The organism is Rhizobium sp. BT04 (assembly GCF_030053135.1).
Classification (GTDB): domain Bacteria; phylum Pseudomonadota; class Alphaproteobacteria; order Rhizobiales; family Rhizobiaceae; genus Rhizobium; species Rhizobium binxianense.
In genome coordinates this window covers 2,495,001-2,608,426 of sequence record NZ_CP125652.1, presented here as the reverse complement: position 1 = coordinate 2,608,426, position 113,426 = coordinate 2,495,001, and the positions used below count along the sequence as shown (strand labels likewise).

Annotated in this window: 108 protein-coding genes, 1 tRNA gene and 1 pseudogene (2 of these 110 cut by a window edge); 58 read left to right on the top strand and 52 right to left on the bottom strand. The window is 60.3% G+C overall.

Annotation, left to right across the window (positions count from 1 at the left end):
• The 5 genes and pseudogenes from QMO82_RS21185 to QMO82_RS21165 form a co-directional block, all read left to right on the top strand.
• A protein-coding gene (locus QMO82_RS21185; protein WP_283196545.1) for an AAA family ATPase crosses the window boundary here: on the top strand, positions 1-244 show its 3' end. It extends 1,694 nt beyond the left edge of the window; 244 of the gene's 1,938 nt are visible here — the last part of the coding sequence; the start codon falls outside the window, past its left edge; its stop codon occupies positions 242-244.
• Positions 244-1,218: a hypothetical protein gene (locus QMO82_RS21180; protein WP_283196544.1), complete on the top strand. Its 975-nt coding sequence runs from the start codon at positions 244-246 to the stop codon at positions 1,216-1,218. Before QMO82_RS21185 ends, QMO82_RS21180 begins: the two co-directional genes overlap by 1 nt.
• Positions 1,219-1,333: 115 nt before the next feature.
• Positions 1,334-2,101 (top strand): metallophosphoesterase, encoded by a 768-nt coding sequence (locus QMO82_RS21175; protein WP_283196543.1) that lies wholly within the window; start codon positions 1,334-1,336, stop codon positions 2,099-2,101.
• 196 nt (positions 2,102-2,297) lie between these two features.
• Complete coding sequence (locus tag QMO82_RS21170) at positions 2,298-2,687, top strand: hypothetical protein (RefSeq protein WP_283196542.1); 390 nt, start codon at positions 2,298-2,300, stop codon at positions 2,685-2,687.
• 333 nt (positions 2,688-3,020) lie between these two features.
• Positions 3,021-3,364: pseudogene (locus QMO82_RS21165) on the top strand (ABC transporter substrate-binding protein); the annotation flags it as partial.
• Positions 3,365-3,514: 150 nt separating this feature from the next.
• Here the strand turns inward: QMO82_RS21165 and QMO82_RS21160 are convergent.
• From QMO82_RS21160 to QMO82_RS21150, 3 genes are all read right to left on the bottom strand, one after another.
• A complete protein-coding gene (locus tag QMO82_RS21160) occupies positions 3,515-4,228 on the bottom strand; it encodes a hypothetical protein (protein WP_283196541.1) in 714 nt (237 codons plus the stop codon).
• Entirely contained in the window at positions 4,225-7,173 is a 2,949-nt protein-coding gene (locus QMO82_RS21155; protein WP_283196540.1) for a VPA1269 family protein, read from the bottom strand. The genes QMO82_RS21160 and QMO82_RS21155 overlap by 4 nt, the downstream gene beginning before the upstream one ends.
• A gap of 286 nt (positions 7,174-7,459) precedes the next feature.
• A complete protein-coding gene (locus QMO82_RS21150) occupies positions 7,460-8,959 on the bottom strand; it encodes a hypothetical protein (RefSeq protein WP_283196539.1) in 1,500 nt (499 codons plus the stop codon).
• A 218-nt stretch (positions 8,960-9,177) separates the two neighbouring features.
• Between QMO82_RS21150 and QMO82_RS21145 the strand changes: the two genes are divergently transcribed.
• The 3 genes from QMO82_RS21145 (at position 9,178) to QMO82_RS21135 (ending at position 16,468) form a co-directional block, all read left to right on the top strand.
• The gene (locus QMO82_RS21145) at positions 9,178-9,624 is read left to right on the top strand and encodes a hypothetical protein (RefSeq protein WP_283196538.1); all 447 of its coding nucleotides are present in this window, start codon (positions 9,178-9,180) and stop codon (positions 9,622-9,624) included.
• A 761-nt stretch (positions 9,625-10,385) separates the two neighbouring features.
• Positions 10,386-15,080 carry an AAA domain-containing protein gene (locus tag QMO82_RS21140; protein WP_283196537.1) on the top strand — a complete coding sequence of 1,565 codons (4,695 nt, stop codon included), beginning with the start codon at positions 10,386-10,388 and terminating at the stop codon, positions 15,078-15,080.
• Positions 15,077-16,468 (top strand): hypothetical protein, encoded by a 1,392-nt coding sequence (locus QMO82_RS21135; protein ID WP_283196536.1) that lies wholly within the window; start codon positions 15,077-15,079, stop codon positions 16,466-16,468. Before QMO82_RS21140 ends, QMO82_RS21135 begins: the two co-directional genes overlap by 4 nt.
• A 560-nt stretch (positions 16,469-17,028) precedes the next feature.
• Here the strand turns inward: QMO82_RS21135 and QMO82_RS21130 are convergent.
• From QMO82_RS21130 to QMO82_RS21110, 5 genes are all read right to left on the bottom strand, one after another.
• Positions 17,029-17,664: a hypothetical protein gene (locus QMO82_RS21130; RefSeq protein ID WP_283196535.1), complete on the bottom strand. Its 636-nt coding sequence runs from the start codon at positions 17,662-17,664 to the stop codon at positions 17,029-17,031.
• Positions 17,661-18,158, bottom strand: coding sequence for a hypothetical protein (locus QMO82_RS21125; RefSeq protein WP_283196534.1), 498 nt, complete (start codon positions 18,156-18,158; stop codon positions 17,661-17,663). The genes QMO82_RS21130 and QMO82_RS21125 overlap by 4 nt, the downstream gene beginning before the upstream one ends.
• A 776-nt stretch (positions 18,159-18,934) precedes the next feature.
• A complete protein-coding gene (locus QMO82_RS21120; RefSeq protein WP_283196533.1) occupies positions 18,935-19,249 on the bottom strand; it encodes a hypothetical protein in 315 nt (104 codons plus the stop codon).
• Positions 19,249-20,058 (bottom strand): ParA family protein, encoded by an 810-nt coding sequence (locus tag QMO82_RS21115; RefSeq protein ID WP_283196532.1) that lies wholly within the window; start codon positions 20,056-20,058, stop codon positions 19,249-19,251. The genes QMO82_RS21120 and QMO82_RS21115 overlap by 1 nt, the downstream gene beginning before the upstream one ends.
• 119 nt (positions 20,059-20,177) lie before the next feature.
• Positions 20,178-20,312 (bottom strand): hypothetical protein, encoded by a 135-nt coding sequence (locus tag QMO82_RS21110; RefSeq protein ID WP_283196531.1) that lies wholly within the window; start codon positions 20,310-20,312, stop codon positions 20,178-20,180.
• Positions 20,313-20,378: 66 nt separating this feature from the next.
• Between QMO82_RS21110 and drt2 the strand changes: the two genes are divergently transcribed.
• The 3 genes from drt2 to QMO82_RS21095 all read left to right on the top strand — a co-directional run bounded on the left by drt2 (position 20,379) and on the right by QMO82_RS21095 (position 23,658).
• Positions 20,379-21,740 (top strand): antiviral reverse transcriptase Drt2, encoded by a 1,362-nt coding sequence (gene drt2 / locus QMO82_RS21105; RefSeq protein WP_283196530.1) that lies wholly within the window; start codon positions 20,379-20,381, stop codon positions 21,738-21,740.
• Between the two features lie 27 nt (positions 21,741-21,767).
• Positions 21,768-22,571, top strand: a complete 804-nt coding sequence (locus tag QMO82_RS21100) for a competence protein CoiA (RefSeq protein WP_283196529.1) — start codon at positions 21,768-21,770, stop codon at positions 22,569-22,571.
• A 154-nt stretch (positions 22,572-22,725) separates the two neighbouring features.
• Positions 22,726-23,658 carry a hypothetical protein gene (locus tag QMO82_RS21095; RefSeq protein WP_283196528.1) on the top strand — a complete coding sequence of 311 codons (933 nt, stop codon included), beginning with the start codon at positions 22,726-22,728 and terminating at the stop codon, positions 23,656-23,658.
• A 99-nt stretch (positions 23,659-23,757) separates the two neighbouring features.
• Here QMO82_RS21095 and QMO82_RS21090 read toward each other — a convergent pair whose 3' ends face one another.
• Both QMO82_RS21090 and QMO82_RS21085 read right to left on the bottom strand, forming a co-directional pair.
• Positions 23,758-24,396, bottom strand: coding sequence for a hypothetical protein (locus tag QMO82_RS21090; RefSeq protein WP_283196527.1), 639 nt, complete (start codon positions 24,394-24,396; stop codon positions 23,758-23,760).
• Positions 24,397-25,700: 1,304 nt separating this feature from the next.
• Positions 25,701-26,222 carry a hypothetical protein gene (locus tag QMO82_RS21085; RefSeq protein WP_283196526.1) on the bottom strand — a complete coding sequence of 174 codons (522 nt, stop codon included), beginning with the start codon at positions 26,220-26,222 and terminating at the stop codon, positions 25,701-25,703.
• Positions 26,223-26,419: 197 nt separating this feature from the next.
• On the opposite strand from QMO82_RS21085, the gene QMO82_RS21080 reads away from it, so the two are divergent.
• On the top strand, positions 26,420-26,788 hold the full coding sequence (locus tag QMO82_RS21080) for a hypothetical protein (protein WP_283196525.1): 369 nt from the start codon (positions 26,420-26,422) through the stop codon (positions 26,786-26,788).
• The gene (locus QMO82_RS21075; protein ID WP_283196524.1) at positions 26,785-27,909 is read left to right on the top strand and encodes an ImmA/IrrE family metallo-endopeptidase; all 1,125 of its coding nucleotides are present in this window, start codon (positions 26,785-26,787) and stop codon (positions 27,907-27,909) included. The genes QMO82_RS21080 and QMO82_RS21075 overlap by 4 nt, the downstream gene beginning before the upstream one ends.
• Here QMO82_RS21075 and QMO82_RS21070 read toward each other — a convergent pair.
• The 3 genes from QMO82_RS21070 to QMO82_RS21060 all read right to left on the bottom strand — a co-directional run bounded on the left by QMO82_RS21070 (position 27,899) and on the right by QMO82_RS21060 (position 31,624).
• A complete protein-coding gene (locus QMO82_RS21070) occupies positions 27,899-28,831 on the bottom strand; it encodes a hypothetical protein (RefSeq protein ID WP_283196523.1) in 933 nt (310 codons plus the stop codon). The genes QMO82_RS21075 and QMO82_RS21070 overlap by 11 nt on opposite strands.
• A complete protein-coding gene (locus QMO82_RS21065) occupies positions 28,809-29,816 on the bottom strand; it encodes a thymidylate synthase (RefSeq protein WP_283196522.1) in 1,008 nt (335 codons plus the stop codon). The genes QMO82_RS21070 and QMO82_RS21065 overlap by 23 nt, the downstream gene beginning before the upstream one ends.
• A 644-nt stretch (positions 29,817-30,460) precedes the next feature.
• Positions 30,461-31,624 (bottom strand): M20 aminoacylase family protein, encoded by a 1,164-nt coding sequence (locus QMO82_RS21060; RefSeq protein WP_183608687.1) that lies wholly within the window; start codon positions 31,622-31,624, stop codon positions 30,461-30,463.
• Between the two features lie 170 nt (positions 31,625-31,794).
• Here QMO82_RS21060 and QMO82_RS21055 point away from each other — a divergent pair, with 170 nt between their 5' ends.
• Together QMO82_RS21055 and QMO82_RS21050 are read left to right on the top strand one after the other, a co-directional pair.
• Complete coding sequence (locus QMO82_RS21055; RefSeq protein WP_183608688.1) at positions 31,795-32,928, top strand: D-alanyl-D-alanine carboxypeptidase family protein; 1,134 nt, start codon at positions 31,795-31,797, stop codon at positions 32,926-32,928.
• A gap of 24 nt (positions 32,929-32,952) precedes the next feature.
• On the top strand, positions 32,953-34,131 hold the full coding sequence (locus QMO82_RS21050; protein ID WP_183608689.1) for a GTP-binding protein: 1,179 nt from the start codon (positions 32,953-32,955) through the stop codon (positions 34,129-34,131).
• 35 nt (positions 34,132-34,166) lie between these two features.
• Here QMO82_RS21050 and QMO82_RS21045 read toward each other — a convergent pair whose 3' ends face one another.
• The 5 genes from QMO82_RS21045 to QMO82_RS21025 all read right to left on the bottom strand — a co-directional run bounded on the left by QMO82_RS21045 (position 34,167) and on the right by QMO82_RS21025 (position 37,993).
• Positions 34,167-34,391, bottom strand: coding sequence for a sulfurtransferase TusA family protein (locus QMO82_RS21045; RefSeq protein WP_183608690.1), 225 nt, complete (start codon positions 34,389-34,391; stop codon positions 34,167-34,169).
• 5 nt (positions 34,392-34,396) lie between these two features.
• On the bottom strand, positions 34,397-35,644 hold the full coding sequence (locus QMO82_RS21040; protein ID WP_183608691.1) for a murein L,D-transpeptidase family protein: 1,248 nt from the start codon (positions 35,642-35,644) through the stop codon (positions 34,397-34,399).
• Between the two features lie 196 nt (positions 35,645-35,840).
• Complete coding sequence (locus QMO82_RS21035; protein WP_097618053.1) at positions 35,841-36,794, bottom strand: acetyl-CoA carboxylase carboxyltransferase subunit alpha; 954 nt, start codon at positions 36,792-36,794, stop codon at positions 35,841-35,843.
• A 63-nt stretch (positions 36,795-36,857) separates the two neighbouring features.
• Positions 36,858-37,811: a site-specific tyrosine recombinase XerD gene (xerD, locus tag QMO82_RS21030; protein ID WP_183608692.1), complete on the bottom strand. Its 954-nt coding sequence runs from the start codon at positions 37,809-37,811 to the stop codon at positions 36,858-36,860.
• A 5-nt stretch (positions 37,812-37,816) separates the two neighbouring features.
• A complete protein-coding gene (locus QMO82_RS21025) occupies positions 37,817-37,993 on the bottom strand; it encodes a hypothetical protein (RefSeq protein ID WP_183608693.1) in 177 nt (58 codons plus the stop codon).
• 148 nt (positions 37,994-38,141) lie between these two features.
• Between QMO82_RS21025 and QMO82_RS21020 the strand changes: the two genes are divergently transcribed.
• From QMO82_RS21020 to QMO82_RS21010, 3 genes are read left to right on the top strand one after another with little or no spacing between them, the layout of a single operon-like run.
• Entirely contained in the window at positions 38,142-38,732 is a 591-nt protein-coding gene (locus tag QMO82_RS21020; protein WP_183608694.1) for a shikimate kinase, read from the top strand.
• The gene (gene aroB / locus QMO82_RS21015; protein WP_183608695.1) at positions 38,729-39,853 is read left to right on the top strand and encodes a 3-dehydroquinate synthase; all 1,125 of its coding nucleotides are present in this window, start codon (positions 38,729-38,731) and stop codon (positions 39,851-39,853) included. Before QMO82_RS21020 ends, aroB begins: the two co-directional genes overlap by 4 nt.
• Positions 39,850-41,163, top strand: a complete 1,314-nt coding sequence (locus QMO82_RS21010) for an HlyC/CorC family transporter (RefSeq protein ID WP_183608696.1) — start codon at positions 39,850-39,852, stop codon at positions 41,161-41,163. Before aroB ends, QMO82_RS21010 begins: the two co-directional genes overlap by 4 nt.
• Before the next feature lie 101 nt (positions 41,164-41,264).
• On the opposite strand, the gene QMO82_RS21005 is transcribed toward QMO82_RS21010, so the two are convergent.
• Positions 41,265-41,549 carry a BolA family transcriptional regulator gene (locus QMO82_RS21005; RefSeq protein ID WP_179874100.1) on the bottom strand — a complete coding sequence of 95 codons (285 nt, stop codon included), beginning with the start codon at positions 41,547-41,549 and terminating at the stop codon, positions 41,265-41,267.
• A 102-nt stretch (positions 41,550-41,651) separates the two neighbouring features.
• On the opposite strand from QMO82_RS21005, the gene QMO82_RS21000 reads away from it, so the two are divergent.
• From QMO82_RS21000 to QMO82_RS20980, 5 genes are all read left to right on the top strand, one after another.
• Positions 41,652-42,269, top strand: a complete 618-nt coding sequence (locus tag QMO82_RS21000) for a J domain-containing protein (protein WP_183608697.1) — start codon at positions 41,652-41,654, stop codon at positions 42,267-42,269.
• A gap of 307 nt (positions 42,270-42,576) precedes the next feature.
• Positions 42,577-43,569: a cobaltochelatase subunit CobS gene (gene cobS, locus QMO82_RS20995; RefSeq protein WP_097618060.1), complete on the top strand. Its 993-nt coding sequence runs from the start codon at positions 42,577-42,579 to the stop codon at positions 43,567-43,569.
• A 13-nt stretch (positions 43,570-43,582) separates the two neighbouring features.
• Positions 43,583-45,484, top strand: a complete 1,902-nt coding sequence (gene cobT / locus QMO82_RS20990; RefSeq protein WP_183608698.1) for a cobaltochelatase subunit CobT — start codon at positions 43,583-43,585, stop codon at positions 45,482-45,484.
• 16 nt (positions 45,485-45,500) lie between these two features.
• A complete protein-coding gene (locus QMO82_RS20985) occupies positions 45,501-46,523 on the top strand; it encodes an esterase-like activity of phytase family protein (RefSeq protein WP_183608699.1) in 1,023 nt (340 codons plus the stop codon).
• Positions 46,524-46,604: 81 nt separating this feature from the next.
• On the top strand, positions 46,605-47,171 hold the full coding sequence (locus QMO82_RS20980; protein ID WP_183608700.1) for an AAA family ATPase: 567 nt from the start codon (positions 46,605-46,607) through the stop codon (positions 47,169-47,171).
• Positions 47,172-47,181: 10 nt separating this feature from the next.
• Here the strand turns inward: QMO82_RS20980 and QMO82_RS20975 are convergent, their stop codons facing one another.
• Both QMO82_RS20975 and rpmB read right to left on the bottom strand, forming a co-directional pair.
• The gene (locus QMO82_RS20975) at positions 47,182-47,817 is read right to left on the bottom strand and encodes a VUT family protein (protein ID WP_183608701.1); all 636 of its coding nucleotides are present in this window, start codon (positions 47,815-47,817) and stop codon (positions 47,182-47,184) included.
• Between the two features lie 109 nt (positions 47,818-47,926).
• A complete protein-coding gene (gene rpmB / locus QMO82_RS20970; RefSeq protein WP_008527777.1) occupies positions 47,927-48,223 on the bottom strand; it encodes a 50S ribosomal protein L28 in 297 nt (98 codons plus the stop codon).
• Positions 48,224-48,464: 241 nt separating this feature from the next.
• On the opposite strand from rpmB, the gene QMO82_RS20965 reads away from it, so the two are divergent.
• Entirely contained in the window at positions 48,465-49,244 is a 780-nt protein-coding gene (locus tag QMO82_RS20965) for a DUF3108 domain-containing protein (RefSeq protein ID WP_183608702.1), read from the top strand.
• 31 nt (positions 49,245-49,275) lie between these two features.
• Positions 49,276-50,163, top strand: a complete 888-nt coding sequence (locus tag QMO82_RS20960) for a DMT family transporter (RefSeq protein ID WP_183608703.1) — start codon at positions 49,276-49,278, stop codon at positions 50,161-50,163.
• Positions 50,164-50,165: 2 nt separating this feature from the next.
• Here the strand turns inward: QMO82_RS20960 and QMO82_RS20955 are convergent, their stop codons facing one another.
• Together QMO82_RS20955 and gloB are read right to left on the bottom strand one after the other, a co-directional pair.
• Complete coding sequence (locus tag QMO82_RS20955) at positions 50,166-50,588, bottom strand: cupin domain-containing protein (protein WP_183608704.1); 423 nt, start codon at positions 50,586-50,588, stop codon at positions 50,166-50,168.
• Positions 50,588-51,358 carry a hydroxyacylglutathione hydrolase gene (gene gloB, locus QMO82_RS20950; RefSeq protein ID WP_183608705.1) on the bottom strand — a complete coding sequence of 257 codons (771 nt, stop codon included), beginning with the start codon at positions 51,356-51,358 and terminating at the stop codon, positions 50,588-50,590. Before gloB ends, QMO82_RS20955 begins: the two co-directional genes overlap by 1 nt.
• A gap of 53 nt (positions 51,359-51,411) precedes the next feature.
• On the opposite strand from gloB, the gene QMO82_RS20945 reads away from it, so the two are divergent.
• From QMO82_RS20945 to QMO82_RS20930, 4 genes are all read left to right on the top strand, one after another.
• A complete protein-coding gene (locus QMO82_RS20945; RefSeq protein ID WP_003582647.1) occupies positions 51,412-52,188 on the top strand; it encodes a class I SAM-dependent methyltransferase in 777 nt (258 codons plus the stop codon).
• Positions 52,189-52,280: 92 nt separating this feature from the next.
• Complete coding sequence (hisC, locus tag QMO82_RS20940; RefSeq protein WP_183608706.1) at positions 52,281-53,378, top strand: histidinol-phosphate transaminase; 1,098 nt, start codon at positions 52,281-52,283, stop codon at positions 53,376-53,378.
• Entirely contained in the window at positions 53,375-54,301 is a 927-nt protein-coding gene (locus QMO82_RS20935; RefSeq protein ID WP_183608707.1) for a prephenate/arogenate dehydrogenase family protein, read from the top strand. Before hisC ends, QMO82_RS20935 begins: the two co-directional genes overlap by 4 nt.
• Positions 54,302-54,310: 9 nt before the next feature.
• On the top strand, positions 54,311-54,730 hold the full coding sequence (locus QMO82_RS20930) for a GNAT family N-acetyltransferase (RefSeq protein WP_183608708.1): 420 nt from the start codon (positions 54,311-54,313) through the stop codon (positions 54,728-54,730).
• 13 nt (positions 54,731-54,743) lie between these two features.
• On the opposite strand, the gene QMO82_RS20925 is transcribed toward QMO82_RS20930, so the two are convergent.
• Positions 54,744-55,760 (bottom strand): DUF2125 domain-containing protein, encoded by a 1,017-nt coding sequence (locus QMO82_RS20925; RefSeq protein ID WP_183608709.1) that lies wholly within the window; start codon positions 55,758-55,760, stop codon positions 54,744-54,746.
• 51 nt (positions 55,761-55,811) lie between these two features.
• Here QMO82_RS20925 and QMO82_RS20920 point away from each other — a divergent pair, with 51 nt between their 5' ends.
• Positions 55,812-56,342, top strand: coding sequence for a gamma-glutamylcyclotransferase (locus QMO82_RS20920; protein WP_183608710.1), 531 nt, complete (start codon positions 55,812-55,814; stop codon positions 56,340-56,342).
• On the opposite strand, the gene QMO82_RS20915 is transcribed toward QMO82_RS20920, so the two are convergent.
• From QMO82_RS20915 to ftsE, 4 genes are all read right to left on the bottom strand, one after another.
• Entirely contained in the window at positions 56,343-57,140 is a 798-nt protein-coding gene (locus tag QMO82_RS20915; RefSeq protein WP_183608711.1) for a 1-acyl-sn-glycerol-3-phosphate acyltransferase, read from the bottom strand. It abuts the gene before it with no gap.
• A gap of 125 nt (positions 57,141-57,265) precedes the next feature.
• Positions 57,266-57,982, bottom strand: coding sequence for a YdcF family protein (locus QMO82_RS20910; RefSeq protein WP_183608712.1), 717 nt, complete (start codon positions 57,980-57,982; stop codon positions 57,266-57,268).
• A gap of 67 nt (positions 57,983-58,049) precedes the next feature.
• Complete coding sequence (locus QMO82_RS20905; RefSeq protein WP_183608713.1) at positions 58,050-59,063, bottom strand: ABC transporter permease; 1,014 nt, start codon at positions 59,061-59,063, stop codon at positions 58,050-58,052.
• Positions 59,056-59,715, bottom strand: a complete 660-nt coding sequence (ftsE, locus tag QMO82_RS20900) for a cell division ATP-binding protein FtsE (RefSeq protein WP_003567051.1) — start codon at positions 59,713-59,715, stop codon at positions 59,056-59,058. The genes QMO82_RS20905 and ftsE overlap by 8 nt, the downstream gene beginning before the upstream one ends.
• A 205-nt stretch (positions 59,716-59,920) precedes the next feature.
• On the opposite strand from ftsE, the gene QMO82_RS20895 reads away from it, so the two are divergent.
• From QMO82_RS20895 to QMO82_RS20885, 3 genes are all read left to right on the top strand, one after another.
• Positions 59,921-60,574 (top strand): hypothetical protein, encoded by a 654-nt coding sequence (locus tag QMO82_RS20895; protein ID WP_183608747.1) that lies wholly within the window; start codon positions 59,921-59,923, stop codon positions 60,572-60,574.
• A gap of 132 nt (positions 60,575-60,706) precedes the next feature.
• Positions 60,707-61,249, top strand: coding sequence for a hypoxanthine phosphoribosyltransferase (hpt, locus tag QMO82_RS20890; RefSeq protein ID WP_003567049.1), 543 nt, complete (start codon positions 60,707-60,709; stop codon positions 61,247-61,249).
• 217 nt (positions 61,250-61,466) lie between these two features.
• On the top strand, positions 61,467-61,826 hold the full coding sequence (locus QMO82_RS20885) for a response regulator (RefSeq protein WP_018495840.1): 360 nt from the start codon (positions 61,467-61,469) through the stop codon (positions 61,824-61,826).
• 134 nt (positions 61,827-61,960) lie between these two features.
• Here QMO82_RS20885 and QMO82_RS20880 read toward each other — a convergent pair whose 3' ends face one another.
• From QMO82_RS20880 to argH, 4 genes are all read right to left on the bottom strand, one after another.
• Positions 61,961-64,603 (bottom strand): TIGR02302 family protein, encoded by a 2,643-nt coding sequence (locus QMO82_RS20880; RefSeq protein WP_183608714.1) that lies wholly within the window; start codon positions 64,601-64,603, stop codon positions 61,961-61,963.
• Positions 64,604-64,768: 165 nt separating this feature from the next.
• Positions 64,769-66,037, bottom strand: coding sequence for a diaminopimelate decarboxylase (lysA, locus tag QMO82_RS20875; RefSeq protein ID WP_183608715.1), 1,269 nt, complete (start codon positions 66,035-66,037; stop codon positions 64,769-64,771).
• A gap of 11 nt (positions 66,038-66,048) precedes the next feature.
• Positions 66,049-66,243 (bottom strand): lipoprotein, encoded by a 195-nt coding sequence (locus QMO82_RS20870; RefSeq protein WP_003543301.1) that lies wholly within the window; start codon positions 66,241-66,243, stop codon positions 66,049-66,051.
• A gap of 152 nt (positions 66,244-66,395) precedes the next feature.
• Positions 66,396-67,799 carry an argininosuccinate lyase gene (gene argH / locus QMO82_RS20865; RefSeq protein WP_183608716.1) on the bottom strand — a complete coding sequence of 468 codons (1,404 nt, stop codon included), beginning with the start codon at positions 67,797-67,799 and terminating at the stop codon, positions 66,396-66,398.
• Between the two features lie 26 nt (positions 67,800-67,825).
• Between argH and QMO82_RS20860 the strand changes: the two genes are divergently transcribed.
• Complete coding sequence (locus QMO82_RS20860; RefSeq protein ID WP_183608717.1) at positions 67,826-68,488, top strand: TlpA disulfide reductase family protein; 663 nt, start codon at positions 67,826-67,828, stop codon at positions 68,486-68,488.
• A 178-nt stretch (positions 68,489-68,666) separates the two neighbouring features.
• Here QMO82_RS20860 and QMO82_RS20855 read toward each other — a convergent pair whose 3' ends face one another.
• The 7 genes from QMO82_RS20855 to QMO82_RS20825 form a co-directional block, all read right to left on the bottom strand.
• Positions 68,667-69,548, bottom strand: a complete 882-nt coding sequence (locus QMO82_RS20855; RefSeq protein WP_097618080.1) for a 3-hydroxybutyryl-CoA dehydrogenase — start codon at positions 69,546-69,548, stop codon at positions 68,667-68,669.
• Between the two features lie 147 nt (positions 69,549-69,695).
• Complete coding sequence (locus QMO82_RS20850; protein WP_183608718.1) at positions 69,696-70,625, bottom strand: electron transfer flavoprotein subunit alpha/FixB family protein; 930 nt, start codon at positions 70,623-70,625, stop codon at positions 69,696-69,698.
• A 26-nt stretch (positions 70,626-70,651) separates the two neighbouring features.
• On the bottom strand, positions 70,652-71,401 hold the full coding sequence (locus QMO82_RS20845; protein ID WP_183608719.1) for an electron transfer flavoprotein subunit beta/FixA family protein: 750 nt from the start codon (positions 71,399-71,401) through the stop codon (positions 70,652-70,654).
• 188 nt (positions 71,402-71,589) lie between these two features.
• Positions 71,590-72,375, bottom strand: coding sequence for a rhomboid family intramembrane serine protease (locus tag QMO82_RS20840; RefSeq protein WP_183608720.1), 786 nt, complete (start codon positions 72,373-72,375; stop codon positions 71,590-71,592).
• A 33-nt stretch (positions 72,376-72,408) separates the two neighbouring features.
• Positions 72,409-72,987: a cob(I)yrinic acid a,c-diamide adenosyltransferase gene (locus QMO82_RS20835; RefSeq protein WP_183608721.1), complete on the bottom strand. Its 579-nt coding sequence runs from the start codon at positions 72,985-72,987 to the stop codon at positions 72,409-72,411.
• Between the two features lie 477 nt (positions 72,988-73,464).
• Complete coding sequence (locus tag QMO82_RS20830) at positions 73,465-73,668, bottom strand: twin transmembrane helix small protein (protein ID WP_097622081.1); 204 nt, start codon at positions 73,666-73,668, stop codon at positions 73,465-73,467.
• A 14-nt stretch (positions 73,669-73,682) separates the two neighbouring features.
• Positions 73,683-74,516, bottom strand: a complete 834-nt coding sequence (locus QMO82_RS20825) for an SDR family oxidoreductase (protein ID WP_183608722.1) — start codon at positions 74,514-74,516, stop codon at positions 73,683-73,685.
• Positions 74,517-74,592: 76 nt separating this feature from the next.
• On the opposite strand from QMO82_RS20825, the gene QMO82_RS20820 reads away from it, so the two are divergent.
• The gene (locus QMO82_RS20820) at positions 74,593-75,516 is read left to right on the top strand and encodes a YihY/virulence factor BrkB family protein (protein WP_183608723.1); all 924 of its coding nucleotides are present in this window, start codon (positions 74,593-74,595) and stop codon (positions 75,514-75,516) included.
• On the opposite strand, the gene gluQRS is transcribed toward QMO82_RS20820, so the two are convergent.
• Entirely contained in the window at positions 75,481-76,362 is an 882-nt protein-coding gene (gene gluQRS / locus QMO82_RS20815; RefSeq protein WP_183608724.1) for a tRNA glutamyl-Q(34) synthetase GluQRS, read from the bottom strand. The genes QMO82_RS20820 and gluQRS overlap by 36 nt on opposite strands.
• Here gluQRS and QMO82_RS20810 point away from each other — a divergent pair.
• Positions 76,361-77,053 (top strand): DNA-3-methyladenine glycosylase, encoded by a 693-nt coding sequence (locus QMO82_RS20810; RefSeq protein WP_183608748.1) that lies wholly within the window; start codon positions 76,361-76,363, stop codon positions 77,051-77,053. The two genes, gluQRS and QMO82_RS20810, sit on opposite strands and share 2 nt — an antisense overlap.
• Positions 77,054-77,164: 111 nt before the next feature.
• A complete protein-coding gene (locus QMO82_RS20805) occupies positions 77,165-77,722 on the top strand; it encodes an HNH endonuclease (protein WP_077992002.1) in 558 nt (185 codons plus the stop codon).
• Between the two features lie 9 nt (positions 77,723-77,731).
• Here QMO82_RS20805 and QMO82_RS20800 read toward each other — a convergent pair whose 3' ends face one another.
• Both QMO82_RS20800 and QMO82_RS20795 read right to left on the bottom strand, forming a co-directional pair.
• Positions 77,732-78,247 (bottom strand): disulfide bond formation protein B, encoded by a 516-nt coding sequence (locus tag QMO82_RS20800; RefSeq protein ID WP_183608725.1) that lies wholly within the window; start codon positions 78,245-78,247, stop codon positions 77,732-77,734.
• A 22-nt stretch (positions 78,248-78,269) separates the two neighbouring features.
• Entirely contained in the window at positions 78,270-78,860 is a 591-nt protein-coding gene (locus QMO82_RS20795) for a YqaA family protein (protein WP_183608726.1), read from the bottom strand.
• A gap of 202 nt (positions 78,861-79,062) precedes the next feature.
• Between QMO82_RS20795 and QMO82_RS20790 the strand changes: the two genes are divergently transcribed.
• Complete coding sequence (locus QMO82_RS20790; protein WP_183608727.1) at positions 79,063-79,347, top strand: hypothetical protein; 285 nt, start codon at positions 79,063-79,065, stop codon at positions 79,345-79,347.
• A gap of 57 nt (positions 79,348-79,404) precedes the next feature.
• Here QMO82_RS20790 and QMO82_RS20785 read toward each other — a convergent pair whose 3' ends face one another.
• Entirely contained in the window at positions 79,405-81,153 is a 1,749-nt protein-coding gene (locus QMO82_RS20785; protein WP_183608728.1) for a cation:proton antiporter, read from the bottom strand.
• Positions 81,154-81,364: 211 nt separating this feature from the next.
• Here QMO82_RS20785 and QMO82_RS20780 point away from each other — a divergent pair, with 211 nt between their 5' ends.
• Both QMO82_RS20780 and QMO82_RS20775 read left to right on the top strand, forming a co-directional pair.
• The gene (locus tag QMO82_RS20780) at positions 81,365-81,649 is read left to right on the top strand and encodes a hypothetical protein (RefSeq protein ID WP_126910578.1); all 285 of its coding nucleotides are present in this window, start codon (positions 81,365-81,367) and stop codon (positions 81,647-81,649) included.
• Between the two features lie 164 nt (positions 81,650-81,813).
• Complete coding sequence (locus tag QMO82_RS20775) at positions 81,814-82,101, top strand: hypothetical protein (RefSeq protein WP_097622071.1); 288 nt, start codon at positions 81,814-81,816, stop codon at positions 82,099-82,101.
• Between the two features lie 110 nt (positions 82,102-82,211).
• Here the strand turns inward: QMO82_RS20775 and QMO82_RS20770 are convergent.
• Together QMO82_RS20770 and QMO82_RS20765 are read right to left on the bottom strand one after the other, a co-directional pair.
• Positions 82,212-82,296, bottom strand: a tRNA-Leu gene (locus QMO82_RS20770).
• A gap of 124 nt (positions 82,297-82,420) precedes the next feature.
• Positions 82,421-83,716, bottom strand: coding sequence for an MFS transporter (locus QMO82_RS20765; protein ID WP_183608729.1), 1,296 nt, complete (start codon positions 83,714-83,716; stop codon positions 82,421-82,423).
• A 126-nt stretch (positions 83,717-83,842) separates the two neighbouring features.
• On the opposite strand from QMO82_RS20765, the gene QMO82_RS20760 reads away from it, so the two are divergent.
• Positions 83,843-84,430 (top strand): TetR/AcrR family transcriptional regulator, encoded by a 588-nt coding sequence (locus QMO82_RS20760; RefSeq protein WP_183608730.1) that lies wholly within the window; start codon positions 83,843-83,845, stop codon positions 84,428-84,430.
• Here QMO82_RS20760 and QMO82_RS20755 read toward each other — a convergent pair.
• Positions 84,423-85,403, bottom strand: coding sequence for an aldo/keto reductase (locus QMO82_RS20755; RefSeq protein ID WP_183608731.1), 981 nt, complete (start codon positions 85,401-85,403; stop codon positions 84,423-84,425). The two genes, QMO82_RS20760 and QMO82_RS20755, sit on opposite strands and share 8 nt — an antisense overlap.
• A gap of 235 nt (positions 85,404-85,638) precedes the next feature.
• Here QMO82_RS20755 and QMO82_RS20750 point away from each other — a divergent pair, with 235 nt between their 5' ends.
• Positions 85,639-87,270, top strand: coding sequence for an AMP-binding protein (locus QMO82_RS20750; protein WP_183608732.1), 1,632 nt, complete (start codon positions 85,639-85,641; stop codon positions 87,268-87,270).
• A 264-nt stretch (positions 87,271-87,534) separates the two neighbouring features.
• Here QMO82_RS20750 and QMO82_RS20745 read toward each other — a convergent pair whose 3' ends face one another.
• The 3 genes from QMO82_RS20745 to secA form a co-directional block, all read right to left on the bottom strand.
• Entirely contained in the window at positions 87,535-88,815 is a 1,281-nt protein-coding gene (locus QMO82_RS20745) for a GNAT family N-acetyltransferase (protein WP_183608733.1), read from the bottom strand.
• Complete coding sequence (locus QMO82_RS20740) at positions 88,816-90,231, bottom strand: oligosaccharide flippase family protein (RefSeq protein WP_183610898.1); 1,416 nt, start codon at positions 90,229-90,231, stop codon at positions 88,816-88,818.
• Between the two features lie 180 nt (positions 90,232-90,411).
• Positions 90,412-93,129 carry a preprotein translocase subunit SecA gene (gene secA / locus QMO82_RS20735; protein WP_183610599.1) on the bottom strand — a complete coding sequence of 906 codons (2,718 nt, stop codon included), beginning with the start codon at positions 93,127-93,129 and terminating at the stop codon, positions 90,412-90,414.
• Between the two features lie 246 nt (positions 93,130-93,375).
• Here secA and QMO82_RS20730 point away from each other — a divergent pair, with 246 nt between their 5' ends.
• The 6 genes from QMO82_RS20730 to QMO82_RS20705 all read left to right on the top strand — a co-directional run bounded on the left by QMO82_RS20730 (position 93,376) and on the right by QMO82_RS20705 (position 97,595).
• Positions 93,376-94,257 carry a peptidylprolyl isomerase gene (locus QMO82_RS20730; RefSeq protein ID WP_183610600.1) on the top strand — a complete coding sequence of 294 codons (882 nt, stop codon included), beginning with the start codon at positions 93,376-93,378 and terminating at the stop codon, positions 94,255-94,257.
• 116 nt (positions 94,258-94,373) lie between these two features.
• Entirely contained in the window at positions 94,374-95,615 is a 1,242-nt protein-coding gene (argJ, locus tag QMO82_RS20725) for a bifunctional glutamate N-acetyltransferase/amino-acid acetyltransferase ArgJ (protein ID WP_183610617.1), read from the top strand.
• A complete protein-coding gene (locus QMO82_RS20720; protein ID WP_183610601.1) occupies positions 95,596-96,402 on the top strand; it encodes an N-acetyltransferase in 807 nt (268 codons plus the stop codon). The genes argJ and QMO82_RS20720 overlap by 20 nt, the downstream gene beginning before the upstream one ends.
• Entirely contained in the window at positions 96,399-96,812 is a 414-nt protein-coding gene (mutT, locus tag QMO82_RS20715) for an 8-oxo-dGTP diphosphatase MutT (protein WP_183610602.1), read from the top strand. Before QMO82_RS20720 ends, mutT begins: the two co-directional genes overlap by 4 nt.
• 230 nt (positions 96,813-97,042) lie before the next feature.
• A complete protein-coding gene (locus QMO82_RS20710; protein ID WP_183610603.1) occupies positions 97,043-97,360 on the top strand; it encodes a hypothetical protein in 318 nt (105 codons plus the stop codon).
• Between the two features lie 67 nt (positions 97,361-97,427).
• Positions 97,428-97,595: a Flp family type IVb pilin gene (locus tag QMO82_RS20705; protein ID WP_183610618.1), complete on the top strand. Its 168-nt coding sequence runs from the start codon at positions 97,428-97,430 to the stop codon at positions 97,593-97,595.
• Between the two features lie 15 nt (positions 97,596-97,610).
• Here QMO82_RS20705 and QMO82_RS20700 read toward each other — a convergent pair whose 3' ends face one another.
• Positions 97,611-98,495 (bottom strand): methyltransferase domain-containing protein, encoded by an 885-nt coding sequence (locus QMO82_RS20700; RefSeq protein WP_183610604.1) that lies wholly within the window; start codon positions 98,493-98,495, stop codon positions 97,611-97,613.
• 77 nt (positions 98,496-98,572) lie between these two features.
• Here QMO82_RS20700 and QMO82_RS20695 point away from each other — a divergent pair, with 77 nt between their 5' ends.
• From QMO82_RS20695 to QMO82_RS20680, 4 genes are read left to right on the top strand one after another with little or no spacing between them, the layout of a single operon-like run.
• A complete protein-coding gene (locus tag QMO82_RS20695) occupies positions 98,573-99,349 on the top strand; it encodes a ComF family protein (protein WP_183610605.1) in 777 nt (258 codons plus the stop codon).
• 31 nt (positions 99,350-99,380) lie between these two features.
• Positions 99,381-99,638 carry a glutaredoxin 3 gene (gene grxC / locus QMO82_RS20690; protein ID WP_183610606.1) on the top strand — a complete coding sequence of 86 codons (258 nt, stop codon included), beginning with the start codon at positions 99,381-99,383 and terminating at the stop codon, positions 99,636-99,638.
• A gap of 10 nt (positions 99,639-99,648) precedes the next feature.
• Positions 99,649-100,506 carry a carbon-nitrogen hydrolase family protein gene (locus QMO82_RS20685; protein WP_183610607.1) on the top strand — a complete coding sequence of 286 codons (858 nt, stop codon included), beginning with the start codon at positions 99,649-99,651 and terminating at the stop codon, positions 100,504-100,506.
• The gene (locus tag QMO82_RS20680; protein WP_183610608.1) at positions 100,503-100,931 is read left to right on the top strand and encodes a DUF1178 family protein; all 429 of its coding nucleotides are present in this window, start codon (positions 100,503-100,505) and stop codon (positions 100,929-100,931) included. Before QMO82_RS20685 ends, QMO82_RS20680 begins: the two co-directional genes overlap by 4 nt.
• A gap of 265 nt (positions 100,932-101,196) precedes the next feature.
• Here the strand turns inward: QMO82_RS20680 and ubiG are convergent, their stop codons facing one another.
• Positions 101,197-101,943 (bottom strand): bifunctional 2-polyprenyl-6-hydroxyphenol methylase/3-demethylubiquinol 3-O-methyltransferase UbiG, encoded by a 747-nt coding sequence (ubiG, locus tag QMO82_RS20675; RefSeq protein ID WP_183610609.1) that lies wholly within the window; start codon positions 101,941-101,943, stop codon positions 101,197-101,199.
• 295 nt (positions 101,944-102,238) lie between these two features.
• Here ubiG and QMO82_RS20670 point away from each other — a divergent pair, with 295 nt between their 5' ends.
• From QMO82_RS20670 to clpB, 6 genes are all read left to right on the top strand, one after another.
• Positions 102,239-103,513, top strand: a complete 1,275-nt coding sequence (locus QMO82_RS20670) for an aspartate kinase (protein WP_183610610.1) — start codon at positions 102,239-102,241, stop codon at positions 103,511-103,513.
• Positions 103,514-103,602: 89 nt separating this feature from the next.
• Positions 103,603-105,870: a phosphoenolpyruvate--protein phosphotransferase gene (ptsP, locus tag QMO82_RS20665; RefSeq protein ID WP_183610611.1), complete on the top strand. Its 2,268-nt coding sequence runs from the start codon at positions 103,603-103,605 to the stop codon at positions 105,868-105,870.
• Between the two features lie 29 nt (positions 105,871-105,899).
• Positions 105,900-106,979 carry a peptide chain release factor 1 gene (gene prfA / locus QMO82_RS20660; protein ID WP_183610612.1) on the top strand — a complete coding sequence of 360 codons (1,080 nt, stop codon included), beginning with the start codon at positions 105,900-105,902 and terminating at the stop codon, positions 106,977-106,979.
• On the top strand, positions 106,976-107,836 hold the full coding sequence (prmC, locus tag QMO82_RS20655; protein WP_183610613.1) for a peptide chain release factor N(5)-glutamine methyltransferase: 861 nt from the start codon (positions 106,976-106,978) through the stop codon (positions 107,834-107,836). The genes prfA and prmC overlap by 4 nt, the downstream gene beginning before the upstream one ends.
• A gap of 342 nt (positions 107,837-108,178) precedes the next feature.
• Positions 108,179-108,904 (top strand): DUF4167 domain-containing protein, encoded by a 726-nt coding sequence (locus QMO82_RS20650; RefSeq protein ID WP_183610614.1) that lies wholly within the window; start codon positions 108,179-108,181, stop codon positions 108,902-108,904.
• Positions 108,905-109,156: 252 nt separating this feature from the next.
• Positions 109,157-111,757: an ATP-dependent chaperone ClpB gene (gene clpB / locus QMO82_RS20645; protein WP_183610615.1), complete on the top strand. Its 2,601-nt coding sequence runs from the start codon at positions 109,157-109,159 to the stop codon at positions 111,755-111,757.
• A gap of 66 nt (positions 111,758-111,823) precedes the next feature.
• Here clpB and QMO82_RS20640 read toward each other — a convergent pair whose 3' ends face one another.
• Positions 111,824-113,426, bottom strand: the 3' portion of a protein-coding gene (locus QMO82_RS20640) for a M23 family metallopeptidase (RefSeq protein WP_183610616.1). 338 nt of this gene lie beyond the right edge of the window; the window shows 1,603 of its 1,941 coding nt (coding positions 339-1,941); the start codon falls outside the window, past its right edge; its stop codon occupies positions 111,824-111,826.

Below are 113,426 nucleotides of genomic sequence, written 5' to 3'. Positions count from 1 at the left end.
GGAAGAGTTCGCAAGGATGCGCCTATACAATCCAGAGCTCCGAAAACAGGTCCACGTCTTGCTGGAAAATGAACTCGCAAGGACGAGGTCCATCATTCAAAGGCAGCGCCCCGCGCTGGACGCGCTCGTCGATAGATTGATGGCAAATCCGGCCATGACCGGACAGGAAGTTGTCCAGGTGTTGCAAAGCAACAGGCGCTCGGTTGTCAGCCTTGCAAAGCCACAGCTCAGGACGGGTACGTGATGGCGAAGCGAACAACATCAACTGGCCGGCCGGCGGCGTCAAAAAAGCCATATGCGGGTTCGCTCGGCGAGATGCTCGATGAGGCCGGATTTGAACCATTGGGCAGGCGAATAAAGGTTCATGATCGCGGCGTCGGGACTCAGCCCATGCTGCCCCCCAAGTGGTTCGATCCAGTGGTCGAATTTCTATGGGCGGCCCTACCGGACTTGGCCGCTAATCACTGGGACCATCTCTATATCGACGCTCTTCAATCTGCTTGCCAGGCATTAGTCGCACTCGGTCAAGCAGTTCTTGATGGCAGCGGTGGCATAAAAGTTAATCCGGAGCCTGCGCAACCTACCATCCTTCCTCGCTGGGACGATGTCGCGACGGCGGTCGTCTGCTTGGCTGCGCAAGTCAACATGCTGGAGTATCGACATTTCACAGGCGCGCGCGACCGACCTAGTCCAACGGGACTTCGACGTCCGAACATTCGGCCGGATCATGGTAGCGGTCCTGCGTATCTGGCCCCAGAGGCGTTCCGGGTGTTCGAAAGCCTCGACCTTGTTCTTGGTGCTCGATGGACGGAGCGCGCCGAAACAATATTCTGGCGTGACAACCCGTCGGAGTGGGGCGTCGATTTCACGAGAGACCGCCGGTTCATACGGGCTCGGGATGCGGCCCTAGCAACCGTCCCCAACGATATTGCGGAGAAGATCGAGAAGACGGCGGTGATAACCGAAGAGTGTATCGTGGAGTGGCTCCAGATCGCGCCGAAAACCAAGACCCGAGAAGACGCGCTCAAGTCTCTCAGGTTTTGGAGCAGTCACAGTCTTGATCGGATTTTCCATCGTCGATGGCGTCTGGACTGCGGATGGCTTTCGGCCGAGGAGTCGGTGAGGACGCTCCTGATCGAATACGATGCCCTGTCGATCAGCATGCGTCGGCATTTTGCAGCCCGATATCTGCCGCACGCTCCATTTCTGAATGAATAAATTTGGTGAGGTGCGGACAGATCGCACGCCGTCGGCATAACCAACCGTCACTCCCGGAGACATAGATGACCTCAATAGTCTTTCCGTTGCCCGCTGCTCAGTCTGTGCTATTTCGATGAAAATCTGGGTTTTCTCAGACATCCATCTCGAGTTGGGTAGGCCGTTCCCCGCGACTCCGCCAAATGACATCGACGTCATTGTCTGCGCGGGCGACGTCCTCGACAGAGGCGTTGTGCCCAGCATTGAGTGGCTTGCGAAAAGCTTTGGTCCGGAAGTGCCATTGATCTTCGTCGCTGGAAATCACGAGTTCTACCGCAGTTTCCTTGTGGACAGCCTAGCCGCGGCGAATGCGTTGCGCGATCGCTATCCGAGCATCCACTTCCTCGACGACCGCGATGCAGTCATTGACGACGTTCTTTTCGCCGGCGCGACCCTTTGGACCGACTTCCGGCTATTCGATAGCAATCCCGAAACGTCTATGTGGTCCGCCCAACAGGGAATGAACGACTATCGACGCATCAATCTGTCCAAACAGCCCTTCAGAAAACTCAAGCCCATCCATGCATTCCGGAAACACGGCGCTTCAATGGCGTTCCTGACGGAAAGTCTCGGTCGGGCCGACGTCAGGAAAAAGGTTGTCGTCACCCATCACGCGCCCTCATCGAGGTCGATTTCTCGATGGTTCCGAGATGACCCACTAGCGCCGTGCTACGCCTCGGATTGCGATGCCTTCATCAGGGAGGCCGAGCCCGACTTGTGGGTCCATGGTCATGTGCACCAAAAATTGGACTACATGCTCGGATTCACTCGGATCGTTTGCAATCCACGTGGTTATCCCGGAGAATCCACAGGGTTCGATCCGAACTTGCTGATTGAAATCTAGGGCTAGCGAAACAGGATCGCGGACGGAGGAGCATCGCTGTCAAATCATCGATTGACTGGCACCTCAGCCAGAAAAACCAGAAGCGCCGTGGCAGGTGTTGGGCCGGCTGGATGAACAAAAACTACCGACTGATGTGAAGAATTCCACACACCAGCACGTCACTTGGATCAGAAACCTAAACCTTAGGAGAGCGTTGATGGCGAAGGACCAATCCAAATCGGTGATCCATTCCCCACCTGACGATCCTCTTGGCATCGACCCCGACAAGGACTTCGATGCGGAAGTTCAGCGGATCGCCCGCAATGCTATCGAACGCCGTCATCGGGAAGCCGTCCAAGCGGAAGTCCAAGCTGCCCTTCGACGATGGGGGATGCTGCCCGAGGCCGATCTTGCCGCGACGACGGCCATCGTCGCTCGCGCTCCTGACGCCGAGCCTGATCCCGGCGACGAGATCGTTGATTTTGATACCCAAGGCCTTGCCGAACTCGATCGCGAAGAGAGCGTTGAACTCGATGCCACACTTGAGAAGGCGCGAGCAATTGTGGATGAAGTTGAGCGGGCCAAGGCCAAGAAGTCTGACGAATAGTAAATTGAGCTGCGGTCCGCTACGAATGGGACCAAGACGCCAGGGGTGAAAATACTGTCGCTGCTGCCTCCTTACTGGACGAAGCGACCACTCAGGCCTTCAAGATCGAGTCCCGTGAAGATTAGGCCCGCCAGAGCAAGTTTGAATAGACCACAACGCCCGTACGCCAGCCATTCAACTGGTATCGCAGCCGGAAACGGCCGAGGATGCACTCTCGCCTTGTCGAGGCCTTCGGCAGCCGGAAGCATCGACTGGGTTATCACCGAAAATGCCGCAGCTGTGGAATTCTGCTGGCTACCCGGTAAAGATGTCCACCACTGACCAGTGTCGATCATCAACGTCGGGGACAAAGACTTCTCGGCTCTGATTGCTAAGATGAGGGAATCCGGCGTTTCGATCATCTATTGGGGTGGTTTGCACACGGAAGCTGGTCTCATCAGGCGAAGGATCAGGGCCTGAAGGCAACGCTTGTATCGGGCGACGGTATCGTGTCCAACGAGTTGGCAGCCATTGCTGGAGACGCCGTGGAGGGCACGTTGAACACCTTCGGCCCCGACCCGACGCTGAATCCGGCCAACAAGGACTTGCTGGAGAAGTTCAAGGCAGCGGGCTTCAATCCGGAAGCTTACGCCCTCTACTCCTACGCCGCGCTGCAGTCGATCGCAGGCGCTGCCAAGGTCTGCTCCTTGTCGTGAATACGCGATGCCGTTTCGGCTAAGCGGGTGTCCACGATGATGAACGTTTCGCTTTTCTCTACGCCGTCGAGCGAACGGAGAGTTGAGGGGTTCATGGTGTCCATCTCCACCTTGGAGCTTCCGACAGGCATCTCATAGCGATTTAAAAACGTCAAAAACGTCTTTGGGCACGATTGTGTAGTTCGGCCGGGCCAAGGGGCTGAGTTTGAGGCCCAGTTCCGTAATACGCAGGTATGAATCGTCGCGTGAAAGGTTCTTCACCCATGCGCGGACAGGGCGCATATCCACGAAATCCGCGCCCGATGGCGCAGAAGGTCCGTCACTCACTGGGTCGGACACTTTGCGGAACTGAGATGGGTCGCTTGAAGGCGTGACGACAGGGGCGGCGCTCGACATTTGAGACCGCAGATCGCAGTTCTCGATATAGAGAACCCGTATGATGTCTTCGAGCGATTGTATTTCCGCGTCGATCTCGATCCCCCTGGACTTGCGTTTCCGCGGGTTCGCAAGACGATCCAATAATAGTAGGGCGACGAGCCTGACGTGTGCCTTTGTCCAGATTGCCGTCATATTGCGATAGGAGTTTCTAATGGTCTGCACGGCTATCATCGGAGCCCCTCCGATCGCCGCAAATCTAACCAACCCTTCAGCGTCCGGCCGGATCGGCTGGTCCTTATCGGCCAGCAATGCTTTGGAAATATCGTGAATCCGTGTGTAGTTTTCGACCGACTTCTTGTACCTGGTATTGAGTTTACGCGCCGCGATAATTTGAAGCGATTGTTTCTCTGCTTCCTCAAGGATGAACTCACGCGGATCGACGGCGGCCCTAGTGTTGTGGACCGTCATGCTCTTGCTCCTTCGAGTTGGCGCTCACCATTTCGAGGTGATCGGTCCAGTCGTTCCAGCTGCAGTCCCTTTACGAAAATGTCTTCGGCGACGTTGTCGGGAAGAAGTTCGTTCATTTCGATCGCGCCAGCTTCCAACATTATCAATTCTTGCTCAGTCACGTCTTGCAACATCTTTTTGACGGCATATCGCGCCGCTCTGTCTAGCTGGTCAGGCGACCGCGAGGGCATGGCTATAGGTCGGTACCCGCAGCTGACGGCAGCTGTCTGCGCAAACGATATGACGACCTGGTTCACCTCCGGATCGTAGGTACTCTTGTAAATCTCCGCATTTTCGGCGAGGCCAAGAGCCTGTCGGATTTCGGATATTTCCGTATGGTCCAACGACGAATTCGGCGAGGTGATAAGGCTCGTGCCTTGATCTTCACCGAGGCCTCGACGTTCCATTTCTTCGAAAACAGCGAGAAGCCTAACGCACTCGGCAAGGGTCTTGGACACTGGAACTTGGTCGAGGGTGACATTATTACGAGTGGTTTCAGTTGTTCTTTTTTTCCCGTACAACACGCGAAAATCATCGTGGCTTTTATCCATAGCGTCCAGTTCGGTTTGCATCTTGTCTATTTCCTCGGTGAGTGCCATGACCCGACGGTTCATCCGACCGAGGCGGAACAAGAGGTGACAACCGTACGACCATACAGCGTGGGCGTATTCGGGTCCGGTCAGATGATGTTTGCATAGGAGGCAGTTTCCTTGGCCGCCTTCGACGATACCTCCGTCAGGATTTCCATCGAGGCATCGTTGCCCGCTGTAGGGGCAAATACCGAGGTCGCGTCTCTCCCATGATCCAATGGCTGATAGCGCCATTTTCAGAAGGTCTGGTGACCCGGCAATCAATCGATCGCTGGCGTCGTCGAAATCCATTTCCTTGGCAGTTCTGAACAGTTCGGCGCGCGCTCGCACCATTCCTGCAACATCAAGGTCATCAAACGAGCTGGACATGAAGCTCGCTTCGAACTTCGCGTAGTAGATAGACTGCAGTATGGTCGCGTGTCCTGCGAACATTCGGCTGACAAGTTCGATCGACAATCCGGCCTGAAGAAGAATCGTAATTCCCGCAACGCGCATTCCGTGTGAGGTATAGCGAGACTTTTGAACCTGTTTGCCAGATTTGGTCATCGTGACGAATTCGTCACGATCTTCTTCAGCCGCGGTAGCATTCCATCTGGTTTGCACCTCGAGCATCAAGTCGAGCCAAAACCTCGAGCATTGCTGGTACGTGAGTGGATTGATTTTTGTCGCATGCCGTCCAGCCGGCATTCGAAACAGTGGGAAAATCTTCGGAAGCGTATCCTTTGCGCCTTCTTCGGGGTCGCCGTCGTATTCAAGTTGGACAGGGCCCTTAATCGGGTTCGAGGTCTCCTGCCAAACTTTCAGCTCGAACAGCATCCGGTGTAGGTCGACGTTTTGCCAGGGGATAACGAATGCCGCAGAATGCTTGTTGGTATTGATATGGAAGCCGGTTATGCGCGGATTATTCGTCATTCGAGCATAACCCCTATACGGATCGGTCCGCTCAGTGTTCTCCCAGTAGCTCGCGTGAGGTCCCGTGTTCGGACCCCAGGCAAGCGTTTCCCCATTGAAGGTTCGTGGGTCGCCTTCGCCGCTGCACAGTCGGCGAACCTGCACCGTTCTCAGTGGTATGTCGAACAGAACGAGGTACAACGTCGCCAAGACAGGTACATATCGGTCTTCCCCTTGGATGAAGGCCCGACACAATGGATGCCTTCCCGGCCATCCATTCTCGCCTTCTTCGAGTATCTCTCTCAATATTTGATAATAGTGATATGGAAGAGGCATAGCGCGCGCCTCGTGGCGTTTAACGGCCAGGCCTCTCTCCTTGCGCTGTCTATTAAATGTGCGGTCATCTTCCGCTGATATGAGTGGAAATAATCCAACTGTTCCGGAGCTCGCGAGTTGCCGATCCAGGTAATTAGAGAACCGCCGGATGAGCGGGAACTCGTCACCGCCGGACAATTCCTCGAGCCCTCTTTGAAGCCTTCTTTCCTTGTAAAATTCGAGAAAGCTTACTTTACGTTTGGTGCGGACGAAAACACTGAGGTCGGTTGCAGTATGTTTGTGGAGAGTCAGGTAGTCCGCTAGATACCTCAATGATCCCTTTGGGGACTTTGATAACGGGGCCTCGCTGTTTCGCCACTGTTTCCAATGACGAACCAAATCAGCCAGATGTTCTGGTGGGTTCTCAAGCAGGTTCTTGGCAAAAGACCCCTCGGTACGCCTTACCATGCCAAGACCCAATATATCTGGATCGTTGAAGTAGCGTCCGAGAGCTTTTGCAATCACCTTAAATATTTTTTTGTGTATCTCAAGATTAGATATAAATAAATCAGGCCTGTTGAAGCTTAGCTTGTCGTCGTTGTAATAAAACGACAGCCATTTCGATATATTGTGGTTGCCAATATCATCAAAGCGGGTTGCTCCTGAAATGCACATCACCATTGCAGCGATGTGGTATCGGTAAAATCGCTCGTATCTCGTCCTGTTGTCGGACTGTTCGAGCTTCCCAAAAATTTCGTTCGGAATTTCAAGCTCGTCAAAAATGCGAAGAACGTCCGTCGCCAATTCGCTGTTGTCCAGCATGTGTTCGGCGACTTGCACAGGGATGCTGTCCTTCGCCCCATAGACAAAGTCATGAAGTCGCAATTGGACATTGCCGCCCGCGTTGTGTTTCACGAGTGTGCCGGCATAAATACATAAAATTGGGAAATCCGATACCGCGCTCGCTTCCCACCTATCTAGCCGAGAGCGGAAGCTGGGCTGGAGGTTGGTGAGATTGGTCACTATCTCCGCAATGAAATCTCTTTCCCTCTCGTTTTTGACGATGATGGTCGGACCGTTGTTGAAATGGACGACTTTAGGTGTTGGCAAGATAGAACTCGACTGTTTGGCAGGGATCGGAATAGAGAATTGGTTGCCTTCCCGGGTCCGGCTAATTCGCGAGGTCGAAAGTCCACGGCCTCCTTTTCTGACGCTCGCAGCGTTGGTGGCGCGTACGCGACCGGAAGGTGATCCCACGATGGCGGCGGGCGCATGCGCCGGTGGCTCGGAGCTTGATTGGACGGGATCGCTGTCAGTCCGCTTTGAAGAATCGGCGGAACCCGTCTGACGTCGGTAGGTGTTCGACGATAGGATTTGGTCGGGACGAGTTGGCCGCTTACCACCGCCGAAACCTCCCGCCCAATATACTCTCGGCGAAGGTCCGCACGGACTCTTCCATGGTGCCAAAGTGCCGGAATTCCGATTTAAAGTTTCCGGTCTTTATGCGCTCTTTCACCTTTTCAGCGGCGTTATGAATCTCTTCATGGTCGGGGAGCGTGTAGACAATGCTGCTGAAGATAGATTTGTGATGCAGCTTGATCTGGATGGTCTGAATGCCGTCGCCATCTTCTTGGTGCGTTTTGCCACACAGATGTCGAATTGCGTGGATTGTCGTTCCAAGGCTTTTTGCAACGTACATCTCGGCCAAATTTGCGAGTTTGGCGTAACGGCGGACTGCTCGCTTCCACGAGCGCCGAAACGCGCTCATGGTGTAAGGGTCACCTACAACAATGCCCAGATGCGGTATCGATTTTGGGAAGACGAGGAGATACGGATGGTCCGGATGGCCGAGCGCTCGACGTTCAGCCATAGCCCGCGCACGTACGTTGAGGATGTATCTCGCGAACGATTGCCCGAGGAATTCCTCGCTGCCCGCCATCCAGTGTATCCTCGCCGAATGGTCGTCATCGAGTGCGGGCGATTTGAATCCGGCATGGTTCTTCCCCTTGATCTCGGTGCGGGGAAGAAGGCCGTACTTCTCCTCCAATTCGACTCTGCGGGTCCGTCCGCTCTGTTCCTTAAACAGCGTAGGGCTTCGGAGGTATCCCCGTATCCGGCCATTTACGACCGTCAGATCGTTCACCCAAAAATTCATAACTTCGGAGCCGCGGATGCCGCCGAGGAGCAGCTTTGCTGCCAATTCGCCTGATTCATCACGTCGGTGAGCTTTTGACGCCAGACGGAACCCCTTTGTGAGGAAGGGGACAAGGTGGTCCTTGGGAAACCGTTTCGTCGGGGAGAGTATGTACGGCTTCTTTCTTTCGTTTTTTGGTTTGAGATTATCCAGTATCGGTTTCGGGGCAGCAGGTTCAGATTCAGGCTCGGGAGGTCCGTTGTGTCCGATGCCGGCTTCTCCGAAGTGGGCGACTCGGCTGAAATCAGCGCCTCCTCTTTTGGCTTTCTTGTAGGCTAAAGAAAACGAACCACCGAAGAGGCCTGGGCACTTCTTTAGGAACGGGTCGTCGGATGAAACAGTGGACGGCAGGTCCTTGACGAACGCATCGAACGCTAAGCCCAGACCATCTACAACGCGTCCCGACCTCGGTGACCAACCCAACGACGATATCGCTTGTTGCCCGGCGGTAAACGCACGCGCGCCATAAAGAAGGAATCGGCAGATCGCGATCATCAGACTTTTGACCTCTGTGACGTCCACTAGGCTGTCAGGAGAAATCTCCAGCTCGACGAGGCAATCCCATATCAGGCCGAGCATGGAGGGGAGCTTCTTCAAGGTGGTCGGAGAGGCCGAAATTCCGAACAGATATTTTGTGGCCGGGAGATATTCCTGGGATTTCATTTCTCCCTTGTTGCGCAGGAGCAAAACGGGCAGCAGCACATGCGGGTCCTTTGGATGAGGCCTCCAGCTGACTGTGTGGTAGGTCCCTGCGGGACGTAAGCGCCCATTCCACATAATACTTCCCGTTGTTAACGCGACAAAGGCCGCCGCACTCCATGGACCAATCGTGCGGCAATCATTAAAGTGGAATCGCTTACATGCCGCTTGGACTCCATTCGGCTAACATACTCCATATGGGATGCCAATAGTGATTTGAGATGACGGTAGAAACGGAACAGAAAGGCAGCGATGGGACCATTCTGGAATCGCTTGAGCTGCTGAAGGCGAAAAAGGTCACCTTGCTGCATGAGATGCGCACGAAGAATGCATCGTGGAAGCGTGACTTAGAGAAAATTGAAAACGCCATCACCGCACTCGAAGATGTAATGACCGCCAAAGTCTCGCCCTCATTAAAGAGTGGCCCACGCACGACGAGAGGCAAAAAAAACAGTATATCCAGCAAGGTAAGGGAGTTCGCGCTCAGTGAGCTAGCCGCGTCGGATCGCCCACTTGACCGCAGCGAGATACTCAAAAGAATTGTTGACGCCGGGATAGTGATCGAAACTCGTGACCCTGCGAAGTTCTTGAGCCGCGTCCTCTGGCGGACAAAGGAATTGATAAACGATGGAGACGGTTACTGGTTGGCGTCGCGCCCCAGGAAATGAAAGACTCCATTTTCGTTCGAGGTCTTGAAATTAAATTGGAGTCTTTTAATTGGAGTCTTAGAATGCCACTTCAAGAAGAGGCCTGTCTGATTGCAAACGGATGCGAAAAGCTGCCGTTCGTGCTTGCCGATCGACGGGCATCTTCCCCCGCACTCGGGTTGAAGTGCGAAGGTTTGTCCAGGCGGTTCACCTGCTAATGCCTTTAAACAGAGGCTTTCCCCCGTGAAGGACAAAGGAATCGTTCGGCGCAGATGACGTCCGGTCGAACCGACCGTTCCTTTGGGGTCTTTGATTTGATGCAATGGGTAAGGCATGGAGCCGCCTCCAAGGACTATTGCTCACCCGATTTCTCGAGGCCTCTTGTTCTGTCCGATCGGCGGAGAGAAAACTGCTCTCCAGTGACTTGACCCTCAGTCGCTCACTCGGCTCCGGTGTTCTGTAGAAAATTACTGCGTAACCTAAGAGGAATGATCTGGTCCCTGTTGCCGTCGTCCTTTGCAACTGTCTTGTCGGTATAAACACAATACATGGTGTGTAGCGCCATTTTTGAAATTACCGTCGGTCCTATCGTTTCAGTCTAACGGGCATTCGAATTGCCGCAATCGAGCGTACCGTTGCACGTTGCCAGCTCAGGTCAGGTTGATCTAAGATTTCACTCAGAAATTGTTATTCTCATCTCGACTTACTCCGAGAATCAACCGACATTCGCGTGTCCTGTGTTGCCGGCGAGAGCAGTGCACGACTGGGCCGGGGGGCATTAAATGGCATGCAAAGTTCGATATCTCAGCAGCGCGGGCATTCATCATCGAGAGGTGAAGGGCGTAGAGGCCCTGGCGAAGGTATTTCCTTCTAATTGGCTGATGTTCGCTTCGCTCAACGCATTTCCCGCGAACAGCGCTCCAATTGAGATCGACCTATTGGTTGTCATGGACGATCGTGTCGTCCTGCTGGAGCTGAAGGACTGGAACGGTCCGCTTACGACGAAAGGCGACATGTGGGTTCACGGCAAACCGCAACGCTCGCCGGTTCAGCTTGGAAACGACAAAGCCAAGAAGGTAAAAGGTATCTTGCGTGGGCAGGGCCAGCTTGGTCGATATTACGTCGATTCTCGCGTTGTGCTCACGGGCACCTCCGTTCGTGATCACCTCCCGGCGGATGAAAAGCCATATGTTCTCACCCTTGAGGAAGCTAAACTCCTCGGAGATTCAAAGGAAAGGAATCGGCTGCTCGGCACGGTTACGCTTCAAACCGTCAAGCCAAACATGCTTGTCAAAGATTTCGACAAGGTGCTGGGTAATCCGGCGTACTTCCAGCCAATGAAAATGAGTTGGGACGGCTACAACGTCACAGACGAAAATTTCTTTGTTCATCGGAAGGACATATGGCGCGAACATCGGACACAGCTTGCCAAGGAGGAGCGGATCAAGGGCCTGTTGCGGCTGTTTCGCTTCGACAATTTGCCCGTTGGCCTAAATGAACCGCAGGGCCGTCGCCTAATAGCAGATCGAGAGCTGAAGACGGTAGCCTATCTCAGCGAACACGGAAGCTGGATGGCCGAACGGGGCATCCTCAAATCTGTCGGCAGTCCGCCAGACGAAGTTTTGACGGAACATTTTCAATTGCTGGCGGTGCCTCCCGGGTGGACCACGCTTAGGCGATATCTACAGCGAAATGGCTCTGATCTTGAAGGAGAGCAGCGCATTGACATCATGCATACGCTGACGTCGATGGTCGCTGAATTGCATGATAAAGATGTAGCTCACAGAGACATTGGCGGTGACGCGGTATGGTTGGGAGAGCCGACCGGTATGAACCTCACGGGGTTCTTCTCGGCGCGTCTTCCAGACGATCAGTCGGTTGGGGACTATCTCGAGGTACTCGGAACCTACGCGGAACCTGAACCCCTATCAAATGGACCGGCCGCTACGGCAAAGCAACGTGACGTTCTCAGTCTCGGGCTGATCATGCGTGAACTTGCTGAAATCGAAGGCGAGGAAACGGTATTCCCTCCCGGATGGATGGAGGTCGCCGAGAAGGCCGTGGCGTCGCCCGACACGCGTTACCGTGACGCCTGCGAGCTCGCCGATGCGATCGGCGAACTTAGAACTCCTTCGGGACCGGCCGTAGACCAATCACGATTGGATGAGTTTGAGACCCGCTTAATCCCCTATGTCGCCTACCCACCAGCGGGGGCGCTGACGAGCGGCGGTAACTCGACCCGCTATGACAGCAATCATTCGTCTGGCAAGGTAGTGGTGAAAGTCTGGAATGGTATCCAGCGTGGCAACGCGCATCGAGACCACGCACTCCTAGCGATGTTGGAGGTGGGCGCTGCCCTAAAAGGCGTCCCTCAGCCAGGCATAGTCCATGTCGTCGATAGTGGACTTTCGAGCATCGGGCCTTTCGTCGTAACGCGATGGGTCGACGGAGCCCCGCTCTCGAGCTATCAGGCTGAGGACGAAAACCAGCTTCTCGACGTTCTACACGACCTAGTTGCCGCAGTTAACTCACTCCATGCGAGAGGCCTAGCCCATGGCGATCTCCATCCGGAAAATGTGATCGTTGAAAGTGGAAACGCGGTAACGCTCATTGACCTCCTAGATATTTCTCGAACCGATGGCAGTCGGCTGAGAAGCATGTCTTGGGTTCCTGAGGATCACGAGAGAAAATCGGATCAGGAAATTGATCGTTATGCCGTGTGTAAGATGGTCGTTGGCTTTGCTGAAAGCCATTCGAGCTCAGCTTTCACGAACGTCGTCGAAACGGCCCGCCAAGAACTGGGGCGACATACCATCGAAACCCTCGATCCTCTCCTCGAAGCCATTTCGATGGAACAGAAGAGGCGTTCCAAGCCGGCTCTCCGGACTTTCGTGCTCCAGTATCCCGGCTTGCCTATCGGCCCTTTGAAGGGAGTGGATGATGCGCTCTGGGTGCTAGCCCACAGGACCGCCGGCGGGCTGGATGTATTTTGGATTACCGGTCCAGAGCGCCGTTTGTTGCTGAGAATGCGCGACACTGAAGTGGACGACGTGCAGGTTTTCGAGACGGGCTTCAAGGAGCTTGGTCGCGGCCACACCTTACCCATCGCACTCACTTTGAAGCCTGGTCCCGCCCAAGGGCTGCAGGAATTTGCCGAGTTCCTCAGAGATACGGTACCGGTTCAGAAACCCGACGCTAGTCCCGACGATGCTGAAGTCGAGGAGAAGGACGAAGTCGACTTCTACGACGATGAACCTCCGGAACTTGGATCGCTCGGAACAGCGTCGTTAGACATTGCACGGATGTGGGTTCGGTCGGCCGAGCTCGAGGAAGATTCTGTTTCACGTGTTCGGATCGATCGTCGTATTCCAGATGTAGGGAATTCGGCGAGCTACTACTACGAAGCAGCAACTCCAATCGAGTTTGAAGACGATGACACGGTTGAGGTGCGGCTCGGGGGGTATTCTGGTCGATTGATCGGATATCTGGATATTCCGAACTGTGATAATCGTCGTTTGTCGGTACGGGACCAGCGCTCACCAGTTGCCGAGGGCGAATTCGTCGCCTTGGTGGACCGAAGGGATCGCGTCTCGAAGGAGAGACGACGTAAGGCGGTAGAGCGTATTACACGCCGATCCAGCGTTATCGCAAATCTGATCGATTATTTTGATCCCACAATGGATGCGCCGGAGATCAGCTACGATACTCCCGAATCGCTGAAGAAGATTTCCACGTATAAGTTAAACGAAGGTCAGCGAGTCGCTTTCAGGTCCTTGGTGGAAACCGGCCCTGTTGGGCTTCTGCAGGGGCCGCCGGGTTCCGGCAAAACGAAGTTCATAGCCAGTCTAGTACATTGGCTCCTGAAAGATGGCGGAGCAAGAAGAGTACTCGTTGCCAGCCAGTCCCACGAGGCTGTCAACAATGTGCTGGAAGAATTGCTCAAGACCTATAGGAAGCATGGCGGTTATGCCGATCTTCTTCGGGTTGGTTCGCGCGGTGCTACAGAGCGGGTTCGGCCGTACCAGGCCCGTTCTTTGAGAGATCGACATCGGGTCCGGTTTGAAAATGGCTTGAAAACGCGGGTGGCGCACGCCGCTTCCGCGGTGGGGATTCCAAAGTCTTTCGTTCTGGACGTTATCAATGTCGAACTGAAACTCGGCACACTGAAACGCTCAATCGAAATGGCAAGGGCTGCCGCTCTCGGTGATGTCGCCCAGGAAGAGCGGCGTCGGTCGAGTGCCCGGATTCGGACGCTATCTAGGGCGTTCGCTAGGGAAGCTACTAGGATTCTCGGACGCGATGTCGGCGTAGACCCGACGGACATCGCAGAGGCTCTTCAGCAGGCTTTCGATGCAGTGCGGACCGCCCATCCAAAGGCGTCTCCGAGCGACCTGGTGACGGTCCAACAGCTGATATCGCTCGCCAATCAATGGAAAGAAACGCTTTCTTCAGGCCATCGCAACTTTGATGAATTTCTTGCGAAAACGCGGCGGGTAGTCGCAGGGACATGCGTCGGTCTTGGTCAGTCGCAAATTCGTTTGGACCAGGGAACGTTTGATTGGGTGATCGTAGACGAGGCTGCGCGATGCACGAGTGGAGAACTTTCCGTGCCGCTGCAACTAGGAAGCCGTGTCGTCTTGGTCGGTGACCAAAGGCAGCTCAGGCCCATGGTCGATAAGTATGTTCAAAGGTCGCTTGCCGAAGAGTTTTTCGACGCTGAAGCCGCGTTGGAAAAAACAGACTTCGAGCGAGCTTTCGAGTCATCCTATGGGCGTCGAAACGCTCAGGTTCTCGACGAACAGTATCGGATGATTCCCGCGATCAGCGATCTCGTCTCCGAGACTTTCTACGCACCCTATGGCGTTAGACTAAAGCCATCCAATGACCGCGAGCACGATAAGGCCTTCGACGGCCTTCCAAACGATCTGGCAACCCCTGTTGTCTGGTTTGACACTGCGGATATGTCTGGTGCGGCAGAGCGCAACCGCAACTCCGGACGCGATATCTGGAATGAAGCCGAAATCACCGGCGTGATGTCGATACTTCATCGGCTTTCAAAAGAGGCCACACTCGTCGAGACACTTTCCAAGCGCGGTGAGCCGGCAATCGGCGTCATTTGCATGTACAGCGAACAGAAACGACGAATTGAACGCGAATGGTCTCAGCAAGCATTTCCTGAAGAGTTCCGTCGGATTGTCGTGATCGATACTGTCGATGCGTATCAGGGGAAAGAGAACGAAATTGTCATCGTGACCTTGGTCCGCTCTAACTCCGAAAGAAAGTCTGGGCATGTAGGTCGCGAGAATAGATGCAATGTGGCAATTTCTCGCGCCAAGGAGCGTCTCTACATCCTTGGTGACACCTCGATGTGGTCGGACCCGAAATGTCGGTCCCCTATGAAGACGGTGCTCTCGAAGGTGAATTCCATGTCTCAGACAGATGGCGAAGTAAGACCTGCCACGGAGATTGGCCAATGAGCGAGGCACCTGATCGTATCATCGTTGACATGATTGATTTCCAAGTCTCGTGCCGTCGCTTCACAGTCCGGGCCACGATCACACGAGATCGCCAGCTCCCAGTTGTCGATGAGTTCGTGCTGCGGCTCCTGGCCATACTGGACAGAATGGCGGTGAGCCGCATGCGAGCGTGGTTTGGCTTCACGACCAGTGAGATGCAAACAGTTCTCACGGACATGGGTCGGCGAAATCTCGTGGAGATCGTAAACGACGATGTCCAACTTGCCCCCGCCGGCCGGGAGCTGTTCCGATCTTCATCCACATCTGGCGTTCCGCACGTTGTGGAAACCTCGCCGATCATCGAGAACGTCTGGTATGATCTCGTGAGCCGAAATATGGTTCCACGTTCACGTGCGCGCTCCGCTGACTACCTTGTGAAGGTGGCGGAGCTTCCGGAAGCTCGGGATATGCCGGAGGCGTTCGCCCGCGCTGCGTTTGAGGAGAATTTCCGAGACTACGCGAGGCGAATTCGCCGTTTCCCCGATCCTGACGCAGTGAATCTCTACTCGGTGTCGGACGTCGAGGGTGGCATTTACGGCTATCAGATATTGCGTGCAGATTTGGTCCTCGACATGGATCGGCTGCGGGTTCGACCGACTTTCACGGACCTCAACGACAGCGCTGCGAATTATAACAAGCTGACCGTGGCCGCAAGCGATGCATGGCATCTACAGGTTGGGGCCGACACTGCGTCGAACGCGGCCGCCGAATTCGAACGTATGACCGGCGATTCACGGTTCGCCGATGTTATCAACAATCCTGACAGCACTGATGCGTGGCGTGAGGCGCTCGTAAGTCTTCCGCTTGAGGGGGCAGAATTCATCGCGTCCACAGGCGCACCTTATCTACCGCGCAATTTCGATCGGTTGATCGCTATGGTGGGAGATTTCGAAGCGTCAGATCAGGTGTGTGAGGTCGTCTGGTTGAGGCCCAACGGCGCGACTTGGGGCCGAAGTCTTAAAGTGGGGGAAAGCCTTGCGAGTATAGGCCACGCCCTGCGAAACGCGGGTAAAAGGATGCGAACGACCCTTGTGATGCCCCGCTCAACACATAAGACCGTTCGACAGAACCACAAACGTTTGTTTGATCGTGGAATATTGCTGCCCCAGGGGCATTTGCCTGCCAATATGGAAATATTGCTGGTGGCCGGAAAGGTCGCCTTGGTGAATGTTCATCTACCGGTGGGAAGCCATTCGGTCCCGGTTGGAGGCATCGTCTTCAACACGAAACGACTAGCGCGAATGTCAGAACGTCTTACGTCCAGTCACGTCGAAGGATGGGAGCAGGTGTGGGACGCCCCAACGTCGCAGACAAATTCAGAGCCTATAGAGCAGTCTTCCCATCGATGACGGCTTCGGGCGAATAGTTGACATTAATCGCCAGCCGCTTCGCGTTCGAGAACTATTGGGCTACCCCGATGCGAGCAATGCCCGCAACGGGAGATGAACGGTCGTTCGCCGAGAAGCCCACGGCCTCGGCAAAAAACTTTTCCTTCATTCCAAGGTCTTGGCGGAAGAGCTTAAACGGGGCCCTCGTACCGCGACATTCCTTCCGCCCGGTCAGTCGCGTCCTGTGGATAGTTCGGGTGTGCGATGGCTACGCCATTCAAGCGAATTCGAATGGGCAAGACAAATGCTGCCGGTCCTTCGTATAAAATCGAGTCTGCCCTCGTCTTCGCGAGAGAGAATTCTGAGGTCAATAGGACTACGAAGCAGATGGCTGTTTACCGCCTTAGAAATTACTCTTCCCACGTCATAGGTTTCGACGAGACAAAGGATATCGATATCGGCCGGTATTGTATCCTCGCGGCTAGCGGACCCGAAAATGTACCAGTCCGCATCCAGACCGATATCTTGGCACTCCTTGATCATCTTAAACACGCCTACCAAGTAGACATCATCGCCGGAGATCACTTCAAGCGTCCGAGATAACGAAGTATACCTGCGATTTCAAAGACCTCCGCCCCCATGCTCTCCGCTGCCTCCGCCACGCCGTTGAGTATGGAGCCGTTCGGGTTGTTTTTCAGGACCAGATCGAACTCTCCGAGGCGCTCGCGTGCATTCCGAATGTCCTCGGGGGCCAGATCGTAGTTGTAGACGAGCGCGATCCTCAGGACCTTCCCGGTATCGTGACGAACGGTCAGCAACTGATCGTTGATAAACCCGACCTGTTTGACTCTCGTGTGCTGTAACAGCGCGCGGCGCGGGAACTGGATTTGGGGGTCTCGAGTTTCTGCGGGAAAGTCGGCGTCCAAGGCTTTGAGCAGCACGCCATAGCGCCCCCACGCGACACCGTTCGCCTCGCAGAATTCGATGGCATCGGCCCCCCACATGCCCACCTTAGGAAAATTGACGATGACCTCAACGCCCGACGCGCTGAGCGGCTTCACGTGATCGAGGAAGACCATCTTCTTGGCGATCACGGCCGCCCGAAAAGTTTGTTTTTCAGGCCGCTCGATTTCGACGATCTCTGACGTCACCCAAGTATGATCGGAGACATCTCGGCTCGCTGTCAAAGCCTTAGAAACGAATTCCTGCGTGGTCATGCTGCGATGTCCGCCATTTCACTCGGGAATCTGATATTGGGGATTTTTAAACCCTCCAGGTGCCGAAGAATAAGGCCTTTGACGTGCAGCCTGAACTGCTCGACGACTTCCCGCTCGCCATCCGTCAGCAATCCCATGTTGCTATCGACGAATAGAAGAATCTTGTTGCTGTTTGGAATAATCGTCGATCGCATCCGAGCCCGCCACATGTGCGCCTCTTCGGCTTCGGGATTTGCCCGATACTCGAGATCGGGACCTGTAGTTTTATGGACTGCCCGGTTTTCGCGGAGAAGCTTCTCGATTTCGGAGCGGAGCTCGGCTCGGGTCTTGAATTTCCGCACTCCGAAAACCTGACGTATTCTCTCCACGTGGCCACGCTTCCACGAAGCCATAAGCGTCGCCGGGTGGGTTTCAGGCGTTTTGTCCGCAAGCGTATGACAATTGGCGCAGAGCAAGATTATGTTCGCGTAGTCGCCCCTTTCCTCTTCGGTCAACGTTTCCTCTGTTCTCGGTCCTCCGTCGATGGCTGCGAAGATGTGGGCCATCTCGGCAATGTGCGGGTGCCCGTCATGTCCCTCGGGAAATAACGCTGTGTTGCATCCCGGATTCTGGCAATACCCGGCGGAGTCCACGAAAAGTCTCAGCTTAGTTGCCGCGTTGGGATGAGCTTTTCCTCTGGAGCAGGCCACGGTGGTTCCTTTTCACGCGATCGAACGAGGTAATCTCGGCCTCAAATCGGTACGGCGATTTCTCGCGCTCTCGCGTGATTAATATCAAAGTATAACATCGCGCTATAGTAATCTGCTTAATGCACGAACTCATCCCCGTCGGAAACTGGGAGGCAATGCTCGAGCGGACGGCCGATTTCTTTGATGCTGAGGTCAAAGCGTGCGACTAAAATCTGATACACAGGCCTTTGATAATGTTGTGGGCAGCCATCGCGGAAGTCCGGCCCCGTCCGTAGGGTCCTCTACCAGACGCGAAAAAGGCCACATCCGAGCAACATACCGTTCTTATCTACTCGTAGTTTCGGGTATCTTCGACCGAAGAAACTGACGATCCGGATTCGTCTCATCATTGATTGGCTGGCGATTTATCCCCGCTGCTCACATGACGGCGATCACGTGTGATCCGTTGGCAATTGCAAACGACCGGTTTGGGCCCGAAAGCAGCCGTCAGTGGGAGGCTAAGTCCCAAACCCGGCACCTAACCCACCATAAAACGAACTAGCGGTCCTGGCCCAGCAAAGGCAGTTATATCCGGTGAGCGCCTAAACTTTCGCCCGGCGCATCAGTTCATCCAAAGCTTCCCCGTAGGACATCCCGGTCTCGTTGCAAAACGTCTTGAACCGGTTGATGACCTCGATCGGTGCCCTGACGAATGCTTGGTCAAACGGCTGGGATGGCTTACGCATACGCGCTACTCTCTCGACAGCTTCACGGCTTTTGAAGCCGGCCCTATCGGCGGCCTTGTCGCCGAGGCTAAGGTCGTCCCTGGAGGGATCGTTTCCCTCGCGCGGAGAGAATTGGGACACGTCGAGTTTGCGTTCGTTCTCTTTGTCGCCGAAGCCAAAATCTCTTGTCATCACGCAGCCTTCTCACCAGAAAGCTTCTGGAGAAGCTCGAGCACCTCACCAGTCAGCTGCATTGCGTTGTCGATCGCGGCCGGAACGCCGTTGATCGCTGCGGGGTTCAATTCATGCAGCGCCAATCGCTCCATGAACATCGCGTTGTAGGCCTCACGACGATGCAGGTGAGTGCTCATAACAGGTAGGTTGCCCTTCCGCATTTGCTGGCCGATCTCGCGTTCGATACGGCGAACGAACGGTGGTGGGCTGGTCCGATTGAAAGTCAGGGCGAAGTTCAGCTGTCGGCCGATGTCGGCTTCACTCTCCCGTACCAAGCTGACAGCCCGGGCTGCTTGTTGTGCATCGAGGGCGCTTCCAGCCAAGGGTATGAGCGTGAGATCGCTGCGGATGATCGTTCTGGAGGTAAGACGGCTCGCTGTACCTTCAAGGTCGATGAAGACAAACTGGGCCTCTGCCGCTGTCTCGTTGATCAAGTCACGAATGTTCGCTTCGGTCGCGTCGCTACGAACCTTTATCGGAAGGGCGCTGTTTCCAGAACGCCAGTCGGTGATTGGCCTATTCGGGTCTGCGTCGATGATGATGACAGACGCACCCTGGTGGGAAAGGCACGATGCGATCGCCAACAGCGTTGTGGATTTTCCAGCTCCGCCTTTGGGATTGGCGGCGCAAATTATCGGCATCGAATATCCTCCACAATCGAGCGAACCAGCGACTCTGTCGATACTTGCAAATTGCAATTCAATCAAGCTTTCATGCATGATTTCAAGCATGCTATCATTGATGATATCAAGAATGATAGCGCGCATGCTTCATGCGCGAAGCTTAACAACTCACCTTCAGCTTGGCATCTTGAGCCGACGGCTACGGCATTGAAGTAATTTGTGTATTTCCGGCGAGGCGAGATTGCCGAATCGGTTCTGCACACCTACGTTGTGTTCGCCCCTGGAATTGGCCAGCGGGTCGGACCGTTGAGACTGTCAAGTTCGAAGTTGCTTCCCGGCAGGACGAGATCGATGATCTTCGCCACCAGGTATGGAATGATGAACGAGATATCGAGCATGGCTCGGACCTCCGTGGTTACACAATACCGCCTCGCGTTAATAGACCCGTGTCGGGATCGCATTCGATGCAATCGATTGAGGTGCAGACAGATGGCGGCGTGCGTTCGGGAAGTGTCCAGCTCTACGAGCTGGGGTCCAGGGTCAGGATCAACTCCCCGAACTCTGCGGAGCCGCAACGCTTGATCGATTTTGGCTGGTTTGCTCCTCGAGGATATAGGCATTTCGATCGCCAGGTCGGCCAGTCGTTTGCGAAAAAAGTACTGCAGCCGGACTTCGTCGAGGCCCATTCGTTCTCACCCCTCATCCACTACGTTAAATCCGAAAAGCGCTACAAGCCAAAGGTTCACAAGACCAGGCTAAAGGACCGCGCGATCATGTTCGCGTCACATCGCGACGCCTGCGTGCTCTCCTGTTATGCTTGGTTGCTGAACCATCGGTTGGAGGCGGCCTATGCCTCGCACGAGATCGATGAAAACGTCATCGCATACCGGTCGCTCGGCAAGGGCAATTATCATTTCGCATCCGACGTGTATCGCTACGCCCGCTCCAATGCACCCGTCGCTATATTGGCCTACGATGTAACGAAATTCTTCGACACCCTTGATCACCGACTCCTCAAGACCCGGCTCCGACGATTGCTCGGCGTCGAAAACCTTCCAGAAAGCTGGTTCAAGGTCTTTCGATTCATGACGAAATTCCGCTTCGTCCGCCTGGATGACCTCCGCGCGCAGCCTACCTTCTTACAAAGCCTTCAACGAAAAACGCGGGACCCGATCGCCACCATCGCGGAGGTGAAGGAAGCCGGCATCCCGATACACGAAAACCCGAACGCATTCGGAATACCGCAGGGAACACCGATCAGCGCCGCGTTTTCCAATTTGTACATGCTGGATTTCGATATCGCGATGAGCGCTTACTGCCGCTCGATCGGCGCGCTCTATCGGCGTTACTCTGATGATATACTCGTCGTGTGCAAGCTCGAACATGCACGAGACGTAGAAGTCAAAATCGAAGACCTTCTCGCGGCCGACGCGCTGGAGATCAGCAGGGACAAGACAGAAGTGTCCGAGTTCGACCCTGCAAACGCTGCGCTAGCATCGAGGAAGGCTGCCCAGTATCTCGGCTTCACCTTCCACGGGGAAGGTGCGACCATCCGCCCTAGCTCGCTGTCGCGGCAATGGCGCAAGATGCGTAAGGGATTCCGTCGCACCCGCGATGTTGCCGCGAAGGCGATCGCTCAAGGCAAGGCCAGCAAGGTTTACACCAAGAAACTGCGAAAGCGGTTCACTTCGGTCGCAGCCCGCAATTTCTCGTCTTACGCTCGACGAAGCGCAAAGCTCTTCGATAACGGAGACATGATCTTGCGCCAGTTGAGGCGGTTCGAAAAGGAAGTCGAGCGAGAACTCCTGCGGTTGAAGGACCTTTGATTGCAGCCTGAGCGAAGGACTAGCTGAATGCTGACAGCAAATTGGAACGGCTTGAGCGTGGACGCCGCGACCTCCGCCAAAGGTTTTTCTTATCACTGCCCGGAATGCGGTCAGGCCGTTACCCTGCGTAAAGGCCAGATCAAGATCGCGCACTTCGCGCACAAGCCTCCAACCGACTGCTCTTGGGCAAAGGGGGAGACGGCAGCGCACCTCGAGGCCAAGGTCGCGCTGCGTGACGCATTTCGCAGACTGGGCTATGTCGCCAACTACGAAGTGAACGTGCTGTCCATTCAAGGAGATCGCCGCGCCGACGTGTTCGTCACGTCACCCGATGGGCAGAGCCGGTGGGCGTTCGAAATCCAGCACACACCGATTCTGTATCCCGCCATCGAGGCGAGAACAAAGGCCTACATCGCAGCGCAGGTCCCGGTTCTATGGGTCGGCATCCTTTCGTCAGATACGAAGGAGAATTCCAAGCCGACGCCCGGCGGCATTGTTATCTCGAAATATTCGATCAAGCCTTGGGAAAAGTGGGCAAAGGCGCTCGGCTACAACGAACTGTGGTACGTCGATCCGTCGGACGGCAGCCTCTGGCGAGGCGAGTTCGGCGACCACACGATCGATGTCGCCTCGGCCACGTGGTATGAAACGGGAGGGGTTGAGCGTTCGGTCGGGGGATACACCCGAAAGTCAAAGCGCTGGAGAACTTTGACACTGCGCGGACCGTACGGCGTTCACCAACTCACCATCGGCGCGAAGTGGCGCACGGCGTGGTCTTCGCCGGCATTCTCACTACCCCAAGGCATGATTGCATCTCTCACCGTCGTCTGACCGAAAACACGCTTGGGTCTTACTTGTGACAAATCAGCGGGCGGACGCGACCTGCCGCCGGTGGCATCGTATGGCTACCCAATATCTCTAGGATGCCACTTGACCACTCGTCTCAAAATAATCGATGTGCTTCGCCACAATAGGGAGTTCGGGAATGCTTCTACAGTTGAGTGACGCGATGCAGACCGTCGATCGGTTCGAGGCCCTTATTGCAGCTGAGGGAATAAGCATTCCCGCAAACGGCGTGTCGGGCGACGATATGCTTCCGTTGTGGCTAATTTTGAAGCGTATCCGTGAAGGTTTCACCGGAAACCCCGATGACTTGCGCGACGAGTACACTGCTGGAGTGGCGGTCCATGATCTGGCCGCCAAGGTCGTTGCAGTTAGAAACCATCCAGACTTCGATTCGCTCGTCCCGCACCTGAAGATGTTGGCTTCTGGCGCGGTACATCTTACCAAAGAGCCGCCGTACGGAAGTGCCGACGTCTATAACAAGCTTATCGAACTGTACTGGGCTTGCCTCTTGATGGGCAACGGGGTGCGCATCAATCTCGACCATCCCAAGCACTCGCTTGGAACCAATCCCGATGTAATCGCTCTAGGTCCGGCAACCAATCGGGCCTACGCGTTCAAGACAATTAGATCGCCCCATACTCAGAGCCTTTTAGATCACCTGAAAAAGGGGGTCGACCAAATTGAACGATCTGAAGCCAGCGAAGGAATCGTTGCATTTCAACTGACGCCGCGCATCGCGAAAGCCGATCTGTGGCCGGAGAACGGTTACTACATCGACTGGCGTATTCCCGCTGCAAGGGCCGTCGAACTCTTCACTCAGATGGTTTCCCAAGTTGTCGTCGACAACGGACAAGCAGAAATTGATCGAATATTTGCTGGAAAGAAAGCGGTCGGCGCGGTCCTCTGTCTCGGCGTATTCCCCACAGTCGCCCGCAACCCCTTGACAGGAAATCCGGTTGTAATGCCGGTTAAGGTAGCTACTGTGGTTGAGGTGGCCCCAAATCATCCGATCTCAGATTCGCTACATGCTGAGATTGAGGCAGCAAACGACAAGATGCAGACCGAGCTTTGAGGAGCTATTCCTCTGCTGCACTTGTTTCATCGTCGCTTGTTAGCGGTTCCGGCCTCGGCCGCGCGTCAGGCGCTCAAAGCGCATGACGCGCAAGTAGCCTCAGATGACCTGATACATCGAGAACCCTACACTCGTGGTCTCGAACGCCATCTGCGCCATTGCGGAATCCCCGACCTTGAAGCCGTGGCGGGCAAACACTTCGTACAGGCCCGGGCCACCAACCATCAGCGATAGCCGACCCGCACCACGGTCCCTGGCCACATCCTTTAGCCGTTGGAGGAAATCGTCGAAAATGTTGAGCTCATGGTAATTCCGAGCTCCCTTGACCGGCGGGGTATCGTCAATCGGACGCCGATTGTCGGCGAACTCGACGTCGGCAATATGGATGTCGTCGGGAAAGCACTGGAGCAGTGTAACGTCCACAAAGGACATGGCTGGATCGATCTCGTTGAAGAACCTCGTCGAATACACATCCGTTACAGGTTCCTGCCCGAGTTCCTTTCGAACGAAATCATAGATGCCGACCATGCCGCCATTGATGATGGGAGAGATTTTGAAAGGCTCTTTCGTCACTCCGCGATGCACCATCTCATCCCAGACGTAGAGAGAAACGCCCACCACATCATTGGGGCGATGCGCCTCCAGCGCATCGATATCGGTCGCGATGATCTCTTCCCGAACGTCGTCAAACATAGGAATGAAACGGTCGCGGGGAACCGCGTCGCTTAGTTCGGCCATCTGTCTCTCCTCTCGGCGGGTATGAACCTGTATCCTCTGGTTGCATAAACTGCAACAATCCCGGTGTTCGCGCAATAATACGCGGCCGCCGGCTGAAACTGGACCTACCTCAGCTATCAGAGGATGAAGGGCTTCAGATTGTCCCGCGCGGTCAGAAAGCCGCGCCAACGATGTATCATCGAAGAAATCATGGCATGATCTTCAATTGGACCGGATTCTCGCGGCATCCCCAGATATGCCGTGTTTTAACGCAGCGGCATACCTATCGACGCGCCTTGCCGCGACCGCCGGCCGCAAGCCAACAATCAAACGAACGCTTTCAAGCTGCACGTCGCCGCTAACCCATCGGCGCAGGAAAATGGTGTCCACGAGAGGATTCGAACCTCCGACCCCAGGATTCATACCACTTCGGCTTTAGCCGCCGCCCTGGGGCGTTCGTGGTCTGGACTGTCCCTTCACCATGGGCCGAAGCCTTTAGGCGCTACCCATCCAGTCTCTACACCTTCATCGGATTTCTCCGAAGCTTGGCTCGGGATTGGCATGCTGAGAGTTCAGCGAAGCGTTCCCCGACTTTGAGTAGATCGACTGCACTCTTTCGTTATGCAGCCCCCAATTTACAACCAGGAATCCTGTGCTCTATCCTGCTGAGCTACGTAGACAAACCGTTCATTGCAGGACGGTTCGTACCTGATGCCCCGTCGAATATCAATACTTTCCATTTCCGCGAATAAGGAAGTCTGGGCGCGGAACAACCCTTTGCTAAGCAGGACAGCCCGTTGCCCTCATCATACACGGCCCAGTGGGCACGAGATCAATACGCTCCATCGATCGTGAGAGAGACTTCGATAGGGGGTCGACCGGCGTGCGGTTCTCTAGGCAAGCACGGCTTTCAACCCAGGTGAGGACGAGAAACGTCAAAGTGGCCGCCGGTGATATTGATTCGAACGTTCGCAGTCAACGTCGAGAGACCTGTCAGTGGGGTGGGGCAGCTGCGAGGGAATGAACTACCACGATTCCTCTTCCAGTAAATTTACTAGGCGTTCGAACCACTGCATAGATTGGTTTTTGGGGCGACCAGTAAATTTTTTCACTATGAAAAGTGCTCTATCCTGCTGAGCTACGTGGACAAACTGTTCATTTCCGGCAAGTTCGTAACTGAAGCGATTGTGAAGATCAACAGCAAGATGTCGACCCCGCCCAAATCTGCTCGCTAGATCAACGATAGTTCTGACAAGATAGTCAGGAAACATTCGGTATCGAATTATCTCGGCCTCGCCAACGCTCCCAGTTGCGGCGAGCGGTGATCAGATTGGACACGAAACCATCGACGCCGGAAACGAAGTCAGAGAGCAGAATCGAATCGTTTCCGGTGAGTTCGTCGAAGTCGACGGTCTCACTACGCCACTCGGGCCAATTTCGTTCGATAACATAGGCATCAGGCTCATTGAAGCATAGTAGTTCTTCAAGAAGCCCCCCAAATCCATACTCGTGTCCTCAAGAAATGCACTGTCAGTGGCACAAAGAGATTGGTGATCCGTTCCAGCGATCGCACGGCGAAGAAGCTCCAAGGCGTAACGCACCTCGTCATCGTCCTCTATCTGGAACGCCTTCGGGGCCTCGCCAGTAAGGTCGAGAAGGGTGATCAGGAAGGATGGGAAAGTTGCCGCCATTTCGGTGAAATCTGATTTCGCGACCGAAGCATCCCAGAGTTCGAGCAGGGCATCGAGCTCAGCCTCCTTTCCGATCGATGTCAGGTAGTGGCGCACTCTCAAGAGCGGGCGTGTCAGGCTCGCGTCGAAATGCATCTGGTCTGAAACTGAAATCATCGGGGCTCCCCTCGTGATGGCCACTTCATTTGGGAAACTGAGACAACCGAGGCGAGGCGATGTCAATATCCCTAGAGGCGCAGCGCCCATCCCGAATGGCGTCGGTAAGCCAGACCTTGGCGCTGGCACAAGGTTTCTGTGTGCCCGGTTCCATCTCGCTGGCCAATTCAACCGTAGGGCGCTACATAGAAACAAGAATGGCAGCGATCGAGCCAACCCGGCTCACGGCAGGCGAATTGGAACTCGCGTTCGAAGATGAGCAGTTGCGTGCGATGTGCACAACGCGAGGCCGAGCGCTCGCGGTGCACGGTCCTGAAATCGCGCAGGAACTGAAAAAGCGCTTGGCCGACATTCGGGCTGCCGAAACCGCCTCTGACTTGCTCGTCGGCATTCGGTTTGTCGGAGATGGAGAGTGCGCAGCGATCTGGGTAACGCTCGGCGGCGGGTTCGAATTGGTATTGGTCGCCAACCATGTCCAGAATCCGACAAAAGGCTCCGGCAAGATAGATTGGGATAATGTGACACGGGTGAAGGTTTCGCAGATTTCCAGGATGGCTACCGAATGATTGGTGAACCAAATCCGGATTGGGCTTCGTCGCCGTGGGAGACCATCGCAGACGTGTTACATCTCCGCGGCATCGACGAAGCCGAGTTCGAGGACATGGTCGGGGAGAATGCCGGTTTTGCCGCAGCTCTGCGTCGCGGCGATCGGCATATCGACCAGACGCTTGCCGAGGCGCTCTCGGAACACCTCGGCGCTTCCGTCTCGTTTTGGCTGAAGCGAGAAAGCGACTTCCGGAAGTCTGGTGCGAAAAGCTCGGCGGCAGATTTCGACGACCCGTTCGTCTGGCTCAAGGAGTTGCCGCTCAAGGATATGGTCGCGGCAGGGTGGATGCGCAAGCACGCCTCGCAGCTCGATACCCTCAAGGAGGCACTGGCGTTTTTTGGCCTACGCGATTTCTCCGAATGGACGGCAAGATACCGCGGAGTGATGAACTCGGTCGCTTTCCGAAAAAGCTCCTCCTTTTCAGAGAACACTCTTTCGACCTTGGCTTGGCTTCGACAGGGAGAACGCGCCGCGACCGACATGGCATGCGATCGCTGGAATCCGGATGCCCTTAAAGGAGCGCTATGGCATATCAGGCCACTGATGAGGCAAAGCTCGCCGAGCCACTTTCTTCCTCGGTTGCGGGACATTTGTGCGCAAGCCGGCGTCGCGGTAGTTGTCGCGAGAGCGCCGCAGGGATGTCGTGCAAGCGGCGCGGCACGTATACTGTCCGACAACCGAGCCGTCATACAGTTGAGCTTCCGGTATCTTTCCGACGACCATTTCTGGTTCACCTTCTTCCACGAGGCGGGTCATCTCGTCCTGCATGGAGAGAACCACCTCTTCCTGGAAAACAGTTCCGGGATGATGGAAACGGAAGAGGCCGAAGCGAACGCGTTTTCCGAGAGGTTTCTAATTCCGGAAGAGTTTGACAACGAGCTCCTCCAAGTGAAGCCATTCCAACGCGACGTAATCAGGTTCGCTTACAAAGCTGGCACTTCGCCAGGGATCGTGGTGGGTCAGATGCAGCATCGCAAGCTGATGGCAGAAAACCGTCTTAACTTCCTGAAGCGTCGGTATGATTGGAACGAGTTGTCGCATGACCCGAATGTCGTGCCCACGTCTCCAGTCAGCCCCTGAACAAGACGAACCTGTCCGGCGTCTTCTGCCAGTTGCATAGAGCATCCTCAAGGACCTGTTTTCCTACTTGCAGCTGGGCATCCAACTGGTCGAGAATCTCCTCGAGTTCAGACGGATCGGCATTCGCATCAGGATCGCCGTGCACGAACAGCTTCGTCCCTCTCAGAGGTCCCGTGGCGTCTGCGAGGTAGGCCGTTCCTGGCTCGATCGGCGCAATGCCTAACTTTCCGAGCATGGTTAGGAAGTCGAAGGTACCGAGCCTGCCAAAACGTTTGACGGCTCGCATTCTTTTATAGAGTTCGTCAAAGCCGGCATGTGGATGCTGTCCTACCGTCCTGTGGACATCCTGCACAAGGTTTTGGTGACCGCCGAACGCCGAAACGAAGTCTATATAAGAGCCGAGGACCGCCTTCATCTGCGATGACGACTTGCTTTCGTACTTTCGATGATTGCTGAAGCGGCGCGGCACGCCATCGTTGAGGAGACCGGGCCACTGTTGATCGAGCCAGTTGTTAAGATCGGTCACGTTGTTGGAAGTGGTAGCCCAAGTCCACGCAGGACGCGTGCCAAACGCGCCGTAGAAATCCTGCATCAGCCGCCACCCGTCTTCGATGTGCTTTCCGAAATGGGTCGCGAGAAAAGCCAGCCACCAGGCCTCGTCGTAGTTTCCCTGTCGTGTCGTCAGCGCGGCCGCCATAAGCGGATCGAAAATCTCGGATGCCGGATCGGCCCTGTTGGGGTGGAGAGCCTTCGTGGCGAGGTCTTTGACATAGTCGACGCGTCTCATGCTCGAAACGAGCTGCTCGGCGCAAGCCTGGCGCTCAGCGTCGCCGGCGACGCCTGCAAGCGGAAATACGTTCGCGCTGAAATTGGCAAGCGTGTCCCGAATCTGATCGATTTTATCGCGATGAAGCCCCGGCACCCGTTTCCTCCATGACCCTGTCGAAAAGCGGCAGGTCGGTTTGCCGCCCGCGCAGCGATTGGCGCTTGCGGATAAAATTTTCGTAAGTTCTCGATGACATTCCGTTTTTGATGGCGACAATATCTCGGGCCGAACTGGCCGAATATATCGCCAGCAGTCGTATGAGGTCCTGCCAATAGGGCGGTAGCTCGGGTGCGAGGACGGGCAGTTGCCGAGTGTCGCGGATCGTCTTTTCCGCTTGCTTCAAGGCCGTGATGCCGGTCGTGGGATCGCCGATCGGCATCGGGGGCATGGGAACATCATCCTGCAGCCCTTCCTTTAGGAAGAGTTCTGCCTTTTCGATGTCGTCCGTGTAGAGATGCAGGCTGCCCACGGAATGATGATAGTGCCCGAGACCTATGCCCAGGGTTACCGCGAGAAACTCTTGGAGCATCGTAAACGAGAAGACGTCGTGCGGAAGGCCCTTAAAGGCGTCGTTTGAACGCATGTTCACGTGGAGATGGAGCCTGTTTTGCCGCACGACGAACTGGAGCGTGCAGGTGCAGGGAACGTCCTCGTGATCTTCGACAACATCACCGGCATCGAAAAGCTGGATGACGGCCTTCCTGGACGCCGAGTTCTCCTTCAACTTCGTCACGATGTAGTCGAGCTGATTTACGCCGCCTTTGTCAAACAGCCTCGGTCCGTACGCGCCGTATATGGTGACGCCGTCATCCGAATACTCTTTGTAGTCCTTGAAGTAATGTTCGATAAAGGCGAGCGAATTCGATCCGGACATATACCAAACGAACTCGCCGAGGCAGCTGAAGACAGTTCCCTTGGTTTCCGTTCTGCTCAACCGGGCCCTGGGATTCTTCAGAGTCAGCAGATTGCCAAACTCTTCGACGTTATTTCCTTTGGTAGGCGCGATAACATCGTTTTTCCGAACGAGCCGGCGATATACTTTTCGGAGAAGATCATCGAGGGAATTGGCGACGACGTGCATTTAGCGAATCGGCTCCATCTCTGGTTTTGATAGCGCGAATTTACAAATGAAACAATGGTTTGTCCAACGGCCAATCCGACAACCTGAAGGAACACCTGAAATCTTCTCGGTGCGCACAACGTTCGCTCCCGTCTCCGAAACTGCAAACGAAGACTTCAATTTCGACGGTACATTGCGAGCTCAGCCATCCAGGTTGTATGAGCGTACCGTGATCGGGTTCAGTCGCACCAAGGTAGAGAGGACGCTGACGATAGTTCTAAGGCTCCGTTCGACCAATTGCGTGCCCAATCTTTGGCCGCCCTGGTGACGGCCGAGCACGATCCAACCGTCAGAGCGATCCTGTCACGCGCGGCCGGCACTTAGGCCTGGCCAGAAAACCGCTGCCGTCGTCGGAATAACAAGCTTTGGAAGTTATGGAGAGGATGGAGAAGTGCTCTGATAAGCCCTGCGGATTGTAGAAAATTGCTGACGGACGGTGAAGTTCCGTACCGGTCTCTGTACCGGCATTACGAAAGCGATTTCAATACGTTGCGAAACCGGTAAAAGCGGTATGCCCTAAAAAGTACTCTATCCTGCTGAGCTACGGGACCACTTAAGTGCCATGCATACAAAAGGCTTGGCGCGAAGCCAAGCCTTAATTGTTGCTAGGCGCCGAGGCGCTGTTCGGCGAGGCGGACCCAGTAGGAGATGCCGTGGGCGATGGCTTCGTCGTTGAAGTCGTAGGCCGGGTTGTGGAGGCCGGCGCTGTCGCCGTTGCCGATGAAGATGAAGGCGCCGGGGCGGGCGTTCAGCATGTAGGAAAAATCCTCGCCGCCCATCATCGGATCGATCTCGGCGTTGACGTTGGCCTCGCCGGCAATGGCGCTGGCGGTGGCGACAGCATGCTCGGTCTCATCGGGGTGGTTGACGGTGACGGGATAGTTGCGATGGAAGCTGATCTCGGCCTCGGCGCCATGGGCTGCCACCAGTCCCTCGACGATCTGCCGGAAGCGTGTCTCGGCGAGCGTGCGCACCTCGGCGTCGAGGGTGCGGACGGTGCCGGCGAAAGTCGCATCGTTCGGAATGACGTTATGGGCGAAACCGGCATTGAACTTGGTCACCGAGACAACGACCGAGCTGATCGGATCGGCGGTGCGCGAGGCGATCATCTGCAGGTTGGCGACGATCTGGGCGCCGATGGCGATCGGGTCGATCGTCCGGTGCGGCTGGGCGGCGTGGCCGCCGCGGCCCTTGATGGTAACGGTGAACTCGTCGGTTGCCGCCATGATCGCGCCCTTGCGGATGGCGAACTGTCCCACAGGCAGGCCCGGCAGGTTGTGCATGCCGTAGACCTCTTCGATGTCGAAGCGCTCCATCATGCCGTCCTTGACCATCAGGTTGCCGCCGCCGCCGCCTTCTTCGGCGGGCTGGAAGATGACGGCGACATTGCCGTTGAAGTTGCGGGTCTCGGCCAGGTATTTCGCGGCGCCAAGCAGCATGGCAGTATGGCCGTCATGGCCGCAGGCATGCATCTTGCCCGGTGTCTTCGAAGCCCAGGGCTTGCCGGTGATCTCGGTCAGCGGCAAGGCATCCATGTCGGCGCGCAGGCCGACGGTGCGGCGGCCTTCGCCCTTGCCCCTGATCAGGCCGACGACGCCGGTGCGGCCGATGCCGGTGACGATCTCGTCGACGCCGAATTCCTTCAGCTTTTCAGCGACGAAGGCGGCCGTGTTTTCCACCGCGAAGAGGAGTTCGGGCCGGGCGTGGATGTGGCGGCGCCATTCGGCAACTTCGTCCTGCAATTCCGCGGCTCTGTTCAAAATCGGCATATTCGCGTTCCTGTTATGAAATCCCGACAATCGTTCATCGCATCACAACGGTGTGAAGCTGGGGTGTGAGGCTGTGCAAATTACTTGGTCAATGACCTTTGCCATGTCCTAGCCATATAGGCTAGATAGGTGAAGGTTTCGAGATTTTCCTAATATCCGAAGGACGAACCGTGTCGACGAGCCACTTCCGTTTGTTTGCCGTTTTGCGGCCGTTTAGTTTCGCGGTCGCCGCGACTGCCGGTTTCCTTGCCTCTATTCCGCTCGCTCAGGCTAATCCGCATATTCTCGTCGACGTGCAGACCGGCCGCGTGCTCGAGCACGAGGAAGCCTTCCGCAAATGGTATCCGGCCTCGCTGACCAAGCTGATGACCGTCTATACCGTGTTCGATGCGATCCGCGCCGGTCAGATCAGCCTGGATACGCCTATCGTCATGAGCAAGCGCGCCGCCGCGCAGCCGGCGGCCAAGATGTATTTCAAGCCGGGCCAGAAGCTGACGCTCGACAGCGCGCTGAAGATCCTGATGGTGAAGTCGGCCAACGACATCGCGGTGGCGGTCGCGGAAGCCATCGGCGGCACGCAGGAAGGCTTCGTGACGCGGATGAACGGCGAGGCGCTGAAGCTCGGCATGACGGATTCGCATTTCATCAATCCGAACGGCCTGCCGGGCAAGGGACAGTATACGACAGCGCGCGATCTTGCGGTGCTGACGGTGGCGCTGCGCCGCGATTTTCCGCAATATGCCAGCTATTTCGCGCTGGAAGGCTTCACCACCGGTCAGCAGAACGTGCCGAGCCTCAACATGCTGATCGGCCGTTTCGCCGGCGCCGACGGCATGAAGACCGGCTTCATCTGCGCCTCCGGCTTCAACCAGATCGGTTCGGCGACGCGCAACGGCCGCACGCTGGTCTCCGTCGTGCTCGGCACCGACAGCCTTGCGGCGCGCGCCGATGCGACGGCGAACCTCTTGCAGAAGGGCTTCACCAGCCAGTTTCCCGGCAACGATACTCTGGGGTCGCTAAAGCCCTACGGGCCGGGACAGGACCAGGTTACCGACATCACCGCCGATATCTGCAGCGCCAAGGGCGCAAAAATACGCAGCGAAACGCGAGACGAGGTCGGCCGCATGAGAGTGCAGTCGCCCTATATTCTGGAAATGGACCACGATCCGCGTTTCGTCTTTGCCGGCCTCATTCCCGGGCAGGATCCGCAGCCGGCTCAGCAGCCGGAAAAGGTGGCGGCCGGCGATGCGGCTGGAGCACTCGCCAACGTGCCGGTGCCGATGCCGCGCCCGACATCTTTTTAAGATGAGCTTTTAAGGTCAAATGAGATGAGCGCGCTCAACGACAGGATTCCGGTCACCATCCTGACCGGCTTTCTCGGCGCCGGCAAATCGACGCTGCTCAACCGCATCCTCAAAGATCCTGTCATGAAGGATGCGGCCGTCATCATCAACGAATTCGGCGATGTCGGCATCGATCATTTGCTGGTCGAAAGCTCCGGCGATTCGATCATCGAGCTGTCGGACGGGTGCCTCTGCTGCACCGTGCGCGGCGAACTTGTGGATACGCTGGCGAACCTGATGGACGCGGTGCAGACCGGCCGCGTCAAGCCGGTGAAGCGCGTCGTCATCGAAACCACCGGCCTTGCCGACCCTGCCCCGGTCATGCAGGCGATCATGGGCAATCCCATCATTGCCACGAATTTCGAGCTCGACGGCGTCGTAACGGTCGTCGATGCGGTAAACGGGCTGCAGACGCTCGACAATCACGAGGAAGCCCGCAAGCAGGCGGCGGTCGCCGACCGGCTGATCGTCTCGAAAAAATCATTGGCCGGCGGGACGGATGGAACCGATGCTTTGGAAAAGCGGCTGCGGGCGCTCAATCCGCGCGCCGCGATGATGGATGCCGACAGCACCGATGCCGGCAGCGCCGGAGTGCTGGTCAACGGGCTCTACGATCCGGCGACGAAGATCGCCGATGTCGGCCGCTGGCTGCAGGACGAGGACGCGCACGAGGCGCATGATCATCACGATGATGATCATGACGGCGATCATGATGGGGATCACCATGGTCACCACCATCATCATCACGGTCATGCGCACCAGGACGCGCACGACGTCAATCGTCACGATGCCTCGATCCGCTCTTTCTCGATCATCGAGGAGAAGCCGATCGACCCGATGGCGCTCGACATGTTCATCGATCTCCTGCGTTCGGCCCATGGCGAGAAGCTTTTGAGAATGAAAGCGATCGTTTCCGTCTCCGACCGGCCGGAACGACCACTGGTGCTGCATGGCGTCCAGAGCATCTTCCATCCGCCGGTGCGGCTTCCCGCCTGGCCGGATCCGCAAGACCGGCGCACGCGCATGGTGCTGATCACCCGCGATCTGCCGGAAGCTTTCGTGAAGGATCTGTTCGACGCCTTTCTCGGCAAGCCGCGCATCGACAGGCCCGATCGTGCGGCGCTGTCCGACAATCCGCTCGCTATTCCGGGATTACGAATTTAACGCATGTCGCCGGAAAGTGTGCAGCGGTTCCGGGATTAGCGCTTGCGGATCAGGAAGCGGTGGCCGTTTTCGGTCTTTTCGGTTTCGACCAGTTCGTGGCCGTCCTCATTGCAGAAATGCGGCATGTCGATCACAGCCAGCGGATCTGTCGTGTCGACGCGAATGAGGGTACCGCTTGCCATGGCGGCAAGCTTCTTGCGTGTCTTGATCACGGGCAATGGGCATTTCAGGCCGCTGAGATTGTAGAGAACGGGGGTCAAGCCGTTCAGTTCCGCGCCCAGAATTTCCAGAACGGCTTCTTTGCCGCGGCTTCCGCCGTTTCCTGCGGTTCGGGCGCGGTAAAGGCCAGCGGGTTCTGCGTCGGTATCGGCACGACCGCGGGTGTCGCAGCAGCGATGGCGGTTGCCTGCGGCTGGGCAGAGATTGCCTGCGGCCCGGCAGGCGCTGCCGGCGTGGCGCCAGGCGCGGTCTTGGCGGCGAGGCCCTGCGCGGTGCGCTTGGCCATCAGGTCTTCGAGTTCGGCAACCTTAACCATGCGGCCGGCTTCGAGCGAGGTGCCGGTCGGGGCATAAGCGAGTTCGCGGCCCTTGCGGGTCTTGGCGACCACCGCCTTGCGCTCGGCTTCGGACGGGTCGTACCAGGCCATGCCGTCGAATTTGCTCATCGCCTTGGCATAGTCGGCATCATAAGTCTTGCCGTAGGAGGCAAGGGCTGCCGTCAGCGCCGGCGGCGTCGACATCGCAGGGCATTTGCTGGCGGCATTGAAGGCGCCGCCATCGGTAACCTGCTGGTTGAAGACGTATTTCTTCTCGCAGACGTTCACCTCGGGCGGGCGTTTCGTCACTTCGAAATTGTCGTAGCCGACCTTCAGCATCTTCCAGAAGTCGTAATTGTCGTCGAGGCGATGCTTGACCATGTTTTCCGCGGTCATGCGGAAGGGGAAGGCCTGCAGTTGCACCGTCGCCTGGCCGCCCTTGAAAGCGTCGCGGGCGAAGGCATAGATCTCCAGCACCTGCTGGTCGGTCATCGAATAGCAGCCGGAGGACGAGCAGGCGCCATGGATCATCAGATCGGAGCCGGTGCGGCCGTTGGCCGAGTCGTAGCGGTTCGGGAAGCCGGTGTTGATCGCCAGATAATATTTCGAGTTGGGGTTCAGGTTGGCGCGTGTCAGCTCGTAGAAACCTTCCGGCGCCTGCCGGTCGCCGGTCTTTACCTTCGGACCGAGACGGCCGGACCAGGCGCAGATCTTGTAATCGGCGATCTTGTCGAAACGGTTGTCGGTCTTCGCTTTCCAGATCTCCATGGCACCTTCTTCTTTGAAGATGCGAATCATGATCGGCGAATTGCGGTCCATGCCCTTGGCGGCCATGGCGGTGAGGATATGGGCGGGAAGCGGCTGCTCGACCTTGTTCTTGACCTTGGAAAGATCGACCTGCGCAGTTTCCAACGCGTCATTGCAGCCGGTGAGAGCCAGCGCCATGAGGGAAACATAGGCAAAATGACGTATGCGCATCCAAACTAGCCCATAAAGATAGTGCGACCCGGTCCGCCTATGGAGTTCGGGCATTGGAAGGAATCATAGGCGGTTTATACTTTATAAAACCTTACCAGCCTATGACTTGCCCCGAACATCCCCGCAAGCGCGAATGTTACAGATAACACCAATGTGGCCAAGATTTGGCCCCAATCGATGAAAAGCCCAACTTGTCTTAGAGGTTGCGGCCGATATTGAGGAATTTCTGACGCCGCTCGTTGCGCAGCTGCTCGCCGGAACGAGACGCCATTTCGCCGAGCGCATTGGCAATCATGTCGCCGGTCGCGGCGATGACGCTGTCCGGATCGCGATGCGCGCCGCCGAGCGGCTCGGAGATGATGCCATCGATGACGCCGAGGGATTTCAGATCTTCGGCGGTGATCTTCATGTTGGTTGCCGCCTCGCGGGCACGGGTGGAATCGCGCCAGAGGATGGAGGCGGCCCCTTCCGGCGAGATGACGCTGTAGATCGAATGCTCGAGCATATAGACCTTGTTGCCGGTGGCGATCGCGATCGCGCCGCCAGAGCCGCCTTCGCCGATGACGACGGAAACGAGCGGAACCTTGACGCCGAGGCACATTTCCGTCGAGCGGGCGATCGCCTCGGCCTGGCCGCGCTCTTCGGCACCGACGCCGGGATAGGCACCCGCCGTATCCACCAGCGAAATCACCGGCAGGCCGAAACGATCGGCCATCTCGAGGATGCGGATCGCCTTGCGGTAGCCTTCCGGCCGGGGGCTGCCAAAATTGTGCTTGATGCGGCTCTTGGTGTCGTTGCCCTTTTCCTGGCCAATGACGGCGACCGGCTGGCCGCGAAAGCGGGCAAGGCCCGCCTGGATCGCGGCATCCTCGGAAAATTTGCGGTCGCCGGCGAGCGGCGTGAATTCCTGGAACAGCGTCTTGGCGTAATCGACGAAATGCGGGCGCTGCGGATGGCGGGCGACCTGGGTCTTCTGCCAGGGATTGAGCTTGGAATAGATTTCGACGATCGCCTCGCGGACGCGAACCTCCAGCCGGCCGATCTCATCGGTGGTGTCGATGCTCTCGTCTTCCGTTGCGAGCTTCTTCAGCTCGATGATCTTGCCTTCGAGGTCGGAGATCGGCTTTTCGAAGTCGAGATAATTGTGCATGAGGTGCGTTTCCGTTCCTTGTGCCACGGGGCGTTTTCCTGGCTCCGCCCCTTGTCGCCGGTCCTATTCGTGCTTTTTCGCCTGTTTGGCAAGGGGGTGATGCGTCTGGACGAGTTGCTGCAGCCTCTCTTCGAGGACATGCGTGTAGATCTGCGTGGTCGAAATGTCCGAATGGCCGAGCAGTTCCTGGACGACACGCAGATCGGCGCCGTTGGCAAGCAGGTGGCTGGCAAAGGCGTGGCGCATGACATGCGGCGAGATCATCGACGGCGTCAGGCCGGCGCGGATTGCCAGGTTCTTCAGATCGCGGGCGAACACCTGGCGCGGCAGGTAGCCCTCCTTCGAGGCGGCGGGAAACAGCCATGGGCTTTCCTGCGGATCTTTCATTGCTGCATTTTCCGCCGCCAACAGGCGCCCGTAGGATTTGAGCGCTGATATTGCCGATTGCGACAGCGGCACCAGCCGCTCCTTGTTGCCCTTGCCGCGGATCATCAGGAAGCGGCCTTCCTGGTCGAGTACGCGGGCAGGAAGTGAAACCAGTTCGCTGACACGCATGCCGGTGGCATAAAGCAGCTCCAGCAGCGCCAGCATGCGCAAGCGCTGCAGCTGGCCCGGAGCCGCATCCTCCGCTTCGGCCTCCGCCTGCGCAAGCAGCCGGCCGACTTCCTCCACTCCCATCGTCTTCGGCAGCGGGCGGCCCTTCTTCGGCGCATCGAGAATGCCGGTGGGGTCGTCGGTCCTCAGGCCCTCGGCGTAGAGGAACTTGTAGAACTGCCGCATGGCGGCAAGCCGGCGCGCCTGGGACGAGGGTTTGAAGCCCTTTCGGGCGAGTGAGGCGAGATAGGCGGCCAGATCGGCGGAGGCTGCTTCGGTCAGTCGTATGCTGCGATCCTTCAGGAAGGAGCTGACATCGTCGAGGTCGCGCTCATAGGATTGCAGCGTGTTGGCGGCAGCACCGCGCTCGGCGCTCATCATCTCCAGGAAGGATTCCACATGGACGTGACCGAGATCTCTCATGCCGCTCACTTCCTGGCCGGATTGATCGCGCCCGTCGCAGGCGGATTGACCCGTTCGGACGGAATTCGGATCGTCACGTCGCGCTGCTGCGGCTCGACGAAGGTCACCAGCGCCCACATGGCTCCGTAGACCGCCCCGGCGAGGATCGCGCAGAAGAACAGAAAACGGAACAGGGTCGGCATCCGGCAACTCCTTCATGCTCTGCTTCTGTTATAAGAAGCGTATCTGCAAGTGCAAGAAGCGGTATTCAAGCCATGATTCCCTTGTTCGCGACTTGACGCTCCATCTGCATTTGTCGATACGGTTTGCAAACAAAGTGTGAATGGACCGATGAGTGAACCACTGCTGACCGTTGCTGACAGCCTGAAAGACAGAGCTCGCGCCGCGCTCGGTTCACGCAATCTGATCCTTGTCGGCCTGATGGGCGCCGGCAAATCCTCCGTCGGCCGCATCGTCGCCAGCCAGCTCGGCATTCCTTTCATCGACAGCGATCTCGAGATCGAGCGGGTGTCGCGCATGACGATCCCCGAACTTTTCGCCGCCTATGGCGAGGAAGAGTTCCGGGCGCTGGAAACGCGGGTGGTTAAACGGCTGCTGAAAAGCGGGCCGCGCGTCGTCTCCACCGGCGGCGGCGCCTTCATCAACGAGCGGACGCGCAGACGCATCAAGAAGGGCGGCCTTTCCGTCTGGCTGAAGGCCGATCTCGACGTGCTCTGGGACCGGGTCAACAAGCGCGACACGCGGCCGCTGCTGAAGACCGAAAATCCAAAGCAGACGCTCGAAAACCTGATGAATGCCCGTTATCCGATCTATGCGCAGGCAGACCTCACCGTGCTCTCACGCGACGTGCGCAAGGAAATCATGGCCGACGAGGTGCTGATGGCCGTGATCGAAGCTCAGAAAGAAAGTGCAGCGTCATGAATGCGATAACCTCCGACGTCCAGACGGTGCATGTGCCGCTCGGCGAGCGCGCCTACGATATCCTGATCGGGCCGGGGCTGATCGCACGGGCCGGCGTCGAGATCGCTTCCCGCCTCAAGGGCCGCAAGGCGGCTGTCATCACCGACGAAAATGTCGCTCCGCTCTATCTCGAGGCCCTCGTCGCAAGCCTGGAGGAAGCGGGCATCGTCTCGGCCGCGGTCGTGCTGCCGGCCGGCGAAAAGACCAAGAGCTTCGAACATCTGATCACCGCCTGCGACAAGGTGCTGGAAGCCCGCGTCGAGCGTAACGATTACGTCATCGCGCTCGGCGGCGGCGTCATCGGCGATCTTTCGGGATTTGCGGCCGGCATCATCAGGCGCGGCGTGCGCTTCGTGCAGGTGCCGACCTCGCTGCTGTCGCAGGTCGATTCCTCCGTCGGCGGCAAGACCGGCATCAATTCCCGCCACGGCAAGAACCTGATCGGCGTCTTCCATCAGCCGGACCTGGTTCTGGCCGATACGGATGTGCTGAATACGCTGAGCGAGCGCGAATTCCGCGCCGGTTACGCCGAGGTCGCGAAATACGGGCTGATCGACAAGCCGGATTTTTTCGCCTGGCTGGAAACCAACTGGAAAGCGGTTTTTGCAGGCGGCTCGGCACGCATCGAGGCGATTGCCAATAGCTGCCAGGCGAAGGCCGATGTCGTCGTTGCCGACGAGCGCGAGAACGGCCAGCGGGCGCTGCTCAATCTCGGCCATACTTTCGGTCACGCGCTGGAAGCGGCGACCGCCTATGACAGCTCCCGCCTCGTGCATGGCGAGGGCGTGTCGATCGGCATGGTGCTGGCGCATGAATTCTCCGCGCGGATGAACCTGGCAAGCCCCGACGATGCGCGGCGCGTCGAGCAGCACCTGAAGGCGGTCGGCTTGCCGACCCGCATGGCGGACATTCCGGGCGAGTTGCCGCCGGCCGAAACGCTGATGGACGCGATCGCGCAGGACAAGAAGGTCAAGAGCGGCAAGCTCACCTTCATCCTGACGCGCGGCATCGGCCAGTCCTTCGTCGCCGATGACGTTCCGGCTTCCGAAGTAATCAGCTTTCTCCGGGAAAAACATCCTTGACGACGATTGAAGGCGCGCTGGTATTTCTCGCGACATATTGGCCGGAGATCCTTTCGATCACGGCGCTCGTGCTGATGTCCGCCTTCTTTTCCGGCTCCGAGACCGCTCTGACCGCCGTTTCGCGCAGCCGCATCCATACGCTTGAGGTGAACGGCGACGAACGCGCCGGCCTTGTCCGGCAGCTGATCGAGCGGCGCGACCGGCTGATCGGCGCGCTGCTCATCGGCAACAATCTCGCCAACATCCTGTCATCCTCGATCGCCACCAGCCTGTTCCTCGGGCTGTTCGGCAGTTCCGGCGTGGCCCTGGCGACGCTGGCGATGACCGTCATCCTGGTCATCTTCGCCGAAGTGCTGCCGAAGAGCTGGGCGATTTCGAGGCCTGAGCGCTTCGCGCTCGCCGTCGCATTTCCGGCCAGGCTTTTCGTCCTCGTCGTCGGCCCGATTTCCTCCTTCGTCAACGCGATCGTGCGCCGGATCCTTGCGTTGTTCGGCATCAACCTTTCGCGGGAGATGTCGATGCTGACGGCACATGAGGAGCTGCGCGGCGCCGTCGACCTCTTGCACCGCGAGGGATCGGTGGTGAAGGCCGACCGCGACCGCCTCGGCGGCGTGCTCGATCTCGGCGAGCTTGAACTCTCCGACATCATGGTCCATCGCACGGCGATGCGGGCGATCAACGCTGACGATCCGCCCGAAGCGGTGGTGCGCGCCATTCTCGAAAGCCCCTATACGCGCATGCCGTTGTGGCGCGGCACGATCGACAACATCATCGGCGTCGTGCACGCCAAGGATCTGCTGCGGGCGCTTGCCGAGCCGAACATGGAGCCGCAGAACCTCGACATCGTGAAGATCGCGCAGAAGCCGTGGTTCGTGCCCGACAGCACCAACCTCGAGGATCAGCTGAACGCCTTCCTCAGGCGCAAGCAGCATTTCGCCGTTGTCGTCGACGAATATGGCGAAGTGCAGGGCATCGTCACGCTGGAGGATATCCTCGAGGAAATCGTCGGCGATATTTCCGACGAGCACGATATCGAGATGCAGGGCGTGCGCCAGGAGGCCGACGGTTCGGTCGTCGTCGACGGCGGCGTGCCGATCCGCGACCTGAACCGGGCGCTTGACTGGAACTTGCCCGACGAGGAGGCGACGACGATTGCTGGCCTCGTCATCCACGAATCGATGACCATCCCGGAAGAGCGCCAAGCCTTCACCTTCTACGGCAAACGCTTCATCGTCATGAAGCGCGAGAAGAACCGCATCACCAAGCTGCGCATCCGTCCCGCGGGGGAAGACGGCGCAAAGCCTGCCTGATCCGAGCAATTCAAATTGCTACAGCGTCCTTTGCGCGTCTGAAAAGACGCGCGGCGCTGTAGGATCGCGGGCCGCCAATGCCTATATAGGCTGCAGTGCCGCTACCAGCGGGTCGGTTCGCCGGGTGCTGCGGGTTCGACGGCCAGCGCATGCAGGCCGGCATCAAGTTCCGGTTTCAACAGGTCGGTGATCGCCCGGTGGCGCGCCAGCCGCGACATGCCGGTAAATTTTGCCGAAACGACCCTCACCCGCATATGGGTTTCGCCGGTGCCGGTGATATCGGGCTGATGGCCGGCATGCAGATGGCTTTCGTCGATGACGCTCAGGCGTTCGGGCGCGAAGGCTTCGATTAGCTTTTCTTCGATGCGGGTTCGCAGGGTCATCATCCAGTCTTGCTGCTTCGCGAAAAAGGTTCCCACCAAGCCAGCAACAAACCCGTTTGTCAATTCTTGTTGTCGCTTCGCGACAGCCCCATAATTAGCGCCGTCATGAGACTTGATTCAAAATATTTCGATCGCATCCGAACACGCCGCAAACGCGAGCCGGAGCCGGAGCAGGCACCGCCTACCTGTCAGTGGGACGGCTGCGACAAGAAAGGCTCGCATCGCGCTCCTGTCGGACGCAATGCGGAAGGCCAGTTCTTTTTGTTCTGCTTCGAGCACGTCAAGGACTACAACAAGGGCTACAATTATTTCTCCGGTCTTTCCGACGGCGAGATCGCGCGCTACCAGAAAGAGGCGATCACCGGCCACCGGCCGACATGGACCGTCGGCGTCAACAAGGCGGCGAAGGACAGTCCGCTGCATTCGGAGGTGCGCTCCGGCGCCTATACGCGCGTTCGCGATCCCTTCGGTTTCGTTAAGGAAGGCGGCAAGGGCAGCGGGCCGCGTTTTCCCCAGGCGCGCAAGCTGAAATCGCTGGAAACCAAGGCCTTCGATACGATGGGTCTCGACGCCAATGCGACCTCGGCGGAGATCAAGAGCCGCTACAAGGAACTGGTGAAGAAGCACCATCCGGACGCGAATGGCGGCGACCGCGGCTCGGAGGAACGTTTCCGCGCCGTCATCCAGGCCTATCAATTGTTGAAGCAGAACGGTTTTTGTTAATTCCCGTCCTTGCTCTTGGGCTTCAATCGGGTATGGTCCAAATCGGCTGAGGCCGCAGGCAAACGCGGCTCATTTTTGTGCGTTTTCCCGACATCGCCTCCGCCGACCTTCCGGACGCGGCGTTTCTTGTCCGGGACTCTTTCAAGAATGCTCGCACGCGGTCATTATCCCGCCGAGGTTTCGTTTCAGTCCCGGAGAAGTATCGCCGACGTTCCGACCTGGACGGGTGCGGAATAACTTCGCGGCGTCACGGTTGCGACATGGCGAGACAGTATGGCCGGGTGGCATCACCCGCCTTGGAGACATGATGAGCAAGATCGACCTTGATATATCAGAACTGCCCGATACCACCGTTTCGGTCCGCGAGGCCTTCGGTATCGATTCCGACATCCGCGTTCCCGCCTACAGCAAGGGCGACGCCTATGTGCCGGACCTCGACCCCGACTACCTGTTCGACCGCGAAACGACGCTCGCCATTCTCGCAGGCTTTGCCCATAACCGCCGCGTGATGATCTCCGGCTATCACGGTACGGGCAAGTCCTCGCATATCGAGCAGGTGGCGGCGCGCCTTAACTGGCCCTGCGTGCGCATCAACCTCGACAGCCATGTCAGCCGTATCGATCTCGTCGGCAAGGACGCCATCGTCGTCAAGGACGGGCTGCAGGTTACCGAATTCAAGGACGGCATCCTGCCCTGGGCCTATCAGCACAATGTCGCGCTTGTTTTCGACGAATATGATGCCGGTCGCCCCGACGTGATGTTCGTCATCCAGCGCGTGCTCGAATCCTCCGGCCGCCTGACGCTGCTCGACCAGAGCCGCGTCATTCGGCCGCACCCGGCCTTCCGTCTGTTTGCGACCGCCAATACGATCGGTCTCGGCGACACCACCGGCCTCTATCACGGCACGCAGCAGATCAACCAGGCACAGATGGACCGCTGGTCGATCGTGACGACGCTGAACTACCTGCCGCACGATCACGAAGTGAATATCGTTGCTGCCAAGGTGAAGAGCTTCGGCAAGGATAGGGAAGGCCGCGACACCGTCTCGAAGATGGTGCGGGTCGCCGACCTGACGCGCGCGGCCTTCATGAACGGCGATCTGTCGACCGTGATGAGCCCGCGTACCGTCATCACCTGGGCTGAAAACGCCGAGATCTTCGGCGATCTCGCCTTCGCCTTCCGCGTCACCTTCCTCAACAAGTGCGACGAGTTGGAGCGCCCGCTGGTCGCCGAGCACTATCAGCGCGCCTTCGGCGTCGAGCTGAAGGAAAGTGCCGCCAATATCGTTCTCGGAGCCTGAGGCCCGACCGATCATGGCAGCTCGCGGTGACAATTCGAAAGCAAAGCCCGGCGCGCCCGTCGACGTCGAGCCATTGCGCCGGGCGATATCAGGCTGCGTGCGCTCGATCGCCGGCGACGGCGATGTCGAGGTGACCTTCGCCAATGAACGGCCGGGGATGACCGGCGAGCGCATCCGGCTGCCGGAGCTTTCCAAGCGGCCGACGGCGCATGAGCTGGCGGTGACCCGCGGGCTTGGCGATTCCATGGCGCTGCGCCTTGCCTGCCATGACGAGAAGGTGCATGCGACGATGGCGCCGCAGGGCTCGGACGCCCGGGCGATCTTCGACGTCGTCGAGCAGGCGCGCGTCGAATCGATCGGCGCGCTGCGCATGGAGGGCATGGCGTCGAATCTGCGCTCCATGACGGAAGAGAAATACTCCAAGGCGAATTTCACCGGCATCGAGCGCCAGGAAGATGCACCGGTCGGCGAAGCCGTGGCGATGATGGTGCGCGAGAAGCTGACCGGCCAGCGCCCGCCGGCTTCCGCCGGCAAGGTGCTCGACCTGTGGCGCGGCTTCATCGAGGACAAGGCTGGGGCTGAACTCGACAATCTGTCGAGCGCGATCAACGACCAGCAGGCCTTCGCCAAGGTCATCCGCAACATGCTGTCGGCCATGGAAATGGCCGAGGAATACGGCGACGACGACAGCGACGCCGACAATGACGACCAGTCGGAGCAGGACGACCAGCCGAGCGGCGACGAGCAGGATCAGGACGAGGTCGACGAGGATGCCGGCACCGATGCCGCCCCCGTCGAGGACAGTGAAGTCGCTGACGAGCAGATGGAGGACGGCGAGACCGAAGGCGCCGAAATCTCCGACGACGACATGATGGAAGAGGGCGAGGACGATTCGGAAACGCCGGGCGAGACCCGCCGTCCGAACACGCCTTTTGCCGACTTCAACGAGAAGGTCGACTATCACGTCTATACCGAAGAGTTCGACGAGATCACCACCGCCGAGGAACTCTGCGACGCCGCCGAGCTGGAGCGACTGCGCGCCTTTCTCGACAAGCAGCTGGCGCACCTGCAGGGCGCGGTCGGCCGCCTCGCCAACCGGCTGCAGCGCCGACTGATGGCGCAGCAGAACCGCTCCTGGGATTTCGACCTGGAAGAGGGCTATCTCGATCCGGCCCGGCTGCAGCGCATCATCATCGATCCGATGCAGGCGCTTTCCTTCAAGATGGAACGCGACACGCAGTTCCGCGACACCGTCGTCACCCTGCTCATCGACAATTCCGGTTCGATGCGCGGCCGGCCGATCACCGTCGCCGCCACCTGCGCCGATATTCTCGCCCGCACGCTGGAGCGCTGCGGGGTCAAGGTCGAGATTCTCGGCTTCACCACCAAGGCCTGGAAGGGCGGGCAGGCGCGTGAAAGCTGGCTTGCCGGCGGCAAGCCGCAGACGCCGGGCCGCCTCAACGATCTGCGCCACATCATCTACAAGTCGGCCGATGCGCCGTGGCGCCGCGCACGCGCCAATCTCGGCCTGATGATGCGCGAGGGCCTGCTCAAGGAAAATATCGACGGCGAGGCGCTGATCTGGGCGCATAATCGCCTGCTCGCACGCCGTGAGCAACGCCGCATTCTGATGATGATTTCGGACGGGGCGCCGGTTGACGATTCGACGCTGTCGGTCAATCCGGGCAATTATCTCGAGCGGCACCTGCGCGCCGTCATCGAACAGATCGAGACGCGCTCGCCTGTGGAACTGCTGGCAATCGGCATCGGTCACGACGTGACGCGCTACTATCGCCGCGCCGTGACGATCGTCGATGCGGACGAGCTCGCCGGCGCGATGACCGAGCAGCTTGCCTCGCTGTTCGAAGATCAATCCACCCAGCCGCGTGGCGGCCGGTTTCGTCGTGCCGGCTGACGCCGCTGGAAGGAACATGATCGGTCGGCGGCTCCGCCGCGCGGCATTGGTTGCCCTCTGCATCGTCGCCGGCGCTTGCCCGTCATGGGCTGCCGACGATGTGCCGGTCATTAGCCGGCAAATCTCCGATTTCAGGATCGGTTCTTCGGAGACGAAATTCGGATCGCTGGAATTTCTGGGCGGGCTGGAGATGGTCTCCAGCAGAGCGCTGTTCGGCTCGCTCTCCTCCATCCGCTTCCGGCAAGATCAAAAACATTTTATCGTGGTGCTCGATACCGGCCAGTGGCTGACCGGCAGCATCGAGCGCGACGCCAAAGGCAGGCTTTCCGGTCTTTCCAATGTTGTTATCACGCCGATGAAGAACAGCGCCGGACGCAGCTTCGAGGGCAAGGGATATATGGATGCCGAGGGCCTGGCGCTCGACGGTGACCGCATTCTGGTCTCCTTCGAACAGCGCCATCGCGTCGATATCTATCCCGACCCCGGTTTTGCCCAATCGGGCGCGATCGGCACGCTGCCGATCCTCATCCCGCCGAAGATGCTGAGCGACAATCGCGGTATCGAGACCATCGCCGTGGCGCCGGCATCGAGCCCGCTCAAGGGTGGCGTGGTCATCGTCTCCGAACGCGGTCTCGACAGCGACGGCAACCGGCTGGCGGCCATTCTGAGCGGCCCCCTGAAAGGGCGTTTCGCGGTCGAGCGGGATGGCAGCTTCGACGTCACCGACGGCGCCTTCCTGCCGAACGGCGACCTGTTGCTGCTGGAGCGGCGTTTCAATATGGCCGAAGGCATCGGCATGCGCCTTCGGCGCATCAAGGGCGTCGATATCAGGCCCGACGCCGTCGTCGACGGCGAATTGCTGCTCGAAGGCAATTTCAACTCGCAGATCGACAATATGGAAGGCCTCGACGTTTTCCAGGCCGCCGACGGGACGACCCATATCATCCTGGTATCGGACGACAACCATTCGATCCTGCAGCGCAATCTGATGCTGGAATTCCGACTTTCCGACAGTGTGAAGCAGGCTGCGTCAGACTGATGTCACAAGCTTTGGCTATCGGATTGAACCGTAGTCGGCCCTTTTGAGCCATTGTCGTGAAGCCGCTGTCGGAGGGAAGTCATGGTGCATATCCATGTCATGGGCGCGTCCGGTTCCGGCACGACATCACTCGGCCTTGCGCTTGCCGAAAAGCTTGATATCGCCCATCTCGACACCGACGATTTCTTCTGGCTGCCGACCGATCCGCCGTTCACGATGCCGAGGGATGCCGACGAGCGCATTCGGCTGCTTCTTGAGGAGACGGCACGGCCTGACGGCTGGGTTCTCTCGGGATCGGCGCTGAAATGGGGAAGGCGGCTCGAGCCGCTCTACGATCTGATCGTGTTCCTCAGGATCGAGCCGGAGCTTCGGATGGCGCGCATTCGTGCGCGGGAGATTGTCCGATACGGCAACAGAATCGGACCCGGCGGCGACATGGAGGTGAAAAGCGGCAAATTCCTGGAATGGGCGGCCAGCTACGATACATCAGGTCCCGAACGCCGCAGCCTTGCGGCGCATGAGCAATGGCTGGAAACGCAGACGTCGCCGGTGTTGCGGCTCGATTCATCGCGAGAGATTGACGATCTGACTGCAGAGGTAGTTCTGCATCCGGCGATCGCCGCCGGTGCGGTTCGGCGGCCTCGGTGATTTTTGCTGCTCAGCCGGCGCGAGCGGCCTGCATCGGCCGCAGCACGTTCATCAGCGCGCCATAGGGCAGCAGCATGACCAAGCCGACGATCATCTTGACGGCGAAATCGCCGATCGCCCAGGAAATCCAACGCGGCGCCTCCGTGGCGAAGACGCCGAGAACGGGAGCCGCTTCCAGCGCGAAGGGGTCGTTCGGGCCGAGGAAGACGAAAAACGCGGCGAAGGACAGCGAGAAGAACATCACGGTATCGAGCGCCGAGCCGATCAGCGAGCCGACGAGCGGCGCGCGCCACCAGGCCTGGCGGCGAAGGCGGTTGAAAACGGCGATATCGAGCAGCTGGCCGGCGAGATAGGCCGAGCCGGAGGCGATGGCGATGCGCGGCACCGAGGTGAAGAAGGACAGCGTCACGCCGACGACGAAGCCGGCAAAGACGACTTTGCGGGCTGCCTGCGGGCCGAACTGGCGGTTGGTCAAGTCGGTGATCAGGAAGGCGACCGGATAGGAGAAAGCGCCCCAGGTCAGGATGTCGGCAAGGTTGATGCCCGCGACTTCAGCGTTCAGCGGAAACTGGACGAGGAAATTGGAGGCGACGACGACAAGCGTCATCAGGGCGACGTAGGCGATGGTATAGCGCGTCTTCAGCATTTTTTTATCCTGGGTGATGCCACCAGTTGGAGTGCTCAGGCAAAGCAAAAGGCCTGACCGGTTTTACCCGTGCAAGCCTTTTGAAGCCGTATGAAAGAAGTGCAGAAGCTTACGCAGCAGCGGCTTCGGCGGTCTTCTTGACGATCTGGCGGCGCAGCAGGCGCGCGCGCATCGACAGTTCGTTTTCGCTTGCCTTGATCAGGAAGGCATCGAGGCCGCCACGATGCTCGACGGAGCGAAGAGCAGCAGCCGAAACGCGAAGACGATAACGCTGGTTGAGAGCGTCTGAGATCAGCGTTACCTGGCACAGGTTCGGCAGGAACCGGCGCTTGGTCTTGTTGTTGGCATGGCTGACATTGTTACCAGTCAGGACGGCCTTGCCGGTCAATTCGCACACGCGGGACATGGAACACCTATTCTTGTTTTTCTCGGGCCATCGAATTGCCATTCCCGGCAAAACCGGGCTCGCAATCCAACAGGCATGATTGGAAAGTTGCGGTTCTATAGTCAGACAGGCTGCTCGCGTCAAGCCAAACCTTGGCCTTTCCCGCAATTCTGTCAAAAAGCTGCTGTTTTCTTCCCTTCACGGCAGGAGTATAGAGCGCTCGGCAAAGGCTGCCGGCGCGCGGCAAGACAAGGCTTTATTCATGGCTCATTCGGGCAGACGGATTTTCATTTCGGCCATCACAGCGCTTCTTGCCATACCGGCATCAGCCGCCGAAATCCAGCATCGAACGGAATACCGGGTGACGCTCGCCGGCCTGCCGATCGCGCGCGCTGCGTTCCTGACCGAGATCGAGGACGATCACAGCTACAAGATCGCCGGCAGCATCAGTTCGGCCGGTCTTGCCGACCTCATCACGACGATTTCGGCCAAGACCAGCGTCACCGGCGTCGTGCGAGACGATAGGCTGCAGGCGCAGAAATATTCGCTCTATTACAAGAGCGGCAAGAAGGCCCGCGTCTACGAGGTCAGCTACCGCAACGGCGACATCATCTCGGCGACGACGACGCCGCCGCCGAAACGTCCGAAGAACTGGATCGATGTGACGCCGCGCGATATGCGTTCGGTGCTCGATCCGATCTCCGGCCTGGTCTTCACCGGCGACACCAAGGTCTGCTCGCAGACGCTGCCGATTTTCGACGGCGAGACGCGTATGGATCTGGTGCTCTCGCCGAAGGGCGACGAGGATTTCTCGACCAACGGCTTCAAGGGCAAGGCTGTTGTCTGCGGCGTGCGCTTCGTGCCGCGCTCGGGCTACAAGAAGGGCCGCAAGGACATCGTCTATCTCAGCAAGAGCGACCGGATGGAAATCTGGTTTGCCAAGTCGGAGGTGGCAAATGTATACGCTCCTGTCTATGTGCGCATTCCAACCGAATATGGAATGGTGACGATCACTGCCGTCAAATACGGCAGCAACAGCTGACGGGGCTTATCGCCTCCGTGAAGGGGGACGGATGAAGCTTCGCGCGACATTGATCGGTTTTACGGCCATATTGATGTGGTCGTTCCTGGCGCTGTTGACGGCCGCCTCCGGCAAGGTGCCGCCGTTTCAGCTTTCGGCCATCTGTTTTGCGATCGGCAGCCTTCCCGGCCTCGCCGTGCTGATCGTCAACCCGTCACGGCTGGCGCTGCTGAAGCAGCCGGCCAAGGTCTGGGTGATCGGTATTGCAGGGCTGTTCGGCTATCATTTCCTCTATTTCACCGCGCTGAGGAACGCGCCGGCGGTGGAGGCGGGGCTGGTCGCCTATCTCTGGCCGCTGTTGCTCGTCGTCGGTTCGGCGCTGCTGCCGGGCGAACGGCTGCGCTGGTATCATCTGGCAGGGGCGCTTGCCGGGCTTTGCGGCACGTTCCTGATCGTCGGCCGCAACGGCATCGATTTCGACGGCGCCTATGCGGTCGGTTACGGGGCCGCCTTTCTCAGCGCTTTCACCTGGTCCGGCTATTCGCTGCTGACGCGGCGTTTCGACGCCGTCTCCACGGATGTGGTCACCGGCTTCTGCCTTGCGACCTCCATGCTGTCGCTGTTCTGCCATCTCGGCCTGGAGACGACCGTCTGGCCGGCAACCGGCTTCGAATGGCTTGCCGTCGCCGGGCTCGGGCTCTTGCCCGTGGGAGCTGCCTTCTACGCCTGGGATCACGGCGTCAAGAACGGCGATATCCAGATCCTCGGCGCGGCCAGTTATGCCGCACCGCTGCTTTCGACGCTGATCCTGACGCTGTTCGGGTTTGCCGAGCCGAGCTGGCGCATTGCTCTCGCCTGCCTGCTCGTCACCGGCGGGGCGGTGCTGGCCGCCCAGGACATGTTCCGCCGCAAGGTCCCGCCGCCCGTGGCAGCCGAATGATCTCAGCCGCTGGGCTTCCAGCCGGGCGGGGCCATCTCGAAGCTCGAAAATTCGAAGCCGGGCGAGACGGTGCAACCGACCAGGGTGAAGTCGCCGAGGCTTTCGGCCGATTGCCAGCAATTGGCGGGAACGATCGCCTGCGGCCGCTCGCCGGCGGACAGGTTCGTTCCAAGCGTCAACGTCTCGCTTGCCGTTCCGTCTTGCGAGCGATGCAGCGCGAGCGGCGCGCCGGCATAGTAGTGCCAGACCTCGGCGGCGTCATGGACGCGGTGCCAGTGGGAGCGCTGTCCCCTGGTCAGCAGGTAGTAGATCGCCGTCGAGTGGCCGCGGTCGCCGCCCGCCGTATCGCGGTATGTCTGCACATACCAGCCGCCTTCGGGATGCGGCTGCATGCCGAGGGCGCGGATGATGTCTTCGGGAGACATCAGAAATTGTCCTTGCGCTTGCGGATCTCGGCAAAGACTTCTTCGTTGGTCTTGCCTTCCATCAACAGATTGCGGCGGATCGCCGGATCGGCGGCGCGCAGGAACGGATTGGTTTCCTTTTCCAGCCCCAGCGTCGTCGGAATGGTGAATTTGCCGTCGGCGCGCAAGGCCTCGATCTCGGCGGCACGGCTCTTCAGCCGCTCATTGCCGGGATCGACCGTCAGGGCGAAGCGGGCGTTGGACAATGTGTATTCATGGCCGAAATAGACGGCAGTCTCATCGGGCAGCACGGCGAGTTTCTGCAGTGAATGCCACATGTCGGCGGCCGGGCGTTCGAACAGCCGGCCGCAGCCGAGCGCAAACAGCGTGTCGGCGGCAAAGAGCAGCTTGTCATCGGCAAAGTGATAGCAGATGTGGCCAGCGGTGTGGCCGGGTGTCTCGATGACGTTGACCGTGTGATCGCCGAACAGGAAGCTGTCGCCATCGGCCATCGTCCGGTCGAGACCGGGAATGGCAATGGCCTCGTTGATCGGGCCGATGATCTCGCAGCCGAACTTCTCCTTCAGCGCCAGGTTGCCGGTGACATGGTCGGTGTGGTGATGGGTGGTGAAGATATGGGTGATCTTCCAGCCTCGGCGTGCCGCCGCCTCCAGGATCGGCGCTTCCTCCGGCGCGTCGATCGCCGCGGTAAACCCTGTTTCCGGATCGTGGACGAGAACGCCGAAATTGTCGGTGCGGCAGAGAAAAACGTCTAATTCCAACGGTTTCATCGTTCAATAATCCCTTGTCATGCGAGTCTCGCGGAAATGTAGAGGTTCCGGCCTTGAAGTCCAACCGCCCGCTGATAACATTTATCGCAATGCACGCCGATATCGTCGACCTACGCCAGTTCTATCATTCCGAGCTCGGGCGTCTTGCCGAGCAGTCGATCGCCATGGCGCTGTCCTCGCTCTGGGTGCGGCTGCCGCAGGAGCGTCTGGTCGGCCTCGGCTATGCCGTGCCCTTCCTCGACCGCTTCCAGGCCGATACCGAGCGCACCTTTGCTTTCATGCCGGCCGGGCAGGGCGCGGTGAACTGGCCGATGGGCTCGCTCTCTTCGACGACGCTTGTTTTCGACGAGGAACTGCCGCTGCCGGATTCCTCGATCGACCGGGTGCTGATGGTGCATTCGCTGGAATTCGCCGAAAGCCCGCGGGAGACGCTGAAGGAGCTCTGGCGGGTGCTGGCGCCCGGCGGACGGCTGGTTATCGTCGTGCCGAACCGGCGCGGCGTCTGGGCGCGCATGGAACATACGCCCTTCGGTTCGGGCCGCCCCTATTCGCGCGGTCAGCTGACGCATCTGCTGCGGGAGACGAATTTTACCCCCGGCGCAACGGCCGAAGCGCTGTTCTTCCCGCCTTCGAAGCTCAGGACCATCCTGCGCCTTCGCCGCGCCTTCGAGCGGATCGGCCGGACGCTGTGGCCGGCCTTCTCAGGCGTCATCATCGTCGAGGCGCAGAAGCGGCTCTATCAGGGGCTGCCGGTTGCGGCGCGCGCCTCTCGCCGCGTCTTCGTGCCGGTTCTCGCCCCACACGGTGTACCGACCACACGCAACCGGTAAGGCCGTCCGGCTCTCGACAAGAACCGCATTCCGCTTTAATGCCACGGGGTAATTTTCCGGCAAATTCCAAGGTCGATCCCATGAGCGTTGAGATGAGCAAGCCCGTTCCGCGTCCCGGTATTCTCGATATCGCATCTTATGTTCCGGGGAAGGAACATGTGCCGGGCGTTGCCCGCGTCTACAAGCTTTCGTCCAACGAAACGCCGCTCGGTGCCAGCCCGAAGGCGATCGAGGCCTTCAAAGCCGCCGGCGGCGATCTCGGACGCTATCCCGACGGGCAGGCGATCGAACTGCGCGAGGCGATCGCTGCCGTGCACGGTCTCAATCCGGCAAACATCCTGTGCGGCAACGGTTCCGACGAACTGCTCGGCCTGCTTTGCCATGTCTATCTCGGCGCCGGCGACGAGGCCATCATCACCGAGCACGGCTTCCTCGTCTACAAGATCCAGATCATGGGCGCGGGCGCGACGCCGGTCGTCGTCAGGGAAAAGGATTATACCGTCGATGTCGACGCGATCCTTGCGGCGGTGACGGAGAAGACCAAGATCGTCTTCATCGCCAATCCCGGCAATCCCACAGGCACCTATGTTCCGGTCAGCGAGATCCGCCGCCTGCAAGCCGGACTGCCGAAGCATGTCGTTCTGGTGCTCGACGCGGCTTACGCCGAATATGTGCGCCGCAACGATTATGAAGCCGGCATCGAGGTCGTCTCCTCCAATGCCAACGTGGTGATGACCCGCACCTTCTCGAAGGCCTACGGCCTGGCGGCACTGCGTGTCGGTTGGATGTATGCGCCCGTCGAAATCGTCGACGCGTTGAACCGCGTGCGCGCGCCCTTCAATTTGAACGCACCGGCAATTGCCGCGGGTGCTGCGGCCATCCGCGACCAGGCCTTCATCCAGCAGGCCGTCTCCTTCAACCAGATGTGGGTGGAGACGCTCACCCAGGCGCTCGAGGCGATCGGCCTGAAGGTGACGCCGTCCGTCGCCAACTTCGTCCTCATCCATTTCCCCGATATCGACGGCAAGCGCGCCGCGGATGCCGACGATCTGCTGACGAGCCGGGGCTACATCCTGCGTGCCGTGCGCAGCTACGGCTTCGCCAATGCGCTGCGTATGAGCGTCGGCCCCGAAGAGGCCAACCGCGGTGTCATCGCCGCGCTCACCGAATTCATGGGACGCAACGCATGAACGTGCAGTTCGATCGTATCGCGCTGATCGGCATCGGCCTGATCGGCTCTTCGCTCGCCTACGACATCCGGCGGCTCGGCCTTGCAAGAGAGATCGTTGTCGCGACGCGCAGCGCCGATACGCTGAAGCGTGCGGAAGAGCTCGGTCTCGGCGACCGCTACACGACGTCTTCGGCCGATGCCGTCAAGGAAGCCGATCTGGTGATCGTCTCGGTGCCGGTCGGCGCTTCGGAAAGTGTGGCGAAAGAAATATCTGGGAGCCTGAAACCCGGGGCTATCGTCACCGATGTCGGCTCCACCAAGGCCTCGGTCATCGCACAGATGCTGCCGCACATGCCTGACAATGTGCATTTCATCCCCGGCCATCCGCTGGCCGGCACGGAAAAATCCGGCCCGGATGCCGGCTTTCCCGGTCTCTTCGAAGGCCGCTGGTGCATCTTCACGCCGGTCGCAGGCACCGACGAGGCGGCGATGAAGCGGCTGCGCAGCTTCTGGGAAGCGCTCGGCTCGAAGGTCGACGAGATGGATGCGGAGCATCACGACAAGGTGCTCGCCATCGTCTCGCACCTGCCGCATATCATCGCCTACAACATTGTCGGCACCGCCGACGATCTGGAGACGGTGACGGAGTCTGAAGTCATCAAATATTCGGCCTCCGGCTTTCGCGACTTCACCCGCCTTGCTGCGTCCGACCCGACCATGTGGCGCGACGTCTGCCTGCACAATCGCGATGCGATCCTCGAAATGCTGGCACGCTTCTCGGAGGATCTCGCCTATCTGCAGCGCGCGATCCGCTGGGGTGAGGGCGACAAGATTTTCGAACTCTTCACCCGCACGCGCGCCATCCGCCGGTCGATCATCCAGGCCGGCCAGGACGTCGACGCGCCCGATTTCGGCCGCCCCCACGCGCTGGATAAGAAGTAGCCGACCGCGATGGTGGAGGTGGCGAGCGCTAGTCAGGCCGACATCGACTGGCTGGCTTGCGAAGATGCCAGCGCCGGCAAGGCATGGGTATCGCGTTGCGTGACGCTCGGTGAATATCTCATCGCCCGGGAGGCCGGCGAAATTGTCGGCTTCCTGCGCTTCTCCCGCTTCTGGGGCAGGGTTCCCTATATGGAAATGATCCGCGTTGTGCCCGGCCATCGTCGGTCGGGCGTGGGCACCGCGCTGTTTCTCGCCTGGGAGGCAGCCATGCGCGGCGAAGGCGCTCGTTTGCTGATGACGTCGAGCGAATGCGACGAGAGCCGGCCGCAGGACTGGCATCGCCGCAACGGATTTACCGAAACCGGCGCAATCGAGTTGCTTGGCGTGCAATCGGTGCCCGAAGTCTTCTTCATCAAGCGGATAGGCTGAGAGGCGATATACGTCAGATCGGCGGGATACGACCGAGAGGGATGAAGCCGCTGACGGTGGCGTTGCCGTGATCGACGACGAGATCGACCGAGACCTTGTCGCTGCCGTTGGCGAGCGCTTTCAGGAGCTTCGTGGCCGTGTTCACCGTCGAGGCGATATCCGGGAAGGCCTGTTTCAGGCTGTGACCCCAGGGGCCGAGCTGTTCGATCTCCAGCTTGAATTTTCCAGAGAGAAGACCCTGCTCGTCGAAGGAGAAGGGGCCGGTGAGCGTCATCACCTTGCCGTCGCCGATGTCGGCGACGATGCGGCGCAGTTCGCCGGCGGCACCGTTGAGGCCGCTCGGATCACTGCCGTCGATCAGGCCGGCCTTGCCGGCGATGGTCAGATCGATGCTCGCAGATAATTTCGGGAAGATCTGCGGCCAGTCCTTGATCGCCGTGTTGGCATCCTGCACCGAGATCGCGCCATCCAGATCGGCGCCGTTCTGACGCAGATGGATTTCGGTGCGAGCGGCATCGAAGCTCATGGTCTGGCCGGTATAGGAGGAGACGGCCGTCGCCTTCAGGCCCTCGATGACGGTCGAGCTGCGGTCGATGCCTCTGAGCCTGGTCGCCAGGCTCGCTTGCAGGTTCGTCCATTGAGCCGAGATCGAAAGGCCATTGGTGGTGCGGATCTCGGCCGGCGAATCGAGTTCCCAGACGATATTGCCGGGGGCGTAGACCTGGGCTGCCGAGCGCAGCGCGCCGAAGCTGGCGGAGACGCCGTTGACATTGTCGTCGACATCGACCTTGGAGCAGAACAGGCCGATGCGGAAGGGATAGCCGCGGAATTCGATATCGGAGCATTCGCCGCTGACGCCAGCCTCTCCGCGCGGCGCGATCGCTTTCAGCACCGTGGTCTTCAATGCCGATGCCGCATAGAACCAGCCGCCGGTATAAAGCGCGATCAGCAGGAGGACGCCGCTACCCAGCAACGAGAATTTCTTGCCGCTGCCGGATTGGCCGCTGCCGGATCGGCTTGACGCTGCCATGATGGTTCTCCAATGGTGAATCGCAAATGTGATTCCGGTCTGGCGTGCGATATGGACGAATTTTGGGTGTTTGGCTACGGTTCGCTGATGTGGAATCCGGGCTTCGAGTTTTTGGAACGGGCAGATGCTCTGGTGCATGGTTACAGGCGTTCGCTCTGCGTCCGCTCCTTTGTCCATCGCGGCACGCGCGACAGTCCGGGTCTCGTCCTCGGCCTCGACAGAGGCGGCGCCTGCCGCGGCATGGCTTTCCGCATTTCATCGGAAAAATGGGACGAGGTGATCGATTATCTTCGCGCCCGCGAACTGGTCACCAATGTCTATCTGGAGCGGCGGGTGCGGCTGCAATTTACCGGAGGCCGCAGGGTGGAGGCGGTTACCTACGTTGCTGATCGCGACCATGAGCAATATGCCGGCACGCTCGACGCATTCGAGGCGGCGCGCGTGGTGAACGAGGCCACCGGCCAGTCCGGGCCGAACGATGCCTATGTCTTCAACACGCTGGCGCATCTGAGGCAGATGGGCATTCGTGATCAGTGGCTGGAGCAGGTCGCCAGTGAAGTGGAGCGGCTGCGCGCCGCCTGATCAGGCCGTCGCCGCCTTCACCTTGCGGAGTTCCGCCAGCCGTTCGATCGTCGTCGGCGGCAACGGCAGATGCGGATTGCGTTCCACGGTATCGAGCAGGAGCTCGTCGCTTGCCCTCTCCGTCGCCTCGATCAGGTGGGCGAAAAAGGCGTCCGGATCCATTCCCGGCATGATCGGCGGCAGGATCCTCACCTTGAAATGGCCGGGATAACGGCGGAAGCTCCGCCGCGGCCAGAAGAGGCCGGGATGCATGGCGATCGGCACGACCGGGATGTTGAGGTCGCGGTACATGCGGGCGATGCCGTATTTATAGAGCGGCTCTGCCCCCGGCGGACGGCGGGTGCCCTCGGGATAGATGATCAGCTGGCGGCCGGTCGAAAGCTCTTGCCTGGTGCGATTCAGCACCTCCACCATCACCTTGCCGCGGGCGCCGCGGTTGACCGGGATCACTCGCTGCTTCTTGGCATACCAGCCGAACAGCGGAATCCACATCAGCTCGCGCTTCAGGATGTAGACCGGGTCTTTCAGCCAAGGCAGCAGCGCATAGGTATCCCAGAAGGACTGGTGCTTCGGCGCCAGGATGTAGCTGCCGTCAGGCAGGTTCTCCAGACCCTCGATCTCGAAGGTCGTACCGACGATCACCCGCATCAGCCAGTGGTTGGAACGCGCCCAGTTCTTCGGGATCGCATAGGCGGTCAGGCGCGGCGCCACGAAGTAATAGGGCGAAAGCACGATCATCCGGATGATGAGGTTGGCGTAGAAGATCGTGTTGAAGAGAACGGAACGCAGGGCGATCATGAAACTTTCCCGAGGCATGCTCACGCGACCGGCCTACACGATATTGCCCGTCATAAAAAGCGTTTGATGATGCCTCGATGCGAAAGCCTGGAGCATTCGTGATTTCTTCCGAGAAACGGATGGCTTTAGTTCTGGCCGGACGCACTTGCCGAGCGTAGCCCGGTGTGACGGCCGAAGCCGGTAATGTTGCGGGCGCCGGCCAGCAGCACCTTTGCATATTCGGCAAGCATGACGCGCATCGCATTCGGGTCGGTGAACCAGTTGCGGCTCTTCAGATCCGAGTTGACGACGGGATAGGCGATGAACTCGATATCGGGATCGACATAGGAGAGCTCGGCGAGGCTTCGCGGCATGTGATAGTTGTTGGTGACGATCAGGACGCTGCGGTATCCCTTGGCGTGGATCCAGTTGGAGGCTTCCTCGGCATTGCCGATGGTGTCGATCGCATCGTAGCCGATATCGACACAGCAGGAGAAGAGATCGGCCGAGCCCTGGGTCATCTTGCGGATCTGCGCCGGCGTCGTCGTCGGATGGACGCCGGAAATCAGCAATCGCTTGCCGGCACCCTTCTGCAGCAGTTCTACGGCCTGGTCGATGCGCTGGTAGCCTCCCGTCAGCACCACGATCGCATCCGCTTTCGGCTCGGCCGGGGGCTTGAGCGTCGTGACGGAATCGGCAAAACGCAGGAAGCCGCCGAACACCAGCGCCATTGCCAGCACGCAGGCAAAGCCGCCCCAACGCAGCAAGCGGCGGATCAGCCCGCGCCGCGGCGGCAAAGCCGCCGGGCTGGCAAGCTCCGGGTCTTGGTGAATCGGGTTGGGTGTCGTATCTCCCATGGTCATGAATCGTGACTATACGCTGATTGCGGCGCGGAACAGACGCTTTCCTGGCAAAACGGCATGGTCAGGATCAACTCGCAATGCCGTCGGTGCGTGTCGGGTCCGAGCGTAGTGTATCGATTTCGTAGATCGTCCGCATGACGGTCAGCCGCGCGGTGAAGGTGGTCAGGAGCGCGATGACGATCATCGTTGCAAAGATGCCGGCATAACCAAGCACACCGACGGAGAAGGTGCCGAAGAGCGCGGTTGCCTGGTCGGTTTCCGGGGTGGCGAGGGTGCGGCTCTGCCAAAAACCCGCGCTGGCGAAGAAGAGAGCGGCAAGGGCGCTGCCGATCGCCGAGCCCTTGAGGCTGATCTTCAGGAAATGCTTCTGGAATTCGGTGGCGACGAAGGAGCTTTCGGCGCCGACGAAATGCAGCACTTCGACGACGTGACGGTTGCCCGACAGCGCGCCGCGCGTGGCGAAGACGACGGTGAGCACCATCGCCGTGAAAACCAGCAGCAGGATGCCGGTACCGATCATGACGGTCGTATGTGCCATGGAGACCAGCCGGTCGACCCAGGTGCGGTGATCGTCGAGGGTCGCCTGCGTAATGCTGTCCTTGAGCAGCGCCCGCATGGAATCGAAGTCCGGCGGATTGCTCTCGTCGATGGTGATGATGACGAGGCGGGGAACGGGCAGATCCTTGAGATCGAGACCGGGGCCGAGCCAGGGTTCGAGCAGGCGGGCGGTCGCCGCCTCGTCGACGATCTGGCCGCTCTTGGTGCCGACGAAGGTCAGTGCCAGATCGCGCGCCTGGGTCAGCGCCTTTTCCATGTCGAGATTGTCGTCCGGCTTGATCTGGATGGTAATCTCGCGGGAAATCTGGCTCTCCCAGCTGGCCGCCGTCGAGCGCACCATGCTGACGCCGCCAAGCGTCAGGCAGGCGAGAAAGGCCATGATCGATATCACGACCATCAACGCGCTGCCCTGGATGTTGGACGGCGGCAGGATCGGTGCGGTCGGGCGCACGCGCATTTCCGGCCGCTTCTGTTCCGCCTTACCAGGCGCCGTGTCTCGGTTTCTGGATGGAGGCTCAGTCATAGATATCGAGATGCCCCCCAGAGAGGATCATGCGGCGGGCTTCCACCTGTTCCATCAGCGCCAGGTCATGGGTGGCAATCACAACGGCGGTGCCGAGGCGGTTCAGCTCGAGGAAAAGGTTGAGCAGGCGCTTGGCCATCGGCGGGTCGACATTGCCGGTGGGTTCGTCGGCAAGCAGCACTTCCGGCCGGTCCATCAGCGCCCGGGCGATCGCGGCGCGCTGTTTCTCTCCGCCGGAGAGCACGGGCGGCAGCACGTTGATGCGTTCGCCGAGGCCGACCCATTTCAACAGTTCCAGGACATCGGTCTTGTAGGAGCTTTCGTCCTTGCCGCGTACGCGTAAGGGCAAAGCGACATTCTCATAGGTGGTGAGATGGTCGAGGAGACGAAAATCCTGGAAGACAATGCCGACGCGGCGGCGCAGCAGCGGCAGCTCCGGGCGGGGGATTTCTGAAATATCGCGCCCGAACATGCGGATCAGGCCGCGTGTCGGCTGCAGCGACATGAAGAGCAGCCGCAGCAGCGACGTCTTGCCGGCGCCCGATGGCCCCGTCAGGAATTGAAATGACTTCTTCGGAATGTCGAAGGTCAGGTCCCGGAGAATCTCCGGGCCCATGCCATAGCGCAAACCGACATTCTCGAAGTGGATCAACGGGCAGCTCAGTCTGTTGTGGGTTTCACCGCACGACTTGTTAACCAACACCGTTAACAGCCGGTAAATTTTGCTGGAAAGACGTCCGTTTGATGGCGATCTTTGCGAAGCATTAACCATTAAAATTTACGACTGAGGAGGATTCGTTTCAATGCCAGATTTCTCCTGGCATCGAAACCATGTGGACATCTGCGAGGCAGCCACCATGGAAGCATCCTCCTTCAGCCGCCGGACGCCGGGCCAGGTCTATGATTTCCTGCCGCCGGAACCTGCTATCCGCCAGTACCGCACGGCACGTCCCGCCGATATTTCCGACGCCGAATTCGTGACTCTCGGCAAAGTGCGGCCTCGGGAATTCAATGCCAGGACCCATAACGACAACCGCAAGCGCATGGCTGCGGCGCAGGCCGCACAGCCGCCGCTCATGCCGGCGATGGCCGCTTCCGTTCTGCAGACATTGGAATCCTGGCTGCAGCGCGCATCAATGCGCAGCTTCGCCGCGCTGGTGCTAGCGCTCATCGTGCTCGTCTTCGGGCTTGCGGGTGGTTTTTCCGGCCTTTCCGGCGATCGAGCCTATTCCGGCGCGCCGCTGCATTTCACCCATGTCACGGTGACGCCGCGTGATGCGAACGGCATGCGGGTGCTCGTCATCAACGGCATCATCGAAAACGACAGCGGCACGACGCAGACGGTGCAGCCGATCCGTGCCGATCTCGTAACCGACGAGCGACTGACCGCAAGCATCGTCATCAATCCGCCATCCGATGTCATCTACAGCCGCCAAAGCCGGGGCTTCTCGGCTCGCGTCCAGCATGCCGGCGGAAAAATGCCGCAGATCCGGCTTTCCTTCCTGCCGTAGAAAATCCGGGACCTGTCATGGTCGACTTTCCGGCCACAGCTCGCGCCGATCCCGTTAAATTTCAGCCGCGAGGCTGTTTCAAGGCCGCATTTGTGCTAACGGCTTACCCTTCTTTTCATGGAGCAAGCCCTTATGCCTGTCGTGCGCGGAAAAAACATCGAGCCGCTCTTCACTGCCGAACAGATCGCCGAGCGCAATCATTCTATGGCGCGGGAGATCGCCAACGGCCCGACCAAGGACCTGCTCGTCATCGCCGTGCTCAAGGGTTCGTTCATCTTCGCCGCCGACCTGATCCGTGCCCTGCATGATAGCGGGCTTGCCCCGGAGGTCGAGTTCATCACGCTGTCGAGCTACGGCATCGGCACGGTCTCGCAGGGCGTGCGCATCGTCAAGGATATCGACAGCGACGTCCATGGCCGCGACGTCCTGCTGATCGACGATATCCTCGAATCCGGCCGGACGCTGCTCTTTGCCAAGGAATTGCTGTTCGAGCGCGGGGCGCGCAACGTCACCATCGCCGTGCTGCTCGACAAGCGCGTCAAGCGCAAGGAAAAGCTGGAGGCCGATTATGTCGGCTTCGAATGCCCGGACTATTTCGTCGTCGGCTATGGCATGGATGTCGCCTATGCCTTTCGCGAACTGCCCTTCGTCGGCGTGGTGACCGGCGACGCCTGAGCGGCTGCATCACCCCCGACGTCGGACTCGATCGGGGATAAAAGATTCAGCAATTGAAGGTGTTGCGGCATTTCCCGCGCGTCTGAAAGACGCGCAGCGTTATCTTGCCGTTCGAGACGGGTTGTTAACCATCTCGTCCATCGCTTCCCCATCTTTACCGATCGAAAAGGAAATCCTGATGATTTCCGTCGCGGGGCTGACACGGAGCGATGCACATATGGCAAGAATTCTGATCACGGAAGACGAGGACTCCCTGCGGTCTTTCGTAGCCCGAGCCCTGCGGCTTGATGGCCATGAGACCGATGAGGCGGCTGACGGGGCCGAGGGCCTGGAGAAGCTCAAGGACGGGGTCTACGATCTGCTGCTTTCAGATATCCGCATGCCTGTCATGGACGGCATCGAACTCGCCCATCAGGCAAAAGACGCTTTTCCAAGCCTGAAGATCCTGCTGATGACCGGCTATGCCGAACAGCGCGAGCGGGCCGACGATCTTGCCGAAAAGATCATCGACGTCGTCGCCAAACCATTCGCGCTTCCCGATATCCGCAAGGCGGTCGCGCGGGCGCTCGTCGCTTAGGGCATGATGCCGAGAGGCGTGCGCGGTTTTCCGGACGGCATCCCGCTCACCTTCTTCGATTCGATCCGGATTTAGGCCGATCCGGCCGAAATCCTTGCTTCAGCGCGCCGTTTCATTTCACGGTGGCGTAGGGCCTACTGGATGTCCAGCAACCGTTCGAGATACCGCCGTTCCATTTCCTGCGGCGGATTGTTGCCGAGCTTCTCGCGGATCGCGTCGAGGATTTCTCGGGCGCGCTGAACGTCGATTTCGTCGGGGACCTTGACGCTGTTGTCGCCGAAATCCGGTCCCGGGGGGCGTGGCCGACCGAGCGGGTCGCGGCCATTCTGGTCGCCGCCCTGACTCATCTGGCCGTTCGGACCCTGCCCTTGCTGGCCCTGCTGCGCCTGCATCATCTGGTTCATCATGTCGCGGGCGCCCTGGCGAAGTGCTTCGAGCGCGCGCCCCTGGCCCTCGACGGCCGGCTGGCCGCGGCCCTGGCCGAGTTCGCGGCCGGCGCCTTCCATTTCGCGCTGCGCCTGGCCGAAGCCGGGGCCGGGCTTCATGCCCATCTCGCCGAGCTTCTTCTGCAATTCGCCGAGCTGTTTGCCGAGCGCATCCTGCTGGGCGCGCAGCTGTTTCAGCGCCTCGCGCAGCTGCTCGGCCGTCATCTGGTCGGAGGGCTGCTGGCCGTCTTTGCCTTGCTGGCCCTGCTGCTGATCCTGCTCTCCGGGGTTCATCTCGTCGAGCAGCGGATCGTTCTCGCCCATGTCAGGCTCGCCGCGCTGCATACGATCCCTAAGCTGCTGATCGAGGCGGAAGGTCTGATCCATCAGCTTCTGCTGATCGCGCAGGATCTCACCGAGCTTGTCGATCTGCTTGCGGGCCTCGCTGTTTTCTTGGCTTTGCTGGCCGCGCTGCGGCCGGCCGGCCTGCAGGTTGTTCATCATGCGCTGCAATTCCGATAGCATCTGCTGGGCTGCGTCACGATTGCCGGAGCGGGCGAGATTCTCGATCTGGTCCATCATCCGTTCCAGATCCTGCTGGCGCAGGATGTTCTGCGTGTTCTGGTTCGGCTGCATCGGCGCGTTCTGCATACGCTGGGCAAGCTCGGTCATATAGTCCTGCATCGCCTTGCGCAGTTCGTTCATCAGCTTCTTGATTTCCTCGTCCGGGGCGTTGCGGTTCAACGCGTCGGCAAGGTTCTGCTGGGCTTCGCGCAGCTTGCGCTCAGCAAGCGAAAGATCGCCGTCCTCCATGCCGAGCGCGATCTCCCAGAGATACTGGGCCGTATCCTTGAGCGCTTCCTCACCCCTAGCGAGCTTCATGCGCGTCAAGGCGGATTGCAGCAGCAGGTAGTTGGTGAGCTTGGGGATGGTCTCCTCGGGACGGATGGTCAGCGCCTCGTTCAGCGCGATCGCCTGCGGCATCTTGCGCGTATCGAGCGCGAAAACCTGCCGTTCCTCGGCGACGGCTGCGGCAAGCGGCTCGTTGAAGGGCCGCGATGGCAGCACCATTTCATGCGGCGGGCTGCGGCCGGTCTGGCCTGCGGCATCCTTGGCGACAAGTGTTACGCGCACCCGCTTGCCGGCAAGCGGATGTTCGGTGAGGTTGCGGCTGGTGACGCCCTTGGCGTCGCGGGCGTTGCGGCGGGGAATGTCCAGCCGGTATTCCGGCAACGGATAGAGCGGCGTTGCCGTCGGATCGTTTTCCAGGGGAACGATCTCCGCATGCGCCTCCTGGACGCCGTAATCGTCCTTGACGGTGAAGCCGATTTCAAGCGCGCCGTTGACGCTGCGCTTCGGCAAGCCGTCGAAAGCGATCTCCGGCGCTTTGTCGGGAAGGATGTTGAAACTCCAGCGACGGCCGTTGACTTCGAGCGCGCCGCTCTCCTCGAGCTTCATCATATGCGTCTGCGCGACGAGAGCCGGACTGGCTGCGGCCGTATTCGGCTGTTCGCTGCCCGACGCCGCCGGCTGCTGCGGCTTGGTATCCGCCTGCACAGCAATATCCTGCGCCTCGCCGTTTGCCTTGCGGAACACCACCTTTTCGGCTGTCTTTCCGCCGCTGACGCGTACGGTGAGGCCTGAAAACTGCGGAATGCCGATCGGCGCCTGCTCGCTGCCGTCAGCCGTCAGATAGATCGGGGCGCGGCCGGTATAAGAAGGCGGCGTCACCCAGGCGTCGATACGCACCGCCGGATCGACCGTTATCTGCTCGGGTGCCGCCTGCAACGCATCCATGACCGAGCCGCCATTGATCGACAGCGAATAAGCGAAGGCGGTGACCAGCAGCAGCGCCGGCACGGCGCGCAGAGCGAAACGGTCATGCGCGGCAATATCAGGTCGCGGCAGTCCGGCATCCAGCGCGGCGATCTTTTCCGCCATGCGGATCTGGTGCTCGCGCCAGAGTGCCCGGGCGAAGGGCGTATCGAAGGCCGGCTCGTCTTCCTGGACAGTGACCGGCTGGTGCGGCAGGCCATTGCGCTCTTCCAGCATGCGGTCGGCTTCAGCGATCCTCGGCCAGCGCAGGGTGCGGAAGGGGACGAGCGAGACCAGAAAAGCCGCGGCAAAAGCGATCAGCAGCAGGATGCGCAGCCAGTCCGGCACACTGCGGAAGAGGCCGAACCACGAGGCGGAGAGATAAAAGCCGATGACGGACAGGACCGGCATCAAAGGCGGCAGCAATTGCTCGAAAAACAGTACAAAGCGCGCCAGCAGGCGTTTTGTCGTCACCAACCGGGCAAGCGAGGGGCGGAGCGCAAATGCACCTTTCTTCTGCCTTGAGAGGCTTGTCATCGGTCCGGTCTCCGCGATCTGGCGTTCTGGAACAGAGGGCGCTTCCGGCGATTGCAGGGCAATACGCTCATGAACGAAAGGATAACACTCTTTGTGGCGAAGGCGAGGGCGAGCGGCCGGCAATACCGGCTTTTCACGTTTATTCGCCAAAAAGTGATGGCTTGTTCAGTCCAGCCAGGCCGGAACGGAGTCGAGGCTGATCAGCTCGGCATAGGTTCTGCGCGGGCGAATCGCATGGAAATCGCTGCCCTTGACCAGAACTTCGGGCACGAGCAGGCGGCTGTTATAGGTGCCGGCCTGGACCGCACCATAGGCGCCGGCCGTGCTGACGGCCATCAGGTCTCCGGGCTTCGGCATCGCCATCTCGCGGTCGAGCGCCAGATAATCGCCGGTCTCGCAGACGGGACCGACGACGTCGGCGCGGATGCGTGGGGCGTTCGCCGCCGAAATCGTCACCGGGCGGATCTCGTGATAGGCCTCGTAGAGGGTGGGGCGGATAAGATCATTCATCGCGCCGTCGACGATGACGAAGGTCTTTTCGCCGCCATCCTTCACATAGAGGACTTCGGTCACCAGGATACCGGCATTGCCGACGATCAGGCGGCCCGGCTCGGTGATGATCTTGCAGTTCAGGCCGCGCAACTGGTTCTTGACGATTGCCGCATAGGCATCCGGCAGTGGCGGCGGATTGTTGTCGTCCTTGTAGGGGATGCCGAGGCCGCCGCCGATATCGACGTGATCGATGGTGTGGCCGTCGGCGCGCAGCGTCGCGACAAGATCATGCAGCAGCCTGAAGGCGTCGTCGAACGGCTGCAATTCGGTGATCTGGCTGCCGATATGCATGTCGATGCCGGTGACCTCGATGCCCGGCAGCCTGGCGGCATGGGCATAGATCGCGCGGGCGCGCTCCCAGGAGATGCCGAACTTGTTTTCCTTCTTGCCGGTCGAGATCTTGGAATGCGTCTTGGCGTCGACGTCAGGGTTGATGCGGAAGGAGACCGGGGCTTTCTTGCCCGCGCTGACGGCGCGCTGATTGAGGATTTCGAGTTCAGGCTCGGATTCGACGTTGAAGCAGTAGATGCCGGCCTCAAGCGCAAAATCCATCTCGGACGGCGTCTTGCCGACCCCTGAAAACATGATGCGGTTTGCCGGAATGTCGGCGGCAAGCGCGCGGCGCAGCTCGCCTTCCGAGACGACGTCGATACCGGCGCCGAGGCGGCCCAGCGTCTTCAGCACCGCCTGGTTCGAATTTGCCTTCATCGCATAACAGACCATGGAATCCATGTCGGCGAAGGCTTCCGAAAAGACGCGGTAATGGCGCTCCAGCGTTGCGGTGGAATAGACATAAAAGGGCGTGCCGACCGCCTTGGCGATCTCGGGAACGGGAACGTTCTCGGCGTGAAGGATGCCGTCGCGGTATTCGAAGTGGTTCACGGGCTTATGCCTTAAAGAAGGGGGTCGAGAAGGAAAGGCTTATCAACGGTTCCCGGCTGTTTCGTCGGCTTGGAAACGTCCCCTTCCTTGGTGGCCGCAGCGCTCGGCGGATCGAGGTCGCCCTTGCGCCCGCATCCGGCAACGGCAAGGCCGATGACGGCGAGAACGGCCGTCAGGCGGACGAGGTGCGGCAAGCTCTTCTGCATGGATATCCTCTTCTGCGGCATCTGCTGGCATCATTCAGCTCAAGTGACGGACATCTTCATATCGAAGTTTATCCGCCTTGTGCACCCTGATTGTTGGACGGTCTTTCCGTGTCCTGAAGGAAGGGCGCGGCGGCTTTTCGCCCCGCCCCGTATCAGTTGCGGGCGCGCCAGAAGGCGATCTGCCTGCGCACTTCGGAGGGCGCCGTGCCGCCGAAGCTCTTGCGGCTGGCGACCGAGGCCTCGACGGTCAAGACGTCGTAGACCTTGTCGGTGATGTCTGGATGGATTGCCTGCAGGTCGGAGAGCGGCAGCTCGGCAAGGTCGCAGCCCTTGCTTTCGGCAAGCGCCACGGCGCGGCCGGTCACGTGATGGGCATCACGGAAGGGCAGGCCCGCTTCGCGCACCAGCCAGTCGGCAAGATCGGTCGCCGTCGAAAAGCCGGAGCCGGCCGCCGCCTTCATGCGCGCGGTGTTGATGGTCATGTCGCGCACCATGCCGGTCATGGCGGCGATTGCCAGTTCCAGGCTCTCGGCCGCGTCAAAGACCTGTTCCTTGTCTTCCTGCATGTCCTTGGAATAGGCGAGCGGCAGCCCCTTCATGATCGTCAGCAGCGCCACCAGCGAGCCGTTGATGCGGCCGGTCTTGGCGCGCACCAGTTCGGCGGCATCCGGATTCTTCTTCTGCGGCATGATCGAGGAGCCTGTGGAGAAGGCGTCGGAGAGACGGACGAAACCGAATTGCGGGGTCGACCAGATGACGATCTCTTCCGCCAGGCGCGACAGGTGCATGCCTGTTATCGCCGCGATCGACAGGAACTCGATGGCGAAGTCGCGGTCGGAGACCGTATCGATGGAGTTGCGCGTCGGCTCGCGGAAACCCAGCGCCTTGGCGGTCATATGGCGGTCGATCGGATAGCCGGTGCCGGCAAGGGCGGCAGCACCGATCGGGCTTTCGTCCAGATGCTCGATGGCGTGGCGCACGCGTGAGCGGTCACGGCCGAACATTTCGACATAGGCCATGCAATGATGGCCGAAGGTGACGGGCTGGGCAGTCTGCAGATGGGTGAAGCCCGGCATTACGCTTTCGGCATGTTCCTCGGCGCGGTCGAGGAAGGCGGCGATCAGGCCGGTCAGCATCCTTTCGGTCTTCTCAAGCTCTTCCTTCACCCAGAGGCGGAAGTCGAGCGCCACCTGATCGTTGCGCGAGCGGGCGGTGTGCAGCCGGCCGGCTGCCGGTCCGATCAGCGTCGCCAGGCGCGCTTCGATATTCATGTGGATGTCTTCGAGCCGACGCGAGAATTCGAAATTGCCGCTTTCGATTTCTGACAGGATCGTGTTTAGCCCGTGAACGATCTTGTCCTTATCGTCTGATGAAATGATCGCCTGATGGGCAAGCATGGTCGCGTGGGCGATCGAACCGCGGATGTCCTGGGCGAATAGCTTCTTGTCGAAACCGATCGAGGCATTTATCTCCTCCATGATCGCGTCCGGGCCGGAGGCGAAGCGCCCACCCCACATCTGGTTGGAGGATTTGGTGTCCGTGTTGTTCTCGGCCATGGAAGATGCCCGTCCTGGAGAATGAAATGACGACGAAAAAACCCTTCGGCCTGCCGTCCGGAAAATTGATCGCAATCGCCGCCGTCGCAGGTGTCGTTGCAGGTGCGGCAGCGGTATACGTGAAGGAGACGGGGATTGGCAATGGGATCGGCAGCAGCGCTTCGGCCGAATGCTCGCTGGCGAAGGAGCGTGCTGCCAATCTGGCGCCGCTGATGAAGGGGCAGGTGGCCGCCATGGTTGCCGCCGCCGAGCCGCGCAAACTCACCGCGGTTTCCTTCAACGGCCCGGATGGCAAGCCACTGACGCTCGACCATTTCGCCGGCAAGACCGTGCTTCTCAATCTCTGGGCCACCTGGTGCGTACCCTGCCGCGAGGAAATGCCGGCGCTGAACGCACTCGAGAAGGCGATGGGCAGCGACAGGTTCCAAGTCGTGCCGGTCAATATCGACACCGGCGACGACGAGAAGCCGAAGACCTTCCTGACTGAAACCGGCGTCGATGCGCTGCAGCTTTACCGCGACAATACGATCGGAGTCTTCAACAGCCTGAAGAAGGAAGGCCTTGCCTTCGGCCTGCCGGTGACGCTGCTGCTCGACGACAAGGGCTGCCTGATCTCCGCCATGAACGGCCCTGCCGCCTGGGATAGCGAAGATGCCAAGGCGCTGATCAAGGGTGCGATCGGGTCGTAACGACGTTGATCAGGAGTCCCCATCTCCTCTCATGAGGAAGACGCCGGCGATTCCGATCAGAACGCAGCACTGCAGCAGGAACATGGGTGTTTCGGTCGACATGGCGTTTCCTCCCGTTCCCGGCAAGGAAAGCATTTCGCGGGCGCTCGGTCTATTCGCCCGTTCTGATGATGTCTAGTTACCGCGTCGGGACAGGCACGTCGCCGCGATAGTCGTAGAAGCCGCGGCCGGATTTGCGTCCGAGCCAGCCGGCTTCGACATATTTCACCAGCAGCGGGCAGGGGCGATATTTCGAGTCCGCCAGACCGTCGTGCAGCACCTGCATAATCGAGAGGCAAGTGTCGAGGCCGATGAAATCGGCAAGCTGCAGCGGCCCCATCGGATGGTTGGCGCCGAGCTTCATCGCCGTGTCGATGGCATCGACCGTGCCGACGCCTTCATAGAGCGTGTAGATCGCCTCGTTGATCATCGGCAGCAGGATGCGGTTGACGATGAAGGCCGGGAAATCCTCAGCGACAGTGATGGTCTTTTCCAGCGTGCCGACGAATTCCTTGGCGGCGGAGAAAGTCTTCTCATCGGTCGCAATGCCGCGCACCAGTTCGACCAGCTTCATGACCGGCACCGGGTTCATGAAATGTATGCCCATGAAGCGTTCGGGGCGGTCGGTGGCGGCAGCAAGCCGGGTGATGGACAGGGAAGAGGTGTTGGTGGCAAGCAGCGCTTCCGGTTTCAGGACCGGACAAACCTGCGTGTAGATCTTGCGCTTGACCGTTTCATCCTCGGTCGCCGCCTCTATGACGAGATCGGAGGGGGCGAGATCGTTGACATCGGAGGAGCCTGATATGAGCGACAAGGTCGTCTTGCGCTCCTCTTCGGTCATCTTGCCGTTCGTCACCAGGCGGGCGAGGTTGCCATTGATGGTGGCAAGGCCGGATTCGATGCGGTCCTGGGAGAGATCGTAGATGTGAACCCTGTAACCTGCGGCGGCCGAAACATGCGCGATGCCGCAGCCCATCTGGCCGGCACCGATAATCCCAATATTCTTCAACACCGCATTCATCTCCAAACCCCCACACGGCATTCGCCCCCGCGCTGCCGCATTTTCTAGCAATACTGCCGGACGAATGATCGCCCGGCAGCAGTAGTAGACCGATAAAAGATAATTTTCCAGTCATTCGCAAGTGCGAAAGAAAAGCATTTGGCGCGCTTAGAGCGCCTTTTGCAATTCCGGCAGGGCTTCGAAGAGATCGGCGACGAGGCCGTAGTCGGCGACCTGGAAGATCGGCGCCTCCTCGTCCTTGTTGATGGCGACGATCACTTTCGAATCCTTCATGCCGGCCAGATGCTGGATAGCGCCGGATATGCCGGCGGCGATATAGAGCTGCGGCGCCACCACCTTGCCGGTCTGGCCGACCTGCCAGTCGTTCGGCGCATAACCGGCATCGACGGCGGCACGGCTGGCACCGACGGCAGCTCCGAGCTTGTCGGCAAGCGGCAGGATGACTTCCCGGAATTTTTCCGCAGAACCCAGCGCGCGGCCGCCGGAGAGGATGATCTTCGCAGACGTCAGTTCCGGACGGTCGGAGGCCGACAGGGCGTCCTTGACGAAGGTCGACAGTCCCGGATCGGAAACCGCCGCGATCGCCTCGACGGTGGCCGAGCCACCTTCCGGTGCAGAGGCGAAGGAGGCGGTGCGCACGGTAATCACCTTCTTGGCATCGCTGGCCTGCACCGTCTGGATGGCATTGCCGGCATAGATCGGCCGCTTGAAGGTATCGGCGGAGATCACCTCGATGATCTCCGAGACCTGGGCGACGTCGAGCAGGGCAGCGACGCGCGGCAGCACGTTCTTGCCGACCGAGGTGGCGGCCGACAGGATCGTGTCGTAGCTGCCTGCCAGCGAGACGATCAGCTCGGCCAGCGGCTCGGCCAGATTGTTGGCGAGTGTGTCGCTTTCGACCAGCAGCACCTTGGCGACGCCCGAAAGTTTGGCCGCCTGTTCGGCAGCAGGCTTGGCAGCCTTGCCGGCGACGAGAATGTGCACGTCGGAGCCGATCTGGCTTGCCGCCGTCAGCGCCTTGGCGGTCTGGTCGGAAAGGCTTTGATTGTCGTGATCGGCGAGAAGAAGAATGGTCATGATATTTTGCTCCTGTTCTCAGCTGATTACAGCACGCCGGCTTCGTTTTTGAGCTTGTCGACCAACTCGGCGACCGACTTGACCTTGACGCCGGCCTTGCGGCCGGACGGCTCCTCGGTCTTCAACACCTTCAGCCGCGGTGTGGTGTCGACGCCGAAATCGGCAGGCGCCTTCTTGTCGAGCGGCTTCTTCTTCGCCTTCATGATGTTCGGCAGCGAGGCATAACGCGGTTCGTTCAGCCTGAGGTCGGAGGTGATCACCGCCGGCAGCTTGATCTCGATCGTCTGCAGGCCGCCATCGACCTCGCGGGTCACCTGCGCCTTGCCGTCACCGATGTCGATCTTCGAGGCGAAGGTTGCCTGGGCTGAACCCAGCAGTGCGGCCAGCATCTGGCCGGTCTGGTTCGAATCGTCGTCGATCGCCTGCTTGCCGACGATGATCAGGCCCGGCTGCTCGGCCTCGGCGACAGCCTTGAGGATCTTGGCAACGGCAAGCGGCTCGACCGCATCATCGGTCTCGACCAGGATCGCCCGGTCGGCGCCCATGGCAAGGGCGGTGCGCAGCGTCTCCTCGGCCTTGGCCGGGCCGATCGACACCACCACCACCTCTTCGGCCTTGCCGGCTTCCTTCAGCCGCAGCGCCTCTTCCACCGAGATCTCGTCGAACGGGTTCATCGACATCTTCACATTGGCAAGCTCGACACCCGTGCCATCCGGCTTCACCCGGATCTTCACGTTGTAGTCGACAACCCGTTTGACTGGGACGAGAATCTTCATGGGGTCCTTCCTTCAGGGAAAACTGGCTTCAGAGACTTTTCTAAGAAAATGCGCGCTCAGGCGCTGCTCCGATGGTCGAATGGCGACATGGATACGCGTTTTTCCTCCAAATTCAACGCTTCCATGACGCCGATAGGCAATTTGCCTAGGCAATATATGACGTTTACGTTCACATCAATATCGCCAGATCAGCGCCGACCCCAGGGAAGGCGCTGTGTCGTCCGCCCGTTCGTGCCGGCCGCAATGGCCGGACCGGCGCCGGGGCCGTTTCTCACCGCGCGGGGCGTGACGATCTCCCGGTCGAAGAGCGGCACGCCGGGCCGGCGCAACACCAGGATCAGAAAAGCCCCGGCAAGGATGCCGCCGACATGCGCGCCCCAGGAAACATCGCCGTCGGGTGTGATCGCCAGCATGAAGAACTGTTGGCCGATCCATAAAAGCAGCGGCACGAAGGCCGGCAGCGGCAGCGGTATACGGAAGAAGACCAGCACCCAGACCCTGACGCGCGGATGCAGCATGACATAGGCAGCAACCACGCCGGAGACTGCCCCCGATGCGCCGACCAGCGGCGCTTGCGACGTCATGCTTAGCAGGCCGTGGCAGAGCGCGCCGGCGGCTGCGCAGAGGAGGTAGAACATCAGGAAGCGCAGATGTCCCATCGCATCCTCGACATTGTCGCCGAAGACCCAGAGGAAGATCATGTTGCCGGCGAGATGCCAGAAGCCGGCGTGGACGAAGGCATAGGTGAAGTAAGTCAGCGGTTCCGGGACGATTTCGAGCCCCTGCGCCAGCACCGCGTCGCCAAAGACGATCGCCGGGATGTAGCCGAGCCCGACGGTCGTCGCCTGGGCTGCCTGCTCGCTCTCCAGGCTGGTCAAGAGCCAGATTGCGACATTCAGTGCGATCAGCGAGAGCGTCACCCACTGGACCTTGATATGTTTCAGCGTGTTGGCGTCGTGAAGTGGTATGAACATTAAGGCCCCCCGGCGATCGTCGTCGCGGCAAGCCTATCTGTTTTTTCCGGGAACCCAAAGCACATCCGCTTGGCCCCGGTCATTTGCATGACGTGCCGCGACGAAGAGGAAATCCGAGAGCCGGTTGACGTATTTCCTTGCCGGCTCGCTGACGATTTCGCCGTCGGTGCGGGCAAGCGCCACCATCAAACGTTCGGCGCGCCGCGCAATCGTGCGGGCAAGATGCAGATGTGCGGCGGCGGGGCTGCCGCCCGGCAGGATGAAGGATTTCAGCGGCTCGAGACCGGCGTTCAGCTGATCGATATCGCGCTCGACGCGATCGACCTGAGTCTCGACGATCCGCAGCGGTTCGTAGGCCGGCGTCTCACCGGTGTCCGGCGTGGCGAGATCGGCGCCGAGATCGAAGAGGTCGTTCTGGATCGACATCAGCATGGCGTCAAGTTCGGGCAGGGCTGATGTGTGCAGCCGCGCCAGACCGATCGCGGAATTGGCCTCGTCGATCGTCCCGTAGGCTTCGACGCGCAAATCGTCTTTTGGCCGGCGCGGGCCGGAAACCAGCCCGGTCGTGCCGTCGTCGCCGGTTTTGGTGTAGATCTTGTTGAGTTTCACCATGCCGCACCGCCTGTCGAGGGGAGGGCGTTTGCGCCGTGTGAGATTGTCGACAGCAGCCCCTCATCCGCCTGCCGGCACCGACCGGGGTCGAGCCACGTGTCTCGACCCGTCCTTCGGACTCCCGCTTGCGGGGCGAAGGGACATGCCGCGGCCTCGCCGTTCCCACCTCGCTCTCGCAGGGCAAGTCCCCTCTCCCCGTTTTTTACGGGGAGAGGGTTAGGGTGAGGGGCAGCTACCAGCGCCAACCGGACAGCAATGGGCTTGACCCGAGCATCCACACCGCATCCACCAGCGGCATCGGGGATGGATCCTCGGGTCAAGCCCGAGGATGACGGAGAGCGGGGTTGGCCTTCTCGCCAAACTCTCCCCGGCATACTGACGCACACCGCGTCGGGGTGCTTCCTCAAGCCGGCACTCACCTCTCCGCGGTCATTCCTGTCTGCACCCATCATCGAAATCCCCGCTGCATTAGTCACCTCAGCTCGGCCGGCCGCCGCCGGTGATCCAGAGCGTGATCATAATCAGGACGACGGCGATTGCCTGCAGCAGGACACGAAGCTGCATCAGCTTGTTGGAACGGTTGGCGTCGCCGCCCTTCATCATGTTGAAGAGGCCGCGGATCAGGACGAGGGCGACGGCGCCCATGACGATGATCGCAAGGATATAGGTGACGGTGGACATGGCATTCAGCTTTCTCAGTCCGTCCAGCGCATCAGGCGGTAGAAGAGGTCTGCCGGAAGCAGCCGCTTCAGGAACATGCCCTGTTTAGCCGGAGTCGTTACAGGATAATGTGGCCTCGGATTTTTCGAGTTCAATGCGCGCTTCAATACGGAATAGACCGCTTCCGGGCCAAGCTTGTGGCGGTTGACCGGCCCCGATCCGTCAAGCCTTGCCAGTTGTCTGATATAGTCGGCCGCGTGCGGCGAATTCCGGACGTCGATATGCTCCTTGATCTTTGCGAGCGCGTTGGCGGTGAAACGCGTGGCGATCGGCCCCGGTTCGATCAGGCTCACATGGATGCCGCTGCCCTGCAGCTCCATGCGCAACGTGATGCTGAGGCCTTCGAGCGCAAATTTGGAAGCGGTATAGGCGCCGCGGTAGCGATAGGGCACGACGCCGAGGATCGACGAGCATTGCACGATCCGTCCCTCTCCATGTCTGCGCATCGCCGGAATGATTTGCCGCGTCAGTTCGTGCCAGCCGAAGAAATTCGCCTCGAACTGGGCGCGCAGCGATGATGTCGAAAGATCCTCGACGGCGCCCGGCTGGCCGTAGGCGCCATTGTTGAAGAGCGCGTCGATGCGGCCGCCGCTGCGTTCGAGAACCGCGCCGACCAAGTCGGAAATCGTCTCGGGCCTGGCATAGTCCATCAGGAAGGCTTCGATGCCGTCTGCCTCCAAGGCCGCCAAATCGTCCGGCTTGCGCACCGTCGCGAAGACGCGCCAGCCATCGGCTTTCAGCGCCCGCGCGCAATGAGCGCCGATACCGGACGAACATCCGGTCACGACGATGGTGCGCTCTCCCGCCATGGAATGATTCCTGTACAAAATGGGACTCGTTTCCCATATTCGGCCAGAGGATACAATCTGGAAAGCCGGAGACGGAATGCCGAAGGTGCTGCGCACGATCTACGACGTGGTCTATGACGCGATCTGTCACATGATCGAGGATGACGGCTTTGCCATGGCGAGCCACGTGGCGCTGTCGAGCCTGCTTGCGGTTTTCCCCTTCCTGATCTTCGGCACGGCGCTTGCAAGCTTTCTCGGCGCCGATCAGTTCTCCTCGACCGCCATCCATCTGATCTTCGATACCTGGCCCGAGGCGATCGCCAAGCCGCTCGCCGACCAGGTGCTGCAGGTGCTGACCATTCCGCGCGGCGGGTTGCTGACGATCTCGGTGCTGGCGGCCGCCTATTTCGCTTCGAACGGTGTCGAGGCGCTGCGCATTTCGCTCAATCGCGCCTATCGGGTGCAGGAAACGCGGGCCTGGTATTTCACCCGTCTCGCCAGCCTGGGCTACGTGTTGATCGCGGTCATCATCTTCACGGCGATCAGCATTCTGCTGGTCGCCCTGCCGCTGGCGCTCGATTATTCGAGGAAATGGTTCCCGCTGTTTGCCGATACGCTCGACATCGTCTTCAGCTGGCGCATCTATGGCACGCTGGTGGTTCTGACCGTCGGACTGCTGGTCATGCATCTCTGGCTGCCGGCCGGCAAGCGGCGGGTCTTCGACGTCATCCCCGGGGTGCTGCTGACGCTGCTTCTCTGGCTCGCCGGCGCGCTGATCTTTGCCTATTATCTCGCGACCTTCGCCAATTATACGGCAACCTATGCCGGCCTCGCCTCCGTCATGATCGTGCTGATCTTCCTTTATATGGTCGGCGTCATCTTCATCATCGGGGCGGAGATCAATGCGGCGCTGATCAAATTCCGCGTCTTCCGGATGTTCTCGCATACGCTTTCGATCGTCGGCAGAGAGCGTGTCGAAAGGCCGTCAGAGCCCGACAAGGCAGCGAATATCGGCCCCTGACAGGCCGCGGGCACGCAATTCGGCAAGCCCACTGTCGCCTTCGCTTTTCGAAAGCTTGCGGCCCTGCGCATCCAGGACGAGGCGATGATGGTGATAGAGCGGCTGCGGCAGGTCGAGCAGCACCTGCAGCAGCCGGTGCACCGATGTCGCCGGGAAGAGGTCGAAGCCGCGAACCACATGGCTGACACCCTGCAGCGCATCGTCGACGACCACCGACAGATGATAGCTCGACGGGGCGTCCGAGCGCGACAGGATGACATCGCCCCAGGCTTCAGGCTCGGCGGCGATCTCGCCTGATCTGCCGTCGCCGGTTTCCGTCCAGAACAGCAGCTCGCCGGTCAGCGCGAGCGCCTTGCGCATATCGAGCCGCCAGGCATGTTTCATGCCCGAGGCCAGCATTTCCCGCCATTCGTCTTCCGGGCGCTCGCGATCGTTGGCGGGATAATGCGGCGTGCCGTCGGGATCGCGCGGCCAGGATTCACCGGCCGCCTCATAGGCGGCGACGCGTGCCTTCACCTCGCCGCGCGTCAGGAAGGCCGGATAGACCAGGCCGCGCTCGATCAGCGCATGCAGCGCCGCCTGATATTCGGCGAAATGTTCCGACTGGCGCCGCACCGGACTTTCCCAACCAATCCCCAGCCAGTCGAGATCCCTGAGGATGCCGGCCTCGAACTCGGGCGTGCAGCGCGCCTGGTCGATGTCCTCGATCCGCAGCAGCAGGCGGCCATGCCAGGCCTCCGCCATGTCGCGGTTCAAGAGGGCCGAGAGGGCATGGCCGAGATGCAACTGTCCGTTCGGGCTCGGCGCAAAACGAAATACAGGTTTTTGACGCTCACTCGTGATCATGCTTTCTTCTGCCACGGATTTCAGTTTCGAACCACTGGGAGGAAATGTGCAGATCATCCGCAACGACGACGACGTCAGGCGGGGGCTGGAAGCGCTGCTTGGCCTCGATCCGCGTCTTGCGCCGATCGCAGCGGATATCGGGCCGCTTCCGTTGCGGCTGCGCGAACCCGGTTTTGCCGGCCTTGCCCATATCATCGTCTCGCAGATGGTATCGCGCGCTAGCGCCGAGGCGATCTGGCGGCGGATGCTGCCGGCGGACGGGTTGCTGACCGCCGAAGGCTACACGCTGCTTCATTCCCAGGCATGGCGGGAATTCGGGTTGTCGCGCGCCAAGGCCGAGACGCTGTCGCGGATCGCTGAAGCCGTTGCCTCCGGCCGCCTCGATCTTTCCGGGCTCTGCCTGAAGCCGCCTGATGAAGCGCTTGGTGAACTCACGGCGCTCAAGGGCGTCGGTCCGTGGACGGCGGAGGTCTATCTGATGTTCTGCGGCGGCCATGCCGACGTCTTTCCGGCCGGCGATGTGGCGCTGCAGAATGCCGTCGGTGCGGCATTCGGTCTCGCGGCGCGGCCGCAGGCGAAGGCGCTTGCCGCGCTTTCGGAAGCCTGGTCGCCGTGGCGCTCCGTGGCGGCCCGGCTTTTCTGGGCCTATTACGCCGCGAAAACGCGCCGCGACCTGGTGCCGACCGGCTGATCGGCAACACTCTTCAAATTGCCTTTATCCTCTGAATTTATTGGACTTCACAATCCTGTAACAACCGGCCTAATATACAGGTGCAGATGCCGAATCGATCAGGAGAGTCCCTTGACGATTGCAGTCTCCCCCCAGGCCCTGCCAGCGCTCGTTCTGAACGCTGACTACCGGCCGCTGAGTTATTACCCCTTGTCGCTGTGGTCCTGGCAGGACGCGATCAAGGCGGTATTTCTCGACCGTGTGAACATCATCGCAGAATATGAGCATTCGGTGTCCTCACCGAGTTTCTCGATGCGGCTTCCGAGTGTCGTGTGCCTGAAGACTTACGTTCAGCCATCCCGCAATCCTGCTTTCACCCGGTTCAACGTCTTCCTGCGTGACCGGTTCGAATGCCAGTATTGTGGCGCCCATGACGACCTGACCTTCGACCATGTCATCCCGCGCGCCCATGGCGGCGAGACGACCTGGGAGAATGTCGTGGCAGCCTGTTCGCCCTGCAATCTGCGCAAGGGCAGCAAGCTTCCCAAGCAGGCAGGCATGTTCCCGTCGCAGAAGCCCTATCAGCCGACGGTGCAGGATCTGCACAATAACGGCCGGCTGTTCCCGCCGAACTATCTGCATGATAGCTGGCTCGATTATCTCTACTGGGATACCGAACTGCAGCCTTGATCGAATTGCTTACGCAGCCTTGCGAACGCCGACAAAGGCAAAGGCTGCGAGCAGGATCCCCGCAATCACGTTCCAGCCCGCAAAAGACAGGCCGAGGACCCTGAGCGCCGCATCGGTGCAGGATGGGCCTTTGATCGTATTGAGTTCGCCGAGCAGATCGCCGGCATTGGTCGTCATGCTGCTTGCCGTGGTCGAGCAGGTGGCCGGCCCCGGCCAGAAATGCCATTCGACGCCGGCGTGGTAGACGCCCATGCCAGCCGTGACCAGCATCAGGATGCCGGCCGCGAGGATGAGCGCGCGGGTGATCCAATTCGGCAGGCCGACGAGCTCGGAGATGGCAGCGAGAATGGCGATCGGGATGGCGTAATAATAAGGTTGGCGCTGCAGCAGGCAGAGCGCACAGGGAATATAGCCGCCGATATATTGGAACCCGAGCGCCGTGCCGACAACGGCCGCCATGCCGATCAAGAGCAACAGGGAATAGGTAAAGCCGGGGCGGGCGAGCGGAGAAGAAGTGGCAGTCATGGCGGAACTCCGCAAGTTGGGCCTAATGAGCGAAAGAGCGGTAGCCGACGTATAGCACGATCACGGCACCGGCACCGATGCCGACGATCTGGCCGAGGCGTTTCTCGATGAAATCCCGGATCGGCTCTCCGTAGCGGCGCAGCAGCCAAGCAAGGAAGAGGAAACGCGCGCCGCGCGCAACGATCGCCGAAACAATGAAAAGACCCAGATTGACGTGGATGACGCCGGACAGGATCGTCACGATTTTGATCGGCGGCAGATGTGCGAGACCTGAGGTGACGAGCAGCAGCAGGATCGTCTCGTAGGTGACATAGGCCTTCATCTGCTCGAAGGCTTCGAGCTTGCCATAGAATTCGAGAACCGGCCGCGCCACCGTCTCATAGGCGTAATAGCCGAGCGCCCAGCCGGCGATGCCGCCGAGCACGGAGGCGACGGTGGCAATCAGGGCATAACGATAGGTGCGTTCCGGCTTGGCCAGCGCCATCGGCAGGAAGAGCACATCGGCGGGGACGAGAAAGACGGAGCTTTCGACGAAGGCGATGACGGCGAGCCAGACTTCGGCCGATTTGCGCGAGGCCAAAGACATGGTCCAGTCGTAAAGTCTGCGGAGCATTCCGTTTCCTTCCTGTTGCAGTGCAAAAAGCTTTAGGGGTCGTGCGCGGCGCTGTAAATGCTCGCCCGTGTCCTTCGTGCCACCGCCATCCAAAAATTTTCGTGATGCGGGGCGTCGCCGGCTCTCCCTAGATTTCACGGGATTGCGAATCGGCCATTCTGCGGCAAGCTGTTTCTAGGTCGACGTGCAGGGTGGCAAAAGAATGTTCAAAGTGATCGAAGGCGGCCTTGGGCGGGCCGTGGAAATGAATGTCCAGGCCGAAGAGCGCGGCAGGCCGAGCCGGGAGGATGTACGCCGGGAGGCGGCGCGGCGGCTCAGCGAAAGCGGCTATCACCTGTCGCGCATCCGCGAGTTTGCGACCGGCATGCCGATGCTGGCGGCTCTCAAACACCTGTCGCTGCAGATCGATTTCGCAGCGGAAGCCTTGTCGCGGCTCGACCCGATCCCCGAGGATTTCCGCTCCGACGGTTATTGGCCGGCGCGCTGAGACGTTCATAGACAGCGTGTTTGCAGCTGGGGATTTCATCGCACCGCGGTTTGCGTTTCACGACAGGTCCATCGACTTTTCCCACTGCTGCCGCAGGACGTTCATCTCCGTGCGCTTCTGGGCCATCTCGCTGACGGCGGCGCGCAGATTGGGATGACGCGCCATGAACATGTTGAAGTCGCGTCGCTCTAGCACCTCGAACTGGCAGAAGTCGACGGCGATGACGTCGGCGGTGCGCCGTCCGCCGGTGAGAAGCGCCATTTCGCCAAAGAAGGCGCCCGGTTCCAGGCGAATCGCGCCGCTGGCAAGCCGGACTTCCACCGCCCCTGAAGAGATGAAATACATGCCGTCGCCACGGTCGCCGCGGCGGATGACACGTTCGCCGGGTGGAGCGGACTTTGCCTTGAAGAGCAGCAGCAGCTCCTCCTGCGCGTCCTCGTCGACCTCGGAGAACAATGGGAAAGTCTCGATCAGCTGCTGCATCTTCAGCTGATGCTGGCGTTCGCGCTCCTCGCCGAGCGCCCTGATCTTTTCCAGTTCCTTGCCGAGCGCCTTCTGCCTCTTTCGGCCGTAGTTTTCCCAAAGGGAGGGCCATGTCGAATGGGCATATTTCTTCAGTCCGTCGGTCGCCAGGATCACGATCGGGTTGAGCGTGATCGACAGGATTGCGGCGGCCAGGATCAGATCCTGGCCCTCATGCGGCAGAAGCCCGAGCGACACGCCGAGGCCGGCGAGGATGAAGGAGAATTCGCCGATCTGGGCAAGGCCGCCGGCCAATGTCAGCCCCAGGCCGATCGGATATCTGAGCAGGATGACGATCAGGAAGGTGATGATGCCCTTGCCGAGGATGACGAGCGCCAGCGCGCCGATCACGGCCAGCGGCTGGCGCACCAAGATCGAGGGGTCGAAGAGCATGCCGACGGAGACGAAGAACAGCACGGAGAAGGCATTCTGCAGCGGCAGCGAATCGGCGGCCGCCCTGTGGCTGAGCTGGGATTCGCTCATGACGACGCCGGCAAAAAATGCGCCGAGCGCAAAGGAAACGCCGAAGATTGCCGCCGAGCCGAAGGCGATGCCGAGCGCGATCGCCAGGACCGTCAGCGTGAACAGCTCACGCGAACCGGTGCGGGCGATCATCGTCAGCAGCCAGGGCACGATGCGAGGGCCGAGGAAGATCGCCATAGCGGCGAAGGCCGCCACCTTCAAGAGTGTGAGGCCGATCGTCAGCACCAGCGGCAGGTCGCCGAGGCCGTGGTTGGTCGTATCGGCGGCGTTGCCACCCAGAAGCTCCGCGAGCGCCGGCAGCAGCACCAGCGCCAGCACCATCACCAGATCCTCGACAATCAGCCAGCCGACGGCGACGCGCCCGCTTGGCGCGTTGACGAGATTGCGCTCCTCCAGCGCCTTCAAGAGAACGACGGTGCTCGCCACGGACAGGCTGAGGCCCAAGACGATGCCGGCGCCGAGGCTCCAGCCCCAGAGTCGGCAAAGGCCGACGCCGAGCAGGGTGGCGAGAATGATCCGCCCGATCGCGCCCGGCACGGCGATGCCGCGCACGGCGAGCAGGTCGGAGGCGGAAAAATGCAGGCCGACGCCGAACATCAGAAGGATGACGCCCATTTCGGCGAGCTGGCCGGCAAGGGCGGTGTCGGCGACGAAGCCCGGGGTGAACGGCCCCATCAGGATGCCGGCCATCAGGTAGCCGACGAGCGGCGGCAGCCGGAGCCGATCGGCGCCGTAGCCCAGGATCGCGGCGAAAACAAAACTGACGGCAACCGTCGCAATGAGTCCTACTTCCTGATGCACGTCCGCCCTCTCTTGTGTAGCGGCGGCCACTTTGGACGAAGCGCAGGCAAAATTAAACAGGTGATTTGAGTTGCGATGCCTTCGTTCTCAGTCCTGGGCGGCCAGCCGCAGGCATCGTCTATCGTTGTCCGTGGCACGATCGGACGGTCACCGATATCGGAACCAGTTGCGTCCTACCTCGTTGCCCCTTCATCAAGAAAGGAGAAACGACATGCGGAAGATCATCCTCAACTGTACTGTGGCGGCCCTTGCCGCCTGCTCGTTTGCAGCGCCTGTTCTCGCCGACAGCGTCTATGTCAGGGAGCGTTCCTATGATGACGGTTATCGTCATGAGCGAGTAAGGCCCGGCATCACCATCAGCGAGCGTGGCGTCACTTTCGGTGCGGTGCGCGAACGTGAGCACCGCCGCTATCGCGATAACGGCTGCGAAACCAGGAGCGTCACCCGCCAGACCGACGAAGGCGAGGTCACCAAGACGGTGAGACGCTGCAATTAACTGGAATATGCGACAAGGACGAAGCCCGGTTCCACAAGCCGGGTTTTCGCCTTTCGCGGCAGGACGATCTGAATGGGTGGTGGAAGTGGTCCGTCGGTGTTATGAGCACGCCTTTGGTATATGCGCGCTCCCGGCGCAAACACCTCCCGCACAGGATTATCACTATGATTGAGCTTACACCGTCCCAGATTGCCGCCCTCAAACTCGCCAGGGATGGAGACCTCTATCCCCAGCCGGCCAATAAATGGACGCACCAGAACGCGACAGTGACTTACGCAAAAACCGACCGTTGGAAAGAGCGGCCGCAGAAAATTAAATCAGTTACTGCCAAGACGCTGGGCGAGTTGAAGGAGCCGGGTTTCCTTGAGCGGCGGCACCTGGATGACGACGTTTCAAAAGACGTCTACGGCATCACCATGGCCGGCAAGATGTGGCTGCTGAAGAATAAGTAGTTTCACCTGCACGCGAAGATAATGTGCAGCTAACTGGAGCATTACCGGACCAGTCCGCTTTCGCTTAGCTGCTCTTCGGCCTGCCGCGCCAAAGCTCGCAGAGCGAAGGCTGGTGCCCCATGCCGGGGTCGAACCAGCACTTCTTTCGAAACTCGATTTTGAGTCGAGCGCGTCTACCAATTCCGCCAATGGGGCAACGGATACGGACCGGGCGGCTGTCTAACATGCGAGCGCCCGCGCGCGCAAGACGGTTGGGCGAAGTTATCGGACTGATCCGGTGGAGAACCCGGCCTCGTTTCGAGGCCGGATCCTGTTTGTGTCAGTGGGCGGCGGCGGGCGCGGGATTGCTCAGGCCGGACTTCTTCAGCGTGATTGCCAGGATCGAGGCCAACAGGCAGAAGGCGCCGGCGACGAAGAAGGCGGGCAGGTAGCTCGACAGCTCGGTGCGCGAGAGGCCGGCGCCATAGGCGGCGGTGGCGGCTCCCAGCTGATGGCCGGCAAAGACCCAGCCGAAGACGAGGCCGACCTTTTCGCGGCCGAAGCGATCGGCGGCGATCTTGACGGTCGGCGGCACGGTGGCGATCCAGTCGAGGCCGTAGAAGACGGCGAAGATGGAAAGGCCGTAGAAGCTGAAATCGCTGAAGGGCAGGTAGAGTAGCGACAGGCCGCGCAGACCGTAATACCAGAACAGCAGCCAGCGATTGTCGAAGCGGTCGGACAGCCAGCCGGAGCCGATGGTGCCGAAGAAATCGAAGATGCCCATGACCGCCAGCACGCTGGCGGCCGCCACCGGAACGATGCCGAAATCGCCGCACAGGGTGACGAAATGGGTCTGGATGAGACCGTTGGTGCTGAGCCCGCAAATGAAGAAGGTGGCAAAGAGGATCCAGAAGGTCGAGGTCTTCGAGATTTCCTTAAGCACGGTGATCGGCGTCATCAACGCGACGCCGAGCGAGGTGCTTGCCGGCGGCGGCGTGACCTGCGTTTCGCCGAGAGCCGGCAGGTTGAGGTCGGCCGGGCGGTCGCGCATGAAAGCCAGCACGGCAAGGGCCGCGACCATGATCATGGCGCAGACGAAAAACACCGTCGAGCGCCAGCCATAACGTTCCGTCAACTCCGCCATCAGCGGCAAAAAGACGAGCTGGCCGGTGGCCGAGCTTGCCGAAAGCATGCCGACGACCAGGCCTCGGTGCTTGGTAAACCAGCGTGAGGAGACCGTCGCGGCGAGCACCATGGCCGTCAGGCCGGTGCCGAAGCCGACGACGATGCCCCAGAGCAGCAGCAATTGCCACAGCGTCGTCATGAACAGCGAGCCGATGAAGCCGGTGCCGATCAGCGCCAGCGCGAAGACGATGACCTTGCGCACGCCGAAATAATTCATGAAGGCCGCGGCGAACGGTCCCATGAAGCCGAACAGGATCAGACGGATCGCCAGCGCCGAGGAAATCTGCGAGGTCTCCCAGCCGAACTCGTCCTGCAGCGGCTTGATGAGCACGCCGGGTGCGCCCATGGCGCCGGCGGTGACCAGCATGGTGAGGAAGGTGGCGGCAACGACGACCCAGCCGTAATGGATGTTGCGCCGGGCGAGGGTGGAGGCGAGGGCTGTGGAAACCATGGGCAAGATTCCGTTCGAATTCAGCTTCGGAAGATACAGGCCGATTTACATGATGGCCATCATATTTCTTGCGTATTGATGATGGACGTCATATATTTTGTCAAGCGACTATTTCTGGAGACGACAATGCGGGTCAGCCGCGAAAAATTTGCCGAAAACCGCGAAAAGATCCTGAGCGTTGCCGGCGTGCTTTTCCGCGAAAACGGTTTCGATGGCGTCGGCGTCGCCGACATCATGAAGGCGGCGGGCCTGACCCATGGCGGCTTCTACGGTCATTTCGATTCGAAGGACGATCTGGCGCTGGAGGTCAGCCGCAAGCTGATCGACAGGGTGGAAACGCGCTGGAAGGAGCATATCGCCGAAGCGCCGGACCGGCCGCTGGCTGCACTTCTCGACCATTATATCCACTGGCGTACGGTCGACGATCCGGGCGGCAGCTGCGTCTTCGCAACATTGATCCAGGAGGTGAGCCGCAGCCGCGGCGCTGTCCGCGCAGTCTTCAGCGACGGGCTATCCGTGCTGGTCGACACGCTCGCCGATATCGTTCCCGGCGAGACCGAAGAAGAACGCCGCGCCAATGCCGCGACGACGCTCTCCTCGATGATGGGCGCCGTCATTCTCGCCCGCGCGGTCGAGGACCGGGCGCTTGCCGAGCAGTTCCTGGTGACGATGCGCCGGCAGCTCGACCCCGGCAGCCGACCAGCGACTACTTGAAGCCGGCGATCGCGTGCGGGATGTAGGGTGCTTCCAGGGCCGCGATTTCCTCGGCGGCAAGCTTCACCGAGAGCGAGGCAACAGCGTCGGTCAGGTGGTTCGGCTTGGACGCGCCGATGATTGGGGCGGTCACCGCACTCTTCTGCAGGATCCAGGCGGTTGCCACCTGGGCGCGGGAGATGCCGCGGGCCTTGGCGATCTCGGCGACGGCCTCGACTATTCTGCGGTCGGCATCGATGGACTGGGTATAGAGCGTCTTGCCGAATTCGTCGGTTTCGCTGCGTGCGGTCGTCTCGTCCCAGTCGCGGGTCAGGCGGCCGCGGGCAAGCGGGCTCCAGGGGATGACGGCGATCTTCTGATCCTCGCAGAGCGGCAGCATTTCCCGCTCTTCCTCGCGGTAGAGCAGGTTGAGGTGATCCTGCATGCTGACGAATTCGGTCCAGCCGTTCAGCCTGGAGACGTAAAGCGCCTTGGCGAACTGCCAGGCATACATGGAGGAGGCGCCGATATAACGCGCTTTGCCCGATTTGACGACGTCGTGCAGCGCCTCCAGCGTTTCCTCGATCGGGGTCGTATAGTCGAAACGGTGAATCTGGTAGAGGTCGACATAGTCGGTGCCGAGGCGGCGCAGACTGTTTTCGATCTCGTCGAAGATCGCCTTGCGCGACAGGCCGGCGCCGTTGGGACCCGGCCGCATGCGGTTGAACACTTTGGTTGCCAGCACGATGTCCTCGCGCTTGGCGAAATCTTTTATGGCGCGGCCGACGATCTCTTCTGAAGAACCGTTGGAATAGGTATTGGCGGTGTCGAGGAAATTGATGCCGAGGTCGATCGCTTGCCTGATCATCGCTCGGCTTTCCTCTTCCCTGAGGCTCCAGGCATGATTGCCGCGGCCGGGATCGCCGAAGGTCATGCAGCCGAGGCAGATTTTCGACACTTCCAGACCGGTCTTTCCAAATTTCGCGTATTCCATGAAACGACTCCGTGATGAATTGGCGGACCCAATTCCGATGCCCCCAGGCGGTTTCCCAAGATCTAGTGCGGAAACCGGCAAAGTCGCAGGGCGCTTGGCGAAGAATCCGTTCTGCCATGCGCACAACAATGCGTGATGGGCTGTGAAGCCGCGCTTGTGATCGCCGCCCGGACCGGCCGCTTGCGCATTTGCAGCACAAGGTGTTAGCTGGTGCAACATTCACCGGATTTCGCCTATGATACTGCCGCCCCATGATCGCTACGACGATCTCTATCGCGATTTCTCGTGGCGGGTTCCCGAAGTTTTCAATATCGGCCGCGCCGTCAGCGACGACTGGGCGGCCCGGGCGCCGGAGCGCGTCTGCCTCGAACATTTCAGCCCGGATGGCCGTCACCGCGCAATGACTTATCGCGCGCTCGCCGACCAGTCCTCGGCCTTCGCCAATGCGCTCGTTTCGCTTGGTATCAAACGCGGCGATCGCGTCGCGCTGCTCTTGCCGCAATCCTTCGAGACGGTGATCGCGCATGTAGCGATCTACAAGACCGGCGCGATTGCGCTGCCGCTGGCGCTGCTCTTCGGCGTCGAGGCGCTGGAATACCGGCTGAAGGCGGCAGGCGTGGCGGCCGCTATCACCAATGGCTTCGGCCTCGAGCGCATCCGGCAGATCCGCGGTCGCCTGCCGATGCTGAAGCACGTGGTCAGCATCGACGGGGCCAGTGCCGATGCGGCTGCCTTTGGTGATCTGGTGAGTGGCCATTCCCCCGTCTTCGACGCCGCCAGGACCGGCCCGGACGATCCGGCGCTGATGATCTTCACTTCGGGAACGACCGGGCCGCCGAAGGGTGCGTTGCATGGCCACCGCGTCCTGCCCGGCCATATTCCCGGCATGCAGTTTGCCCATGAGGGGTTTCCGCGAGCCGGCGACAAGGTCTGGACGCCGTCCGATTGGGCCTGGGCGGGCGGGCTGCTCAACGCACTGCTGCCGAGCCTGCTGCTCGGCGTTCCCGTCGTTTCGTCGCCGGCGCAGAAATTCGATGCCGACATGGCCTATCGCATCATGGCGGAGATGAAGGTGCGGAATGCCTTCATTCCGCCGACGGCGTTGCGGCTGATGCGATCCGTTGCCGATCCGCTGTCCAAATACGATCTGGTGCTGCGCACCATCGGTTCGGCCGGAGAGGCGCTCGGCCGCGAGACCTATGAATGGGCGCGGCGCACGCTCGGCATCACCGTCAACGAGTTCTACGGCCAGACGGAGTGCAATTTCGTGCTCGCTTCAAGTGGTGCCTATGGCGTCACCAAGGCGGGCGCCATCGGACGGGCGGTGCCCGGGCATCGCGTCGCGATCGTCAGCGAGGCGGGCGACGAATTGCCCGTGGGCGAACCGGGCCAGATCGCCATCGCCAGTCCCGACCCCGTGATGTTCCTCGGCTATTGGGACGATGCGGCGGCGACCGAGAAAAAATTCGCCAAAGGCTGGCTGCTCACCGGCGATATCGGCCGGCAGGACGCCGAGGGCTACGTCACCTTCGAAGGCCGCGACGACGACGTCATCACCTCGTCGGGATACCGCATCGGCCCGGCCGAGATCGAAGACTGCCTGATCGGCCATCCCGCCGTGCAGCTTGCGGCCGCCGTCGGCAAACCCGATGCCGTGCGCACCGAGATCGTCAAGGCCTATATCGTGCTGTCACCGGGCCATCCGCCAAGCGAGGCGCTGGCCGCCGATATCAGGGAATGGGTGAAGACGCGGCTTTCGATGCACGAATATCCACGCGAGGTGGAATTCATCGATGCCCTGCCGCTGACCACCACCGGCAAGGTGATCCGCCGGCTGCTGCGCGAGAGGGCGGCGGCCGAAGGTTAGAGCCCTTCCTGGTCAGCTTGAAGCATTCTGCCGGCTCAAACGGAGTCGGATGGTCGACCGGCCGGCGCGTCGTAGTAAGCTCGACGGCCAAGCCGGCCGGTCGAGCAGGCGGCCCGTTTCAGCCAACCCGAAGGGCCGGGCATCTTTGCGCCAGGATCAGAGGCGATCGGCTCGAGCGTACCAAGAGGTATGCCCTTCGCCAATCGCCTCTGCCCTGACGAAAACCTGCTCCGGCAGAATGCTTCAAGCTGACCAGGAAGGGCTCTAGCCCCGGCCGGCCAGCGACATGATCTTTTCGCGCAGCATCTTCGCCATGTTGCGGGTGCTGCGGTACATGTGCAGTTGGGCTGTGACCTGGCGCATGTCGCGGTCGCTGTTCTGCGTCAGGCCGATCACCAGCGTTCCCATCTCTTCACGCTCCTGCCAGAAGCGGCTCATGATCGGGTGGTCAGAGACGGCACAGGAATCGGAGCGGACGATATTGGCGTCGTCGAGATGCCATTCGGTCAGTTCGCTCATCAACAGCTTGCCCGGCGAATAACGGGCATAGTTTTCGTCATAGGCGGTCTTCCAGGTATAGGCTTCGCCTCCCATCATCAGCACGACGATGGCGGCGATCGCCTTGCCGTTGAGATCGATCGTGTGAACACGCACGGCATCGACGGCGGCAAGATTCGATACCGCCTCGCGGGCGAAGGCCGTGTGGTAGCGATCGGTGACGAGAGCGCTTCGCCGCTTGCCCTTCCAGCCGCCGGCTTCCATTGCCAGGAATTCCTCGAAGCGGATATGGATTTCGCGCGGCTGGCGGGCGACGGCATAGACCGCCGTTCCCTGTTCCTCCAGCAGGCGCCATTGGCGGCGCATCTCGCGCATATGCGAGGAGGAGACGGTTTTGCTGAGATAGGCCGGCGCCTCTTCGTCGCTCTGCAGCATCGGGCGCAGATAGGGATTGGTGACGGTGACGGGGAGATTGCGGCTGAGCGCCACGGCCTTGAGCATGCGCACGAAGATGCCGTTCAGCCTGAGATCCGGCAGAACCAGTATGCCGGGCAGATTGAGATCGCGCGCGATCAGCCCCTCGAAGAGATTGTCGAGGGTTTCGGCGGCATCCTCGCTGTCGACGAGCGGCGTGCCGAGCGGACCGAAACTGTTCGACCAGCCGCGGATGATCGACGGGCCGACGGCAAAGCCCGGCTTGTCGATCGAAAACGGCATCAGGAAGCGCATGCGGCTGCGGCCGCCGCCATTGTGGTCGCGGATCAGGGCGAAGTTCACCTGCCGGTCTTCGAGCCGCGGCATGGCGGGTGCAAGGAAGCGGCCGGAGAAGAAGACGTTCGGCTCCATCGCCCGGTTGGAGAGAAAATCGAGCTCTTCCTGAAGCTCATAGCCGAGCTTGCCGGGATAGAGGCAGAGCTCGCGCCCCGGCCGGCCGATCTCGGCGCGCGCTTCGGCCCGCGGCGCTTCGAAATTCAGCGCGGCGAGATCATGCACCATGCGGTTGGCGATGCTGTCGGTGCTTTCGGTAACGGGGGGAATACGCACCATCTATCGAACTCTCATTTCTGGCGTTGCGGCGGAGGGGCTGGCGAAGGCGAAAAGGACGATGCCGAGCGCGCGGCGCACGGCGAGATGCAGCAGGATCGCCTCGACCGCCATGGCCGAGGCCGTGGCAATCGCGGTGCCTTCGATGCCGTAATGCGGGATCAAAGCAAGGTTGAGGCCGACATTGGCGGCCAATGCGCCGACATAGAGTGCAACGCAGAGGTTCTGCTTGCCGGCCATCATCAGCAACGTTTCGGCCGGGCCGACCAACGCCTTAGCGAGGATGCCGGCGAGCAGGATCGCCATCACCACATAACCTGATGTGAAGGCGCCGCCGAACAGCGACAGCAGCAGATGTCCGGCGCCGAGCACGGCAAGGCCGACCCCGAGCGCCGGCCAGAAGGTCCAGCGGGCGGCGTCGACGGCGGCGACCGCCAGCTGTGCATGGTCGCCTTCGGCGATGATCGAGGAAAAGCGCGGGCCGGAGGCTGCCTTGACCGAGAAATTGATGAAATGCACTAGCGCCATCGTCTTGGCGGCGGCGAAGTAGATGGCGACGTCGTGCGGCTCCAGGAAGATGCCGACGACGACGACATCGGAATTGGTGAGCAGGAAGCTCACGCCCTCGATCAGAAAAATCGGAAAGGCGACGCTGAACCAGGCGAGGAATTCGACCTTGCGCGGGCCTTCGTCATAATGCCGTCGAAGGCGATAGAGCGTTGCGGCATACTGGCCAAGTGCGGTGACGAAGGTCGCGGCGAGCGCTGCCTGCATCGCGGTGACGGCCGTATGCTCGGCGCCGATGGCAATGGCGATCAGCATGAAGGCGATGATGAGGATCGGGCGGACGATATAGACCGGGCTCAGCGCCATCACCGGCCAATGGTTCGCCCGCGACGTGCCTTCCAGAATGTCGCCGAGCGCGATCATCGGCATGGCGAGCAGGCCGAGGAAGATCGGGATGAGATAATAGACCTGGATCATATGGCCGAAGAAATGCAGTCCGAGCATGCCGGCGACGAGCATCGCCGTGCCGGAAAGCAGCGCAAAGATGCGCGCCGTGCCGGTCAGGCCGCGGATTTCCTCGAAGGCGCCGGCTGCCCGGTATTGCGGCAGGAAGCGAACGATTGCCGTGTGGAAACCAAGGCAGGAGAGATCGCCGAAGACGACGACCAGGACCCAGACGAAAACGAATATGCCGTATTCATATTCGCCCATCAGCCGGGCAAGCACGATCTGGGAGACGAAGGCAAGGGCTGCACTGAGGATGCGGATCGAAAAGGCCGTCAGCGCCATGCGCTGGGCGGCGGCCTTCTCTCCGCGTTCGGTGAGCACGGCCGCAAGCATGCGCAGCGTACGGCTGCCGATCGGGCGCAGACCCGCGGGCAGCATCTTCTCCGCTGTTTCTATGACCGCCATGATGAACACGCAAAACTCTAAAGGTCAGGCAAATCGCAGCCGAAGTCTTGACAGAACAGGGTTAAGAAACGGTTCCGGATCGGGCCTGTTGCCCGACGTCGAAATTGCGATTGTCAGGCGTTGCCGCAGAAAAGAAAATGCCGCCCGAAGGCGGCATTTTCTGGATCCTTGCGGCTTGCCTCAGACCTGCTCGAAGGCGCCGTGGCAATGCTTGTATTTCTTGCCGGAGCCGCAGGGGCAGGTCTCGTTGCGGCCGACTTTGCCCCAGGTGGCCGGGTCATCGGGGTTGCGGTTCTCAGGAGAAACGATGACTTCCGACGCCTGGTAGATCGCCGGGGCGAAATCGTCCTCGCCGGTCGTCGGGTCCAGGTGATGGGCCTGCATCAGCGGCGGTTCCGGCTCGGCAGGGGCCTGCTGCACCAGTTCGACGCGCATCAGCTGGGCCGTCACGGCCTCGCGCAGATTGTTGAGCAGCGCCGTGAACAGCTCGAAGGCTTCCGATTTGTATTCCTGCAGCGGATCGCGCTGGGCATAACCGCGGAAGCCGATGACGGAGCGCAGATGGTCGAGATTGACGATGTGCTCGCGCCAGAGATGATCGAGCGTCTGCATGACGATCGATCGTTCGACATAATGCATGATATCGTCGCCGAAACGCTCGGCCTTTTCGGTAAAGGCGGCGTTGGCCGCTTCCGTCAGGCGCTCGCGGATATCGTCTTCGCCGATGCCTTCTTCCTTCACCCAGTCCTCGACCGGCAGGTCGAGATTGAGGATATTCAAAGCACCGGTCTTCAGGCCGGCTGCATCCCATTGTTCGGCGTAGGCGCGCTCGGGGATATGCTTTTCGACCATGTCCTCGATCACCTCACGGCGCATGTCGGAAACGGTCTCGGAAATATTGGTCGATTCCATCAGTTCGAGACGCTGCTCGAAGATCACCTTGCGCTGATCGTTGAGAACGTCGTCATACTTCAGGAGGTTCTTGCGGATATCGAAGTTGCGGGCTTCGACCTTCTTCTGGGCGCGCTCCAGGGCCTTGTTGATCCAGGGATGAACGATCGCCTCGCCCTCCTTGAGGCCGAGCTTGGTCAGCATGCTGTCCATGCGGTCGGAGCCGAAGATGCGCATCAGGTCGTCCTGAAGCGAGAGATAGAATTTCGAGCGGCCGGGGTCGCCCTGACGGCCGGAGCGGCCGCGCAGCTGGTTGTCGATACGGCGGCTTTCATGGCGTTCGGTGGCGATGACATAGAGACCGCCGGCGGCGAGCGCCTTCTGCTTGAGTTCCTTGATCTCCTCGACGATCGCCTGGATTCGGGCGTCACGCTCCGGGCCGGCTTCGACTTCGCCGAGTTCGCGCTCGATACGCATGTCGAGGTTGCCGCCAAGCTGGATGTCGGTACCGCGGCCGGCCATATTGGTGGCGATGGTGATGGCACCGGGCACGCCGGCCTGGGCGACGATATAGGCTTCCTGCTCGTGGTAGCGGGCGTTCAGCACCTTGAAGTCGTCGAAGCCCTGCTTGCGCAGGCGCTCGGCGAGCAGTTCCGATTTCTCGATCGAGGTCGTGCCGACGAGCACCGGCTGGCCGCGCTTGTGGGCGTCGAGGATCTCCTCGATGATCGCCTTGAACTTCTCGTCAAAGGTCCGGTAAACCTCGTCGTCCTCGTCGAGGCGCTTGATCGGCAGATTGGTCGGAACCTCGATGACATCAAGATTATAGATGTTGCCAAATTCTTCCGCTTCCGTCTGCGCCGTACCGGTCATGCCGGCGAGCTTGGCGTACATGCGGAAGTAGTTCTGGAAGGTGATCGAGGCCAGCGTCTGGTTTTCCGGCTGGATCCGCACCTTTTCCTTGGCTTCGAGTGCCTGGTGTTGACCTTCCGAATAGCGGCGGCCCGGCATCATGCGGCCGGTGAACTCGTCGATGATGACGACTTCGTCGTTGCGGACGATATAGTCCTTATCGCGCTGAAAGAGCTTATGGGCCTTCAGTGCGTTGTTGACGTGGTGGACGATCGCGACGTTCTCGATGTCGTAGAGTGCATTGCCTTTCAAGAGGCCGGCCTGGCGGAGCAGGTTTTCCAGCTTCTCGGTGCCCTCTTCGGAGAAGTTGGCCGAGCGCTGCTTCTCATCGATCTCGTAATCGCTGGGGACGAGCATCGGAATGAAGGCGTCGATCGTATTATAGAGTTCGGAGCGGTCGTCGAGCGGGCCGGAGATGATCAGCGGCGTGCGCGCCTCGTCGACGAGGATCGAGTCCACTTCGTCGACGATCGCGAAGTTGTGGCCGCGCTGGACCATCTGGTTCTTCTCGTACTTCATGTTATCGCGCAGATAATCGAAGCCGAGTTCGTTGTTGGTGGCGTAAGTGATGTCGCAGGCATAGGCCGCGTGACGCTCTTCGTCGGAGAGGCCGTGGACGATGACGCCGGTGGTCATGCCGAGGAAGCCGTAGACGCGGCCCATGGTCGCGGCATCGCGCTGGGCGAGGTAATCGTTGACGGTGACGACGTGCACGCCCTTGCCGGAAAGCGCGTTCAGATAGACCGGCAGGGTGGCGACGAGGGTCTTGCCTTCGCCGGTCTTCATCTCGGCGATCGCATTCGAATGCAGGATCATGCCGCCGACCAGCTGTACGTCAAAAGGTCGCAGGCCGAGAACGCGGCGCGAAGCTTCGCGCACGACGGCAAAAGCCGGGATCAGAATGTCGTCGAGCGTCTTGCCCTCGGCGAGCAGGGCGCGAAACTCCACGGTCTTTGCCGCGAGCTGCTCGTCCGTCAGGGCCTTGGTCTTCTCTTCGATAGAGTTGATGGCGATGACGTTCGGCTGGTAGGACCGCACACGGCGGTCATTGGAAGACCCAAATAACTTGCGGGCTATACCGCCAAAGCTGACCATATGACTGGTCCTTTCTCAATATTCATCCCCGACGTTTCTTGTTCGCGGCCCAGCCGAAAATCAGGCGCGCGCCTTAAAACGCCCGGAAACTGTTCTGGACGCGAGGTTGCGTGACAGATAAGAGGGGGGTCGAATGATGTCAACGGATTTGGCGGATACAGAAAGGCCACAATCCGGTGTTGATGGCTATTTTGGGCTGGATTCAGGCGATGCTGAAACCGGCGATGTAACTGTGAAGGGTATTTCATGTTGACCACCAACAAACTTGCCGTTCTGGCGTTTGCAACTTTTGTTGCGCTCCAAGCTCCGGCCTATGCCGATGACGCCGTCATCGCCAAGGTCGGCAATCTGGAGATTCACCAGTCGGAACTCGACCTCGCGGTCGCCAATCTCGATCCGCAACTGGCCCAGCTTCCCGATGACCAGAAGAAGGTCGCAGCCCTTTCCGCAGCCATCGACGTGAAGCTGCTTGCCGCCGACGCTGCGGCCGAGAAGCTCGATCAGACCGACGAATTCAAGAAGCGCATGCAGTATCTCGCCGATCGCGAACTGCACAACGCCTATTTCAAGAAGCATGTCGTCGACGTCGTGACGCCTGAAGAAGTCAAGGCCCGCTACGACAAGGAAGTCGCCGCCCTGCCGAAGCAGGAAGAAGTCCACGCCCGTCATATTCTCGTCAAGACCGAGGACGAAGCCAAGGACATCATCAAGCAGCTCGATGCCGGCAAGGATTTCGCCGAGCTCGCCAAGGAAAAATCCACCGATCCGAACAAGTCGGAAGGCGGCGATCTCGGCTATTTCTCGCGCGGCCGCATGGTCAAGGAATTCGAGGACGCAGCCTTCGCGCTTGAGAAGGGCACCTATTCCAAGACGCCCGTCAAGACCGATTTCGGCTATCACGTCATCAAGGTCGAGGATAAGCGCGACGCCCCGCCGCCCCCCTTCGAGCAGGTGCAGGATCAGGTTCGTCAGCTCGTCATGCGTGACAAGTATCTCGAGCTTCTGAACAAGGCGAAGGCCTCGACCAAGATCGAGATCACGGACGAGACGCTGCGCAAGGGTTACGACCAGGCCAACAAGCAGCCGGAGCCGGGCAGCGAGCCTGCCGCACCGGCACCGAAGCCGTAATATTTGCATCTGGGCCCGGTTCTTCCGGGCCCTTCACTATCGTTGTTGTTGTCGCATTTCCCGATGGCGAGCCGGTTCCATTTTTCGCCCGGAAATGCTCATTGGCAGGTCTCATCATGTCCGGTTCCGTCTCTCCGCTCGCTCCGAAATCCTTCGTCTCGATGCCGCCGCTGCGCGGTGTGCGCATGGCGACGGCTTCCGCCGGCATCAAGTACAAGAACCGCACCGACGTGCTGATGATGGTCTTCGATAGACCGGCGGCGGTTGCCGGCGTCTTCACTCGTTCGAAGTGCCCGTCGGCGCCAGTCGATTTCTGCCGGGCCAATCTCCCTCATGGCAGCGCCCGCGCCGTCGTCGTCAACTCCGGAAATGCCAATGCTTTCACCGGCCTAAAGGGCCGCCAGGCGACTGCATTGACGGCGAAGTCTGCTGCCGCTGCCGTCGGCTGCGCCGAAAACGAAGTCTATCTGGCCTCGACCGGCGTCATCGGCGAGCCGCTCGACGCCACCAAATTCGCAGGCGTCCTCGACCGGATGCAGATCGAAGCGACCGGCGATTTCTGGTTCGAGGCCGCCAAGGCGATCATGACGACCGACACCTATCCGAAGGTTTCGACCCGCAGCGCCGAGATCGGCGGCGTCACTGTCACGATCAACGGCATTGCCAAGGGTGCCGGCATGATTGCGCCCGACATGGCGACGATGCTTTCCTTCGTCGTCACCGATGCCGACATCGCGCCCGACGCCCTGCAGGTGCTTCTGTCTGACGGCGTCGGTCCGACCTTCAATTCCATGACCGTCGACAGCGATACTTCCACCTCCGATACGCTGATGCTGTTTGCGACGGGGGCCGCGGCCGAGGACGGCCAGGCCCGCATCGAACGCGCCGATGATCCGCGCCTTGCCGCCTTCCGCGCCGCCCTCAACGACGTGTTGAAGGATCTGTCGCTGCAGGTGGTGCGCGACGGCGAGGGTGCAACCAAGATGCTCGAAATCACCGTGACGGGCGCCGAAAGCGATGCCGCCGCCAAGCGCATCGGACTGTCGATCGCCAATTCGCCGCTGGTCAAGACGGCAGCCGCCGGCGAAGACGCGAATTGGGGCCGGATCGTCATGGCCGTCGGCAAATCCGGCGAGATGGCCGACCGAGACCGGCTTGCCATCTGGTTCGGCGACATCAGGGTCGCCGTCAATGGCGAGCGTGACCCGGATTATTCCGAGGTGGCCGCCTCTGCCGTCATGAAGGCGCAGGATATCCCCGTGAAAGTCGATATCGGCCTCGGCGCCGGCACCGCAACCGTCTGGACCTGCGACCTCACCAAGGAATATGTTGCGATCAATGGCGACTATCGGAGCTGATCGTTCATTGACGCAGGCATCCATTTCTTCACAGAATCTGCCGCTGGTGCGCAGGCTGGAGGCCGTCGGCTTCCGTGCCTGGCCGGCGGCGTCGGTGCAATATGACGGCAGCTGGCAGGTGCGGCTGACGGCCGGCCATCCGTCCAACCGGCTGAATTCGATCGTGCCGCTCGATCCTTCGGATCATCGCGACGTCGAAATCCGCCTGGAAAAGGCGAGCCGGAAGTTCGAGGCCTATGGCCGCGCCGCCGTCATCCGCCAGACGCCGCTTGCTTCGCCTGTCCTGATCGAGCTTCTCAGCGCGCAGAGCTGGACGCGGTTCGACGAGACTGTGGTGATGACCTGCGACCTTGCCGAGGCCGCGTTGCCGGATACGCTCGATCACCTGCCGACCCATGATGTCGGCCGTTTCGTCGACGCCAACCTTGCCGTCGAGCGGGCACCACTGAGCTTGAAGCCGGCGCTCGCCGAAATCATTTCGGCGATCAAGCCGCCATCGGGCCTGTTCATGATCGAGAATGCGGCGGACGGCCCGCTGGCGACCGTGCTCTGCGTACAGGACAACGACCTTGCCGGCATCATGTCGCTTTCGGTCTCCGAGACGCGGCGGCGCGAGGGACTCGGCACCGAGATCCTGACCTCGGCGCTGCGCTGGGCGCGCATGCGCAGCGCCCGATCGGCCTGGCTGCAGGTGAAGCTGTCCAACCGTCCGGCCATCGCCCTCTATGAACGCCTCGGCTTTCGCGATGCCTATCATTATTGTTATTGGCAGCGGGAGCCGCGATGAGCAATGCCGGCCGGAAGATTTTGCTGGTCGCCGCCTGCGCGCTGATCGATGCCGACGGGCGTATCCTGTTGGCACAGCGTCCCGAGGGAAAGTCGCTAGCGGGGTTGTGGGAGTTTCCCGGCGGCAAGGTGGAGCCCGGCGAGACGCCGGAGGAAACGCTGGTGCGCGAGCTTGAGGAAGAACTCGGGATCAACACCAAGATCGCCTGTCTGGCGCCGCTCACTTTTGCCAGCCACTCCTACGAGACTTTCCACCTGTTGATGCCGCTTTATATCTGCCGGCGCTATGAGGGCATTCCTCAGGGCCGGGAGGGCCAGGCGCTGAAATGGGTGCGCCCGCAGGCGCTTCGCGATTACCCGATGCCGCCGGCCGACGAGCCGCTCATCCCGATGCTGCAGGATTTACTTTAAAGCGCATCCGGTTGAACTTGATTGGTGCGACGCGCTTTAAATTTTTATTCTAATGCATGTCGTTATCCTGGAACCGCTGCACACTTCCAGGCGACATGCATTAGCGTTAGCTGATTATTATTGTGCCACGCCGTTTTCGGCTGTGGATATTAATGGATCGTTTAACACCTTCTGCCAAAGATCGGCCTCAATCAAGCATCTGGCGTGCGTGTATTAAAAGGCTTGACGTCATGGACGATGATTTCTGGAAAGCTGTCCGGGAAAAGGAACGGGTTTCGTCTGCCTCGCGCAGGACGGGTGCGCTCAATATCGCCCTTTTGTTCGGCACGGCAGTGGTGGCGCTGACGCTCATCTTGACGCCGATGCTTGCGGATTCCTCGAAGAAGAGCGTCTTTGCCAGCGCGCCGGTTGAATTCGACACGATGACGACAGGATCGATCCCGAAGAACGAAAGCGGCAAGCGTTATACGATCCGCCGCAGCGTCCTCCAGGATACGCCCGGCTCGGTCTGCGTCGTCCAGGGCTACGGCGTCGGCGCCGGTTGCTGAAAGTGCCGGCCATCGCCCGATGGTCGTGGAATGGTCGTTTGTCGTCTTCGCGCTAAAGGTTGGGGTAATGCGTCTTTTGAAAGCATTTTTTGCGGATAACAGAGGGGCGACGGCGATCGAATATGGTCTCATCGCCGCGATCATTTGCACCGCGCTCATCTCGGGTCTGGGCTTTTTTACCAATGCCCTGCAGAACGTCTTCAACGTGATCAACAACAATCTGCCTGCGAATTGAAGAAGCTGTGGGCGTTTACTGCCTGAGCTTGTGCTCTTCCACCTTCAGCGCATCGGCAAGGCGCGCCTTGGCCGAGCCCGGCTGGAGCGGCTTTTGCTGGCTCTCGTGCGGCGCCCATCCCGAGACATAGATGATCGAAAAGGTCGCGCGGATGCGTCCGTCGGGATCGGAATAACGCTCGGCGTAGATTTCGGCCGCGCGCAGGAAGAAGGCGCGCGTCAGCGGCATCCGGCCGCGGGCCGCAAGCGGATTGCTCATGCCCATCGCTCTCAGATCCCGCATCAGCGGAAAGAGCGAATCATATCGTACCGTGTAGTTCTCTGCATCGATCACCGGCAGCGCGAAGCCGCCGCGCTGCATCAGGCTGCCGACATCGCGCACATCGGCGAAGGGGATGACGCGCGGGCTTGCTCCACCTGTCATCTCGACCTCGGCGGCCAGCAGCACGTCGCGCAATTCCTGCAGCGTGCCGGCGCCGGGGATCGCAGCCAGGAACAGGCCGTCCGGCTTCAGGGCGCGACGGATCTGGATGAAGACGCCAGGCGTATCGTTGGTCAGATGCAGGCTGAGCGGCGCAAGGATGAGATTGGCCGATTGCGGTTCGAGCGGCACGTCCTCGAGCGGCGCCTCAATCAGGGTTTCTCCCGGGATTGCATAGGCCCTCTCGCTCTCGACCCGGATCATCGTGCCGATCTTGCCCGTCGCCAGCGCGGCATGGGCGGCAGCCCCCGTTGCGCCATGCAGTTCGACGGCGGTCTCGAAGGTCCGCTCGACGACCGCAAGCCGCTCGGCCATTTCTTCAGCGGCGATGTTGAGCAGGAAGGCGGCTTTCGGGTCGTTGTTGACAAGCGCGCGATGGCGATGCGCGGCGATCAGGGCCTTGTCGAAAATCGTTTCCATGGCGATGTCCTTAGTCCCGCACGGTTTAAGCGGCAAGACGATTTTCCTTTTCGAGATTATGCGCTAGCCTCGTTGGCATGGGGCCGATCGATTTCGAAAGTCCGTCAAAGGTCTTGCGGACGCATCTCTTGCGGCCGTTTTCGGCGCTTGCCGATTTCTTTTATCCGCCAGCCTGTTCGGTCTGCGGTATTTCCACAGGCGGCCATCGCGGGCTCTGCGCAAAGTGCTGGTCCGGCATCCGCTTCATCGAACGGCCCTATTGCGAAGTGCTCGGCATTCCCTTCTCGCACGATCTCGGTGCCGGCATCCTCAGCGCCGAGGCGATCGCCCACCCGCCGCCTTTCGACCGGCTGCGGTCGGCTGCGACCCACGACCATGCGGCCCGCGATCTCGTTCATGGGCTGAAATATCGCGATCGCACCGATCTGGCGCCGATGATGGCCGCCTGGATGCTGCGCGCCTCCGACGGGACGGTCGAAAGCTGCGATGCGCTGATCCCGGTGCCGCTGCACCGTACCCGCATGCTGGCGCGCAAGTTCAACCAGGCAGCCGAGCTTGCCCGCCATATGGCAAGGCTTTCGGGCAAGCCGCTGCTTGCAGCCACGCTTATCCGCGTCAAGCGCACGAGCCAGCAGGTCGGCCTCGGCGCGAAGGCGCGCGAAGATAATGTCAGGGGCGCTTTCGCGATTGCCAAGGGTTGCGAAAACGACATTTTCGGCAAGCGCATCGTTCTTGTCGACGACGTCTATACAACAGGGGCGACGGTCGCTGCAGCAAGCCGGACATTGCGCAAGGCGGGGGCGGCCGAGATAACGGTTTTGACCTTTGCAAGGGCTCTGTCCGAGCCTATATGACAGAAATACTCGGCATCGGTCTGGAGAGATCATGGTACCCGTCACCATCTATACACGGCAGTTTTGCGGCTATTGCAGCCGCGCCAAGTCCCTGCTCGAAGAAAAGGGCGTCGAATATGTCGAGCACGACGCCACCTACTCGCCGGATCTTCGCCAGGAGATGATCGGCAAGTCGAACGGGCGCACCACCTTTCCGCAGATCTTCATCGGCGTCGATCATGTCGGCGGTTGCGACGATCTCTTTGCACTCGATCGGGCCGGCAAGCTCGATCCGATGCTGGCGGCCTGAGGACGAACCGATGAGCTTCAAGGCCGCCGCCATCCAGATGTGTTCCGGGGTCGATCCGGTGAAGAATGCCGCCGCCATGGCGCGGCTTGTGCGTGAAGCCGCCGCCGAGGGCGCGACCTATGTGCAGACGCCCGAGATGACCGGCATGCTGCAGCGCGACCGCGCGGCGGCGCGCGCCGTGCTCGCCGACGAGACGCACGACATCATCGTCAAGACCGGCTCCGATCTCGCCGCCGAACTCGGCATTTACATGCATGTCGGCTCGACGGCGATTGCCCTTGCGGACGGCAAGATCGCCAATCGCGGCTTTCTGTTCGGTCCCGATGGCCGAATCCTCAATCGCTACGACAAGATCCATATGTTCGACGTCGATCTCGACAATGGCGAAAGCTGGCGTGAAAGTGCGGCCTACACCGCCGGCTCGGAGGCCCGCGTCCTCTCACTGCCCTTTGCCGAAATGGGCTTTGCGATCTGCTACGACGTGCGTTTTCCCGCGCTCTTCCGCGCCCAAGCGGTTGCCGGCGCCGAGGTGATGACGGTTCCGGCCGCGTTCACCAAGCAGACCGGCGAGGCGCATTGGGAGATCCTGCTCAGGGCCCGCGCCATCGAGAACGGTGTCTTCCTCATTGCCGCCGCGCAGGCTGGCCGGCACGAGGACGGACGCGAGACCTTCGGCCATTCGATGATCATCGACCCCTGGGGCACGGTGCTGGCGTCGGCCGGCGCCACCGGCGAGGCGGTCATCGTCGCCGAGATCGATCCCGGCGCGGTCAAGGCCGCGCATGACAAGATCCCGAACCTGAGGAATGGCCGGGAATTTTCGGTCGAGAGGATTGCGGGGGAAGTCGCAGGAGGCGTTGCCGCTTGATCCGTTATTCCCTCACCTGTGACAATGCCCATGAATTCGAAGGCTGGTTTTCTGAAAGCGCCGATTTCGACCGCCAGGTTGCGACTGGTTTCCTGACCTGCCCGGTCTGCCATTCCGCCGCCGTGTCCAAGCTGCTGATGGCGCCTTCGGTGTCGACGGCGCGGAAAAAGGACGAGAGGCAGACGCTGGCGATGGATGTCATGCGCCAGGAGGCCCTGCAAAAACTGAAAGAGGCCGTTGCGGCCGTCAAGGCCAATTCCGAGGATGTCGGCGCGAAGTTTCCCGAGGAGGCCCGCAAGATCCATTATGGCGAGGCGGACGCCCGCGGCATCATCGGTCAGGCGACGCTCAATGAGGCGCAGGCGCTCGTGGAAGAGGGCATCGAGATCGCCGCCATCCCTGTTCTGCCCGAGGATGTGAACTGAAATGCCTTCCGCGCGTCTGGCCTTCTACAATTTCGGCCTGCACGTTGCACCTGCCGAAGCGAAACGGTTGAAGGCTTCGTTCTGCGCGAGCCCTTGAATTTCGAAGCCGCCGCCCGGCCTGGGGCTTCATCGGCCAGACGGAGCGAAGACGACAATCGATCGCGATCGAGTCAAGGAACTTGCCGCTTGCAACGCGGAAACCCAAAAGGATCTGCTTGCCTGCATTCAAATGCTGAAAGTGTAGTCGGCTTATTGCCGTTGAAAGCTATGCAGGCCGCTTGGCCAGCAGCATATAGTTCACGTCCATATCCTTGGACAGGTTCCACTGGTTCGACAGCGGATTGAAGAAGACCCCTGTACGGTCGGTAATCTCGAGGCCACTTGCCGCCAGCGGCTTTTCCAACTCTTCCGGACGCACCAGCTTTTCATATTGATGGGTACCGCGCGGCAGCCAGCGCAGGATGTTTTCGGCAGCGAAGATGGCAAGGGCTGCCGCCTTCATTGTGCGGTTGATGGTGGCGACGAAGATCAGGCCGCCGGGGCGGACCATTTTCGCGCAGGTCGCCATGAAGAATTCGACGTCGGCGACATGTTCGACCACTTCCATGTTCAAGACGATATCGAAGGTTTCGCCGGCCTCGGCAAGCGCCTCGGCGGTGACAGCGCGATAGTCGACTGAAACGCCGGAGGATTTCGCATGGGTCGAGGCTATGCCGATATTCTTTTCGGAGGGATCGGCACCGACGACAGAGGCGCCCATGCGCGCGACAGGTTCGGACAGGAGGCCGCCGCCGCAACCGATATCGAGGACGCGCAGGCCCTCGAGCGGGCGAGCGCTTTTCGGCTCACGGCTGAAATTCTCGCAGGCCTTGTCTCTTATATAGGCGAGACGGACGGGATTGAACTTGTGCAGCGGCCTGAACTTGCCGGTCGGGCTCCACCATTCCGCCGCCATCGCCGAGAAGCGGTCCACTTCGCCCTGGTCGATCGTGCTTCTGGCGGTTTCCGTCATCGTCCACTCCTTCGTTCGTGACAAGTGAAGTCGGATGATCGGGGGCATAAGTCAAGGGGCGTGGGTATCGGCCACCTGACGAAGGCGCAGACGCCCGGCGATTGCTTTTATCGCGCGCTTGCCTCCCCCCGCCAAACTCGCTAAGAGACGCCGCAACTTGGGGCCTTCAGGGCCTGGGCTTTTAGAGCGGTTCCAAAAAATGGGAATCCGGCTCTTTCGCCAAGCGGTCCGCCCCAGAGCTTTCGTGATGCCGGGTCCGGGTTTCCGTTTCCGGCGCCAGTCGTGGTAGAGGCATATGGCACGTATCGTAATGAAATTCGGCGGCACGTCCGTCGCTGACCTGGACCGCATCAAGAACGTTGCCCGCCATGTGAAACGTGAAGTCGACGCCGGCCACGAGGTGGCGGTGGTGGTCTCGGCCATGTCCGGCAAAACCAATGAGCTGGTCAGCTGGGTGCAGGGCATGCCGAAGGTGATCGGCGCCAATTCTCCGTTTTATGATGCGCGCGAATATGATGCGGTGGTCGCCTCCGGCGAGCAGGTGACCTCGGGGCTGCTGGCGATCGCCTTGCAGGCGATGGATATTAATGCGCGTTCCTGGCAGGGATGGCAGATTCCGATCCAGACCGACAACGCCCATGGCGCGGCGCGCATCCTGGAAATCGACGGCTCCGACATCGTCAAACGCATGGGCGAGGGGCAGGTTGCCGTCATCGCCGGCTTCCAGGGATTGGGTCCTGACAACCGCCTCGCGACGCTCGGGCGCGGCGGGTCGGATACTTCGGCCGTCGCCATCGCGGCGGCTGTCAAAGCGGATCGCTGCGATATCTATACCGATGTCGACGGCGTTTATACGACCGACCCGCGCATCGTGCCGAAGGCGCGCAGGCTGAAGAAGATCGCCTTCGAGGAAATGCTTGAAATGGCCTCGCTCGGCGCCAAGGTGTTGCAGGTGCGCTCGGTCGAGCTTGCCATGGTGCACAAGGTGCGCACCTTCGTGCGCTCGTCATTCGAAGATCCCGATGCTCCGGGCATGGGCGATCTGCTAAACCCGCCCGGAACGCTGATTTGTGACGAGGATGAAATCGTGGAACAGGAAGTAGTCACCGGCATCGCCTATGCCAAGGATGAGGCTCAGATCTCGCTTCGCCGTCTTGCCGACCGGCCGGGCGTTTCCGCGGCGATCTTCGGGCCGCTCGCCGAATCCCATATCAATGTCGACATGATCGTCCAGAATATCTCCGAGGACGGGTCGAAGACCGACATGACCTTCACCGTGCCGTCCGGCGACGTGGAGAAAGCGATCAAGGTGCTCGGCGACCATAAGGAGAAGATCGGCTACGATGTCGTGCAGAACGAATCAGGGCTGGTGAAAGTGTCGGTCATCGGCATCGGCATGCGCAGCCATGCGGGCGTCGCTGCGACCGCGTTTCGTGCACTTGCTGAAAAAGGCATCAACATCAAGGCGATCACCACCTCCGAGATCAAGATTTCCATCCTGATCGACGGTCCTTATGCAGAACTCGCTGTCAGGACTTTGCATTCCTGCTACGGTCTGGATAAGAATTGATTCCCAGCGGCCTGCCTGCCCCTTCAGGTTGAGGAGACGAAGGCAGGCCTGCCGCGACTGAGTGCGTTGTTTCGGGAGCTTGAGACGCCATGAGAGACCTTTCCGGCGGTCCGCGCGTGCTGCTCAGGCGGCTGCGCGAGTTGATGGCAGAGCCGCTGGAGCCGCAGGATCGTCTTGACCGGATCGTCCGCCAGATCGCCGGCAACATGGTGGCGGAGGTTTGCTCCGTCTATGTGCTGCGCGCCGACGGCGTTCTCGAACTCTACGCGACTGAAGGCCTCAACCGAGAGGCCGTGCACCTGGCGCAGCTGAAGATGGGGCAGGGCCTCGTCGGTACGATCGCCGCTTCGGCGCAGCCGCTGAACCTCTCCGACGCGCAGTCGCATCCGGCGTTCCGCTATCTGCCGGAAACGGGCGAAGAAATCTACCATTCCTTCCTCGGCGTGCCGATCCTCAGGACCGGCCGCTCGCTTGGCGTTCTCGTCGTGCAGAACAAGGCGAGCCGCAACTATCGCGACGAGGAGGTGGAAGCGCTCGAAACGACGGCGATGGTGCTTGCCGAGATGATCGCCACCGGCGAGCTCAAGAAGATCACCAAGCCAGGCCTCGAACTCGACCTGACACGATCGGTGACGATCGACGGCGACACCTATAATGACGGCATCGGCCTCGGTTACGTCGTGCTGCACGAGCCGCGCATCGTCGTGACCAACCTGCTGAATGAAGATGCCGAGAAGGAAATCCGGCGGCTGGCCGAAGCCATGGGCTCGCTCCGGATCTCGATCGACGACATGCTGTCGCGTCGCGACGTCTCGATGGAAGGCGAACACCGTGAGGTGCTCGAAACCTATCGCATGTTCGCGCATGACCAGGGCTGGGTGCGCAAGCTCGAGGAGGCGATTCGCAACGGCCTGACGGCGGAAGCGGCGGTCGAAAAGGTGCAGAGCGACACCAAAGCGCGGATGATGCGGTTGACCGACCCCTATCTGCGCGAACGCATGCATGATTTCGAGGATCTGGCGAACCGGCTGCTCAGGCAGTTGACGGGTTATACCGGGCGGACGACCGCCGAAGGTTTCCCCAGCGACGCAATCATCTTGGCGCGCGCCATGGGGGCGGCCGAGCTGCTCGATTATCCCCGCGCCAACGTACGCGGGCTGGTGCTGGAAGAAGGGGCAGTGACAAGCCATGTGGTGATCGTCGCGCGCGCCATGGGCATTCCGGTCATCGGCCAGGCAGCGGGTGTGGTGGCGCTTGCCGAGAACGGCGATGCCGTGATCATCGACGCCGACGAGGGACACGTGCATCTGCGGCCGATGGCCGATCACCGGCGTTCCTACGAGGAAAAGGTGCGCTTCCGCGCCAGGCGGCAGGAGCAGTTCCGGGCGCTGCGCGCCGTCGAGCCGGTGACCCGGGATGGGCAGCGGATCGCGCTGATGATGAATGCGGGGTTGCTGGTCGACCTGCCGCAGCTTTCGGAATCGGGCGCCGAGGGCATCGGCCTCTTTCGCACCGAACTCCAGTTCATGATTGCCTCCACCATGCCGAAGGCGGAGGAGCAGGAGCAGTTCTATCGCAATGTGATCAAACAGGCGGCGGGCCGCGCCGTCACCTTCCGCACGCTCGATATCGGCGGCGACAAGGTCGTGCCGTATTTCCGCGGCCATGAGGAGGAAAATCCCGCACTCGGCTGGCGCGCCATCCGGCTGTCGCTCGACCGGCCGGGATTGTTGCGCACCCAGTTGCGCGCCCTCTTGAAGGCATCGGCGGGCACCGAGCTGAAGCTGATGGTGCCGATGGTGACCGAGGTTTCCGAATTGAGGATGGTGCGCGAGCTGTTGCAGAAGGAAGTGCAGCATCTCTCGCGCTTCGGCCACGGCTTGCCGCGCAAGCTGCAATTCGGAGCAATGCTGGAGGTGCCCGCACTGCTGTGGCAGCTCGACGAGCTGATGGAGGCAGTCGATTTCGTCTCGGTCGGTTCGAACGACCTCTTCCAGTTCGCGATGGCCGTCGATCGCGGCAACGCGCGGGTCTCGGACCGCTTCGATCCACTCGGCAAACCGTTTTTGCGCATCCTGCGCGATATCGTACGCGGGGCGGAGCGGAACAAGACGCCGGTGACGCTCTGCGGCGAACTTGCCAGCAAACCGATCTCGGCGATGGCGCTGCTCGGCATCGGCTTCCGCTCGATCTCGATGTCGCCGGCCTCGATCGGGCCGGTGAAGGCAATGTTGCTCGGGCTCGATGTCGGGGCGCTGAAGACGGCGATGGACGAGGTGCTGGACGATGTCCATGCCATGATGCCGATGCGCGAGGTGCTTGCCCGCTTCGCCGAAAGCCACAATATTCCCCTTTAGACAGAGATTAAGAAGAATCGGAGTGAAGGGTGGCGAAGCTTCCCGTTGAAAAGATGCGCGAGCTGGAACGCCGTTTCGGCGAGATCGAGGCGCGCATGTCGGCAGGTCCTGCCGCCGATGTCTATGTGAAGCTCGCGTCCGAATATTCCGAGCTGCAGCCCGTGGTGACGAAGATCCGCGCCTATGAGAAGGCGATTGCCGAGCTTGCCGATCTCGAAACCCTGCTCGAAGACAAGTCGGTCGACCGCGAGATGCGCGGCCTTGCGGAGCTGGAACTGCCCGAGGTGAAGGGGCAAATCGAGGCGCTCGAGCAGGAGATGCAGATCCTGCTTCTGCCGAAGGACGCGGCAGACGAAAGGAGCGCGATTCTCGAAATCCGCGCCGGCACGGGCGGGTCGGAAGCCGCCCTTTTTGCCGGCGATCTGTTTCGCATGTATGAGCGGTTTGCAGCGGAGAAGGGCTGGAAGGCGGAGGTGCTGTCGGCGAGCGAGGGTGAAGCCGGCGGCTACAAGGAAATCATCGCGACGATCACCGGCAGGGGCGTCTTCGCCAAGCTGAAATTTGAATCCGGCGTGCATCGCGTGCAGCGTGTGCCGGAAACCGAGGCGGGCGGGCGCATCCATACGTCGGCCGCAACGGTGGCCGTGCTGCCGGAGGCCGAGGAGATCGACATCGAGATCCGGCCGGAGGATATCCGTATCGACACGATGCGCTCTTCGGGCGCGGGCGGCCAGCATGTCAATACGACGGACTCGGCGGTGCGCATCACCCACTTGCCGAGCGGCATCGTCGTCACCAGCTCGGAAAAATCACAGCACCAGAACCGCGCCAAGGCGATGCAGGTGCTGCGCTCCAGGCTCTATGATGCCGAGCGGCAGAGGGCCGACAGCGAGCGTTCGGCCGACCGCAAGAGCCAGGTCGGCTCCGGCGACCGCTCTGAACGTATCCGAACCTATAATTTCCCGCAGGGGCGGGTGACCGACCATCGCATCAATCTGACGCTCTATAAACTCGACCGGATGATGGAAGGCGAGATCGAGGAGGTCGTCGATGCGTTGATGGCCGATTACCAGGCAAGCCAGCTGGCGCAGCTCGGCGAGCAACAATGAGCTCGACGGTCGCCGACACGCTTGCCGAAGCGCGCCGCCGCTTCACCGAAGCAGGTATCGTCGATCCGGCGACCGACGCGCGTCTGCTTGTTGCAGGTCTTCTGAAACTGTCGCCGACCGAGCTGTTGACGCGATCGGCGGCGCGGCTTTCTTCCGAGCAGGCCGAGGCGATTTACAAGGCGGTGGAACGGCGGCTCGGCCACGAGCCGGTGCATCGCATTCTCGGGGAGCGGGAATTCTATGGGCTTCCGTTGCGGCTCTCGGAGGAAACGCTGGAACCGCGGCCGGATACGGAAATCCTGGTCGATACGGTGCTTGCCTATCTCAAGGACCTTGCAAAGGCGCAAGACGATCTCCATATTCTTGATATAGGAACCGGGACCGGGGCGATATGCCTTGCGCTTTTGAGCGAGTGTCCGGAGGCGTCAGGTATCGGCAGCGACATATCGGCGGATGCACTTCAGACGGCAAGATCGAATGCAGAAAGAAACGGATTACAGGATCGTTTTGAGGCCATACAATCGAGATGGTTCGAGAGCATCCAGGGTTCCTTTCACGTGATTGTCTCAAATCCGCCCTATATTGCTTCCAATGTCATTCACGATCTCGCTCCCGAAGTGATGAAATTTGATCCGGTTGCGGCTCTGGATGGCGGCCCGGATGGGCTTGACGCCTATAAAGCCATAGCCAAGGATGCGGCAAGGTTCATGAGGCCCGATGGGGTTCTCGGACTGGAAATCGGCTACGATCAGCGAAACGATGTGACGGCGATCTTCGAAGCGAAAGGCTTCAAGTGCCTCAAATCCGTAAAAGATTATGGTCAGAACGACAGGGTGCTCGTGTTCGCGCTCGTGTGACAGGCGATAATTGCTGCATTGAACACGACATTATTGTTATTGCGAAGAAAAGGCTTGGATTTCCCAGGGAAGCGATATAGGTTGCGGTCACGTGTTGGGCAGATAGGAATGAACGAGATTCGTTCGGTACTTGGTTTGCCTCGGGGGTCCGCTCTTTTAAACGAGAGTTTCAACGGTTGAACACGACCCAATGCGTGAATCAGTCAATCTGACTTGAGAACCAAGCGGCAGGTCGGCGCAAAGGCGCAGTATGCTCGCGGCACAAAGGTCCTGACCCGCTTTTCGGTCATGGCGGTTGGTGCCATGTATCCATCACAAACAGAGAATTCAGGTGAACGATCTATGAGGCCAGGACAGCAGAACAAGCGCGGTCGAGGGCGTGGTAACAATAATAACAACGGCGGCGGCGGCGGAAATAACAATAACAACAATTTCAACCGCAAGGGCGGCAATCCGCTGACCCGAACCTATGACAGCTCCGGCCCCGATGTGAAGATTCGCGGCACTGCCCAACATATCGCCGAAAAATACGCGCAGCTCGCCCGCGACGCTCAAAGCTCCGGCGACCGCGTGATTGCCGAGAATTATCTCCAGCACGCCGAACACTACAATCGGATCATTGCCAGCGCCCAGGCGCAGATGCAGGAACGTTTCCAGCGCGACGATCGCGGCGAATACAATGACGCCGCGGACCGCGACGGCGACGACATCGATAACAACGACAATGACGGTGATGATGTCGTCATCGTCCAGCCGCCGCAGAACAGGCAGCATCAGTCGCGGCCGCAGCCCGAGTCCCGGTCCCAGCCGGCTCCCGCTCCCGCGCCGGCGGTGCCCCAGGCCGAGGTCATCGACGGAACCGGCCCGCAACCGGAGATCGAAGGCATTCCGGCCGAAGTCGCCATGGACGAGGAAGGCTCGGGCGGTCAGCCGCGCGAGCGCCAGCCCCGCCGTCGCGCCACCGGCAGCCGTCCCCGTCGCCCGCGCCGCGGCGCAGAAGGCGAAGCAGCTGAAGGCGAGGGTGCCTCTGGCGAGGCGCCTGTACTGGCTGACGCTGCATCGGAATGAGGATTTTGCCTCTCCTTCGGGGGAGAGCGGAAGGTCATGCCATCTTCAGAATTGCCTTGAAAATCCCCGGCCTCGCGTCGGGGATTTTCATTTTTTACGGGCTCTTTAAACTCGTAGCACAGCCTACCATATTCTCCTCGAACTGCTTCGCCCGAATCCCTTACGGGCCAAGCGCGGCCTGCCTTTTCAGGGGGTCGATCTCAATCATCGGTCTGTGCCTCGTCAGGGCAGGGCGATCCATGGAGGTAGAATATGAATATCGAGAAATATTCCGAGCGGGTGCGCGGCTTCATCCAGTCGGCGCAGACCTATGCGCTGGCGCAGGGTCACCAGCAGTTCACGCCCGAACATGTGCTGAAAGTCCTGCTCGACGACGATCAGGGCATGGCGGCGTCGCTGATCGAGCGCGCCGGCGGCGATGCCAAGGCTGCCCGCCTGGCCAATGACGCGGCCCTTGCCAAGCTGCCGAAAATATCAGGCGGCAACGGCAATATCTATCTGGCCCAGCCGCTCGCCAAAGTGCTTTCAACCGCCGAAGAGGCGGCGAAGAAGGCCGGCGACAGCTTCGTCACGGTCGAGCGCCTGCTGCAGGCGCTGGCGATCGAATCCTCGGCCTCGACTTTTTCGACGCTGAAGAATGCAGGCGTGACGGCCCAGGGCCTCAACCAGGTCATCAACGACATCCGCAAGGGGCGGACGGCGGATTCCTCCAATGCCGAACAGGGTTTCGATTCGCTGAAGAAGTTCGCACGCGATCTCACCGCCGAAGCCCGCGAGGGCAAGCTCGACCCGGTGATCGGCCGCGACGACGAAATTCGCCGCACGATCCAGGTGCTGTCGCGCCGCACCAAGAACAATCCCGTTCTGATCGGCGAACCCGGCGTCGGCAAGACGGCGATCGTCGAGGGCCTGGCGCTGCGCATCGTCAACGGTGACGTGCCGGAATCGCTCAAGGACAAGAAACTGATGGCGCTCGATATGGGCGCGCTGATTGCCGGTGCGAAATATCGCGGCGAATTCGAGGAGCGGCTGAAGGCCGTGCTCAACGAGGTCCAGGCAGAAAACGGCGAAATCATCCTGTTCATCGATGAGATGCACACGCTGGTCGGCGCCGGCAAGGCGGATGGGGCGATGGACGCTTCCAACCTGCTGAAACCCGCCCTTGCCCGCGGTGAGCTACATTGCGTCGGTGCGACCACGCTCGACGAATATCGCAAACATGTCGAAAAGGATCCGGCCCTTGCCCGCCGCTTCCAGCCCGTCGTCGTCGACGAACCGACGGTCGAAGACACGATCTCGATCCTGCGCGGCCTGAAGGAAAAATACGAGCAGCATCACAAGGTGCGCATCGCCGATGCGGCGTTGGTGGCGGCTGCAACACTTTCCAACCGCTATATCACCGACCGTTTCCTGCCCGACAAGGCGATCGACCTGATGGACGAGGCGGCGGCGCGGTTGCGCATGCAGGTGGATTCCAAACCGGAAGAGCTCGATGAACTTGACCGTCGCATCATCCAGCTGAAGATCGAGCGCGAGGCGCTGAAGAAGGAAACCGACGTTGCGTCGGCCGACCGGCTGAAGCGGCTGGAGACCGAACTCACCGGTCTCGAAGAAGAGGCCGATGCGCTGACGGCCCGCTGGCAGGCGGAAAAGCAGAAGCTCGGCCTTGCCGCCGATCTCAAGAAGCAGCTGGACGATGCCCGCAACGAACTGGCGATCGCCCAGCGCAAGGGGGAGTTCCAGCGTGCCGGCGAGCTGACCTACGGCGTCATTCCCGATCTCGAAAAGCAGCTCGTCGATGCCGAAAAGCAGGATGGCGAACGCGGCGCGATGGTGCAGGAGGTGGTAAGCCCCGACAATATCGCCCATGTCGTTTCCCGCTGGACCGGCATTCCGGTCGACAGGATGCTGGAGGGCGAACGCGACAAGCTGCTGCGGATGGAAGACGAGCTGGCGAAATCGGTGATCGGCCAGGGTGATGCGGTTCAGGCCGTTTCCCGCGCCGTCCGCCGCGCCCGCGCCGGCCTGCAGGATCCGAACCGGCCGATCGGCTCGTTCATCTTCCTCGGCCCGACCGGCGTCGGCAAGACGGAGCTCACCAAGGCGCTCGCCCGTTTCCTCTTCGACGACGAGACGGCGATGGTGCGCATGGATATGTCGGAATATATGGAGAAACACTCCGTTGCCCGGCTGATCGGCGCACCTCCCGGCTATGTCGGCTATGACGAAGGCGGGGCGCTGACGGAAGCCGTGCGCCGCCGGCCCTATCAGGTCGTGCTGTTCGACGAGATCGAAAAGGCCCATCCCGACGTCTTCAACATCCTGCTGCAGGTGCTGGACGACGGACGCCTGACCGACGGCCAGGGCCGGACGGTGGATTTCCGCAACACGATGATCATCATGACTTCGAACCTCGGCGCCGAATATCTGACGCAGCTGCCGGACGGTGACGACAGCGACACGGTTCGCGAGCAGGTGATGGAGGTCGTGCGCGGGCATTTCCGGCCGGAATTCCTGAACCGCATCGATGAGATCATCCTCTTCCACCGCCTGAAGCGTGGGGAGATGGGCGCAATCGTCGATATCCAGCTGAAGCGGCTGGTGGCGCTCTTGTCCGAACGCAAGATCGTCATCGATCTCGACGAGGAAGCCCGCCACTGGCTGGCGAACAAGGGTTACGATCCGGTCTACGGCGCAAGGCCGCTGAAGCGGGTGATCCAGAAGTTCGTGCAGGATCCGCTGGCCGAGCAGATTCTGTCCGGCCAGGTGCCGGACGGATCGACGGTGAAGGTGACGAGCGGTTCAGACCGGCTGCAGTTCAGGACGCGGCAGACGGTGAACGAGGCGGCGTAAGCCGGTTTGGCCGATGAATGAGAATTGGGAATGGCGGCTTCGGCCGCCATTTTTGTTTGCGGGAGGCTACTTGCTCGCCACCTGATCCGCCGTTTGGTTGTTCAGCAGCGTATCGATGCGCTTGCGCTCGTCCTCGAATTTCGCCAGCGCCTCGCCCTGCAGCGATTTGCCGCCCGGCAGGCGGATGCGCAGCGGATCGACCTTGGTGCCGTTGACGATCAGCTCGTAATGCAGGTGCGGTCCGGTGGACTCGCCCGTCGTTCCGACCCAGCCGATCACCTGGCCCTGGCGGATCTTGGCACCGGGGATGACGCCCTTGGCGATGGCGCTCTGGTGATTGTAGGAGGATTCATAGCCGTTGGCATGGCGGATGATCGTTTGATTGCCGTAGCCGCCGGAATCCCAGCCGGCTTTTTCAACCGTTCCGTTGCCGGCGGCGATGATCGCCGTGCCGCGGGGTGCCGCCCAATCGACGCCGGTGTGCATGCGGGCGAAACCGAGGATCGGGTGACGGCGCATGCCGAAGCCGGATTTGAAGATGCCGTTCGGAACCGGATTGCGCAGCAGGAACTGGCGGATGCTCTTGCCGTTCTCGTCGAAATAATCGACCGTGCCGTCGTCGGGGTCCTGGAAGCGGTAGAAGCGCGTCTGCGTGTCGCCGAAACGGGCATTGACGTAGAGCAGTTCGGAATCCTCGGTTGCCTGGCCGGCGCTATCGGCGACGGAGAAGAAGGCCTCGAGACTGTCGGTCGACCGCAGCTGCGCCTGGAAATCGACATTGCTGGCAAGCAGCTTGATGATCAGCGCCGTCATATCCTTGGTCATGCCGTAGGAAAGGGCGGCGCGATAGATGCCGTCATAGACGCGCGGCAGGTTCTGGCCGGGCGGCGGCGCGAAGGAATTGTCATCGAAGGCGGTGGCGATGGCATCCAGCATCGGCGGCTCGCTTCCGGGCACGTATCTGCCTTTGTCGTCAACAGCAACGGTGACGAGATGGCGGGTGCCGCGATAGACGCTGGCGCGGATGATCTTTGCCTGTTCGCCCTTCTGAATGATACCGATGCGCAACACGTCGCCCTTGTCGAGATCGGTGGAACCCAGTTGCTGCGAGATAAAACCGGCAATGCCATCGGCATATTGCTGCGGATAGCCTGAATCCGTCAGCGCCTTGGCGATCGGCGTGTCGACGCGCACCGGCAGGATGTCGTCGGCGAATTCTTCGGTCTGCGGTGTGATCGATTCCGATGCGGAGACCGTCATGTTCTGTTCGAGCACGCGGGCAGACAGGCCGGCGGTTAGATCGACATCGGCATCCTCATTAGAGAAACGACGGGGATCGACGTAATAGAGGGCTGCAAGCTGCGTGTTGCCATCCGTCAGCACCGAGCCGTTGGAGCGCACATTCTCTTCGACCTCCTCGAGCGACAGGCCGGCCGCCATCTTCATGCTGGTCTTGCCGGTCGGGAAGGGAATTGTCTTCAGGCTGACTTCGGATTCGACATCGGAGCCGTAAAGCGCGCCGGTGCGGCTTTGCGGGGCGGGCTGCGGCTCATCGGCGGAAAAGATCGCCAGGGGATCGAAGTCCGGATAGTCCTCGGTCGCCACATGGTTGGCGGCCAGCGTCATCTTCACATGCGCGAAGGGCTGGCGGCGTACGACTTCCTTCTCG

Excerpts from the sequence above, each read along its gene's own strand:
- QMO82_RS21180 (WP_283196544.1), top strand. The coding sequence starts at position 244 with ATGGCGAAGCGAACAACATCAACTGGCCGGCCGGCGGCGTCAAAAAAG.
- QMO82_RS21175 (WP_283196543.1), top strand. The coding sequence starts at position 1,334 with ATGAAAATCTGGGTTTTCTCAGACATCCATCTCGAGTTGGGTAGGCCG.
- QMO82_RS21170 (WP_283196542.1), top strand. The coding sequence starts at position 2,298 with ATGGCGAAGGACCAATCCAAATCGGTGATCCATTCCCCACCTGACGAT.
- QMO82_RS21160 (WP_283196541.1), bottom strand. The coding sequence starts at position 4,228 with ATGACGGTCCACAACACTAGGGCCGCCGTCGATCCGCGTGAGTTCATC.
- QMO82_RS21145 (WP_283196538.1), top strand. The coding sequence starts at position 9,178 with ATGACGGTAGAAACGGAACAGAAAGGCAGCGATGGGACCATTCTGGAA.
- QMO82_RS21140 (WP_283196537.1), top strand. The coding sequence starts at position 10,386 with ATGGCATGCAAAGTTCGATATCTCAGCAGCGCGGGCATTCATCATCGA.
- QMO82_RS21135 (WP_283196536.1), top strand. The coding sequence starts at position 15,077 with ATGAGCGAGGCACCTGATCGTATCATCGTTGACATGATTGATTTCCAA.
- QMO82_RS21130 (WP_283196535.1), bottom strand. The coding sequence starts at position 17,664 with ATGACCACGCAGGAATTCGTTTCTAAGGCTTTGACAGCGAGCCGAGAT.
- QMO82_RS21120 (WP_283196533.1), bottom strand. The coding sequence starts at position 19,249 with ATGACAAGAGATTTTGGCTTCGGCGACAAAGAGAACGAACGCAAACTC.
- QMO82_RS21115 (WP_283196532.1), bottom strand. The coding sequence starts at position 20,058 with ATGCGCGCTATCATTCTTGATATCATCAATGATAGCATGCTTGAAATC.
- QMO82_RS21110 (WP_283196531.1), bottom strand. The coding sequence starts at position 20,312 with ATGCTCGATATCTCGTTCATCATTCCATACCTGGTGGCGAAGATCATC.
- drt2 (WP_283196530.1), top strand. The coding sequence starts at position 20,379 with ATGCAATCGATTGAGGTGCAGACAGATGGCGGCGTGCGTTCGGGAAGT.
- QMO82_RS21100 (WP_283196529.1), top strand. The coding sequence starts at position 21,768 with ATGCTGACAGCAAATTGGAACGGCTTGAGCGTGGACGCCGCGACCTCC.
- QMO82_RS21095 (WP_283196528.1), top strand. The coding sequence starts at position 22,726 with ATGCTTCTACAGTTGAGTGACGCGATGCAGACCGTCGATCGGTTCGAG.
- QMO82_RS21090 (WP_283196527.1), bottom strand. The coding sequence starts at position 24,396 with ATGGCCGAACTAAGCGACGCGGTTCCCCGCGACCGTTTCATTCCTATG.
- QMO82_RS21085 (WP_283196526.1), bottom strand. The coding sequence starts at position 26,222 with ATGATTTCAGTTTCAGACCAGATGCATTTCGACGCGAGCCTGACACGC.
- QMO82_RS21080 (WP_283196525.1), top strand. The coding sequence starts at position 26,420 with ATGGCAGCGATCGAGCCAACCCGGCTCACGGCAGGCGAATTGGAACTC.
- QMO82_RS21075 (WP_283196524.1), top strand. The coding sequence starts at position 26,785 with ATGATTGGTGAACCAAATCCGGATTGGGCTTCGTCGCCGTGGGAGACC.
- QMO82_RS21065 (WP_283196522.1), bottom strand. The coding sequence starts at position 29,816 with ATGCACGTCGTCGCCAATTCCCTCGATGATCTTCTCCGAAAAGTATAT.
- QMO82_RS21060 (WP_183608687.1), bottom strand. The coding sequence starts at position 31,624 with ATGCCGATTTTGAACAGAGCCGCGGAATTGCAGGACGAAGTTGCCGAA.
- QMO82_RS21050 (WP_183608689.1), top strand. The coding sequence starts at position 32,953 with ATGAGCGCGCTCAACGACAGGATTCCGGTCACCATCCTGACCGGCTTT.
- QMO82_RS21040 (WP_183608691.1), bottom strand. The coding sequence starts at position 35,644 with ATGCGCATACGTCATTTTGCCTATGTTTCCCTCATGGCGCTGGCTCTC.
- QMO82_RS21035 (WP_097618053.1), bottom strand. The coding sequence starts at position 36,794 with ATGCACAATTATCTCGACTTCGAAAAGCCGATCTCCGACCTCGAAGGC.
- xerD (WP_183608692.1), bottom strand. The coding sequence starts at position 37,811 with ATGAGAGATCTCGGTCACGTCCATGTGGAATCCTTCCTGGAGATGATG.
- QMO82_RS21025 (WP_183608693.1), bottom strand. The coding sequence starts at position 37,993 with ATGCCGACCCTGTTCCGTTTTCTGTTCTTCTGCGCGATCCTCGCCGGG.
- QMO82_RS21020 (WP_183608694.1), top strand. The coding sequence starts at position 38,142 with ATGAGTGAACCACTGCTGACCGTTGCTGACAGCCTGAAAGACAGAGCT.
- aroB (WP_183608695.1), top strand. The coding sequence starts at position 38,729 with ATGAATGCGATAACCTCCGACGTCCAGACGGTGCATGTGCCGCTCGGC.
- QMO82_RS21005 (WP_179874100.1), bottom strand. The coding sequence starts at position 41,549 with ATGATGACCCTGCGAACCCGCATCGAAGAAAAGCTAATCGAAGCCTTC.
- QMO82_RS21000 (WP_183608697.1), top strand. The coding sequence starts at position 41,652 with ATGAGACTTGATTCAAAATATTTCGATCGCATCCGAACACGCCGCAAA.
- cobS (WP_097618060.1), top strand. The coding sequence starts at position 42,577 with ATGAGCAAGATCGACCTTGATATATCAGAACTGCCCGATACCACCGTT.
- cobT (WP_183608698.1), top strand. The coding sequence starts at position 43,583 with ATGGCAGCTCGCGGTGACAATTCGAAAGCAAAGCCCGGCGCGCCCGTC.
- QMO82_RS20985 (WP_183608699.1), top strand. The coding sequence starts at position 45,501 with ATGATCGGTCGGCGGCTCCGCCGCGCGGCATTGGTTGCCCTCTGCATC.
- QMO82_RS20980 (WP_183608700.1), top strand. The coding sequence starts at position 46,605 with ATGGTGCATATCCATGTCATGGGCGCGTCCGGTTCCGGCACGACATCA.
- QMO82_RS20975 (WP_183608701.1), bottom strand. The coding sequence starts at position 47,817 with ATGCTGAAGACGCGCTATACCATCGCCTACGTCGCCCTGATGACGCTT.
- rpmB (WP_008527777.1), bottom strand. The coding sequence starts at position 48,223 with ATGTCCCGCGTGTGCGAATTGACCGGCAAGGCCGTCCTGACTGGTAAC.
- QMO82_RS20965 (WP_183608702.1), top strand. The coding sequence starts at position 48,465 with ATGGCTCATTCGGGCAGACGGATTTTCATTTCGGCCATCACAGCGCTT.
- QMO82_RS20960 (WP_183608703.1), top strand. The coding sequence starts at position 49,276 with ATGAAGCTTCGCGCGACATTGATCGGTTTTACGGCCATATTGATGTGG.
- QMO82_RS20955 (WP_183608704.1), bottom strand. The coding sequence starts at position 50,588 with ATGTCTCCCGAAGACATCATCCGCGCCCTCGGCATGCAGCCGCATCCC.
- gloB (WP_183608705.1), bottom strand. The coding sequence starts at position 51,358 with ATGAAACCGTTGGAATTAGACGTTTTTCTCTGCCGCACCGACAATTTC.
- hisC (WP_183608706.1), top strand. The coding sequence starts at position 52,281 with ATGAGCAAGCCCGTTCCGCGTCCCGGTATTCTCGATATCGCATCTTAT.
- QMO82_RS20935 (WP_183608707.1), top strand. The coding sequence starts at position 53,375 with ATGAACGTGCAGTTCGATCGTATCGCGCTGATCGGCATCGGCCTGATC.
- QMO82_RS20930 (WP_183608708.1), top strand. The coding sequence starts at position 54,311 with ATGGTGGAGGTGGCGAGCGCTAGTCAGGCCGACATCGACTGGCTGGCT.
- QMO82_RS20925 (WP_183608709.1), bottom strand. The coding sequence starts at position 55,760 with ATGGCAGCGTCAAGCCGATCCGGCAGCGGCCAATCCGGCAGCGGCAAG.
- QMO82_RS20920 (WP_183608710.1), top strand. The coding sequence starts at position 55,812 with ATGGACGAATTTTGGGTGTTTGGCTACGGTTCGCTGATGTGGAATCCG.
- QMO82_RS20915 (WP_183608711.1), bottom strand. The coding sequence starts at position 57,140 with ATGATCGCCCTGCGTTCCGTTCTCTTCAACACGATCTTCTACGCCAAC.
- QMO82_RS20910 (WP_183608712.1), bottom strand. The coding sequence starts at position 57,982 with ATGACCATGGGAGATACGACACCCAACCCGATTCACCAAGACCCGGAG.
- QMO82_RS20905 (WP_183608713.1), bottom strand. The coding sequence starts at position 59,063 with ATGACTGAGCCTCCATCCAGAAACCGAGACACGGCGCCTGGTAAGGCG.
- QMO82_RS20895 (WP_183608747.1), top strand. The coding sequence starts at position 59,921 with ATGGAAGCATCCTCCTTCAGCCGCCGGACGCCGGGCCAGGTCTATGAT.
- hpt (WP_003567049.1), top strand. The coding sequence starts at position 60,707 with ATGCCTGTCGTGCGCGGAAAAAACATCGAGCCGCTCTTCACTGCCGAA.
- QMO82_RS20885 (WP_018495840.1), top strand. The coding sequence starts at position 61,467 with ATGGCAAGAATTCTGATCACGGAAGACGAGGACTCCCTGCGGTCTTTC.
- QMO82_RS20880 (WP_183608714.1), bottom strand. The coding sequence starts at position 64,603 with ATGACAAGCCTCTCAAGGCAGAAGAAAGGTGCATTTGCGCTCCGCCCC.
- QMO82_RS20870 (WP_003543301.1), bottom strand. The coding sequence starts at position 66,243 with ATGCAGAAGAGCTTGCCGCACCTCGTCCGCCTGACGGCCGTTCTCGCC.
- argH (WP_183608716.1), bottom strand. The coding sequence starts at position 67,799 with ATGGCCGAGAACAACACGGACACCAAATCCTCCAACCAGATGTGGGGT.
- QMO82_RS20860 (WP_183608717.1), top strand. The coding sequence starts at position 67,826 with ATGACGACGAAAAAACCCTTCGGCCTGCCGTCCGGAAAATTGATCGCA.
- QMO82_RS20855 (WP_097618080.1), bottom strand. The coding sequence starts at position 69,548 with ATGAATGCGGTGTTGAAGAATATTGGGATTATCGGTGCCGGCCAGATG.
- QMO82_RS20850 (WP_183608718.1), bottom strand. The coding sequence starts at position 70,625 with ATGACCATTCTTCTTCTCGCCGATCACGACAATCAAAGCCTTTCCGAC.
- QMO82_RS20845 (WP_183608719.1), bottom strand. The coding sequence starts at position 71,401 with ATGAAGATTCTCGTCCCAGTCAAACGGGTTGTCGACTACAACGTGAAG.
- QMO82_RS20840 (WP_183608720.1), bottom strand. The coding sequence starts at position 72,375 with ATGTTCATACCACTTCACGACGCCAACACGCTGAAACATATCAAGGTC.
- QMO82_RS20835 (WP_183608721.1), bottom strand. The coding sequence starts at position 72,987 with ATGGTGAAACTCAACAAGATCTACACCAAAACCGGCGACGACGGCACG.
- QMO82_RS20830 (WP_097622081.1), bottom strand. The coding sequence starts at position 73,668 with ATGTCCACCGTCACCTATATCCTTGCGATCATCGTCATGGGCGCCGTC.
- QMO82_RS20825 (WP_183608722.1), bottom strand. The coding sequence starts at position 74,516 with ATGGCGGGAGAGCGCACCATCGTCGTGACCGGATGTTCGTCCGGTATC.
- QMO82_RS20820 (WP_183608723.1), top strand. The coding sequence starts at position 74,593 with ATGCCGAAGGTGCTGCGCACGATCTACGACGTGGTCTATGACGCGATC.
- QMO82_RS20810 (WP_183608748.1), top strand. The coding sequence starts at position 76,361 with ATGCTTTCTTCTGCCACGGATTTCAGTTTCGAACCACTGGGAGGAAAT.
- gluQRS (WP_183608724.1), bottom strand. The coding sequence starts at position 76,362 with ATGATCACGAGTGAGCGTCAAAAACCTGTATTTCGTTTTGCGCCGAGC.
- QMO82_RS20800 (WP_183608725.1), bottom strand. The coding sequence starts at position 78,247 with ATGACTGCCACTTCTTCTCCGCTCGCCCGCCCCGGCTTTACCTATTCC.
- QMO82_RS20795 (WP_183608726.1), bottom strand. The coding sequence starts at position 78,860 with ATGCTCCGCAGACTTTACGACTGGACCATGTCTTTGGCCTCGCGCAAA.
- QMO82_RS20790 (WP_183608727.1), top strand. The coding sequence starts at position 79,063 with ATGTTCAAAGTGATCGAAGGCGGCCTTGGGCGGGCCGTGGAAATGAAT.
- QMO82_RS20780 (WP_126910578.1), top strand. The coding sequence starts at position 81,365 with ATGCGGAAGATCATCCTCAACTGTACTGTGGCGGCCCTTGCCGCCTGC.
- QMO82_RS20775 (WP_097622071.1), top strand. The coding sequence starts at position 81,814 with ATGATTGAGCTTACACCGTCCCAGATTGCCGCCCTCAAACTCGCCAGG.
- QMO82_RS20765 (WP_183608729.1), bottom strand. The coding sequence starts at position 83,716 with ATGGTTTCCACAGCCCTCGCCTCCACCCTCGCCCGGCGCAACATCCAT.
- QMO82_RS20760 (WP_183608730.1), top strand. The coding sequence starts at position 83,843 with ATGCGGGTCAGCCGCGAAAAATTTGCCGAAAACCGCGAAAAGATCCTG.
- QMO82_RS20755 (WP_183608731.1), bottom strand. The coding sequence starts at position 85,403 with ATGGAATACGCGAAATTTGGAAAGACCGGTCTGGAAGTGTCGAAAATC.
- QMO82_RS20750 (WP_183608732.1), top strand. The coding sequence starts at position 85,639 with ATGATACTGCCGCCCCATGATCGCTACGACGATCTCTATCGCGATTTC.
- QMO82_RS20745 (WP_183608733.1), bottom strand. The coding sequence starts at position 88,815 with ATGGTGCGTATTCCCCCCGTTACCGAAAGCACCGACAGCATCGCCAAC.
- QMO82_RS20740 (WP_183610898.1), bottom strand. The coding sequence starts at position 90,231 with ATGGCGGTCATAGAAACAGCGGAGAAGATGCTGCCCGCGGGTCTGCGC.
- secA (WP_183610599.1), bottom strand. The coding sequence starts at position 93,129 with ATGGTCAGCTTTGGCGGTATAGCCCGCAAGTTATTTGGGTCTTCCAAT.
- QMO82_RS20730 (WP_183610600.1), top strand. The coding sequence starts at position 93,376 with ATGTTGACCACCAACAAACTTGCCGTTCTGGCGTTTGCAACTTTTGTT.
- argJ (WP_183610617.1), top strand. The coding sequence starts at position 94,374 with ATGTCCGGTTCCGTCTCTCCGCTCGCTCCGAAATCCTTCGTCTCGATG.
- QMO82_RS20720 (WP_183610601.1), top strand. The coding sequence starts at position 95,596 with ATGGCGACTATCGGAGCTGATCGTTCATTGACGCAGGCATCCATTTCT.
- mutT (WP_183610602.1), top strand. The coding sequence starts at position 96,399 with ATGAGCAATGCCGGCCGGAAGATTTTGCTGGTCGCCGCCTGCGCGCTG.
- QMO82_RS20710 (WP_183610603.1), top strand. The coding sequence starts at position 97,043 with ATGGACGATGATTTCTGGAAAGCTGTCCGGGAAAAGGAACGGGTTTCG.
- QMO82_RS20705 (WP_183610618.1), top strand. The coding sequence starts at position 97,428 with ATGCGTCTTTTGAAAGCATTTTTTGCGGATAACAGAGGGGCGACGGCG.
- QMO82_RS20700 (WP_183610604.1), bottom strand. The coding sequence starts at position 98,495 with ATGGAAACGATTTTCGACAAGGCCCTGATCGCCGCGCATCGCCATCGC.
- QMO82_RS20695 (WP_183610605.1), top strand. The coding sequence starts at position 98,573 with ATGGGGCCGATCGATTTCGAAAGTCCGTCAAAGGTCTTGCGGACGCAT.
- grxC (WP_183610606.1), top strand. The coding sequence starts at position 99,381 with ATGGTACCCGTCACCATCTATACACGGCAGTTTTGCGGCTATTGCAGC.
- QMO82_RS20685 (WP_183610607.1), top strand. The coding sequence starts at position 99,649 with ATGAGCTTCAAGGCCGCCGCCATCCAGATGTGTTCCGGGGTCGATCCG.
- ubiG (WP_183610609.1), bottom strand. The coding sequence starts at position 101,943 with ATGACGGAAACCGCCAGAAGCACGATCGACCAGGGCGAAGTGGACCGC.
- QMO82_RS20670 (WP_183610610.1), top strand. The coding sequence starts at position 102,239 with ATGGCACGTATCGTAATGAAATTCGGCGGCACGTCCGTCGCTGACCTG.
- ptsP (WP_183610611.1), top strand. The coding sequence starts at position 103,603 with ATGAGAGACCTTTCCGGCGGTCCGCGCGTGCTGCTCAGGCGGCTGCGC.
- prmC (WP_183610613.1), top strand. The coding sequence starts at position 106,976 with ATGAGCTCGACGGTCGCCGACACGCTTGCCGAAGCGCGCCGCCGCTTC.
- QMO82_RS20650 (WP_183610614.1), top strand. The coding sequence starts at position 108,179 with ATGAGGCCAGGACAGCAGAACAAGCGCGGTCGAGGGCGTGGTAACAAT.
- clpB (WP_183610615.1), top strand. The coding sequence starts at position 109,157 with ATGAATATCGAGAAATATTCCGAGCGGGTGCGCGGCTTCATCCAGTCG.